At 34.7% G+C, this 115,343-nt stretch carries 89 protein-coding genes, 2 tRNA genes and 2 pseudogenes (2 of these 93 cut by a window edge); 65 read left to right on the forward strand and 28 right to left on the reverse strand.

The genetic code is table 11. The features are described from left to right. Nucleotides 1-41, reverse strand: the 5' end (the start) of a protein-coding gene (locus AC4PRO_RS01945; RefSeq protein WP_492116202.1) for an alpha-glucosidase C-terminal domain-containing protein. The gene continues 220 nt to the left of window position 1, outside the view; 41 of the gene's 261 nt are visible here — the first part of the coding sequence; the start codon lies at nt 39-41; the stop codon falls past the left edge of the window. Then, nucleotides 15-1,478: pseudogene (locus AC4PRO_RS01950) on the reverse strand (alpha-glucosidase); the annotation flags it as partial. The pseudogene AC4PRO_RS01950 and the gene AC4PRO_RS01945, both read right to left, overlap by 27 nt. Before the next feature lie 294 nt (nt 1,479-1,772). On the opposite strand from AC4PRO_RS01950, the gene AC4PRO_RS01955 reads away from it, so the two are divergent. From AC4PRO_RS01955 to AC4PRO_RS02090, 28 genes are all read left to right on the forward strand, one after another. Beyond that, nucleotides 1,773-3,782 carry a kojibiose hydrolase gene (locus tag AC4PRO_RS01955; protein ID WP_492116094.1) on the forward strand — a complete coding sequence of 670 codons (2,010 nt, stop codon included), beginning with the start codon at nt 1,773-1,775 and terminating at the stop codon, nt 3,780-3,782. Between the two features lie 444 nt (nt 3,783-4,226). Further along, nucleotides 4,227-7,226 carry a SusC/RagA family TonB-linked outer membrane protein gene (locus AC4PRO_RS01960; protein WP_492116095.1) on the forward strand — a complete coding sequence of 1,000 codons (3,000 nt, stop codon included), beginning with the start codon at nt 4,227-4,229 and terminating at the stop codon, nt 7,224-7,226. 10 nt (nt 7,227-7,236) lie between these two features. After that, nucleotides 7,237-8,778: a RagB/SusD family nutrient uptake outer membrane protein gene (locus AC4PRO_RS01965; protein ID WP_492116096.1), complete on the forward strand. Its 1,542-nt coding sequence runs from the start codon at nt 7,237-7,239 to the stop codon at nt 8,776-8,778. A gap of 156 nt (nt 8,779-8,934) precedes the next feature. Continuing rightward, on the forward strand, nt 8,935-12,252 hold the full coding sequence (locus AC4PRO_RS01970; RefSeq protein WP_492116097.1) for a VCBS repeat-containing protein: 3,318 nt from the start codon (nt 8,935-8,937) through the stop codon (nt 12,250-12,252). Beyond that, nucleotides 12,245-15,514: a VCBS repeat-containing protein gene (locus AC4PRO_RS01975; RefSeq protein WP_492116098.1), complete on the forward strand. Its 3,270-nt coding sequence runs from the start codon at nt 12,245-12,247 to the stop codon at nt 15,512-15,514. The genes AC4PRO_RS01970 and AC4PRO_RS01975 overlap by 8 nt, the downstream gene beginning before the upstream one ends. Nucleotides 15,515-15,549: 35 nt before the next feature. Next, nucleotides 15,550-16,875, forward strand: coding sequence for a vanadium-dependent haloperoxidase (locus AC4PRO_RS01980; protein ID WP_492116099.1), 1,326 nt, complete (start codon nt 15,550-15,552; stop codon nt 16,873-16,875). Beyond that, nucleotides 16,876-17,793, forward strand: coding sequence for a GyrI-like domain-containing protein (locus AC4PRO_RS01985; protein ID WP_492116100.1), 918 nt, complete (start codon nt 16,876-16,878; stop codon nt 17,791-17,793). 150 nt (nt 17,794-17,943) lie between these two features. Next, nucleotides 17,944-19,251 (forward strand): MFS transporter, encoded by a 1,308-nt coding sequence (locus AC4PRO_RS01990; protein WP_492116101.1) that lies wholly within the window; start codon nt 17,944-17,946, stop codon nt 19,249-19,251. Nucleotides 19,252-19,267: 16 nt separating this feature from the next. Continuing rightward, nucleotides 19,268-20,194 carry a carbohydrate kinase family protein gene (locus AC4PRO_RS01995; protein WP_492116102.1) on the forward strand — a complete coding sequence of 309 codons (927 nt, stop codon included), beginning with the start codon at nt 19,268-19,270 and terminating at the stop codon, nt 20,192-20,194. Between the two features lie 6 nt (nt 20,195-20,200). Then, nucleotides 20,201-21,937: an alpha-amylase family protein gene (locus AC4PRO_RS02000; protein WP_492116103.1), complete on the forward strand. Its 1,737-nt coding sequence runs from the start codon at nt 20,201-20,203 to the stop codon at nt 21,935-21,937. Between the two features lie 106 nt (nt 21,938-22,043). After that, nucleotides 22,044-23,258, forward strand: coding sequence for an MFS transporter (locus AC4PRO_RS02005; protein WP_492116104.1), 1,215 nt, complete (start codon nt 22,044-22,046; stop codon nt 23,256-23,258). Beyond that, the gene (locus tag AC4PRO_RS02010) at nt 23,255-25,123 is read left to right on the forward strand and encodes a trehalase family glycosidase (RefSeq protein WP_492116105.1); all 1,869 of its coding nucleotides are present in this window, start codon (nt 23,255-23,257) and stop codon (nt 25,121-25,123) included. Before AC4PRO_RS02005 ends, AC4PRO_RS02010 begins: the two co-directional genes overlap by 4 nt. Nucleotides 25,124-25,192: 69 nt before the next feature. Further along, nucleotides 25,193-25,627 (forward strand): CBS domain-containing protein, encoded by a 435-nt coding sequence (locus tag AC4PRO_RS02015; RefSeq protein ID WP_492116106.1) that lies wholly within the window; start codon nt 25,193-25,195, stop codon nt 25,625-25,627. A gap of 155 nt (nt 25,628-25,782) precedes the next feature. After that, nucleotides 25,783-28,071 carry an NADP-dependent malic enzyme gene (locus tag AC4PRO_RS02020; protein ID WP_492116107.1) on the forward strand — a complete coding sequence of 763 codons (2,289 nt, stop codon included), beginning with the start codon at nt 25,783-25,785 and terminating at the stop codon, nt 28,069-28,071. A 93-nt stretch (nt 28,072-28,164) separates the two neighbouring features. Beyond that, nucleotides 28,165-28,746 carry a Holliday junction branch migration protein RuvA gene (ruvA, locus tag AC4PRO_RS02025; protein WP_074721789.1) on the forward strand — a complete coding sequence of 194 codons (582 nt, stop codon included), beginning with the start codon at nt 28,165-28,167 and terminating at the stop codon, nt 28,744-28,746. A 25-nt stretch (nt 28,747-28,771) separates the two neighbouring features. Beyond that, nucleotides 28,772-35,929, forward strand: a complete 7,158-nt coding sequence (gene sov / locus AC4PRO_RS02030; RefSeq protein WP_492116108.1) for a T9SS outer membrane translocon Sov/SprA — start codon at nt 28,772-28,774, stop codon at nt 35,927-35,929. An 88-nt stretch (nt 35,930-36,017) separates the two neighbouring features. Next, nucleotides 36,018-36,398: a glycine cleavage system protein GcvH gene (gene gcvH / locus AC4PRO_RS02035; protein WP_492116109.1), complete on the forward strand. Its 381-nt coding sequence runs from the start codon at nt 36,018-36,020 to the stop codon at nt 36,396-36,398. 73 nt (nt 36,399-36,471) lie between these two features. Then, nucleotides 36,472-36,774, forward strand: coding sequence for a VanZ family protein (locus tag AC4PRO_RS02040; protein WP_492116203.1), 303 nt, complete (start codon nt 36,472-36,474; stop codon nt 36,772-36,774). Between the two features lie 243 nt (nt 36,775-37,017). Further along, nucleotides 37,018-37,761 carry a deoxyribose-phosphate aldolase gene (gene deoC, locus AC4PRO_RS02045; RefSeq protein WP_492116110.1) on the forward strand — a complete coding sequence of 248 codons (744 nt, stop codon included), beginning with the start codon at nt 37,018-37,020 and terminating at the stop codon, nt 37,759-37,761. Nucleotides 37,762-37,780: 19 nt separating this feature from the next. Beyond that, complete coding sequence (locus tag AC4PRO_RS02050) at nt 37,781-39,898, forward strand: capsule assembly Wzi family protein (protein WP_492116111.1); 2,118 nt, start codon at nt 37,781-37,783, stop codon at nt 39,896-39,898. Between the two features lie 174 nt (nt 39,899-40,072). Then, the gene (gene cyoE, locus AC4PRO_RS02055) at nt 40,073-40,975 is read left to right on the forward strand and encodes a heme o synthase (protein WP_175460261.1); all 903 of its coding nucleotides are present in this window, start codon (nt 40,073-40,075) and stop codon (nt 40,973-40,975) included. A gap of 2 nt (nt 40,976-40,977) precedes the next feature. Beyond that, the gene (locus AC4PRO_RS02060) at nt 40,978-41,565 is read left to right on the forward strand and encodes a cytochrome c oxidase subunit 3 (RefSeq protein WP_492116112.1); all 588 of its coding nucleotides are present in this window, start codon (nt 40,978-40,980) and stop codon (nt 41,563-41,565) included. A 42-nt stretch (nt 41,566-41,607) separates the two neighbouring features. Beyond that, entirely contained in the window at nt 41,608-42,636 is a 1,029-nt protein-coding gene (locus AC4PRO_RS02065) for a cytochrome c oxidase subunit 3 (protein WP_492116113.1), read from the forward strand. An 18-nt stretch (nt 42,637-42,654) separates the two neighbouring features. Next, nucleotides 42,655-43,011, forward strand: a complete 357-nt coding sequence (locus AC4PRO_RS02070; RefSeq protein ID WP_074721769.1) for a cytochrome C oxidase subunit IV family protein — start codon at nt 42,655-42,657, stop codon at nt 43,009-43,011. Nucleotides 43,012-43,100: 89 nt separating this feature from the next. Then, entirely contained in the window at nt 43,101-43,742 is a 642-nt protein-coding gene (locus AC4PRO_RS02075) for a hypothetical protein (protein WP_492116114.1), read from the forward strand. Nucleotides 43,743-43,753: 11 nt separating this feature from the next. Continuing rightward, a complete protein-coding gene (locus AC4PRO_RS02080; RefSeq protein ID WP_074721767.1) occupies nt 43,754-44,440 on the forward strand; it encodes an SCO family protein in 687 nt (228 codons plus the stop codon). Between the two features lie 5 nt (nt 44,441-44,445). Then, nucleotides 44,446-44,988 carry a DUF420 domain-containing protein gene (locus tag AC4PRO_RS02085; protein WP_492116115.1) on the forward strand — a complete coding sequence of 181 codons (543 nt, stop codon included), beginning with the start codon at nt 44,446-44,448 and terminating at the stop codon, nt 44,986-44,988. After that, a complete protein-coding gene (locus AC4PRO_RS02090; RefSeq protein WP_492116116.1) occupies nt 44,978-45,250 on the forward strand; it encodes a hypothetical protein in 273 nt (90 codons plus the stop codon). The genes AC4PRO_RS02085 and AC4PRO_RS02090 overlap by 11 nt, the downstream gene beginning before the upstream one ends. Nucleotides 45,251-45,262: 12 nt before the next feature. On the opposite strand, the gene AC4PRO_RS02095 is transcribed toward AC4PRO_RS02090, so the two are convergent. Next, nucleotides 45,263-46,672 carry a DUF4403 family protein gene (locus AC4PRO_RS02095; protein ID WP_492116117.1) on the reverse strand — a complete coding sequence of 470 codons (1,410 nt, stop codon included), beginning with the start codon at nt 46,670-46,672 and terminating at the stop codon, nt 45,263-45,265. Between the two features lie 197 nt (nt 46,673-46,869). Here AC4PRO_RS02095 and AC4PRO_RS02100 point away from each other — a divergent pair, with 197 nt between their 5' ends. Genes AC4PRO_RS02100 through tsaB form a run of 3 tightly spaced genes read left to right on the forward strand, consistent with a single transcriptional unit; the run spans nt 46,870 to nt 50,272 of the window. Beyond that, nucleotides 46,870-48,240, forward strand: coding sequence for a TolC family protein (locus AC4PRO_RS02100; RefSeq protein WP_492116118.1), 1,371 nt, complete (start codon nt 46,870-46,872; stop codon nt 48,238-48,240). A gap of 6 nt (nt 48,241-48,246) precedes the next feature. Beyond that, complete coding sequence (locus tag AC4PRO_RS02105; RefSeq protein WP_492116119.1) at nt 48,247-49,545, forward strand: efflux RND transporter periplasmic adaptor subunit; 1,299 nt, start codon at nt 48,247-48,249, stop codon at nt 49,543-49,545. 58 nt (nt 49,546-49,603) lie between these two features. Further along, entirely contained in the window at nt 49,604-50,272 is a 669-nt protein-coding gene (tsaB, locus tag AC4PRO_RS02110; RefSeq protein WP_492116120.1) for a tRNA (adenosine(37)-N6)-threonylcarbamoyltransferase complex dimerization subunit type 1 TsaB, read from the forward strand. Nucleotides 50,273-50,281: 9 nt separating this feature from the next. Here the strand turns inward: tsaB and AC4PRO_RS02115 are convergent, their stop codons facing one another. From AC4PRO_RS02115 to AC4PRO_RS02130, 4 genes are all read right to left on the reverse strand, one after another. Next, nucleotides 50,282-51,109 (reverse strand): mechanosensitive ion channel family protein, encoded by an 828-nt coding sequence (locus tag AC4PRO_RS02115; RefSeq protein ID WP_492116121.1) that lies wholly within the window; start codon nt 51,107-51,109, stop codon nt 50,282-50,284. A gap of 80 nt (nt 51,110-51,189) precedes the next feature. Continuing rightward, the gene (locus AC4PRO_RS02120; protein WP_492116122.1) at nt 51,190-51,624 is read right to left on the reverse strand and encodes a YtxH domain-containing protein; all 435 of its coding nucleotides are present in this window, start codon (nt 51,622-51,624) and stop codon (nt 51,190-51,192) included. 224 nt (nt 51,625-51,848) lie between these two features. Continuing rightward, nucleotides 51,849-52,049: a dodecin family protein gene (locus AC4PRO_RS02125; RefSeq protein WP_074721751.1), complete on the reverse strand. Its 201-nt coding sequence runs from the start codon at nt 52,047-52,049 to the stop codon at nt 51,849-51,851. A 126-nt stretch (nt 52,050-52,175) separates the two neighbouring features. Next, a complete protein-coding gene (locus AC4PRO_RS02130) occupies nt 52,176-53,075 on the reverse strand; it encodes a NifU family protein (RefSeq protein WP_074721750.1) in 900 nt (299 codons plus the stop codon). 158 nt (nt 53,076-53,233) lie between these two features. Here AC4PRO_RS02130 and AC4PRO_RS02135 point away from each other — a divergent pair, with 158 nt between their 5' ends. Both AC4PRO_RS02135 and AC4PRO_RS02140 read left to right on the forward strand, forming a co-directional pair. Next, nucleotides 53,234-54,232 (forward strand): PorP/SprF family type IX secretion system membrane protein, encoded by a 999-nt coding sequence (locus tag AC4PRO_RS02135; protein ID WP_492116123.1) that lies wholly within the window; start codon nt 53,234-53,236, stop codon nt 54,230-54,232. Nucleotides 54,233-54,251: 19 nt separating this feature from the next. Next, a complete protein-coding gene (locus AC4PRO_RS02140; RefSeq protein ID WP_074721746.1) occupies nt 54,252-54,767 on the forward strand; it encodes a gamma carbonic anhydrase family protein in 516 nt (171 codons plus the stop codon). 10 nt (nt 54,768-54,777) lie between these two features. Here AC4PRO_RS02140 and murI read toward each other — a convergent pair whose 3' ends face one another. From murI to AC4PRO_RS02180, 8 genes are all read right to left on the reverse strand, one after another. Beyond that, nucleotides 54,778-55,554 carry a glutamate racemase gene (murI, locus tag AC4PRO_RS02145; RefSeq protein WP_492116124.1) on the reverse strand — a complete coding sequence of 259 codons (777 nt, stop codon included), beginning with the start codon at nt 55,552-55,554 and terminating at the stop codon, nt 54,778-54,780. Between the two features lie 112 nt (nt 55,555-55,666). Beyond that, the gene (locus tag AC4PRO_RS02150) at nt 55,667-56,167 is read right to left on the reverse strand and encodes an OmpH/Skp family outer membrane protein (protein WP_074721742.1); all 501 of its coding nucleotides are present in this window, start codon (nt 56,165-56,167) and stop codon (nt 55,667-55,669) included. Nucleotides 56,168-56,192: 25 nt separating this feature from the next. Then, a complete protein-coding gene (locus tag AC4PRO_RS02155; RefSeq protein WP_492116125.1) occupies nt 56,193-57,200 on the reverse strand; it encodes an OmpH/Skp family outer membrane protein in 1,008 nt (335 codons plus the stop codon). A 37-nt stretch (nt 57,201-57,237) separates the two neighbouring features. Next, nucleotides 57,238-59,985, reverse strand: a complete 2,748-nt coding sequence (bamA, locus tag AC4PRO_RS02160) for an outer membrane protein assembly factor BamA (RefSeq protein ID WP_492116126.1) — start codon at nt 59,983-59,985, stop codon at nt 57,238-57,240. Beyond that, nucleotides 59,918-60,658 (reverse strand): undecaprenyl pyrophosphate synthase, encoded by a 741-nt coding sequence (gene uppS, locus AC4PRO_RS02165; protein ID WP_074722074.1) that lies wholly within the window; start codon nt 60,656-60,658, stop codon nt 59,918-59,920. The genes bamA and uppS overlap by 68 nt, the downstream gene beginning before the upstream one ends. A 4-nt stretch (nt 60,659-60,662) precedes the next feature. Next, nucleotides 60,663-61,346 carry a type IX secretion system protein PorG gene (gene porG, locus AC4PRO_RS02170; protein WP_074721736.1) on the reverse strand — a complete coding sequence of 228 codons (684 nt, stop codon included), beginning with the start codon at nt 61,344-61,346 and terminating at the stop codon, nt 60,663-60,665. A 171-nt stretch (nt 61,347-61,517) separates the two neighbouring features. Beyond that, entirely contained in the window at nt 61,518-62,402 is an 885-nt protein-coding gene (locus AC4PRO_RS02175) for an NAD kinase (protein WP_074721734.1), read from the reverse strand. Between the two features lie 72 nt (nt 62,403-62,474). Beyond that, on the reverse strand, nt 62,475-63,131 hold the full coding sequence (locus tag AC4PRO_RS02180) for a CBS domain-containing protein (protein ID WP_074721732.1): 657 nt from the start codon (nt 63,129-63,131) through the stop codon (nt 62,475-62,477). Between the two features lie 116 nt (nt 63,132-63,247). Between AC4PRO_RS02180 and AC4PRO_RS02185 the strand changes: the two genes are divergently transcribed. The 3 genes from AC4PRO_RS02185 to AC4PRO_RS02195 all read left to right on the forward strand — a co-directional run bounded on the left by AC4PRO_RS02185 (nt 63,248) and on the right by AC4PRO_RS02195 (nt 67,355). Beyond that, a complete protein-coding gene (locus AC4PRO_RS02185; RefSeq protein WP_074721730.1) occupies nt 63,248-63,961 on the forward strand; it encodes a pyridoxine 5'-phosphate synthase in 714 nt (237 codons plus the stop codon). 241 nt (nt 63,962-64,202) lie between these two features. Next, nucleotides 64,203-66,494 carry a TonB-dependent receptor gene (locus AC4PRO_RS02190; protein ID WP_492116127.1) on the forward strand — a complete coding sequence of 764 codons (2,292 nt, stop codon included), beginning with the start codon at nt 64,203-64,205 and terminating at the stop codon, nt 66,492-66,494. Between the two features lie 6 nt (nt 66,495-66,500). Beyond that, nucleotides 66,501-67,355: a DUF4249 domain-containing protein gene (locus AC4PRO_RS02195; RefSeq protein WP_492116128.1), complete on the forward strand. Its 855-nt coding sequence runs from the start codon at nt 66,501-66,503 to the stop codon at nt 67,353-67,355. 52 nt (nt 67,356-67,407) lie between these two features. Here AC4PRO_RS02195 and AC4PRO_RS02200 read toward each other — a convergent pair whose 3' ends face one another. Next, nucleotides 67,408-68,733, reverse strand: coding sequence for a hypothetical protein (locus AC4PRO_RS02200; protein ID WP_492116129.1), 1,326 nt, complete (start codon nt 68,731-68,733; stop codon nt 67,408-67,410). 201 nt (nt 68,734-68,934) lie between these two features. On the opposite strand from AC4PRO_RS02200, the gene AC4PRO_RS02205 reads away from it, so the two are divergent. The 16 genes and pseudogenes from AC4PRO_RS02205 (at nt 68,935) to AC4PRO_RS02280 (ending at nt 86,726) form a co-directional block, all read left to right on the forward strand. Beyond that, the gene (locus AC4PRO_RS02205) at nt 68,935-69,705 is read left to right on the forward strand and encodes an alpha/beta fold hydrolase (RefSeq protein WP_492116130.1); all 771 of its coding nucleotides are present in this window, start codon (nt 68,935-68,937) and stop codon (nt 69,703-69,705) included. A 44-nt stretch (nt 69,706-69,749) separates the two neighbouring features. Next, on the forward strand, nt 69,750-70,094 hold the full coding sequence (locus tag AC4PRO_RS02210) for a phage holin family protein (protein WP_074721720.1): 345 nt from the start codon (nt 69,750-69,752) through the stop codon (nt 70,092-70,094). Between the two features lie 96 nt (nt 70,095-70,190). Beyond that, the gene (locus AC4PRO_RS02215; RefSeq protein WP_091083361.1) at nt 70,191-70,556 is read left to right on the forward strand and encodes a hypothetical protein; all 366 of its coding nucleotides are present in this window, start codon (nt 70,191-70,193) and stop codon (nt 70,554-70,556) included. A gap of 152 nt (nt 70,557-70,708) precedes the next feature. Further along, complete coding sequence (locus AC4PRO_RS02220; RefSeq protein ID WP_074721716.1) at nt 70,709-71,071, forward strand: heavy-metal-associated domain-containing protein; 363 nt, start codon at nt 70,709-70,711, stop codon at nt 71,069-71,071. A gap of 72 nt (nt 71,072-71,143) precedes the next feature. Continuing rightward, a complete protein-coding gene (locus tag AC4PRO_RS02225; protein WP_492116131.1) occupies nt 71,144-71,848 on the forward strand; it encodes a DUF3347 domain-containing protein in 705 nt (234 codons plus the stop codon). Nucleotides 71,849-71,898: 50 nt separating this feature from the next. Further along, nucleotides 71,899-75,123 (forward strand): annotated as a pseudogene (locus AC4PRO_RS02230) (efflux RND transporter permease subunit). Next, entirely contained in the window at nt 75,110-76,363 is a 1,254-nt protein-coding gene (locus AC4PRO_RS02235) for a TolC family protein (protein ID WP_492116132.1), read from the forward strand. The pseudogene AC4PRO_RS02230 and the gene AC4PRO_RS02235 overlap by 14 nt, the downstream one beginning before the upstream one ends. 2 nt (nt 76,364-76,365) lie before the next feature. Next, nucleotides 76,366-77,613 carry a heavy metal-binding domain-containing protein gene (locus AC4PRO_RS02240; RefSeq protein WP_492116133.1) on the forward strand — a complete coding sequence of 416 codons (1,248 nt, stop codon included), beginning with the start codon at nt 76,366-76,368 and terminating at the stop codon, nt 77,611-77,613. A 2-nt stretch (nt 77,614-77,615) separates the two neighbouring features. Then, a complete protein-coding gene (locus tag AC4PRO_RS02245) occupies nt 77,616-78,830 on the forward strand; it encodes an efflux RND transporter periplasmic adaptor subunit (protein WP_492116134.1) in 1,215 nt (404 codons plus the stop codon). 164 nt (nt 78,831-78,994) lie between these two features. Further along, nucleotides 78,995-79,474, forward strand: coding sequence for a DUF305 domain-containing protein (locus AC4PRO_RS02250; RefSeq protein ID WP_492116135.1), 480 nt, complete (start codon nt 78,995-78,997; stop codon nt 79,472-79,474). A 46-nt stretch (nt 79,475-79,520) separates the two neighbouring features. After that, a complete protein-coding gene (locus AC4PRO_RS02255) occupies nt 79,521-80,039 on the forward strand; it encodes a helix-turn-helix domain-containing protein (RefSeq protein WP_492116204.1) in 519 nt (172 codons plus the stop codon). An 81-nt stretch (nt 80,040-80,120) separates the two neighbouring features. Then, nucleotides 80,121-83,159 (forward strand): heavy metal translocating P-type ATPase, encoded by a 3,039-nt coding sequence (locus AC4PRO_RS02260; protein WP_492116136.1) that lies wholly within the window; start codon nt 80,121-80,123, stop codon nt 83,157-83,159. A gap of 52 nt (nt 83,160-83,211) precedes the next feature. Further along, nucleotides 83,212-83,685 carry a membrane or secreted protein gene (locus AC4PRO_RS02265; RefSeq protein WP_492116137.1) on the forward strand — a complete coding sequence of 158 codons (474 nt, stop codon included), beginning with the start codon at nt 83,212-83,214 and terminating at the stop codon, nt 83,683-83,685. A 45-nt stretch (nt 83,686-83,730) separates the two neighbouring features. Then, complete coding sequence (locus AC4PRO_RS02270) at nt 83,731-83,868, forward strand: hypothetical protein (RefSeq protein WP_175460258.1); 138 nt, start codon at nt 83,731-83,733, stop codon at nt 83,866-83,868. A 23-nt stretch (nt 83,869-83,891) separates the two neighbouring features. After that, nucleotides 83,892-84,278 carry a DUF302 domain-containing protein gene (locus AC4PRO_RS02275; protein ID WP_492116138.1) on the forward strand — a complete coding sequence of 129 codons (387 nt, stop codon included), beginning with the start codon at nt 83,892-83,894 and terminating at the stop codon, nt 84,276-84,278. A gap of 72 nt (nt 84,279-84,350) precedes the next feature. Further along, entirely contained in the window at nt 84,351-86,726 is a 2,376-nt protein-coding gene (locus AC4PRO_RS02280) for a multicopper oxidase domain-containing protein (RefSeq protein WP_492116139.1), read from the forward strand. A gap of 237 nt (nt 86,727-86,963) precedes the next feature. On the opposite strand, the gene AC4PRO_RS02285 is transcribed toward AC4PRO_RS02280, so the two are convergent. From AC4PRO_RS02285 to AC4PRO_RS02295, 3 genes are all read right to left on the reverse strand, one after another. Continuing rightward, entirely contained in the window at nt 86,964-88,571 is a 1,608-nt protein-coding gene (locus AC4PRO_RS02285; RefSeq protein WP_492116140.1) for a flavin-containing monooxygenase, read from the reverse strand. A gap of 280 nt (nt 88,572-88,851) precedes the next feature. Then, a complete protein-coding gene (locus AC4PRO_RS02290; protein ID WP_492116141.1) occupies nt 88,852-89,217 on the reverse strand; it encodes a hypothetical protein in 366 nt (121 codons plus the stop codon). Nucleotides 89,218-89,526: 309 nt separating this feature from the next. Continuing rightward, on the reverse strand, nt 89,527-89,868 hold the full coding sequence (locus AC4PRO_RS02295; RefSeq protein WP_492116142.1) for a DUF3024 domain-containing protein: 342 nt from the start codon (nt 89,866-89,868) through the stop codon (nt 89,527-89,529). Nucleotides 89,869-90,287: 419 nt separating this feature from the next. Here AC4PRO_RS02295 and AC4PRO_RS02300 point away from each other — a divergent pair, with 419 nt between their 5' ends. From AC4PRO_RS02300 to serB, 4 genes are all read left to right on the forward strand, one after another. Next, nucleotides 90,288-91,613, forward strand: a complete 1,326-nt coding sequence (locus tag AC4PRO_RS02300; RefSeq protein WP_492116143.1) for a trigger factor — start codon at nt 90,288-90,290, stop codon at nt 91,611-91,613. Nucleotides 91,614-91,924: 311 nt separating this feature from the next. Beyond that, the gene (gene clpP, locus AC4PRO_RS02305) at nt 91,925-92,599 is read left to right on the forward strand and encodes an ATP-dependent Clp endopeptidase proteolytic subunit ClpP (RefSeq protein WP_492116144.1); all 675 of its coding nucleotides are present in this window, start codon (nt 91,925-91,927) and stop codon (nt 92,597-92,599) included. A 71-nt stretch (nt 92,600-92,670) separates the two neighbouring features. Continuing rightward, entirely contained in the window at nt 92,671-93,903 is a 1,233-nt protein-coding gene (gene clpX / locus AC4PRO_RS02310) for an ATP-dependent Clp protease ATP-binding subunit ClpX (RefSeq protein ID WP_492116145.1), read from the forward strand. Nucleotides 93,904-94,065: 162 nt separating this feature from the next. After that, nucleotides 94,066-95,301: a phosphoserine phosphatase SerB gene (serB, locus tag AC4PRO_RS02315; RefSeq protein WP_492116146.1), complete on the forward strand. Its 1,236-nt coding sequence runs from the start codon at nt 94,066-94,068 to the stop codon at nt 95,299-95,301. Between the two features lie 176 nt (nt 95,302-95,477). Here the strand turns inward: serB and uraA are convergent, their stop codons facing one another. The 3 genes from uraA to AC4PRO_RS02330 all read right to left on the reverse strand — a co-directional run bounded on the left by uraA (nt 95,478) and on the right by AC4PRO_RS02330 (nt 98,736). Beyond that, nucleotides 95,478-96,767, reverse strand: a complete 1,290-nt coding sequence (gene uraA / locus AC4PRO_RS02320) for a uracil permease (protein ID WP_492116205.1) — start codon at nt 96,765-96,767, stop codon at nt 95,478-95,480. 280 nt (nt 96,768-97,047) lie between these two features. Beyond that, the gene (locus AC4PRO_RS02325; RefSeq protein ID WP_492116147.1) at nt 97,048-97,203 is read right to left on the reverse strand and encodes a hypothetical protein; all 156 of its coding nucleotides are present in this window, start codon (nt 97,201-97,203) and stop codon (nt 97,048-97,050) included. Between the two features lie 6 nt (nt 97,204-97,209). Continuing rightward, nucleotides 97,210-98,736, reverse strand: coding sequence for a GH3 auxin-responsive promoter family protein (locus AC4PRO_RS02330; protein WP_492116148.1), 1,527 nt, complete (start codon nt 98,734-98,736; stop codon nt 97,210-97,212). Nucleotides 98,737-98,830: 94 nt separating this feature from the next. Here AC4PRO_RS02330 and AC4PRO_RS02335 point away from each other — a divergent pair, with 94 nt between their 5' ends. Next, entirely contained in the window at nt 98,831-99,625 is a 795-nt protein-coding gene (locus tag AC4PRO_RS02335) for a DUF2797 domain-containing protein (protein ID WP_492116149.1), read from the forward strand. A 255-nt stretch (nt 99,626-99,880) separates the two neighbouring features. Here the strand turns inward: AC4PRO_RS02335 and AC4PRO_RS02340 are convergent, their stop codons facing one another. Both AC4PRO_RS02340 and sppA read right to left on the reverse strand, forming a co-directional pair. Next, entirely contained in the window at nt 99,881-102,520 is a 2,640-nt protein-coding gene (locus AC4PRO_RS02340; RefSeq protein ID WP_492116150.1) for an AsmA family protein, read from the reverse strand. A gap of 231 nt (nt 102,521-102,751) precedes the next feature. Next, nucleotides 102,752-104,512: a signal peptide peptidase SppA gene (sppA, locus tag AC4PRO_RS02345; RefSeq protein WP_492116151.1), complete on the reverse strand. Its 1,761-nt coding sequence runs from the start codon at nt 104,510-104,512 to the stop codon at nt 102,752-102,754. Between the two features lie 138 nt (nt 104,513-104,650). Here sppA and folK point away from each other — a divergent pair, with 138 nt between their 5' ends. Next, nucleotides 104,651-105,787 (forward strand): 2-amino-4-hydroxy-6-hydroxymethyldihydropteridine diphosphokinase, encoded by a 1,137-nt coding sequence (gene folK / locus AC4PRO_RS02350; protein ID WP_492116152.1) that lies wholly within the window; start codon nt 104,651-104,653, stop codon nt 105,785-105,787. A 127-nt stretch (nt 105,788-105,914) separates the two neighbouring features. Here the strand turns inward: folK and AC4PRO_RS02355 are convergent, their stop codons facing one another. Further along, entirely contained in the window at nt 105,915-106,445 is a 531-nt protein-coding gene (locus AC4PRO_RS02355; RefSeq protein WP_492116153.1) for an RNA methyltransferase, read from the reverse strand. 76 nt (nt 106,446-106,521) lie between these two features. Further along, on the reverse strand, nt 106,522-106,965 hold the full coding sequence (locus tag AC4PRO_RS02360) for a DUF1573 domain-containing protein (protein WP_074721658.1): 444 nt from the start codon (nt 106,963-106,965) through the stop codon (nt 106,522-106,524). A 161-nt stretch (nt 106,966-107,126) separates the two neighbouring features. Here AC4PRO_RS02360 and mutS point away from each other — a divergent pair, with 161 nt between their 5' ends. From mutS to AC4PRO_RS02380, 4 genes are all read left to right on the forward strand, one after another. After that, nucleotides 107,127-109,763 (forward strand): DNA mismatch repair protein MutS, encoded by a 2,637-nt coding sequence (gene mutS / locus AC4PRO_RS02365; RefSeq protein WP_492116154.1) that lies wholly within the window; start codon nt 107,127-107,129, stop codon nt 109,761-109,763. 150 nt (nt 109,764-109,913) lie between these two features. Further along, nucleotides 109,914-109,986: transfer RNA gene (locus tag AC4PRO_RS02370), tRNA-Gly, on the forward strand. A 14-nt stretch (nt 109,987-110,000) separates the two neighbouring features. Continuing rightward, nucleotides 110,001-110,086, forward strand: a tRNA-Leu gene (locus AC4PRO_RS02375). 181 nt (nt 110,087-110,267) lie between these two features. Next, nucleotides 110,268-110,615: a DUF1508 domain-containing protein gene (locus AC4PRO_RS02380; RefSeq protein WP_074721654.1), complete on the forward strand. Its 348-nt coding sequence runs from the start codon at nt 110,268-110,270 to the stop codon at nt 110,613-110,615. Between the two features lie 137 nt (nt 110,616-110,752). On the opposite strand, the gene AC4PRO_RS02385 is transcribed toward AC4PRO_RS02380, so the two are convergent. Both AC4PRO_RS02385 and AC4PRO_RS02390 read right to left on the reverse strand, forming a co-directional pair. Beyond that, a complete protein-coding gene (locus AC4PRO_RS02385) occupies nt 110,753-110,944 on the reverse strand; it encodes a hypothetical protein (RefSeq protein WP_074721652.1) in 192 nt (63 codons plus the stop codon). 473 nt (nt 110,945-111,417) lie between these two features. Then, a complete protein-coding gene (locus AC4PRO_RS02390; protein ID WP_492116155.1) occupies nt 111,418-112,650 on the reverse strand; it encodes a 3-deoxy-D-manno-octulosonic acid transferase in 1,233 nt (410 codons plus the stop codon). A 221-nt stretch (nt 112,651-112,871) separates the two neighbouring features. Here AC4PRO_RS02390 and AC4PRO_RS02395 point away from each other — a divergent pair, with 221 nt between their 5' ends. The 3 genes from AC4PRO_RS02395 to AC4PRO_RS02405 form a co-directional block, all read left to right on the forward strand. Continuing rightward, nucleotides 112,872-114,002, forward strand: coding sequence for a DegT/DnrJ/EryC1/StrS family aminotransferase (locus AC4PRO_RS02395; RefSeq protein WP_492116156.1), 1,131 nt, complete (start codon nt 112,872-112,874; stop codon nt 114,000-114,002). A 140-nt stretch (nt 114,003-114,142) separates the two neighbouring features. After that, on the forward strand, nt 114,143-115,162 hold the full coding sequence (galE, locus tag AC4PRO_RS02400) for a UDP-glucose 4-epimerase GalE (RefSeq protein WP_492116157.1): 1,020 nt from the start codon (nt 114,143-114,145) through the stop codon (nt 115,160-115,162). Then, nucleotides 115,162-115,343: the 5' portion of a glycerophosphodiester phosphodiesterase gene (locus tag AC4PRO_RS02405; protein WP_492116158.1), read on the forward strand. The gene runs 1,018 nt beyond the window's last position; 182 of the gene's 1,200 nt are visible here — the first part of the coding sequence; its start codon is at nt 115,162-115,164; the stop codon falls past the right edge of the window. Before galE ends, AC4PRO_RS02405 begins: the two co-directional genes overlap by 1 nt.

Here is a 115,343-nt window from a genome sequence, read left to right on the forward strand (position 1 = left end):
TTCCCATCAACTAAGACGTGATTTTCTTTTCGTAATTTCACCATTTTCCGGAAATAATTCAAAACAGAATTAGGATCTTTTTCCTGAGCTTCGGCATTTAAAGTGCTGTAATTGTCATTTACTTTTAGCCAAGGTTCGGCAGTCGTAAAGCCTCCGTTCTTAGAGTCATTCCATTGAAAAGGAGTACGGCTATTATCTCTTGCTCCGCCTGTTTTTTGACTCTCGATAAATTGTTCCAAATCACCTCGTGCATTTTTTACTTTTTCGTACTCTGCTAATGTTTTGATATCTCTATAGTCTTCAATTTTATCAAATTTAGCATTTATCATCCCTGTTTCATCTCCATTATAATAGTAGGGCGTGCCTTTCATTGAAAGTAAAAAGGTAGTCGACATTTTAGACGAGAGTTCTTTATATTGAGGAGAATCATTTCCCCAACGAGAGGTCATTCTGGGTTGATCGTGATTCCCTAAATAGATGGTTCCCCAACCTTTTTTGTTATATACTGCATCCCAATCTGAATAGATTTTTTTGAAGTCTACTAAACTCCAGTTTGGATTCATTTTTTTGAAATACCCAGGGATATATCCCAAATTTGTTCCATCAAAATGATAGCCAATATTTAATTCATTTCTCGTTGAATCAACAAAGTTTAGTGTAGTTGATTCCAACATACCTGCGCCTTCAGCGAGTGACATAATATCGTATTTGCTTAAGACTTCCTTATTCATTTCCTTCAAGTAGTCATGTAAATGTGGTCCGCTAGCAAGATATACGTCCCATCTGCCTTCGTCATTTTTATCTAATTCTTCGTGAGTAATTACTGGGAAAGAATTGTCTTTTGCGATGAAAGGGATTACATCCATTCTAAATCCATCAATCCCTTTTTTAAACCACTAATTCATCATGCTGTAAATTTCTTGACGCAATTTTGGATTCTCCCAATTCAAATCTGGTTGTTTATAATTGAAATAATAAGAATCCGTCGTTTTGTCTTATTTCCATCCGCTACCATCGGCTTTGAAAGCTCCGGGGCGAAAAGCTGGCTTGCCTTTTTTTTCAGCAGGCCACCAATGGTAATAATCTCTGTATGGATTGTCTCTGTATTTTTTACTTTCTTGAAACCGCTTGTGTTCGTCGCTGCTGTGATTGACTACTAAATCCATAACTAATTTTAAGCCTCTTTCATGCATTGCTTTTAGCAAAGTATCAAAATCTTCCATAGTGCCAAATTCCTTCATAATGGATTGATAATCTGAAATATCATATCCGTTATCAGCATTTGGGAAACCATAAATAGGATTCAGCCAAACGACATCTATTCCTAAACTTTTAATATAATCTAATTTAGAAATAATTCCTTTCAAATCACCTACGCCATCACCTTCCGTATCTTTAAAGCTGCGAGGGTAAATTTGATAAACGACGGCTTCTTTCCACCATTTTTTTTCAATAGTAGCTTCTTTTTTCTGCGCCATTGTTGATTCTTATAGTAAGCATGTAAAGAGTGCTAGTAGCGTAAGTAAGATTTTTTTTGGTTTCATATAGTAATGATTTAATTATACTTATAAAGAGTCTCTTAAGGTGGTTTTAGTTTTGATGGTTGTAATTGACTGCTATTGAGTAGAGTAATTTTTATATTTATTTCTGTGTTTTGGCTTTCTTATTAATCGAAAACGTTATCGATGCTAAAACCAAGCATCTTAAGTGAATATTTAAATTTGTAAAAAATAAATGATTTAAGTTTGAAATAATTAATAAAAATAAAAAATATGAAGTCAAATTTAGCTCGTCTTATAATGCTGATTTTGTTAAATACATCCGTATTTAGTCAAACGAAGTCAGATGAATGGAATCTGCAAGCCTCTTCAAGAGAAAATTATTTTGGTGTCGCTATGGCAAATGGTCAAATAGGTATTGTTACTGATGATATACCATTAAAAACAAAAGAAATTATTTTAAATGGAGTCTATGAAGCAAGTCCAGAAAATGGGATTAGTAGAATTGTTAGAGGAATAGAATTCCTTAACCTTCATTTGAGCATAAATAATCAAGAAATAAACTCGGACAATATCGATCATTGGAGTCAGGTGGTTTCAATGAAAGAAGGGACTAGTACAACTTCTTTTAGCTTCAAAGATCTCGCGGTTATTGATTATACTATTTTAGCCAATAGAGCCATACCTTATTCGGCTATGGCCATTATTGAAATCACCCCTAAAAAAGATATTGAAATCAATGCTAATAACTATATGACGGTTCCTGATGAATTAAAGGAAGCTAAAAGCCAGTTTAGAGTTTTAAAGGATAATCAATACTTAATGCCTGTTTTTAGAACTACTGCAAAAACATTAAATGGAAAACACACTGTTTCGGCAGCGACAACCTTTCTTTTTGATGCTGATAAAGAAGTTTTGAATCAAACAGGAAATGAAGTGGGATTTTCTAAACGACTGCTCAAGGGTAAGAAATACCGATTTGCCATTGCTGGTGGAATCTGTACTTCCAAAGATTTTACAGATCCTTTAAATGAATCTGAAAGGCAGCCCATTTTTGCTTTGCAAGAAGGGATTGATAACTTATTGAACCGACATAAAAAAGCTTGGGCTGAGTTGTGGAGAACCGGGGATATTGAAATTGAAGGAGATTTAGATTCGCAACAGCGAGTTCGATTTGCCTTGTATAATCTGTATTCTTATATACGACCAGAAACAAGACAAAGTATTGCCCCAATGGGATTATCGTCTCAAGGGTATAATGGGCATATTTTTTGGGATTCTGAACTATGGATGTATCCAACGCTGTTGGCTTTACAGCCAGATATGGCTAAATCTTGCTTGGATTATAGATCCGATCGACTTGGAAAAGCTAAGCAAAAAGCTACTGTTTACGGCTATAAAGGAGCCATGTTTCCATGGGAATCTGATGATACTGGAGAAGAAGCAACCCCAACTTGGGCTTTAACAGGAATTTTTGAACAGCACATAACCGCTGATGTTTCTATAGCATTTTGGAATTACTATGCTTATACGCAAGATAAGTCATGGCTTAAAAAAGAATGGAGTGTGTTAAAAGAAACAGCTGATTTCTGGGTAAGTAGGGTGGTTGAAAATCAAGATGGCAGTTATTCTATGCTGAATGTTGTGGGAGCAGATGAGTACGCACAGCATGTAGATGATAATGCTTTTACAAATGCATCAGCAATTGAATCTTTGAAAAATACAATTAAAGCAGCTACGATATTAAATGAACCGATAAATCCAAAATGGGTCGCATTATCTGAAAAGTTAACGATACATTCTAAAAATGGAATCACCCAAAATTACAAAGGGTATAACGGAGAAATGATAAAACAAGCGGATGTTAATTTACTGGCCTACCCATTGCACGTGATTACTGATAAAAAGCAAATTGAAATGGATCTAGAGTATTATGCAGCAAAGATTGATCCCAAAGATGGGCCTGCAATGGCGTCGGGAGTTTTGTCTGTATTGTATGCGCGTCTGGGTGATAGAGACAAAGCCTATAATTATTTTGTCAAATCGTATTTACCAAACAGTAGACCACCTTTTGGTGTTTTTTCGGAGTCGGCAAATAGTAGTAATCCTTATTTCGCAACAGGAGCAGGTGCAATGCTTCAAGCAGTTATTTATGGATTTGGAGGGGTAGAGCAAACTGATGCAGGTTTGAAATACAATAAAGGACTTTTACCAAAGCAATGGAAATCACTAAAAATTATAGGGTTAGGTCCAGACGATAAGACAATTACGATCGAGAAATAGTTTTTACCTTTTTGTATTGGTTGCCTCAATTATATTCTTTCGAGTAAAATTGAGGCAATTTTATTTTTAGTAGTATTTAAAAAATTAGATTTGATTTTGAGTGTTTGGCTCATATTGTGAAATGTTCGGGAAAACCGCATTTGTATTGCGTATTTAGCAATAGTTTCTCATACAATATACTTTTTTTGATAAAAACGGATTGTTTATTCCGCTTTATTCACGTTAAAATAACATAATGATTTAAATTTGGTATAATTTTTACGTTTTACATAATTTTAAAGCTAAATTTTTAAAGTATTGATTTTAAAATCGAAAACGTTTTCGGCGCTTCGAAAACGTTGTAGTTGTTGATTTTCTTAAAGTTATCATAAATTTTAGCTAAGTTTGATATTCAATTTAAACAAAACCATTCAAACAAATTATTAACCAACTTATTTATTACGTATGAAAAATAGTCTAACCAAAGGCTTGATGGTGTTTCTAACGGTATTATGTACAAGTTTCACATATTCGCAAAGTGTGTCCGGTACAGTATCCGATTCTAGTGGGCCTCTTCCTGGGGCTTCAATATTAGTTAAAGGAACAACAAATGGAGCACAAACAGATTTCGATGGAAAATTCACCATCGGAAATGTCGGACCAAATGCTATTTTAGTTTTTAGTTATATTGGTCTTAAAACACAAGAAGTAAATGTAGCTGGGAAAACTTCGGTGAATGTTATACTAAAAGAAGACTCAGCAGAGTTGAAAGAAGTAGTCGTTATCGGTTACGGTACTGTTAGAAAGAAAGATGCGACTGGTGCAGTTGATCAAATAGGGGCCAAAGATTTTGATAATATTGCATCTCCATCACCAGCTCAGTTGTTAAGAGGTAAAGTGGCGGGAGTTCAAGTAACTCAGTCAAGTGGAGAGCCAGGAGCTGGAATTTCAGTGAGAGTTCGTGGAAATTCTTCGATTCGTTCTGGAAACGGACCGTTGTACGTTATTGATGGTGTGCCGTTAGATGGTGGAAATGTTTCTGCCGGAGGTGGACTTACGAATAATAACGGTGCTCAGGATTTAGGGTCGTCTTCTGCAAGAAATCCATTGAACTTTATTAATCAAAATGATATCGAAAGTATTAGTGTATTGAAAGATGCTTCTTCTACGGCTATTTATGGTTCTCGTGGAGCTAATGGTGTAATTGTTATTACGACTAAAAAAGGAAAATCTAGCGTGCCACAACTTACTTACAGTACTTCTGTTACTTTTAGTAAGAAGGCAGGTAATTTTGGTGTGATGAGTGCTGATGAATTTGTTGCTGCAGGTGGTGATGACAAAGGGTCAAGATCTTATAACTGGGAAGACGCTGTATTAAGAAATGGTTTTTCTATGAATCATGATTTATCTTTTAGTAAAACTACAGATAATTCGAATACAAGATTGTCTTTTGGAGCATCTAACACAGATGGAATTGTTAAAAATTCAGGTTTAGATAAATATTCGGCTTCGTTTTACAACTCTAATGATTTCTTCGATGGAGCTGTTAAAGTGGAATCAAGAGTTATTTACACTGCACTGAAGGATGAAACGACATTATTGTCTAATAATGCTGGCTATATCGGTAACGTAATTGGTACTGCATTGTATTGGAATCCTACATTGCCTATCTACAATACAGATGGTACATATAATGTTATTAGTACTTCTTATTTGAATCCAGTTCAATTGTTAGATTCTTACAAAGATTTTACCGATACAAATAAATTATTGGGTAGTATTAATACAACCTGGAAAATCAATAGTAAACTAACATACAAGTTCTTATTTGGTATTGAAAGTTCTACATCGTCTAGAAAAACACAGTTGCTGCCTTCTATTCAAATCTTGAATACTGCGCAAGCGGTAGTGCCAGATACGAATCCAGCTGTTACGAAATATGGTCAAGCGGCAATTGCCAATCAAAGTAAATTTAATAAAACTTTTGAGCACACGTTGAATTATAACAGTGACATCAGCGATAATTTTAATTTAGATGCCTTAGCGGGATATTCTTATTATGATTATAATGCTGATGGAAATAACTCTTCAGGTATTGGTTATGACTCTGGACAAACTAACTTGATTGATAATATTCAAGGTGGACTGCAAAATGAATATAGAGTATCTTCATACAGAAATAGAGTAGAATTGCAATCTTATTTCGGGAGAATAAATGCTACTTTGTATAAAAAATTAATTATTACTGGAACGGTAAGAGCTGATGGTTCAACTAAACTTGGGGTAAATAATAAATACGATTATTTTCCTTCTGTAGGTGTCGCTTACAAAGTTGTAGATAATCAAGAAGGATGGATTAATGATTTTAAAATTAGAGGGAATTATGGTAAGACAGGAAATCAAGAGTTTTCTCCTAATTCAGCTGTAGGGAAGCAAATTCGTACTAATAACGGGTCTCCAGCTACTATAAACAATGCTAATCCTAATTTAAAATGGGAAACTACTAAATCTTATGGAATTGGGGCTGATTTCGAATTCCTTAATAATAGATTGACAGGATCTGTTGATTATTTTCAAAGAGATACTAAGGATTTAATTTTCCCTGTGCCTGCAGCGACTCCTCAGCCAGGTCCTCCATCGCCAAGATTTGTAAACTTACCGGGAAATTTAATTAATAAAGGAGTTGAGGTAGCTTTAGGTTATAAAATAATTAATAATGAGAACCTTACTTGGGATATTTCTGGGAACGCTTCTTTCTTAAAAAATGAAATGACCAACTTTGCTGGATTTATCTCTACAGGGGGATTAAATGGTCAAGGGTTGTCAGGAGCGTATGCTCAGGTCGTTACAAATGGTAAGCCAATTTATTCCTACTATTTGTATGAATGGAGAGGATATGATGCAAGTGGTAATTCTATTTATGCGGATGCTGCTGGTAATGATACAGGTCTAGGTACCGCTGCTAAAAAAATACTCGATAAACAGCCTTTACCAAAAATTAATCTTGGATTCTCTACAGGTTTTAGTTATAAAGGATTTGATGCAAGTACATCTTTCTATGGTGCTTTAGGACATTACATTTATAACAACACATCTAATGCATATTTCTTTAAAGGAGCATTCCTTGGCGGTAGAAACGTGACTCAAGAAGTGGCAATATCTGAACAAGCAGCGGGTGATCCTAACTCTCCGTCGACAAAATATTTAGAGAAAGGAGATTTCTTAAGAATGGGCAATCTTACTTTTGGATACACACTTGACGGAAATATTTTGGAAAGAACCAAAATTAAATCGGCTCGATTTTTTGTAAATGCATCTAATTTATTTGTAATCACAAGTTATTCAGGAACAGATCCAGAAGTGGATACTGATAAGTCTTTGAATGGTGTGCCTTCCGCTGGAATAGAGTATTTATCTTATCCAAGAGACAAAAGTGTATCTGTCGGACTTAACGTAACATTTTAATTAAAACACGATGAAAAGAATAAACATTATAAAAGGCATCTTATTAACTAGTACGATTGTACTAGGGGTAAGTTGTACAAATCTTGACGAAGAAATATTAGACGGTGTTGTTATTAGCGATACTGGATCTTCAACAATTAGCGCCTCGTCATTATTAACGAGTGCCTACGAAGGATTGAGAGGTTTTGAAACACAGGGACAAATGTTTGCGTTGGATGAAATGTCAACAGATGCATTAGTAGGCCCGACACGTGGTGGTGACTGGGATGATAATGCAACTTGGAGACAAATCCATGTGCATACTTGGGCTCCAGATCACGTTGAGGTAAGAAATGCATGGAACGCTTTGCTGTCTCAGGTATACAACTGTAATTTAGTAATTGAAAACGGTTCTGGAACTGAAGTAACACAAGCGCGTTTCCTTAGGGCTTTCTATTACTATAACGTAATTGATTTGTTTGGACAAGTACCATATAGAGAAGCAGGTAGTAAATTGACAGATGACCCTAAAGTTTGGTCAAGATCAGAAGCTACAGATTTTGTAATTAGTGAAGTGGAAGCAGTAATTTCACAGTTGCCGGCAAGGGTCGTTGGTAACACTGGCGTTGCGAATGCTGATGCAGCACATTTTTTATTGGCTAAGTTGTATTTAAATAAAAGTGTCTTTAAAGCTGCAGCTCCTGCAGGACCGTATACTTTTGATCCTGCCGATATGACAAAAGTAGTTACTAATGTAGATGCAATTAATAGTTCATTAGCTGTTGATTATTGGGATAATTTCAAGCCAGGTAATGATACTTCTCCTGAAATATTATTCTCTTCCAAAAATGTTAGAGGTGGTGCTGGAGGTGGAATTCAATTCCATTGGAGAATGGGAATGCATTACAATCAAACACCAGATGGATGGAATGGTTTTGCTACTGTAGCAGAATACTACGATAAATTTAATCCTAATGATAGACGTATTAAAAACAATGATGCTGCGATAATTACTGCATTTGGTAATCCAACTGGATTTCAAATTGGTCAAATATATAAGCCTGGAGGGACTGAAATCGCTCGTGATAGAATTAAAAATGATGCTAACCCACTTGGTCAGCCATTAATTTTTACTAAAGCTTTGACTTTAATTACAAGTGGAGCTACATTGGAATCAGCAGGTGTCAGAGGTCAAAAATACATTCCGGATGCTCAGAATTTAGGAGCGCCTGATAATGATTATGTATTTATGAGGTATTCAGATGCTTTGATGATGAAAGCGGAAGCGATTGCTAGAGGAGGGTCAGGAACAAATGACGTTGCTAAATTAGCGCAAATTGTTTCAAGATCTGGACAAGTAGCAGTTTTTCCAACTACTCTTGATGGAATCTACCTAGAGAGATCTAAAGAATTATGGTGGGAAGGATGGAGAAGAAATGATATGGTGCGTTTTGGAAAATTCCTTGCAGCCAGAGAGTTGAAGCCTTACGTTTCTGATAATAAATATATATTATTCCCAATTCCAGCAGATGCTTTGTTTAATGCAAACTTAAAGCAAAACCCTGGTTACTAAGGATTATTTACAATTTTATGTTTTGAGTTAGTTATAGAGAGGGTACTTGTTACCCTCTTTATTATTTACTCTATTTTGATTATTTTATTTAATGATTATTTTATAAATTAGACAAATAAATCACTCTTTTTTTTGAAACCAAATCCCAGCAGTTGTATGTTTAATCGTTACCTTTTTTTTTCAATTTTCATTCTTTTTTTTTCTAATTGTTCTAAAGAAAATACTGTAAATAAAGATGCTTTATTTACTAAATTAGATGCCTCAGCAACCGGAATTAACTTTGTTAATGATGTGAAAAATGGAGCTGACATGAATATCTTTAAATATAGAAATTTTTATAATGGTGGTGGAGTAGCTATTGCAGATGTTAATAATGATGGGCTTTCAGATATTTATTTTACCTCTAACCTGGGGGCTAATAAATTGTATTTAAATAAAGGAAATTTTCAATTTGAGGATATTTCTAAAAAAGCTGGAGTAGAAGGTTCTAAGTCCTGGTCAACCGGAGTTGTTATGGTTGATATTAATGCAGATGGATTACTGGATATCTATGTTTGTAATGCTGGAAACATACAAGGCGACAATCAAAAGAATGAACTTTTTATCAATAACGGGAATCTTACTTTTACCGAAAAAGCAGCAGATTATAACCTAGCAGATACTGGAATAACCACGCATACTGCATTTTTTGATTATGATAAAGACGGAGATTTGGATGCTTATATTCTTAATAATAGTTTTATACCTGTAAGTAGTCTTAATTATTCCAATAAGAGAGAATTGAGAGACAAGTATTGGGACGTAGCTGATATTTTGAAAGGAGGCGGAGACCGTCTGCTTCGTAATGATAACGGAAAATTTGTTGATGTAAGTAAGGAAGCAGGAATTTATGGTAGTTTAATCGGTTTTGGATTAGGTGTTACCGTAGGAGATGTCAATGGGGATTTGTACCCTGATATCTATGTTTCTAATGACTTTTATGAAAGAGATTATCTGTACATAAATAATAAAAACGGAACTTTTACGGAGCAAATTCAAGGTTGGGCTTCTCATATCAGTCAGTCTTCTATGGGAGCAGATATGGCTGACGTTAACAATGACGGAAAAGCAGATGTATTTGTTACAGACATGTTGCCAGAAGGTGACGAACGATTAAAAAACACAACTAGTTTTGAAAATTATGATTTATTTCTACGAAAAATAAATCTCGATTTTTTCAATCAATACATGCAAAACACCTTACAGGTTAACAACGGAAATAATCAGTTTGTGGAAATTGCCAATTACGCCGGCGTTGCTAAAACAGATTGGAGTTGGGGTGCTTTACTATTTGATATGGATAATGATGGCTACAAAGATATTTATGTTTGTAATGGAATTTATCACGATTTGACGAATCAAGATTTTGTTGACTTTTTTGCGAATGAATTTATGCAAAAGATGGTCGTGACAGGAAAGAAGGAACAAATTGAGACGATAATAAATCGCATGCCAAGTTCTCCTCTTCCTAATTATGCCTTTAAAAATAATAAAAACCTGACTTTTACAAATGAAGCGCAAAATTGGGGTTTAGGTACTCCTAGTTTTTCAAATGGAGCTGCTTATGGAGATTTAGATAACGATGGGGATTTAGATTTAGTTGTTAATAATGTAAATATGGAGGCTTTTGTTTATCAAAATAATTCAGAAAAAAAGAAAGACAACCATTTTATTAAAGTCAAGTTAAAAGGGGGAAATAAAAATAGTTTTGGAGTAGGAAGTGTTGTAGAATTATTTTCAGGCAAAGAAATTTTGAGACAAGAACTTATTCCTTCTAGAGGTTTTCAGTCTTCTATTGATTATGTGATGACTTTTGGTATTGGAACAAAAAAAATAGATTCTTTACAGGTTATTTGGCCTAATGGGAAGTTTCAAACGCTTAAAAAAATCAATAATAACAGCACAATTAATTTGAAAATTACTGATGCAAAAGTGGATTATCTTTCTAAAAACAATAAGATCAAGCCACTTTTCGTTGAAACTAAATCTGGATTTTTAGCGCATAAAGAAAATGATTATATCGATTTTGACTATGAAGGTTTAATTTCAAAAGAACTGTCTCAAGAAGGTCCAGCCCTCGCAGTTGCCGATATTAATGGAGACGGTAATGAAGATGTTTTTATTGGTGGAGCCAAAGGAGTTTCTGGAAAAATTTACTTGAATAAAGGAAATAGTAATTATAGTTTGACTAGTCAAGTTAGCCTTGATTCAGACGCGAGCTACGAAGATACTGCAGCAAATTTCTTTGATGCAGATAATGATGGCGATATTGATTTATTAATAGGCTCAGGAGGAAATGAAAAAGCCGATCAAAACAATTATAAAAACCGTTTGTATTTAAACAATGGTAAAGGCGTGTTTGTGAAAAGTACAACGGCTGTTCCAACTACAAATAATAATGTTGCCGTGATTGTATCAAATGATTTTGATAATGATGGCGATATGGATGTTTTTATAGGAAGCCGAAGTGTTCCTGGTGTTTATGGAATTGATCCTAAACATTTATTATTAGAGAATGATGGGAAAGGTAATTTTACTAATGCTACTGATAAAAAAGCTTTTAAACTCAATACTGTAGGGATGATTACTGATGCAATATGGGAAGATATAGATAATGATTCTAAAAAAGATCTGATAATCGTAGGGGACTGGATGGCTCCAAAAATATTTAAAAATACAGGAAGGAGACTTGTTGAATATAAATCAAATCTAACAGAATTTTCAGGTTTTTGGAATGCAGTAAGCTGTGTAGATTTGAATAATGACGGTAAAAAAGATTTGGTTTTAGGGAATAAGGGAACGAATACCACTTACAAAGCTTCTGTAAAAAATCCGATGCGATTGTTTGTAAATGATTTTGACAATAATGGAACTATCGAACAGATTGCAACCCGCTCTATAGATGGGAAAGATATGCCTTTGAACCTAAAACAGGATGTTGCGAAACAAATACCATTGATTAAGAAGAAGAATTTAAGTTATGCAGATTACGCTAAGAAAAGTTTTCAGGAACTCTTTGTTGCTGATGTCACAAATAATTCAATTCAAAGAACGGCTACCATTCAGGAAAGCGTGGTTGCCATGAATAAAGGAAATGGAACATTTGAAATAGAAGCTTTGCCAAAAGAAGTTCAGTTTTCTTCTGTGAACACCATTTGCGTGGTAGATATTAATAAAGATGGAATTCTCGACCTTGTTTTAGGAGGGAATCAATACGAGTTTAAACCACAGTTTTCAAGACTTGATTCTAATTATGGAAGTGTTCTTTTAGGGAATAAGAACGGCAGCTATACATGGGTTCCTTATGCTCAATCTGGATTTTATATGAAAGGCGAAGTGAAGCATCTTAAAACAATAAAAAACAAGGCAAACGCCATTTCTATAATTGCCGTAATTAATGATAATGCACCTAAAATATTTAAAAGAAATGAATAATTATTTTCGAATAGCACTGCTTTCTGTGCTAATGGTAAGTTGCTCAAAAAAAGATCATTATTTATTTGAAAAACTAGCCTCAGATAAAAGTAATATTACTTTCAATAATCAATTATTAGAATCAAAAAATATTTCTATACTAGATTACCTCTATTATTATAATGGTGGTGGTGTAGCACTTGGAGATATTAATAATGATGGTTTGGTTGATATTTATTTTACTTCAAATCAAGGTAAAAATAAATTGTACCTGAATAAAGGCAATAATAAATTTGAAGATATAAGCACTAAGGCTAGAGTTGAGGGTCAAAGTGACTGGACTGCAGGAACGGTTATGGCAGATGTAAATGGGGATGGATATTTAGATATTTATGTTTGTGCTGTTGTAGGAATAAATGGTTTTGAAGGACATAATGAATTATTCATTAACAATAAGGACAATACTTTTACAGAAAGTGCCGCCGAATATGGTTTGGACCTAGATAATTACAGCTCTTCTGCGGCATTTTTTGATTATGATTTAGATGGTGATTTAGATATGTATTTATTGAATCATGCGGTACATTCGGAAGAATCGTTCGGGAATGCCGATGTAAGAAATAAAAGAAGCTATGAATGTGGTGATAAATTATTTAGAAATGACAATGGTAAATTTGTTGATGTAAGTGAGAAAGCAGGAATTTTTGGCGGAGCAAATGGCTATGGATTAGGGCTTGCGGTTGCTGATTTTAATCTTGATGGTTATCCTGATATTTATGTTGGGAATGATTTTCACGAAGATGATTATTACTACTTAAATAATGGCGATGGTACTTTCACAGAAAGTTTAAAACAACATTTTGGACATACCAGCCGATTTTCGATGGGAGTTGATGTTGCGGATATCAATCATGATGGATTCCCAGATATTCTAACGCTCGACATGCTTCCTGAGAATGAAAAAGTTTTAAAATCGTCATTAGGAGATGATAATGTACAGATGCTAAAAATGAGAACCGAAAAATTAGGGTACCATTATCAGTACACAAGAAATATGTTGCAATTGAATAATGCAGGGAATAATTTTACTGAAACCGCGCTTCTTAATGGACTTGCTGCTACTGACTGGAGTTGGAGTGCTTTGTTTGCCGATTATGATCAGGATGGGGAACAGGATCTTTTTGTAGGTAACGGAATCCCAAAACGTCCCAATGATTTAGATTACGTAAAGTATTATTCTAATGACCAGATTAAAACAAAAATAACGACTACTAAATTATTAGACAAAGAGGCTTTAAATAAAATGCCAAAAGGAAATTGTACGAACTATATGTTTCAAGGAGCTGCCGATTTACACTTTAAAAATAGATCTAAGGACTGGATAGAAAATGACTCAATAATTTCTAACGGAAGTGGTTATGCTGATATTGATAATGATGGAGATCTCGATATTATTACTAATAATTTGAATAGTGTTGCATCTGTTTACATCAATAGAACAGATTCTGCTTCTAATTACTTAAAGTTGAAACTGCAGTTTCAAGGAAAAAACACCTTCGGAATAGGAGCTAAAGTGATTTCTTATGCAAAAGGAAAAAGACAGTTTAAGGAATTACAAACGACAAGAGGATTTCAATCTTCTTCTGAGCCAATGCTACATTTTGGATATGGAAAGATAAAAATGATCGACTCCTTAGTGGTTATTTGGCCCGACAAAACATATCAAACTTTAAAGGATATAAAGGCCAATCAGACAATTGTAGTAAAAGCTGCGAAAAGAAGAAAAGTATTTAATTACCAAAAATTACATCCTTCTATTGTACCGGTATTTAAAAAGGTAAAAGATAATTTAGGAATCGACTTCACGCATCAGGAAAACGACTACGTTGATTTTATTTTTCAAAAATTAATTCCTTACCAACGTTCCGATCGTGGACCAGCTACTGCCATAGGAGATTTAAACAATGATGGTAAAGAAGATGTTTTCTTTGGTGGATCTAAAAATAAAAAGGCAACGGTATATGTTCAAAATGGGAATGGATTTTCGAAAAAAACGTTTACAGCTATAGCCAATGATTCCATATATGAAGATGCTTCCGCTGTAATTGGAGATTTTAATAATGACAAAGTCAATGATTTATTTGTAGCTTCCGGAGGTGGTGAAAACGCCTCCGATTTACAGGACCGCTTGTATCTATCAGAAAACAAACAATTAGTAAAAACAAACTTATTGGAGTTGACAAAAAATGCTTCTGTAGTTAAAATGTTTGATTATGACAATGACGGAGATTTAGATATTTTTGTTGGAAATAATTCGGTTAATAATCGTTTTGGAAGCATTCCAGATTCCTATTTATTAAATAATGCAGACGGTGTTTTCTCTATTGTTCAAAATAAAACCTTTTCAAAAATTGGAATGGTGACGGATGCTGTATTTTCAGATTTCAATAAAGACGGTAAAATCGATTTAATTGTAATAGGGGAATGGATGAAACCTACTTTTTTTGCCAATACAAACGGAAAATTCAAAGACGTAACAGCTACTGTGTTGCCAGAAAAAAGCAATGGTTTGTGGCAAGCAATTATACCTTTTGATATTGATAATGATGGGGACCTTGATTATATAGTAGGGAACTGGGGGATGAACTCCAAGTTCAAGGCGTCTCAGGAGTTTCCTATGAAAATGTTTTATGATGATTTTGATCACAACGGATCTTATGAAACGATTGTAGCTACTGAAAAAAATGGAAGCTATTACACTACCATGGGACTTGATGATTTAGCAGAGCAGTTTAGTGGGATGTTAAAAAAGAAATTCAAAAGCTATAAGGTATTTGCAGGAAAAACGGTTGAAGAAGTCTTTAGTCCAAAAATGCTTTCAGACGCAAAGCATTTTGAAGTACATAATTTAAAATCGGGATACCTTAAAAATCAGAACGGAAAATTCACTTTTGTTGCTTTTTCAAATGATTTACAAGTCGCTCCAATTAATTGTTTTGTGAAATCTAATTTTGATTCCAATAAAAAAGAAGCTGTTTTTGCTGCGGGTAATTATTTTGGAGTATCTCCTTATCACAGTCGATTTGATGGTTTTTCGGGAGCTTTAATCAAAGATGCAAAAACAATTGTATTAGGTAGTAAGTTAGGAATTGACTTGTCTCAAAAAGCAGTAAGACATTTAGATATGATTACTCTGAAAGGGAAAAAATATTTACTTGTGACTGTAAACAACAGCAAAGCGGAGGTATATGAGTTACCTATGATCAAGGAAAATAAGCAATAGGTTAAAAGGATATTCAAATTTAAATAGAAAGAGAAATGAAATTACAAAAATATTTTATAGTAGCAATTGTTGTACTATTTATATCATGTCAAAAGGACAAACCTATTGAAGTTACAACAGATGAGTATCATGCTGCGATAGAAAATGTGACAGAAATAATGATTCATGATATTTTTTCACCGCCAGTTGCTAGTAGGATTTTTGTTTATCCTAACATTGCTGCATATGAAGTTATTGCTCAAAATAGTAAGACTTATTTCACTCTAGGAACTCAGTTAAAAGGATTAGGAACTACTCCTAAATTAGATCCTAAAAGCGGAGTGAATGTTGAGGTTGCGGCTTTGGTTGCTCATATGGAAGTGAGCAAGCAGTTGGTTTTTTCAGAAGAATTAGTAGAGAAATTTAGAGATAGCTTATATAAAAAATGGAGCGAGACTAATGAAAAAGAATTTGAAGTTTCTAAAGAATATGGACTTAAAGTAGCAGATCATATCAAGAAATGGATGGATAAAGACAATTACAAGCAAACGCGAACGATGTCTAAGTTTTCTGTTTTGCCTAATGTTGCCGGTAGATGGCAACCAACTCCACCGGCTTATATGGATGCAATAGAACCACATTGGAGCGAAATTAGAACACTTGTATTAGATTCTGCCTCTCAATTTAAACCTATACCAGCACTCCCTTTTTCATTAAATAAAAATTCAGCTTTTTTTAAACAAGTACAAGAGGTTTATGATATTAGCTTAGATATGAAAAAGAAGGGTGATAGTTGTGATGAGGTTAAGATGGCTCAGTTCTGGGACTGTAATCCTTACGTTTCGGTGAGTCAAGGACATATGATGTTTGCCAAAAAGAAAATAACTCCAGGCGCGCATTGGATGGGAATTACCAAAATTGCTTGTAAAAAATCAAATGCTAATTTTGAGAAAACAATTTTTGCTTATACAGAAACATCTATCGGAATGTTTGAAGCTTTTATTAGCTGTTGGGATGAAAAGTTCAGGAGTAATGTCATAAGGCCAGAAACGGTGATTAATCAGGAAATCGATGAAAATTGGAAACCAGCTTTGCAAACACCTCCGTTTCCAGAATACACTAGTGGACATTCTGTGGTTTCTACTGTTTCGGCTGCAATTTTAACTTCGATATTTGGAGATAATTTTGCTTTTGTGGATAATTCAGAGTTGCCTTTTGGTCTGCCAAACAGATCTTTTAAATCTTTTAACGCTGCTTCAAAAGAGGCTGCCATGAGTCGTTTTTATGGAGGTATTCATTACAGAGCAGCAATTGAAAACGGAATTGTACAAGGGAATGAAATTGCTGGTTTTGTTGTGAATAAATTGAAAATGACGAAGTAAATGAAGACTAATAAAAAAGTAGTATTGTTTTTTAGCGTTTTAATTTCGCTTTTTTTAGTGTGGTATCTTTTTATTAAAAAAAGTGATTACTGTATTTCATTTAAGGTAAAAACAGCAACCGGGACCGTATTTCAAGGAGTTCAGGAATGGTCAGCTTTGCGACAATCTACGGAAAAAGAAGAATATCATACGCTAGAAAAGAAAAACTTTAGTTTCATCAAGCAATCGATGACAAAAGGGAAGATAAAAATGGAATATACTTGGGAAATTAATTCTATAAATGATTCTGTTACTCAAGTTAATGCTTGCATAAAGGATTTTAATAATAGTATTTACAACCGATTGACTGTTCCGTTTGTTGCAACTTATTTTAGAAAACAACAAATTGAAAAGATTACTAATTTTAGAAATGGGTTAAATAAACATTTGGAAAGCTTTAAAATTAAAATTGATGGAATTAAAACTTCCGAGGAAACGTTTGTTGCTTATATCAATTTAAAAAGTGTAATGCAGGAAAAAGCACAGACAATGATTGCAAATGATGCAATTATAACAGGCTATTTGAAACAAAATAATATCAAAATCATAGGGAAACCATATGTCGAAATTCAAAATTGGGATTTGGATAAAGAAATGCTTGATTTCAATTATTGCTTTCCCATTGCTAAGGACACTAAGTTCATTGAAAATGAATTTGTGAAGTTTAAAACCTTAAAAGCGATTAAGGGATTACAGGCAACTTATTACGGTAATTTCAGGACTTCAGACCGAGCTTGGTTTACCTTGTTAGACTATGCACAAAAGCAGGGAATCGACTTAGCCCACCAACCACTGGAACATTTCCTAGCAAACCCTTTTAACGGAGGGAATGAGCTGAGCTGGGAGACAAAAATAATTATTCCTATTTTAAAAATGTAAAAAAGAAAATTCGATATTATTTCATGAATTCGAAAACGTTTTCGGTACTACCGAAAACGTTTTTGTTTTAATTATTTAATTATTTGGCAATTTTAAAATTAAATTTAAATATTATAACCAGAAAAAAAACGGATTAACTAATTAAGTGCAATGAATATACCGAAAATAAAACTTAGTTTTTGGCAGATAATTAATATGAATGTTGGTTTTTTCGGGATCCAATATAGTTTTGGATTACAACAAAGTGCCGTTAATCCTATTTATGATTTTTTGCATGCAAGCCCAGATGAAATTCCTTTATTAAACCTTGCGGGACCTTTAACGGGCTTATTAGTTCAACCTATAATAGGAGCTATGAGTGATAAAACCTGGCATCCACGATGGGGAAGACGTAAGCCTTATTTTTTCATAGGAGCAATGGTTTGTAGTATTGCTTTATTTTTGTTTCCCTTTAGCAGTTCACTATGGATGGCAGCGGGATTATTATGGATATTAGATGTTGGGAACAATACTGCTATGGAGCCTTATCGCGCTTTTATTGCAGATACACTTGATGAAGAACAGCAACCGATAGGATTTCAAGCCCAAAGTTTTTTTACAGGTTTTGGTCAGTTTTTAGCGTATATATCCATTGGGATTTTCCCGTTAATAATTGTTGGTTACACCGGCGAATTACCCAATTGGATGTATGCTTCTTTCTTCATCGGGGCAATCTTGTCCATCACATCTATTTGGTGGAGTATGAGTAAAACCAATGAAATCCCGCCAACAGCTGAAGAAATTGAATATATAAAAGCCAATCCATTAAATATTATTTCGCCTTTTGTAGATATTTATAAGGCCGTTTTAGAAATGCCAAAGGTAATGTGGCAGCTGTTTTTAGTCTACTTATTCCAATGGTATGCTATGATGTGTTATTGGCAGAATAATTCTAAAAGTATTGCTTTGTCGGTTTGGGATACAACACCTTCGGACAAAATTGGATATGGTGAAGCAGTTCGCTGGAATGGATTAGTCGGGGCATTTGGGTTCGTAGTTACTTTTTCGATCGCATTCTATTTGGCAAAGTTAGCGCAAAAGCATGGCGCTAAAATGGTTCATTTTGGATGCCTAATATTAGGAGCGATTTCTCTTTTATTCTTCCCTGTAATACAAAATCAATATTTATTCTTTATTGTAATTATTGGGTATGGAATCGCATGGGCAAGTATGATGGGGATTCCATATTTAATGGTTGTTGCCAATATCCCAAAAGAACGCTATGGAGTGTATATGGGAATCATTAATATGATGATTGTTATACCAATGATTTTTCAAAATGTATCATTTGGATTTATTTTGAAGCATTTCTTAAATAATGATCCTCGATTGGCTATAACTTTTGCGGGAGTTTTATTGCTCATTGGTGCAATCTGTACCTTATTTATAAAAATAGAAAACAAAAAATTAAGTGAATAATTCAATAAATAATAAGATGGATAATATAGATATCCTTTGTGTTGGCGAAGTTCTTATAGATTTTATTGGGCATCAAGAAGGTGTTCTTATTAATGAAACTAGAGATTACCATAGGTATTTAGGAGGTTCTCCTACTAATGTTGCTATGAACTCAACAAGATTAGGTTTGAATGCTACAATGGTCGCTACAGTTGGTAAAGATGGTTTTGGATCCTATATTTTTGAAAAGTTATCGGAAGTTGGCGTCAATACAAGCCACATTAATACATTGGATAATAAATCAACAAGTGTTATTTTTGTTTCTAGGTCTGAAGGCACACCTGATTTTATCCCTTTTCGTGAAGCAGATTGTTGCATTTATGAAGAACAAATTTCAAGTGAAATATTATCTAAAACTAAAATATTTCATACTACCTGTTTTGCCTTAAGCAAAAACCCTGCACAGAAAACAATATTAAAAAAGGCACAGGAAGCTCATGATTTAGGATGTAAATTAAGTATCGATGTAAATTATGCTAAAAAACTCTGGAAAAGTCAAAAGAAAGCTCTTAAGGTGATCAAAACCTATTGTCAGTTCAACCCGTTAATAAAAATAAGTGAGGATGATATGCTTCGCCTTTTTGAGAAAGAACTACCTCATGAAGCTATATTTCAATTTTTTCATGATCAAGGTGCAGAAATTGTATGCTTAACATTGGGAGGCAAAGGAGTGAAATTATCTCAAAAAGGAAAAGAAGTCATAGAAATGCCAGCGATAAAAATTGACAAAGTAATGGACTCAACTGGAGCGGGTGATGCTTTTTGGTCTGGATTTTTATTTGCCTATATTAAGGAAAAAACTATCGATGAGTGTTTGGATATCGCTTTAAAATTAGCGGCTTTAAAACTGCAAAATGTTGGGCGTTTACCAGATAACATTAATATTCTATCTAAACTTTTATAAAACACGATGCAAGAAAATAATAAAACAATCGCTAATGGTGTGATGCTTAATGCGTATCCAGATAGCATTGGAGGAAAATTCAGTGATACAGTAGACATGCTTAAAATGACAGAATTTAAGGATGTTTTTTCTTTGCTATATGTATTGCCTACTTTTTTTAATAGTGACTTAGATAGGGGGTTTTCTATTATTGATTATAATCTTAATAAAGAGTTAGTAGACACAAACGACTTACTTGAATTAGAAGAACTCAATGTTAAACTTAAATTTGATATTGTCTTAAATCATCTTTCTGTCGCTTCACCACAATTTAAAGATGTACTTAAATACGGTAACGAATCTAAATATAAAGATTTCTTTATCAATTGGAATGAATTCTGGGAAGGAAACGGAGTAAAAAATGAGGATGATGTTATAATTCCAAAAGCAGAATATCTCCATAAATTATTCATGCGCAAGTCTGGTTTGCCAGTATTAAAAGTTCGTTTTCCGGATGGTACAGAACAACCGTATTGGAATACCTTTTACCAGCAAATAACATATAATCCTATAACAGTTTTAGATTTACAAAATATATGTGGTTTATCAGAAGAGCAAAGTCTATTTATAACTGCAAAAATTAATGAAGCTATTGCTAAAGATCAAGATTTTACAACTGTTGATTTTAAAGAGGTGAGTCTTTTTAAAGCAGATATTCTACAAGTAATAGAACAGAAGCGTTCTTATTTAGGACAAATGGATGTGAATGCAGCATCGCCTTTAGTTTGGGATTTCTACGAAGAGACACTAAAAAAACTACGTGGTTATGGTTGCAACATTCTTCGCTTAGATGCTTTCGCCTATTTGCATAAACAAGTAGGGGAATCAAATTTCTTCAATAAACCGGGTACTTGGGAATATTTAGAACGAATTAAACAAATAGCGCAAAAAAACGATTTGATACTCTTGCCTGAAATTCATGCGGAGTATGGCTTGCATTTGCACGATGAAGTAGCTAACGAAGGCTATACTATTTATGACTTTTTCTTGCCAGGTTTAACGATTCATACTATTGAGAATAAAACGAGTAAAGCTTTATTAAGTTGGGCAAAAGAAATTATCGCCAAAGGATACAAAACAGTAAACATGCTTGGTTGTCATGACGGAATACCAGTTTTAGATTTAAAAGGTAAAGACGTAAATGGGGTTTATAACCAGGGCTTGTTAGAAGATGACGAGATAGAAGGGATCATGAATACAATCATGGAGCGCGGTGGTCGCGTGAAAAATCTTTATGATCCTTCAGGAAAAAAGATTTCTTATTATCAAGTAAACGCTACATTTTTTAGTGCATTAGGTGAAGACGAGCAAAAGTTACTTTTAGCTAGAGCGATACAAATGTTTATGCCAGGAATACCTCAAGTGTGGTATTTAGATGTTTTTGCTGGGAAAAATAATTATGAAGCAGCCGATAATGGTGGTAGCGCAGGTCATAAGGAAATCAACCGTACAGCATTAACTATGCAAGACATAGAGCAAGGCTTAAAAACAGATGTTGTAAAGAAACAGCTAGAGATAATTCGTTTAAGAAATACCTCAGATGCATTTTTAGGAAAAGTAGAAATTAATGATGCCCTTGATGATGCCCTTGACATTAAATGGACAAACAATAAATCAGTAGCGCATTTAATAGCTGACCTTAAAACCTGTCATTTTACGATAGATCAAATAGATAAGGGAACTACCAAACAAATGAGTTTTTAATATCAGAATGTAATCTAAAAATTTGCAGTCGTAAAACATCAAGATGTATTTATACTCTGGGAGGGATTGATATCCATGAATACCTAATACTTAAAAAATTAAATAAATGAAAAAAAGTACCATTAAGCTCGCAATGTATCTCAATTACTTTGTTTTTGCCATTCTACTCAATAGTGTAGGGATTGTTATTCTAAAGGCGCAAAAAAATTATGGTGTTGATGAATTACAAGCTAGTATTTTGGAAGCTTTTAAAGATTTACCTATAGCTATTGTATCTTTTCTAATTGCCTCTTTCTTGCCTAGAATTGGGTATAAAAAGGCAATGTTAATTGGTTTAGCATTAGTCTCAGCTGCTTGTGTTACCATGTATTTCGGGAATTCATTTAGCGCTGCCAAAGTACTTTTTGCCACTGTCGGGGTGTCTTTTGCATTGATAAAAGTATCTGTTTATTCTCTGATAGGAACTGTGACGGAGAATCAAAAAGAGCACAATAGTTTAATGAGTAGTATTGAGGGTGTTTTTATGATAGGAATCGCCTTGGCTTATTTTTTATTCCCCGCTTTTAATTCTGAAACCGATCCTAATGCTTGGCTTAATGTATACTGGCTTTTAGCTGCTATTTCGCTATTGTCGTTTAGTTTTTTGTTTTTTACCAAATTCGAAAAGCAAACAGAAATACCTGGGGTAGACTTATTAGATGATTTTAAACAAATGTTCAAACTGTTTGTTAAACTATTGACAATCGTTTTTGTAATTAGTGCTTTTCTATTTGTAATGATTGAGCAAGGAATTATGACATGGTTGCCTACGTTTAATGATAAAGTGCTTCATCTGCCAGAGAATATCAGTATTATGATGGCAAGTATTCTAGCAATTTCATTGGCTGTAGGAAGGCTTCTTGCTGGTGTGATTACTAAGTCTATCAATTGGATTTGGGTATTGACTTTTTGTATAATCATGGCAATGCTATTGGTGGTTTTTGTGCTTCCAAGAACAGTTGGTTTAGAAGTAAAAGATATTAATTCATTGAGTGATATTCCTTTGATGGGATTTGCATTTCCATTAGTGGGATTGTTTATAGCGCCTATTTACCCACTTTTGAATTCAGTTGTTTTGAGTGCTTTGCCTAATAAATTACACAGTTCGATGACAGGGTTAATAGTTGTTTTTTCGGCTCTTGGTGGCACAGTAGGGTCAAGGGTTATTGGTTATTTGTTTAAAAATGAAGGGCCAGAAAATGCTTTTTATTATACCTTGATTCCAATGTCATTATTATTGGTCTCCTTTTTTATTCTAAAAAAACTTACTTCTAAATCATGAAAATCACGCTAAATAATATAGAAAAAGTATTTCAGGAACTATTATTTCAAGAAGATACTGATCAAGATAAAAAAATTACCAAAGAGGATAAAGGGCCTAAGCGTTTTGTGCTGATAGATGAAAAAACTAAAGTAGAAAAGGTAATTACTGGAACGTATCATTTGTCAAATTTGCTTCAAGAGCTGGCTTTGCTACGAGAACAGAAGGTTAATGAGTTGGATTTATCTCATGTTGAAGAAGCTCCTGTTGAGAGAATCTCTAGAAAAATCCGTGAGGATTATTGGGATGAATTGACACGTACCATCGACAAGAAAGGGCTTGCCCAAATTCTTGAAGATGAAAAAACAGCTAATGAAGTGCCTACGCTTTATGTTTCTGCAAAGGATGAGGTAGGGGTTTCTTATTTTAAAGACTTGGAAAAAGATTTTAAAAATTTTAAAGTTGCTGTTTTGCCGAAGGATTATAGTGTCGATTATGTGGATACCTTGAATACAAAACCAGGAATTTTAGCATTAGCGCTGGAGCAAAAAGTATATAGTCTACAAGGCGTTCCTTTTGTGGTGCCCGGCGGAAGATTTAATGAAATGTATGGTTGGGATAGTTATTTTATAGGTGTTGGCTTGTTGATTGATGGTCAAATGGAGAAGGCTATGGCTATTGCCGAAAACTTCAGATACCAAATAATTCATTATGGTAAAATATTAAATGCAAACCGAAGCTATTATTTGACGAGAACGCAGCCTCCTTTGTATTCCTCGTTGTTAGTTAGTGTAATGAAAGACAGGAAAGTAAGTCGGGAGTGGTTGAAAAAGCATCTTGAAACTGTCATTTTGGAATACAATACCGTTTGGATGGTGCAGGGAAATCGATTGACACCTACAGGGTTAAATAGGTACAAAGCAGATGGAGTAGGAATGCCTTTTGAGGTGGAGCCTGGTCATTTTGACGATATCTTAGCGCCTTATGCCACAAAGTATAATTTGCCTATTAGAGAATTTGAAAAACAATATTTAAGCAGATCTATTGTTGATGATGAACTTGATCTTTATTTTGTTCATGATCGTAGCATGAGAGAGAGTGGGCATGACACTACAAACCGTTTGATAAATACCTGTGCCAATCTGAATTCAGTTGATATCAATAGTTTTCTTTATAAATACGAAAAGGATATCAGTTATCTTATCAAAAACTACTTTGAGGATTCTTTTCAAGTCGAAGGAATAACGTACGCTTCTGAAGATTGGGAGGATAAGGCCACTTTTCGTAAAAGCAAAATAGATGAATTGTGTTGGAATGAAGCAGCAGGGATGTATTTTGACTATGATTTTGTAAATAAAAAACAATTCCCTTTTGAAGCGGCAACTACCTTTTTTCCATTGTGGGCTGGATTATGTGATGAAAATCAGGCCAAAAAATTAGTAGGAGTAGCCTTGCCGCAATTCATTCAATCAGGAGGAATTACAGGAAGTACAAAAGCGAGTGTTGCTGGGATTCCTGAAGATGTCCCGCAACGACAATGGGATTATCCTTTTGGGTGGGCTCCTCATCAAATGTTGTTATGGGAAGGCTTAATCAATTATGGATATCTGGATAAAACCCAGGAAATGATTTATCGTTGGCTTTGGTTGATTACAAAAAATGCAGTAGAATATAACGGAACCATTCCTGAAAAATTTAATCTGGAAACTAGTTCACATAAAGTTTTTGCAGAATATGGCAATGTAGGGACTGAATTCGATTATATTTCTAAAGAAGGATTTGGGTGGGTAAATGCATCGTATCAATACGGTTTGCAAATTTTGAATGATGATTTTAAAACTCAATTGAACTCCCTAACTTTACCTGAAGATTTATTTAAAGTATAGTTTTTTATAAAAAAGCTGTCATTTGTATGCTATTTTTTTTAACTTTATAGTCAACTAAAATTTTTCAATATGACTGTAAATCAAATATTAAGCATTAAAGGGAATGATGTTCACTCTATAGTTTCTTCCATTACGGTTTATGAAGCCTTAAAAGTAATGGGCGAGAAAAACGTTGGAGCTGTTTTAGTAATTGAAGATAATTTACTTAGAGGGGTTTTGTCAGAAAGGGATTATGCTAGAAAAATTGTCTTGAAAAACAAAGCTTCCAAAGACACTCTTGTACATGAAATCATGGAGCGAAATGTTATTACGGTGAAACCAACAGATAATCTCGATTATTGTATGGAATTGATGAGTACAAAACGGATCAGACATTTACCGGTTGTTGAAAATAATGCGGTCTTAGGCGTTATTTCGATAGGAGATGTAGTGAAGTCTATTACAGAGATACAAAAAGAAACAATTCAGCATTTGGATTCTTATATCAGTGGGACAAAAGCATAATTAAAAATACAATTACCAATTTAAATAGCTGCAAATTAGTGCGGCTATTTTTTTTGCTGCAAAATGACAGTCGTTTTTTTGTAAAAGAATAGGAGAATAGTCTGCTTTTTAAAGCAACTCTTATATCTTTGTAAGCTAGAATAAAACCTAAGTAAATGAATAGCAATAGCAATAGTAAGAGAAGAGAAGCATTATTATATCATGCAAAACCGACTCCCGGTAAGATACAAGTAGTCCCTACAAAGAAATATGCAACACAAAGAGATTTGTCTTTGGCCTATACTCCAGGTGTAGCAGAGCCTTGTTTGGAAATAGCGAAAGATGTAAATAATGTATATAAATATACAGCTAAAGGGAATTTAGTTGCGGTTATTACAAATGGAACAGCAGTTTTAGGTCTTGGGGATATTGGTCCCGAAGCTTCAAAACCAGTTATGGAAGGGAAAGCTTTGTTGTTTAAAATTTTTGCTGACATCGATGTTTTTGATATAGAAGTAGATGTTAAGGATATTGATAAATTCATTGAGACAGTAAAGGCGATAGCTCCTACTTTCGGAGGAATAAATCTAGAGGATATTAAAGCGCCTGAATCATTCGAAATTGAAAGGCGTTTAGTTGAAGAGCTTGACATACCTGTAATGCATGATGATCAGCATGGAACTGCAATTATATCATCTGCAGCTTTGTTAAATGCACTTGAATTAGCAGGTAAAAAAATTGAAAATGCAAAAGTTGTAATTTCAGGTGCAGGTTCTGCAGCATTAGCGTGTGCTAATTTATACGTGCTGTTGGGAGTTAATCCGGCTAATATTACTATGTTTGATAAAGACGGAGTTTTGTCTAAAGATAGAACGGATATTTCTTTATTACAACAACGGTATGCAACTGATAAAAAAGGATTTACACTAACAGAAGCTATAAAGGGAGCAGATGTTTTCTTAGGGCTTTCTGCAGGAAATGTTCTTTCGGCGGAGATGTTGTTGACAATGGCAGACAATCCTGTTGTTTTTGCAATGGCAAATCCTGTCCCTGAAATCGATTATCATTTAGCGATAGCCACACGTACCGATATTATTATGGCTACGGGAAGATCAGATTATCCAAACCAAGTAAATAACGTATTAGGGTTTCCTTATATATTCCGTGGTGCATTAGATGTTCGTGCTACAAAAATAAACGAAGCAATGAAAATGGCGGCGGTTAGAGCGCTGGCGGCCTTAGCAAAAGAATATGTTCCTGAACAAGTGAATATCGCTTATGGTGCGACCAAATTAATTTTTGGACGTGACTATATTATTCCTTCTCCTTTTGATCCAAGACTGATAAGAGTCGTTGCTCCAGCTGTGGCAAAAGCTGCAATGGACTCTGGAGTTGCCTTAAACCCGATTACAGATTGGAATAAATATGAAGAAGAGCTTTTAGACCGATTGGGGAATGATAATAAAATGGTTCGATTGATTACCAATAGAGCTAAAATGGATCCTAAAAAAATCATATTTGCAGAAGCAGATCATCTAGATGTGCTAAAAGCAGCCCAAATTGTTTTAGAAGAGGGAATAGGGCAGCCCATTCTATTGGGTAATATGGAAATAATACTAGAGCTGAAAAAAGAATTAGGTTTTGAAACCGAAGTTGAAATTATCGATACTAAAATTGATGAAGAGAACGAAAGAAGAAATAGATTCGCAAATACGTATTGGGAAGCCAGAAAAAGAAGAGGGATCTCTTTGCTGGATGCTCAAAAATTAATGCGTGAAAGAAACTATTTTGCCGCGATGATGGTGAATGAGGGAGAAGCCGATGGCTTAGTTACTGGATATACCAGAAGTTATTCATCAGTGGTTAAGCCTATGTTGCAACTAATTGAGAAAGCACCAGGTGCATCTATTGCTGCAACTACAAATATGATGATAACAAAACGTGGGCCGATGTTCTTGTCAGATACAGCCATCAATATTGATCCATCTGCTGATGATCTGGCTAAAATTGCTATTATGACTGCTAAAACTGCTAAAATGTTTGGTGTAGAGCCCGTTATTGCGATGGTTTCATTTTCAAACTTTGGGTCGTCAACAGATACTAGTGCAGCAAAAGTAAGGGAGGCTGTAGCTTATTTACATAAGAATCATCCAGATATGGTTATTGACGGAGAAGTTCAAGCTGATTTTGCTTTGAACCCTGAAATGTTAAAAGAAAAGTTTCCGTTTTCTAAACTAGCTGGTAAAAAAGTGAATACCTTGATTTTTCCAAACCTTGATTCTGCCAATATCACTTATAAATTATTAAAAGAATTAAATCAGGTAGATTCTATTGGTCCAATTATGTTAGGTATGGGAAAACCAGTGCATATATTTCAATTAGGAGCAAGTGTTGAAGAAATGGTTAATATGGCTACTATTGCTGTTATTGATGCACAAGAAAAACAGAAGAAAAAAAATAAATAGGTCAAATAGATATTGAAAAGCACTCCGTCTTCATTACGGAGTGCTTTTTTTAATTCGAAACAACTATATTTATATTAAATACAAAACATTTTAATGATAACACATTTACAAGGTAAATTAGTAGAAAAAACACCAACAGAAGTAGTTATTGATTGTGGCGGTGTTGGTTATCACGTAAACATCTCGTTACATACCTATTCTTTGCTCCCAAATGCTGATTTTATAAAATTGTTTACCCACCTTCAAATTAAAGAAGACGCACACACTTTGTTTGGATTTGTTGAAAAATCAGAGCGAGAGATTTTTAAGATGTTACTTTCGGTTTCAGGAATTGGAGCCAGTATAGCCAGAACAATGTTGTCTTCATTAGATCCAAAACAAATTACAAATGCAATTGCATCTGGCGATGTTGTTACCATACAATCTATTAAAGGAATTGGTAGTAAAACAGCTCAAAGGGTAATCCTTGATTTGAAAGATAAAGTACTAAAATTGTATGATTTAGATGAAGTTTCAATGTCACAAAGCAATACAAATCGAGATGAGGCGTTATCAGCTTTGGAGGTTTTAGGTTTTGTTAGGAAAACCTCAGAAAAAATTATCGAGAAAATAGTAAAAGAAGATCCCGATGCTTCCGTGGAATCTATTATTAAGAAAGCTTTAAAAAGCTTATAAAATCAAAGTTATAAACCCGAATTGTATGCATAAAATTTGTACTTTTTTGATTGTTTTGTTTTGTGGTTCCGTGTCGTTAGCACAAGTAAAAGAGCAAGCTCAAGACACTACAAAAACAGGTTTTTCTTTAGGAAAAGTCCAAATAAAAGATCCTCAAAGTATCCTGTCAGCTTATGCATATGATCCAGTTACAGATAGGTATATTTACACCAACTCTGTTGATGGGTTTTCCATTAATTATCCGATCATTTTAACGCCAAAACAGTATGAAAATTTAGTATTGAAAGAATCTATGAGAGATTATTTCAAGAAAAAAACTGATGCTATCGACGGCAAAAAAGAAGGTAGTGAAGAAGCTAAAAAAGATTTGTTGCCAAAATACTATATTAATTCTAGTCTTTTTGAATCTATTTTTGGTAGTAACACGATTGATGTTAAACCGACAGGATCCGTAGAAATGGACTTAGGTATGCGCTACACAAAACAGGATAATCCTTCCTTTTCTCCAAGAAACAGATCTAATTTATCTTTTGATTTCAATCAAAGGATTAGTATGAGTTTAATGGGTAAAGTAGGAACAAGACTTAATGTAAATGCGAATTACGACACACAGTCTACTTTTGCATTTCAAAATTTAATTAAATTAGAATACGCCCCTTCTGAGGATGATATAATTCAGAAAATTGAAGTTGGAAATGTAAGTATGCCTTTAAATAGCTCATTGATTAGAGGAGCCCAAAGTTTGTTTGGGGTGAAAACTCAACTCCAATTTGGAAAAACAACGGTTACCGGTGTTTTTTCAGAGCAAAAATCACAGACGAAAAGTGTGGTAGCTCAAGGTGGAGGGACAATCCAAGATTTTGATATGTTTGCTTTGGACTATGATAATGATAGACACTTTTTCTTATCCCAGTATTTCAGAAATAAATACGATTCTTCATTAAAAAATTACCCGTTTATTGACAGTAGAGTTCAAATATCAAGGTTGGAAATTTGGGTGACCAACAAACAAACCCGAGTGAATACTACTTCTAATAATTTAAGAAATATTATTGCGCTTCAAGATTTAGGAGAAGGGCAATTATCTGGAATTGCTGATAACGAGGTGGTGGTTTTAGATCCTTCAACGGGTATATTTAATAATCCTTTTGACACTCCTTCGGACAACGCAAATAATGATTACGATCCTGCGCAAATTTTAACAGGAACTGGTTTGCTGAACAATAATATTCGAGAAATTGTAACTTCAAGCTCGGGGTTTAATGTTACTGTAAGTGAAGGGCAGGATTATTCAAAGTTAGAAAATGCCCGAAAACTGAATCCTAATGAATATACATTTAATGCACAGTTAGGTTATATTTCTTTGCAACAAAGATTAGCTAATGACGAGGTTTTAGCGGTAGCATATCAATATACTATTGGTGATAAAGTGTATCAGGTTGGAGAGTTTGGGAATGATGGTGTGGATGCAACGGTTGTGACGGGTACCACTCCTTCCAATCAGGCTATTGTTACTCAAAGTTTAATTTTGAAAATGCTGAAGAGCAATTTAACCAATGTTAAAAACCCAGTTTGGAATTTGATGATGAAGAATATTTATCAGATTCCTGGAGCCTATCAGGTAAAACAAGAGGATTTCAGGTTCAATATTCTTTATACAGATCCGTCTCCATTAAATTATATCACTGAAGCAAAAGATGCAGCCGGAAATCCGGTTCCCTTTCCTTCTAGTCCAACACCTGACAATCGAGTTGCAGAAACACCATTATTGAAAGTATTCAATTTAGATAAATTGAATTACAATAATGATCCTCAAACTGGTGGGGACGGTTTTTTTGACTTTATGCAAGGCATTACAATCGATTCTCAAAATGGGCGATTAATATTTACAACCAAAGAACCATTTGGAGAATTATTGTTTTCTAAATTATCCAATACGGGTTCAGGAGAGAATTATGATGATGCCAGCACTTATAATCCAAACCAAAAGAAATATGTTTTTAGAAACATGTATCGCAATACACAATCAGGCGCCTTGCAGGATAGTGATAAAAATAAATTTCTCTTAAGAGGAAAGTATAAATCCTCGGGAGGTGACGGAATACCAATTGGAGCGTTTAATGTACCAAGAGGTTCTGTTGTTGTTACCGCAGGCGGTAGAATTTTAGTGGAGGGGGTTGATTATAGCGTAAATTATCAATTAGGGCGAGTGCAAATTTTAGATGCTTCACTACAAGCTTCAAATACGCCAATTAATGTCTCTTTAGAAAACAATTCTATTTTCGGTCAGCAAACCAGACGGTTTATGGGTGTAAATGTGGAGCATAAAATTTCAGATAACTTTTTGGTTGGTGGAACTTTTTTAAAAATGTCTGAAAGACCATTTACTCAGAAATCAAGTTTTGGTCAGGAATCTGTGAACAATACTATTTTTGGTTTCAATACTAATTTTTCTACAGAGGTTCCTTTTTTAACTAGGTTAGTGAATAAGTTGCCAAATCTAGATACTGATGTACCGTCAAGCCTATCTATAAGAGGAGAAGTTGCGTTTTTAAAACCAGATTCACCAAAAGCGGATCAGTTTGAAGGAGAATCAACTATTTATGTGGATGATTTTGAAGGGTCTCAAACAACGATCGATATGCGTTCAGCGTACGCTTGGAGCTTGTCGTCCACTCCGGACAGAAATACTAGAAGCACCTATGATTTTAATGCGAATGCCAATGATTTAAGCTATGGTTTTAAAAGATCAAAACTGGCCTGGTATTCAATTGATCCTATATTTTATACTCAAAAACCTGCTGGAGTTTCAAATGATGACTTATCATTTAATTCCACTAGGAGAATCTACAGTCAAGAGCTGTACCCTTTAACAGATATTGCACAAGGACAATCACAAATCGTGAACACCTTAGATTTAAGTTATTATCCGTCTGAAAGAGGAGCATATAATAATAATGTAAATTTTGCGGCAGATCCTGCAGGCAATTTTGGAGGAATCATGCGATCTTTAAATTCTACTAATTTTGAGCAAGGAAATGTGGAATACATTCAGTTTTGGGTAATGGATCCTTATGTTGGAAAAGGGGCGATTCCTCAAACTAATTCAGGGAAACTATATTTCAATTTAGGCGAAATTTCAGAAGATGTTTTAAAGGATGGAAGAAAACAGTATGAAAACGGACTTGGGCCAGATCAAATATTGGTCAATCCGAGACCGATCTGGGGAGATGTTCCTGCTTCACAATCTTTAATCTACGCATTCGATACCAATGTAAATAATCGATCCAATCAGGATGTAGGATTAGATGGTTTGGCTAATGCCAATGAAGGGGCTGTGTATAACAACTTTGCTTCTGAACCAGATCCAGCTGCGGATGATTACACCTACTATTTGAATAGTTCTGGAAGTGTACTCGATCGCTATAAAAATTATAATGGAGTTGACGGGAATTCTGTGGTAGATATTAATAATCCAAATAGAGGATCGTCAACCGTTCCTGATGTTGAGGACATCAACAGGGATAATACAATGAATACGATCAATGCTTATTATGAATATAGCATCGATGTGAAATCTAATCCTGTTATCGGTCAGAATTATATAACGGATATTAGAGATACTCAGGTAACATTAGCGAATGGCGAAGTAACTGATTCGAGATGGATTCAGTTTAAAATTCCTGTTACGCAACCGGAGAATACGATAGGAAATATTTCAGATTTCAGATCGATTCGTTTTATGCGAATGTTTATGACTGGCTTTGATCAAGCAGTAACAGTCCGTTTTGGAGCTTTAGATTTAGTAAGAGGAGAATGGAGAAGGTATACCAATACGCTTGACTTCAACGATACAAATGTAGCAGATGATGGAACAGAATTTGACGTATCAGCAGTAAATGTTCAGGAAAATAATCAGAGATGTCCTATAAATTATATAACACCTCCAGGGGTGCAACGAGAACAATTGTTTAATAACAATACTATTATTAATCAAAACGAACAATCATTGTCGTTAAGAGTTGCAGGTGACGGATTAGAAATTAATGATTCAAGAGCAGTTTTTAAAAATGTAAGTATTGACATGCGTCAATTTAAAAAATTGAAAATGTTTTTGCATGCGGAGTCATTACCAAATGAAACTACGCTTAGAGATGATCAAATGGTAGGGTTTATTCGTTTTGGAAATGATTTTACTCAGAATTTTTATCAAATCGAGATTCCTTTGAAAGTGACAGTACCTTCGGCATCGGCGACGTTAAATTGTTCTCCGTTGAGTGCTGAGGCAGTATGGCCGGAAGAAAATGAAATCGATTTATCATTGGCACTATTGACCCAATTAAAAATATTGGCGATGAGTGTTGATTTAAGCACCTTGCCTTTAGACGGTATTTATTACTCAGATGATGACGCTAGCAGGCCTGAAGGAGATGGTACTAGTAAATTAAGATTAGGGATCAAAGGAAATCCTAATTTTGGATTAGTTAGAACTTTGATGGTGGGTGTAAAAAGCAATGAAACACATCAGGATATTAAAGGAGAAGTTTGGTTCAATGAACTTCGCTTAGCAGACATGGATAACCAAGGAGGGATGGCAGCAGTGCTAAACGTCGATTCTAATCTAGCTGATTTTGCCACAATTTCAGCTACAGGAAAGAAAAGTACGATTGGTTTTGGTGCATTGGAACAAGGGCCAAACGAAAGAAGTCGGGAAGATATTCAACAATATAACATTGTGACGAATGTTAATTTGGGGAAATTACTACCTCCAAAATGGGGCGTTAATTTACCATTTAATTACGCTATCGGCGAAGAAACGATTACTCCGGAATACGATCCTTTTAATCAAGATATAAAACTAAAACAGTTGTTGGATAATACTACAGACTCTGCTGAAAGAAATAATATTTCAAGTAGAGCCATCGATTATACAAAACGAATGAGTATTAATTTTATTGGAGTAAGAAAACAAAGAAGTCCTGAACAAAAACAACATGTTTACGATCCAGAAAATTTCACCTTCTCTCAATCGTATAACAAAGTAGAGCGACATGATTTTGAAATTGAAGATTATGTAGATCAGCAAGTGAACTCATCAGTTGATTATGCTTACAGTTTTCAACCCAAACCAATTGAGCCGTTTAAAAAGACTGAATTTTTGAAAAAGAGCAACTATTGGAAAATGCTAAGTGATTTTAATTTTAATTATTTGCCTTCTAACATATCCTTTAATACTAACATTAATCGACAATACAACCGTCAGCAATTTAGACAGGTAGATGTACAGGGAATTGGTATTGATCCTTTGTATCGAAGAAATTTTGCATTCAACTATCAATATGGATTTAATTATAATCTGACAAAATCTTTGAAATTAAACTATACAGCTTCGTCGAATAATATTGTGAAAAATTATTTGAATGCAGACAACGAACCTATTGATAGTTTTACAATCTGGGATAGTTATTGGGATATTGGAAATCCAAATCAACACATGCAGCAATTGGTCTTAAATTATGAGATTCCAATTAATAAAATTCCGTTATTTAGTTTTGTGAAAGCTAATTATTCTTATACTGGTGACTATAGCTGGCAAAAATCATCAAATGCATTCTCTCAGTTAGAGGATGTTGGTATTCCAGATTTAGGGAATACAGTTCAGAATGCACGTTCTAATAACTTGAATACAAGTTTTAATATGGACATGCTTTATAAGTATTTGGGATTGACGAGAAATTCGGCTAAGACAGCAAATAAGCAGAAAGCGGCTGCTCCTAAACCAGGACAGAAAGTGGTGAATACTAATGTGAAATCTCAAGCTCAAAACAATCAATTTGTTGATGGTTTAATGGGAGTATTGACTAGTGTAAAAAATATTCAGATTAATTATACTGAGAATAGCGGTACCGTTTTACCGGGTTACACACCAAGCGTTGGGTTTTTAGGATCTTCGAGACCATCACTAGGTTTTACGTTCGGAAGTCAAGATGATGTGCGATATGAAGCTGCAAAAAATGGTTGGCTGACCAGTTATCAGGAGTTTAATCAAAATTTTACTCAGGTAACGAATAAGATGTTTAAGGCAACTGCAAATGTAGATTTGTTTCCGGATTTAAAAATTGATTTAGCAGCTGACAGGTCTTATTCGCAGAATTATTCGGAACAATATAATGTGTTGGACGGTCAGTATTACTCGCTTTCGCCTTATACATACGGACTTTTTTCTGTTTCAACGGTCTTGATAAAAACATCGTTTTCTACAAGCGACGAAAAATCTTCTGCAGCATTTGATGATTTTAGAACTAACAGGCTTGTAATTGCAAACCGACTAGCTTCTGAACGTGGAATAGATATAAATAATCCTAGTAATCGTGATGCAGATGGGTATCCATTAGGATATGGTAAAAATAATCAAGCGGTATTATTGCCTGCTTTTATGGCGGCCTATTCAGGAAGTGATGCATCAGGGGTCTCTTTGGGGATTTTTAGAAGCGTACCTATTCCTAACTGGGCAGTAAAATATAATGGATTGATGCGTTATGATTTATTCAAAAGGAATTTTAAACGTTTCTCTCTGCAACATAATTACAGGGCATCTTATACTATTAATCAGTATCGTTCAAATTTCGAATATGATAAAACACCTGACGGAGTTGATGCGAGCGGAAACTTTTTTAATAAAACAATCATGTCTAATGTCAATTTAGTGGAGCAATTTAGTCCGCTAATTCGAATGGATTTCGAACTAAAGAGTTCGTTGAAAATACTAACTGAGATCAAGAAAGACCGAGCGTTATCAATGAGTTTTGATAATAATTTATTGACAGAAGTAAAAGGGGTAGAGTACGTGGTTGGTTTAGGATATCGATTTAAGGATGTTATCTTTTCTTCTAGATTAGCAGATAATCCTTCGGGCATCATCAAAGGAGATATTAATATGAAGGCAGATTTCTCTTATCGTAATAATCAAACCATAGTTAGGTATTTAGATTATGATAACAATCAGTTAGCTGGAGGACAAAATATTTGGTCTTTAAAATTGACAGCTGATTATGCTTTCAGTAAAAACCTGACCGCTATTTTCTATTATGACCACTCTTTTTCAAAAGCGGTAATTTCGACCTCGTTCCCTCTTACGAATATTCGATCCGGATTTACGCTTCGATATAATTTTGGGAATTAATTTATTAAAATCTAAACTATATTTAAATAGAAGATTGTTACATTTGCACAACAATAATTCAATTATCAATTATCAATACGTATTTATTATGAATATACCAGCAGATTTAAAGTACACTAAAGATCACGAATGGGTTAGTTTAGAAGGTGATGTTGCAACTGTAGGAATCACACATTTCGCTCAAAAAGAATTAGGGGATATCGTTTATGTTGAAGTGGAAACTTTGGACCAGACTTTAGAAAAAGATGAGGTTTTTGGTACTGTAGAGGCTGTTAAAACAGTATCGGATTTGTTCTTGCCTTTATCCGGAGAAATTATTGAATTCAATGACGCTTTAGAAAGTACTCCGGAAGCAGTAAACGCAGATCCTTATGGTGCTGGTTGGATGATAAAAATTAAAGTTTCAAATGTTGCAGATTATGATTCTTTACTTTCAAGTGAGGCATACAAAGAACTTATAGGTGCTTAAACAAATAGTATTCTGGATTGCTTTATTATGGTCAGGGTTGGTTCTTTTTTTGTGTTTAGTTCAGTCGAATAAGATGCCTGTCGTAAATATTGAAAACTTAGATAAAATAGTTCACGCTTTCTTTCATTTCGTATTTACATCACTTTGGATTTTGTTTTTTAAAACACAAATAAAAGATCCGGATAGTTATAAGCCATATATTATTTCATTTTTGTTTTCTGTCCTTTTCGGAATTACAATTGAAATCATGCAAGGTCAATATACTACAACCAGAAAAGAGGACGCACTAGATGTAGTAGCAAATATGGTTGGAGCAGTTTTAGCTGTATTTTTAATTTTTTTATATTTTAGAAATAGGCGTTTAAATAAAATCTGATACAAATAGTAATCCCACTTCGGTGGGATTTGTTTGTTTTAAAGAGGTATTTCTTTTTGCTTTACAATTTAATTTCCCTCAGATTTGATTAGTTTTATTGGATAGTCATTTTGCTGGTCTAAAATTTGGGTAGATAGCTATGGTGGTCGCTTTAAAAGTATTTGCAACTATAAAACTTATGCCAATTTAATATGTATTTTTGTAATTTATGAAGATATCAATTATAGTTAAATCAGTAGAAAAATGAACATCAAAAAATATTTAGATTCGACTTATTTAAAAACGGCGGAGCAGGCAGGGCTTAATCAAGAAGATAATGTAAAAATAGTCGAAGGGTTTATTCAGGAAGCTATTAATGAGCATTTTAAATTGATCATGATTCGTCCTAATATGGTTTTATCAGCTAAACAAATGGTTTCTGAGGCTGGTTCGAATTTACAAATTGGAACGGTTATCGATTTTCCTGAAGGGAAGTCAGCTATTGCCGTTAAATTAGTTGAAGCAGAAAAGGCAATTCAGGACGGAGCAGATGATTTAGATTTTGTCTGTAATTATGAGGCGTTTAAGAATGGTAATATTGATTTGATTAAAGAAGAGATTTTGAAAGGAACTCAACTTGGTATCGAAAACAATAAAGTGGTAAAATGGATTATTGAGGTTGCTGCATTGAATGATGAGCAGATTGTACAATTGACGGATTTGATAAAAAAGGTTGTAGTTTCTAATTTTAAGGAAACTAGTTTTTCCTCGGTATTTGTGAAGTCTTCAACTGGATTTTTTAAAACGGATAATAATTTGCCTAATGGGGCGACAATACCGTCGATTATTTTGATGTTAGAAAATGCGATACCACTATCTGTGAAAGCCGCTGGGGGAGTTAGAACCTACGAAGAGGCGGTTGAAATGATTAAGTTAGGAGTGAAGCGAATAGGAACGTCAGGAGCAAAAGCAATTGCTAACGGAGAAAACACCAACATTGGATACTAATTATACAATCAAAATAAATATGGAAAAGGGTTTGTTAACTTTAATTGCATCATTTCTTTCTTTTTTTACCTATGCACAAGATCTAGATTTATTAGAGTCGAATCGTTCTCCTGAGCGTTTTCCTGTTTTTCCAATTTGTAAGAATCTGGAGAATAAAGAACTGGAAAGCTGTTTTTATGATGAGGTTCAAGAGTTTGTCTTTCAAAATTTTGTTATTCCTGAAGAGCTTGTGGCAAACAATTTTCAGGGAAATGTAAAAGTGCTTTTTGAGGTAGATGCAACAGGTATTTTCAAAGTAATCTATGTAAATGCAATTGATGAAGAATTAATTAAGGAAGCGAAGAGAGTTTTTGCCAAGTTTCCTAAAATTAGTCCGTCAACTTATAATGGCAAGTCAGTTTATTCAAAATACAATATCACGATTTCAATTCCATTAAAAAGTGCTGAATCAAGAGCTTCAGAGGCATTGGCTCGTGCCGAAATATTACAAAGTAATACAAAGCAACTAACGGAATTAGATAGTATTGTTTATAAGAAATACAATAATCCGGAGTATGATAGTCATTTAAATATTCCATTCTCACATAGTTACTACGCACAATTTGATGGGGCATTAAATCGAGTAGGAAGTAATAACCACACTGCTTCAAAGCCGTACACTTATGCTGAGGTTTCAAAGTACTATGATATTAAAGAGGTAAATGAAAAACTCAAGAAAAATGTTGTTGGTTGGTGGGCGAAAAAGTTGTGGAATGAAAATGCAGTTGAAATCCAGGGAGACGGCTATTGGTTGTCCTTAAACCCGATATTGGATTTGCAAGTAGGTAAAGCTTCTGGTAGCGATGTTTCTTATACGTATGTCAATACACGCGCGATTAATTTTAGAGGAGGGCTTGGGGATAAACTAAATTTTTCGACCACTGTATTTGAAAGTCAGGGACGTTTTGCAGATTATTTTAATCGGTATGCTGAATCGATAAAGCCTGCCGGTGGTAACCCTGCAATTATTCCTGGAATGGGAATTGCAAAGGATTTTAAAACTGATTCCTATGATTTTCCTTTGGCGGAAGCTAATTTAACATTTTCGGCAAGCAGGCATGTCGATTTGCAATTGGGTTATGGAAGGAATTTTATCGGAGACGGGTACCGCTCGTTGATGGAGAGTGACGGAGCAAGTCCGTATCCTTATTTTAAAATAAACACTAATTTTTGGAAAATTAAATACACTAATACGTATATGTGGCTGAAAGACGTGCGTCCCGAAGTTACTCTGGAGAGAACCTACGCGACTAAGTTTATGGCAAACCATTATTTGAGTTGGAATATTTGCAATAGATTGAATCTTGGTTTCTTCGAATCAGTTATTTGGACCAATACAAATGACAGGGGCTTCGATGCTAGTTTTGTTAATCCGATTATATTTTACAGATCAGTTGAGTTTGCCTCTTCTGCCAGAACTGGAAATGCGTTATTAGGGCTTACATATAAGTATAAGTGGAGCGATAAAATTAATGTTTATGGTCAGTTTTTGTTAGACGAATTTTCTTTGGGAGATATAAAAAAGCGAGATAACAGTTGGAAAAATAAATACGGGTATCAGTTGGGAGTCAAATACTATAATGCATTCCATGTTGATAATTTATTACTGCAGTTTGAATACAATCATGTGCGGCCCTATGTGTATTCTCATAGTGTGCCAATTACAAATTATGGACATAATAATCAAAATATCGGCCATCAGTGGGGTGGAAATTTCAAAGAATTTATTCTAATTGCCCGCTATCACAAAGGTAGGTATTTTGCTGATGCAAAAATCACTGCGGGTACCCGTGGCTTGGATTTTGACAATGCTGACGACAGTTTTAATTATGGTGGAAATATTTATAAAGATTATGATGAAAAACGACCATTTGATAGCAGTGTGAAAGTGGGGCAGGGGAATAAAACGTCTCTTTTTATAGCGGATATTCAAGGAGGATATTTAGTAAATCCGACAACTAATTTAAAGATTTTTGGTAGTTATATTTATAGAAGCTTTGATCCTACAAAGAATACCGCAGCTACATTCAGTGAGAGTACTAATTGGTTCACCTTAGGACTACGCGCAGACGTTTTTAATTGGTATTTTGATTATTAGAAAAGGTTTGAATTAACGGTGTTTAAATTCAAAAAAGGAGCTTTTGTTTAGTAATTATCCGGAAGTATTTTTTTATATCAATATTACTTTAAAAAAAATCTAAATTCTTCATTCTAATTTCTATCTGTAAGTTGTACCTTTGCAGCAGTTTTAAAAAACCAAATGAAAACCGCATTGAATAGTACGTCAAATACATTTTCCCTTAAAAGAGTTTTTCTTGATTTTAAAGAAATCACGAAAGCGGGATTGGCTATAAGTGTCTTATTTTCCTCTATCGCAGGATATTTTTTGGGTTTTAATAGTGAACATCCTTTTCAGTGGTCTGTATTGATAATGCTTGCCATAGGAGGATATTGTATGGTGGGGGCTTCAAATGCATTTAATCAAGTGATTGAAAAAGATTTGGATGCTTTGATGGACAGAACTAAAAATCGCCCTGTTCCTGCAGGAAGAATGTCTACTTTTTCTGCTTTAGTCGTTGCGAGTTTGCTTACCATAATAGGAATTACATTACTCTATATGATCAATCCTAAAACAGCAATGTTTGGTGCGATTTCTATATTTTTATATACAAGTGTCTATACGCCGTTAAAGACAATGACGTCGTTATCTGTTTTCGTGGGCGCTTTCCCTGGTGCTATACCGTTCATGTTGGGATGGGTTGCGGCAACAGGTGATTTTGGAATAGAGGCGGGAACGTTATTCTTAATTCAGTTTTTTTGGCAATTTCCTCATTTTTGGGCAATTGGTTGGTTTTTGTATGAAGATTATGAAAAAGCTGGTTTTTTTATGTTACCAACAGGAAAGAAAGACAAGGGTACTGCTTTGCAAGTTATTTTATATACGATATGGCTTGTTATAGCTTCATTGTTGCCTTCGTTAGGATATACTGGGAAGTTGTTTATATCTCCTGTGGCAGCAGTAGCAGTTTTTTTATTGGGAGTTTGGATGTTGTTTTATGCAGTGAAACTCTATAAGTTAAGAACAGCAAAAGCAGCTAAAACGTTGATGCTGGTTAGTGTTGCGTATATTACTTTGTTACAATTCGTATATATAATTGATAAATTTTTGAGATAGTTATGGAAGTTACAATGACAACAGAAGAGTATAAATCTAGAACGGCAAGATCATACAAATTGATATTGCTGTTTGCTATGGTCAGTATGACCATGATGTTCGCTGGTCTTACTAGTGCGTTTGTGGTAAGTAAATCAAGAGTAGATTGGTTGAAAGATTTTGAATTGCCAACAGCCTTTTATTTTAGTACTATTGTGATAATTGGGTGTAGTGTTACGTTTCACTTGGCTAAAAAATCGATTCAAAAAGACAATAAAAGTGCGACTACTACATTTCTTTTTGCTACTTTAGCATTGGGAATTTTGTTTATAATTTTGCAATTTGTAGGTTTTGATCAGATAGTACAACAAGGGTACTATTTTACAGGAAGTGAGAGCTCAATTACAACTACATTTCTTTATGTTGTGACCGTGGTGCACTTAATTCACCTTGCAGGGGGGGTAATTTCATTGCTAATTATAATTTATAATCATTTTAAACAAAAATACAATTCGAGTCAAACTCTTGGAATAGAACTAGGTGCAATGTATTGGCACTTTCTTGATTTCTTGTGGATTTATTTATTTGTATTTTTATATTTCTTTAAATAAGAAAAAAACGTAAATTTGGGAACTTTTTAACGAATAACTTTTATGGAATCGACAGTTACTGCTGGGAATAGCGAAGAAAAAACTTGGGGAGGCGGCAATGAGCCAATGGGAGCAAGTTATGGTAAATTAATGATGTGGTTTTTTATCGTGTCAGATGCCTTAACGTTCTCTGGATTTTTAGCCGCTTATGGTTTTTCTAGATTTAAATTTATTGAGACATGGCCGTTGGCCGATGAAGTGTTTACTCACTTTCCATTTATGCACGGTGTTTCTGCACCGATGTATTATGTGGCATTGATGACTTTTATTTTGATTTTTTCATCTGTAACAATGGTTTTGGCTGTTGATGCAGGTCATCAAATGAAAAAAAACAAGGTTGTTCTTTATATGTTTTTAACAATCGTAGGTGGAGGGATCTTTGTAGGGTCGCAAGCTTGGGAGTGGAAAAACTTTATCAAAGGGGAATATGGTGCAATCGAAACAAAAGGAGGTAGTTTACTTCAGTTTGTTGATAAAGATGGGCATCGTGTTGCGCTAGCTGATTTTGCTGCAACTTTGCCAGTAGAAAGAGAACAATTGACAAGAAATAAAGGAAAGTGGTTCATGAGTGAGCCTGCTTTGCCTACTTACTCTATTGCAGAAGTTCAAGCAGGGTTTAAAGCGCATCCTGGACTTCTTATTAGAACGGAAGTTATTTATGAAGCAACTCCAGAAACTAAGGTTGATGCAAAAATAAATCACGACTTAAGTAAATTTAAACAAAAGACGGTTTTAACAAGAGAAGAGTCTGAGTTAAGGTTGACTCAAGCGTCTTATGTTGTTGAAGGGGCTAACTTGGTTAGGAATGAATACGGTAGTAAGTTATTTGCTGATTTCTTTTTCTTTATAACAGGATTTCACGGATTTCACGTTTTTTCTGGTGTAATTATAAATATCATTATATTTTTTAATGTACTTCTTGGAACTTACGAGAAAAGAGGGAGTTATGAAATGGTCGAAAAAGTTGGTTTGTACTGGCACTTCGTCGATTTAGTTTGGGTATTTGTATTTACGGTTTTCTATCTAGTTTAATTTTCAAAAATTATTATTATGTCACACGAACACGAATATGTTTCAAATACCAGTAGAATCTGGAAAGTTTTCGGAATATTATCTATGGTTACTATCGTAGAAGTTATCTTAGGTATTCTTAAGCCAGATGCATTACACTTGAGTTATCTTTTAGGGTTAAGTTTGCTTAACTGGATTTTTTATGGCCTTACATTATACAAAGCATATTATATCGTTTACGCTTTTATGCATATGGAGGGTGAAAAAGGCGCTCTAAGATATTCAGTTGTGCTACCAGTAATATTTTTAGTTTTATATTTACTCTTCATTCTATTGACGGAAGGTAATTATATTTATGGGGTTTTTAAAGATTCGACCATTAAATGGAATTTTTAACAATATATTAATTCAAAAAAAAGGGTATCCGTCGCGGCGGATGCCCTTTTTTATTTTATTTTTGTACCTTAAATGACACCTTCATTATAATGAAAAAAAATATCGTTCTTTTTGTTCTTTTTATATTGCCTATAGTGGCTTATCTTTTTTTTGCTTCTGGTGTAAATGGTTTTACTAAATTACCCGTTATTACCCCTAAGGTGAATGATTTCGGAAATTGGCAATCTTTAGATGGAAAAAAAGTTTCTTTAGATAATAAAATAACAATTTTAGGTTTTGGCGGATCTAATCTTTTGGAAAACCGAGGTAATCTTTTCAATCTTAATGAAAAGATATACCAGCGCTATCATACTTTTAAAGATCTTCAGTTTGTTATGCTTTGTCCTTTGGGTACAGAAGATGACGTTAAAAGCATTTTGGATGCTTTAGACGAATTTACAGATGTGTCTCAATGGCATTTTTTGTTTACCACTCCTCAAGAGATTAACTCTTATTATAGTCAATTAAAATTAGTTGGAGAGTTAGACTCGCATTCTGGAACTCCAGATGTTTATATCTTGGACAAAGCGAGAAACCTTAGGGGAAGAAAGAAGGTGAAAGAATATAAAGAAGGCTACAATACTTTTCATCCTTCGGAACTTAGTAATGAGATGTTAGATGATTTTAAAGTGATCCTTTACGAATATCGAGCAGCACTTAAGAAAAATCACAATGCTACAAAGCAACTTTAAATTTAGGTTATATGTTTAAAAATAAATCATACATCGGGATTTCGTTTATTATTCTTGTTTTTGGAATATATGCAGTTCCTAAAATAATATCGCGAATACAAAATAATGAAGTTGTAAAAGGAGACCGTTTAGACAAGGTTGAAATGACAAACGCAACAGATGAGAAGTTAATCAAAATAGGTCCGGCACCAAAATTTGAATTAATGAATCAAGAAAACATGAAGATTACAAATGATAGCTATAAGGGCAAGGTTTATGTTTTAGAGTTTTTCTTCACGAGTTGTCCTTCTATTTGTCCAAAAATGAATCAAAGCATGTTATTGATTGAGAAGAAATTTTTTGGTAATCCAAATTTTGGTATAGTATCGATCAGTATTGATCCTAAGCATGACACACCCGAAGTTTTGAAAGAACACGCCAAATTTTTGGGTGTTAGATCATCAAATTGGAACTTCTTGACCGGTGATAGGGATTATATTTATGATTTGGCTAATAAAGGTTTTAATCTTTATGCAGGAGAAAATAGTAAGGTAAATGGAGGCTTCGAGCATTCAGGTCTGTTTGCTTTGATTGATAAAAACGGAAATATCCGATGCAGAAAAGACGACTTTGGGAATCCTATCTTGTATTATGATGGTTTAGACAAAAAAGGAGTTAGAGATATTCAACAAGATATTAGTGTTTTATTAGAAGAATAAATAAGATGAAAGAACAAAATTTAGAGCAGAAATATAATAAGTGGATAATAGCAGTATCTATCATAATACCGGTTGCAGTTGCGTTTCTTTTTGGAGTGAAACTAAAAGATTTTGGTTACAATGTGGAGCCTCTTTCTTTTTTACCTCGTATTTATGCCACTACAAATGGCATAACGGCTATTTTATTAATAGCCGCTGTTATTGCAATTAAGAACGGTAATAGAAGGCTACACAAATCATTGATGACAAGCGCTATTGCTTTGTCTGTGGCTTTTCTTGTAATGTATGTTGCTTATCATATGACTTCTGATTCTACCAAATTTGGTGGAGAAGGCGTTATAAAGTATGTATATTATTTTATACTAGTGACACACATCATATTGTCAATTATAATTATTCCTTTAGTTTTGATTACGTATGTTCGAGCTTGGGCTCAAGTGTTCGACAAGCATAAAAAAATAGCTCGCATTACTTTTCCTATCTGGTTGTATGTGGCTGTTACTGGTGTTGTCGTTTATTTAATGATTTCGCCTTACTATGTCAGATAGAATAACAGGAAATAAAAAACTGGAAAAAAGAGTTATGAAAAAGAGAGTTACAATACTAATTTTTATCGTTTCTTTATTTTTTTCTCTTAATGTTGAGGCACAATGTGCCATGTGTAGAGCTGCATTAGGAGGTAAAGAGAATAATGTGCAGGCGCAGGCAGTGAATGACGGTATCGTTTACCTGATGGTGATTCCTTATGTTCTGGTTGTGGGTATTGGTTATGCCGTGTATCGCATGAGAAAAAACAAAAAGACGGACTAAGTCAGATTGTTTCTATTTTAGTCCATCAATTGAAATATTTATTTCCCCATTTACTTTGATCAAAGCGATTATAGCATTGTTTGTTAATTGCACTTTTTGGAATCGTATGTCTTCGACCTTTCCGTTTACAAACACACCAGGCATTGGAGAGTAATTTTTCAGATAGCTTGTTATTGTGTTTTTACCAGCGTCTAGATTACTTTGGATTGAATAGCGACAGTTCTCTTTTATTTTGCGAAGAACTAATCCTTGGGCAAGCCAGTTCGCCGTTCGCATTAATTTATTCTTAGTATCTAAAACGTAATCCAAGTCGTTAAAAGATATTTCTTTAGACTTGTCGTCGTACTGAGGAAAACCGGCTAAGTAAATTTTTCCGTTTACAGACCCTGATAAATCTAGAGCAATAACCATTTTGCCGTTTTTGTGCCAAATTGTAACATCCTGTACTTTTACTTTTTTGCCTCCTGATTCAAATTCTTGCCCGGCAAAATTTTTCTTCATTATTTTAGAAGCATCGTTGTAGGTAGATACGGTAACAATATTAGCTGTAATCTGATTTGGAATTTTAGTAACAGGTTTTAAAGTTATTTTGTTCAAATCAAATTTTGATGCGGGTTGTTGACCTATTATAGTTTCTATATTGCATTTCATACCCATTTGTAGTGAAAATTGATCATTCTGTAGTTTCGAGGCGGTAGTATAGATTTCCAAAGGAACTATTCGTAGCCAACTTTCATAGTCGTCATTCATTTGAAATGGCATACAAATTTTTTCTAAGGCGGTTAGTACATTTGGTTTGAAATCCATTGATTTTCCCACTGCTTCATCAATTTTGCGCTCTATTTTAGACTTGAATAGTTTTATTGCTGGGTTGATTAGATAGGTAACAGGAATGTTTTTTCCAAAAACAGTTGTGGTAGGACTTTCATTCCAGTCTAAAGAACTCAGTTCTGTTTTGGTGTTTAATTTCCAATTAGTCAAGCTAACCTCACTTGTTAATATCACCACTCCGTTAAGGTTGAACTCTTGGGTTTTGTAGAATTCGGTACCTAGTGTCTTTGTGCCTATTCTGTATTTAACTAAAACTTTTAGGGGTAACGTAGTTTTTATTCTGTCTCCTGACTTTTCATTGGTATTTTCGATGGTTATGGGGGCTAACTTCCATACTTTTATTTCTATATTGTCATCTTCAATGTTGCTATCTTCGTAGATTAATCCGTTTAAAAGTGCGTTACTTTGGTGTTCAATGTCTTTAAGTTTAACGGTAATTGGCAAAGTAATAAAAGAGGGAGTATTTTCATACACCAAAGGACTTGCATCGTCTGGTTCCGGTTTTAAGGAGCTTATTTTTTGCGAGGGAGAGCAGCTAAAGAAAAGCATGAATGTGAATGCGGAAAATAGGAATGAAGTACGTTTTAGCATTTGTAGTGATTTGAGGTTGCGAAATTAGTGAAACAAATATATTTTTTTGTTTTTTTGTAACAAAAGCATATTTTTAATGTCTAATTAATTTTATATGATAGGCTACGTTCATCAAGATTTTGTATTTTTATTCGAAATTCAAGGAATGAAAATGTTACTTTCGCGTAGCCGTTACATTACAATTTATTTAAAGAGATATGTCAAATAAAATTTATTTTAGTTTAATTCTATTACTACTGTACAGTCTAACCTCAAATGCTCAAACCAAAAAGTGGACATTAAAGGAGTGCGTTAATTATGCGTTGGAGCATAATATTTCAATCAAACAGACGGAGTTAGATATTAAAACGTCTACCATTGATAAAAGAGGAGCAATAGGGAGTTTTCTTCCATCGCTAAACGCTAATGCATCTCATTCGTGGAATATTGGTTTAAACCAAGATATAACGACGGGACTTTTGCAAAATCAAACGACGCAGTTTACTTCAGCTGGAGCTAATGTGGGGATCGATATTTACAAAGGTTTACAGAACCAAAACTCACTTAGAAGAGCCAATCTTTCTATTGTCGGAGCTAAATATCAATTAGTAAAAATGAAAGAGGATATTGCGCTTAATGTAGCAAATGCCTTTTTACAAGTGCTTTTTAATAAGGAAAATTTAAAAGTGCAAGTAGATCAAAGGAGTATTAATGAAAAGCAGTTAGTGCGTTCGCAGGAATTAGTAAATGCTGGGACAATACCTAAAGGAGACCTGCTAGATGTTAAAGCTACATTAGCATCTGATAATCAAAAAGTGATTACTGCCGAAAATTCTTTGTTGATTTCTAAACTTAGTTTAGCGCAATTACTACAATTGGACAGTTTTCAAGATTTTGATGTTGTAGATGATACTGAGGCAAAAGATGTAAATAGTATATTGTTGCAGACACCAACAGCTATATATGATAAGGCGAAGGAACAAAGAACAGAATTGAAAATAGCCCAAACTAATCTGGAAATAGCGGAAAAAAGTGTGGCTATCGCAAAAGGAGGTTTGCTACCGACTTTAATAGGATTCTATAACTTCAATACTCGGATTTCGTATGCTGATGTTGCATTGCGTGACAATACTGGAAAAGTTATAGGAACACAAGCTCCGCCTCCATTTTTTACTCAATTCGGAGATAACAAAGGGCAATCGTTTGGAGCGCAATTATCGATTCCTGTGTTTAATGGATTTTCAGCCAGAAATAATGTAGAGCGTTCTAAAGTAAACTTGGAGAAATCCAAAATTGCCGTTGAGCAGCAAAGTTTAGATTTGCAAAGAAATGTCTATACAGCGTTTACTGATGCAAAAGGGGCTTTAAATGCCCATGAATCGTCCATAGTGGCATTAGAGTCGAGACAGGAAGCCTATTATTATGCAAAAGAAAAATTTGATGTTGGCTTAATGAATTCTTTCGATTTAAATCAATCTCAAACCTTATTGTCTAATGCACAGTCCGATGTGCTTAGGACTAAATACGATTATATTTTCAAAATTAAAATATTAGAATTCTATTTTGGAATTCCTATCATTAAAAACTAATAGATTATGTCAAAGAAAACGATTTATGTCTTAATAGGTGGTGCCATTGGTGTTATCGCTTTATTAATAATACTTTCAAAAACTGGAGTTATTGGAAGCAAAGATAAAGGCAAGGAAGTCGAAACAGCTATAGTCAATGCTACAACTATCGTTGAAACTGTTTCTGCTACCGGTAAAATTCAACCCGAAATTGAGGTTAAGATTTCCTCTATGGTTTCTGGGGAAATCATTTCCTTACCTGTTATAGAAGGGCAAGTAGTTAAAAAAGGGGATTTATTAGTTAAGATAAATCCAGATTTATATACATCAAGTTTAAATAGAACGATAGCAGGTTTATCGGGATCGAAAGCCGGATTGACTCAGGCTGAAGCCCAGTTTAAAGAAGCGAAATCAGGCTACGAAAGAAACAAAGTGTTGTTTCAAAAAGGGATTATTTCTAAATCAGATTGGGATAAAGCAATCGCTTCCTTTGAAGTTGCTAGAGCTACAAAAGAATCCGCATACTTTAATGTAAAAAGTGCTTCAGCTTCGGTAAGCGAGGCTCAGGATAACTTAGGGCGAACTGTAATTTATGCTCCTGCTGACGGTACTATTTCGATGCTTAATGTGGAGTTGGGTGAAAGAGTATTAGGGACGCAACAAATGACAGGTACTGAAATTTTAAGAGTAGCGAACTTGAATAACATGGAAGTTGAAGTAGATGTAAACGAAAATGATATTGTAAAAATTAAAGTAGGTGATGCCGCTAAGGTAGAAGTTGATGCTTATTTAAAAAAACAATTTAAAGGCACCGTTACGGGTATTTCTAATTCGGCTAGTTCAGCTTTAACAGCAGATCAAGTAACTAATTTTAAAGTAAAAGTAAGAATACTTAAAGAATCATATTTAGATTTATTAGAAGGAAAGCCAGCAGCTTATTCTCCTTTTAGACCAGGAATGACAGCAACTGTTGATATTATAACTAAAACAAAGAAGGATGTATTGGCAGTGCCAATAAGTGCTGTAGTTGTTAAATCGGATACAGCGGCGGTTAGCGATAGTAAAGTATTGGATCCTGCTGATGATAAAAAAGAAGTGCCAAAAAGCGATAAAAAATTCGAATGCGTTTTTGTAAAAGTAGGGGATAAAGCTAAAATACGCGTTATCAAAACTGGAATTCAAGACGATACAAATATTGAGGTGAAAATGGGTCTTAAAAAAGGAGATGTCGTAATTGTAGGGCCGTATACTACTGTTTCTAAAGATTTGAATTCGGGTGATATGGTGTTTATTAAATCAGAAAACGTCAAAGAAAAAAGCAAATAGTTTATTTTTAGATTTGTACTTTTGCCGATAAATAATTTGGATCCTAAATATAAAAGTATTGGCCTATATTCTTAACATCGAAACTTCAACGAAAAATTGTTCAGTAACAATTGCTAAAAATGGAGAAACCGTTATATGTAATGAAATTGCAGAAGAAGGGTATTCACATGCTGAACGCTTGCATGTTTTTATTGAAGAAAGTCTAAAAGAAGCGGGTATTGTATATAAAGACTTATCTGCGATTGCGGTGAGTAAGGGACCGGGATCTTATACCGGTCTTCGCATTGGTGTTTCTGCTGCTAAAGGCTTATGTTATGCATTAAGTATTCCTTTAATAGCAGTTGATACTTTGCAAATATTGGCAGCGCAGGCGTCTGTTTTTGATGGGCTGATTATACCAATGATTGATGCCAGAAGAATGGAAGTGTATAGCGCGATATTTACGCCAGAATTAGAAAGTAAAAGGGAAACTCAGGCGCAAATTATAGCAGATAACTCATTTGAAGAGTTAGAGGGATTAGTTTACTTTGTTGGGGATTGTGCTGAGAAAGCGCAAACTGTGTTGATGAAGGAAAATTTTATATTCTTGGAAGAAATTAAATACCCTTCGGCAAATCAAATGAGTGCTCTTAGTTTTGAAAAGTATAAAATAAATGACACAGTTGATGTCGCTTATTTTGAACCTTTTTATCTAAAAGATTTTATGTTAACTACTTCAAAAAAATAAGTAAAATAGTTAGTTTGCAACTTTAGACATTTCTTTTACATACGGTTGGATTATTATTCCTGCAGCATCAAAAGCGGTTTTGCAATTTTCTAAAGTTTCAGTAAAAACAGCTCCGAAGTCTGCACTGTTTGCCCAAGGGCGCACTGCAAGTTCAATTGCGCTATCGGTTAGGTTTTTTACAAAAACTTCTGGTTCTGGTGTTTGCAGGACTTTTGGATTTTCGTTTAAAATTGAAAGAATCAAATCTTTCGCTTTCTTGATATCAGAATCATAAGAAATTGCGAAGGTTAAATCAGCTCTTCTAAATTTTTCCAGAGAGTAATTGGTAATTGTCCCATTAGATAATATACCGTTTGGAACAAATACTGTTTGATTGTTTGGAGTAGTTAGTTTGGTTACAAAAATTTGAATTTCACTAACTGTAGCAAACACACCTTGTGCTTCTATTGTGTGTCCTACTTTAAAGGGTTTAAAAAGAATAATTAACATTCCTCCTGCAAAATTAGAAAGCGAGCCTTGAAGCGATAGTCCTACGGCGAGTCCCATTGCTCCTAAAATGGCTACAAAAGAGGAGGTCTCTATTCCTAATTTTGATATGAATGTCACAAATAGTAGTACTCGTAAAACCCAAAGTAGAATATCTCCTAGGAAATTAGTCAAAGTGGGGTCTAATTCCCTCTTGACCATAACTTTTCTAATTAACCTATTTATGATTCGTACTGCATAAAGCCCTACAAATAATATAAGAAATGCAGAGATCATTTTTGGGGAGTAGTCAATAAAAACTTTTACGAAGGTACTGGCGTAATCAGTAACGTATTTTTGGTCTAGATACATTTTTAAGGTAATAAAAAACCCTCTCAAAAGAGAAGGTTTATGTTTATGTTGCAAAAATACGAATTATTATTATTTAAATACTAATCGGCGTCTTCTTCAACTCTATTTCCGAATTCCTTTGAAGTATTATCGTTAGTTAAAGTGCCTTCGTTTTCCGTCATTTCAGCGTGTGATTCTTTAGTTTCTTTGATCGCGGCTTCTGTTTCTTTTAATGCTTCTGTGGCACTTCCTTTTACTGTATTAGCAATGTTTCCTAGCATATCGCCTGCTTCGTGAGCATATTCACCAATGACTTCTTTTGTTTGGTGTGCATAATCATTAGCTTTTTCAATAAGTGGAGTAGCAGTCTCTTTAGTTTTTTCTATGGATTCTTCTACGAATGATTCTGCTTTCTCTATATATGGTGTGGCATTTTCTTTTACTTGTTTTAAAGCTAATTCCGCTTTGTCGGCCAATTCATTTGTGGCTTCTTTGGCAGAGCCAAATAATCTTTTTAAAAATGATGTTACTCCCATAGTTCCTAGTGTTACATTAGAGTACAATAGTAATCATTTTTTTAACGCGGAAAGATATTAATTCAATAATAGTTTGCTGATAGTCAGAGATTAAGTGATGTGTTTTTTTATATTTGATGAATAAAAGGAAGGTTTTATGTGCCTTAAGGAAATTCTTTTATAAAGGCACCGTAAATAAAAAAAGCGTCCTTGACGAGACGCTTAATTGACTCTTTCAATTTGAATTATTCAAGTTCAAATGTCACTTTGAGTGTAGCTCTGTATTCGGAAATTTTACCTTCAACTACAGCTGCACTTTGATCTTTAATATAGACTGATCTTATGTTTTTTACCGATTTCGAAGCTTTAGCAATCGCTTTGTGTGCGGCATCTTCCCAACTGACCGTTGAACTGGCAAGTAATTCAATAACTTTTAATACTGACATAATTTCTATTTTTAAGGTGAACTTAAATTTAGTAATTATTTTCTAAAAAACGAATCAAAAAGCGTATTAATTTTATTAAATAACACAATGTCAATTAGTTGTATTGTTTTTTATGAGCTAAATTATTTATGCATTTACTGCTTCTACTTGAATTTTCTCATCGTTAAGCATGCTTTTTAACATGTTTTCAATACCAGATTTTAATGTAAATGTTGAAGATGGACAACCACTACATGCACCTTGAAGTATTACTTTTACAATTTTATCTTTTTCATTGTAAGAATCAAAAATAATATTTCCTCCATCAGCTGCAACAGCAGGCTTCACATATTCTTCAAGTATATTGATGATTTGTTGGGAAGTGACATCTAGTTTGTCAAACTCAGCAGTTTTAGATTTTTCTTGTTTATCAGTAGAAACACGCATAGATTCATCAAGGACTATGCCTCCGTTTTCAATAAATTGTTTAATGAAACTTCTAAGTTCTAATGTTATTTCTTCCCAGTTGTTGATTTCATATTTTGTAACAGAAATATAGTTTTCATCGATGAAAATTTCTTTCACATAAGAAAATTTAAACAATTCTTTTGCTAGAGGAGAGGCAGCGGTGTCATCGATATTTTTAAACTCTATTGCGTTTTTTGTCAACATTCGACTTACAACAAATTTTAGTGCAGCTGGGTTTGGAGTTGTTTCTCCATAAACTGTTATGGGCTGTTTTTTTGTTTTGTTTTCTTCGATTGTTATAATTGTTCCTCCATTATTAGCAAAAGTATTGATTTGCTCTGCTACAGCATCTTTAACATCTTCCCATTCTACGATGTTATATTTTTCGATGGCTATGAAATTACCAGATATATATATTGTTTTTACAAAAGGTAAGTAAAATAGTTGCTGTGCAAGTGGTGATGATTTCGCCTCATCTATGTTTTTGAATTCAAAACTTTCGTTTTGAGTAATGAAATCTTCAAATTCAAATTTAAGTATACTTGGGTTTTGTGTTTCTTTTATGGTAACGTTTGTCATGATATTTATAAATTTTTACAAATTTACTAAAGTTATTTTCTACGATTAGCTATATTTGATTTATTAATGAATAAATTAACTTTAGTTTAATTATTTAGAGTAGTTTAATTTCACTTTTTAAGTTTTTTAGCATCCATTTTTCAATTAATATTGTCTCAATGTATTTCAAAATTAAATTTTTAACTTTTCTTTTCTTGGTTTCGTCTTATACCTATTCTCAAGAAGGAATAGCAGTCTATTCCGATTACTTGTCAGACAATTACTATTTGATCCATCCGTCTATGGCGGGGGCAGCTAATTGCGCTAAAATAAGATTAACAGCACGAAAACAATGGTTTGGTCAAGAGGATGCACCAGAACTTCAAACTATAAGTTTTAATGGAAGAGTTAGCGAAAAAGCAGGTGCAGGTATTATCCTTTTCAATGATAAGAATGGGTATCATTCTCAAAAAGGGGTTAAGCTTACGTATGCTTATCACCTTATGTTTTCTAGGGACGAAATCGATTTGAATCAATTGTCTTTTGGTATTAGTGCAGGTTTGATTCAGAGTCAATTAGATGAAACTAGTTTTATGCAATCGGGAGCATGGGATCCACTTATTGACGGTACTATAGTGCAGAAAGATTCTTATTTCAATGTCGATTTTGGAGCGTCGTATAATTATTTGGATTTTTATGCTCATGGAACTGTTAAAAATGTTATTGAAACAAGAAGAGATATTTATAGTGAGTACGAAAGTGATAATTTACGAAAATATTTATTGAGTGTAGGTTATATTTTTGGAGATAGGGACAGGGTATTATTTGAACCTTCTGTTTTATTTCAGCTTGTTGAAAAAACACAAGAAAAATCACTTGATGTAAATTTGAAAGCCTATAAAAACATGGATTTTGGAACACTTTGGGGCGGTTTATCCTATAGACGTAGTTTTGACGGTGCACAATATTCTAATAATAGTGGTGTTTCTAGTCAAAAATTACAATACTTCACTCCAATCATTGGAGTTAATTACAATAATTTTATGTTTGCATATACGTATTCGCATGTGTCTGGTGCTGTGAAATTTGATAATGGTGGTTATCACCAAATTACCTTAGGTATCAACTTGTTTTGTAAGCCTGTAAAATATGATTGCAACTGCCCTGCCATTAATTAAAATTTAATTTAGTCATATAATGTTAATAAAATCTGTCAACGGAAAGTCGCCTCGTATACCTGAGGATTGTTATGTGGCTGAAAATGCTACTATTGTGGGTGATGTAAGTTTTGGGGAATCTTGTAGTGTTTGGTTTAATGCCGTCATTAGAGGAGATGTAAACTTTATTAAAATAGGTAATAAAGTGAATATCCAGGACGGAGCAGTTATTCATTGTACCTATAAAAAACATCCTACAATTATAGGTAATAATGTATCAATTGGACACAATGCAATCGTTCATGGTTGTGTCGTTAAAGACAACGTGTTAATAGGGATGGGAGCAATAGTAATGGACAATTGTGTTATTGAGAGCAATTCCATTGTAGCTGCTGGTGCCGTGATAACCCAAAATACAACGGTTGAATCTGGGTCAATCTGGGCTGGGGTTCCTGCCAGAAAAGTGAAAGACATCGATCAATCGGATTTTGCAGGTGAGATTGAACGGATTTCTAATAATTATGTAATGTATTCCAGTTGGTTTAAAGAAGAGTAAGATCCTTGACTTAAAAGTCTTTTTCTATCACGTCATATTTATTTTGTAAAATTCCCCGTAATACTGTTGGATTTGCATTAGTATAAAAAATAGCTTTTCCGTTTTTTTCTGTTGTGAAGCCCACTTTTTCTTTTAAAAGATTTCGCGTTTGCTTAGCCACAGCTTCGCCTGAATCTATGATTTGAATATGCTCGGGTAGTATTTCTTTTATTTGTGGAATCAGATAAGGATAATGACTACAACCCAATACTAAGTAATCAATATTTGCGTTAATCATAGGAGCTAAATAGGAGTGAAGCAATTGCGTCATTTCTGGGGAAATCATTTTCCCACTTTCGATAAGTGGGACTAACCCATGACCTATCTGATCAATAATTTTAGTGCTTTGAAACTGTTTTGCGGTTTTATTAAAAAGTTCGCTGATAAGGGTTCCTTGTGTAGCTAAAATGCCTATCGTTTGTGTTTTTGAATTTGTGGCAGCAGGTTTTATAGCAGGTTCTATACCAATAAAAGGAATATCATATTTTGCTCTTAGTTCTCTTATTGCATTTGTGGTTGCGGTATTACAGGCTACTACAATCAGTTTACAATTCATTTTGAGTAGTAAGTCAGTGTTTTTCATGCTTAGTGCAATAATCTCTTCTTTTGATTTCTGGCCATAAGGAGCGTTCTTGCTGTCGGCAAGATATATTGTTTTTTCATTTGGAAGCAAATGGTGTATCTCTCTCCATATTGAAGTACCGCCAATGCCTGAGTCAAAAATGCCTATTGGTTGGTTGTTGTCCATTAAAACAAAGTTAAGTGGTATGGATTAAAATTCCTAGATAATTTATTGAGCAAAAAAAATACCGCTCAATCCTTTAGAGGTGAGCGGTATTTTATATTAAGATTTTTATTTTCTAGAAGCCTAAATCTTTTTTCACGTCGGCAGTCAAATTTGTACCGTCAGCAAGTAAAAGTGTAGAACCGTCTAACACATATTGGAACCCTTTAGCTTTTCCCACTTTTTGGATTGATGCTCTTACTTTTTCCATTAATGGTTTTACAATATCAGATTCTTTTTGTTGTAATTCTTTTTGAGCATTATCTCTAAAATCTACAATTCTTTTTTGCATATCCTGAACTTCTTTAGAACGATCTCCGTTTATTGCATCAGTAACAGTAGCAGACTCAGCTTCGTATTTTTTTAATTTTGCTTGATACTCTTCAACCATTTTTTTGTAATCGGCATCATAAGTTCCGCTTAGTTTCTCTAATTGCTTTTGAGCATCTAACATAGCTGGCATTTTAGCCATGATTTCACTTACGTCTACGTGAGCTGTTTTTGCTTGTGCGCTAATTGTTTGATTTGCTCCTAACATGAATATTGCAGCAATTAATAAAGTTTTAATCTGTTTCATCGTTTTTAAAATATTAAGTATTAATTTATTGTTTTAGTTTTAATTGTTCTTCTCTGGCCTTCTTAATTGAGTCTCTTTCTTGGAGTATTTTTATTCTTTTTTCTTCTAAAGCTTTCTTTCGATCTTCAATTGTTTTTTTGCGATCTTCTAGTGTTTTGGCTTTAGCGTCAAGTTGTTTTTGTTTTGCATCATCGGTTACTGATTTTGCTGCTTCTTTATTAGTGTTGATATTAGTTTCTTTTGTGTCTTCTGTTTTAGATAAATCAGAAACCGTGCCGTTTTTTTTAGCTTCTCTATCTGAAAGTATTTTTTGTCTTCTTTCCTCAAAGTCTGCTTTCTTTTTTTCCTGTTCTAACTTACGATTTGCTAAAATTGAATCTCTTGCGGCTTTTTTCTCGTCCAATATTTTTTGTCTTTCCGATAAAAAAGGATTGTCTTCAATAGCATCTTCTTTACTTTCTTTGGCCTGCTGAGCTTCCAATTGCTTTTTTGTTAACTGTTCTCTTTTTTCAGATCTGTTCAGTACACGTAATACTTGATCGCTTATGTCAAACCTTTTTGCGGCAAATAGCATAGTCAAATCAGAAGATTTGTCGAAAACAAAGTCGTATTTTTTTGCTTCTGCTATGTCTTGGACCGCGGTGAATACTTGGTCCTGAATTGGTTTAACCAAAACAGATTTTTGGATTATCAAATCGCCATTAGCACCAAATCTTTTTTGCTGAAAATCCAGCATCTCATTTTCAAGGAACTTAATTTCTAATTCTCTCTCTTCGATTAATCCTTTTGTTAGTAAAGGTTTCTCAGCGGTGAGAGCATCTTTTGTTTTGTTGATTTCGATTTTTTTGGCCTCAATTTCTTGTTTCCATTTTTGTGCTTTTTGCTCTAATTGGATAGTTGCTTCGGCATAATTGGGTACATTCTGTAGAATATACTCCATGTCTATGTAACCTACTTTAGTACCTCTCGTTTGAGCATTAATTGTATTTAATACAATCAAGGCTAAAAATAGTATTAAAAAATGTTTTCTCATAACTTTATAGTATTAGAAAATCGTGATTCAATTTTGTTTAAAATTGTTGTCCAATAATAAAATGGGTTTCCCATCCATGTGCTGTAGTCTCCCCTGGAGCAGCATCGAACCCATGTCCGAAATCGATACCTAGTAGTCCAAATGCTGGCATAAATACACGTAATCCAACTCCGGCAGATCGTTGTAAGTCAAATGGATTGTAGCTTTTAAAGTCCTTGTATGCCGAACCTGCTTCTAGAAATCCTAAAACATATATAGATGCAGATGATTTTAAGGTGATAGGATAACGCAACTCCATTGAAAACTTATTGTAAACAGTAGCTCCAATTTGTTGTCCAAATCTAGGGTCGTTTCTATCTTCGATTATTGGCGTCAAGGTATTGTCCTTATACCCTCTTAATCCTATTGTTTCTCTACCATCCATCGAGTAATTAGCCATTCCACTACCGCCTAAATAGAATCTTTCAAATGGTACTGCTCCTCGATCTTGATTGTATGTTCCTAGGAATCCAAATTCACCTAAAGTTCTTAATACTAATTTACCATAAATTTTTGTGTACCAATCTGCTTTAAATTTTATTTTGTAATATTCTAACCAATTAAATTTCTTTTGGTCCACTTTTGCAGGATCCGCAGCAGCATCTTGATAGTTAAAAACTTTGTTTCCAGCAGCATCGATATAATCGCCTATTGCAACTGTATTACCGTTTTCATCTACTGTGTTTGATCTATCTTCTGTGTTTTTTAATTTATATTCTTCCTTATCTCCTAATGTAGCATAATCGATTCCGTTCAACAGCGAGTATGGTGGTGTTAGTTTTGCTGAGATACTAAACTCTGAGCCATAAGTGGGAAATATAGGATTTACGCCTTTATTGCTTCTAGATAGACCTACTGTATAAGCGAAGTTTCTTGAAGCACCATTCCCAAAAGTAAATAGTCCCGTGTTATAGTTGTTCAAATCATAATGTTGGTAACTTACTGATTGTGATAAAACAAAGAAATCATCTGGCACAGTTAATCTTTTTGCTAATCCAACCGACAGTGTTAGGATATTAAAACTTTTTGTTTTGTCTACTCTTTGTGTAGCGAAATTATTTAAAAATTGTTTACTGTATGAGATTGAAGAGCTAAATGAAACTGGTTTTTTTTGTCCAAACCATGGTTCAGAAAACGAAACGCTATAGGTTTGAAAATAGGTACTTGCCTGTAGTCTTAAAGATACCTTTTGCCCATCACCCATAGGTAAAGGTTTATATGCCTTTTTATTTAGCAGGTTTCTTGCTGAAAAGTTGTTGAACGACAGTCCTAATGTCCCAATAAATCCACCGCCACCATAACCTCCTTGAAGTTCTATTTGGCTGGATCCTTTTTCAACAAGTTGGTATTCGATATCAACTGTACCGGCAGCTGCGTCAACATTTTTAAATGCAGGATTAATCGCTTCAGGGTCAAAGAAGCCTAGTTGTCCAATTTCACGAATTGTTCTAACTAGCAATTCCTTACTGTATATTTCTCCTGGCTTAGTTCGCAATTCTCTATAAATTACACGGTCGTTTGTTTTGTCATTTCCAGTGACCGTAATTTTATTGAAGTAGGCTAATGGACCTTCGTTAATTCTTATTTCGAAATCAATCGTATCGTTAACTGTTTTTACTTCAACTGCATTTATGTTTGAAAATAGATAGCCATTATTCTTATATAAATTGTCAATGTCTTCCCCGTCAGGTTTTGATGCGTCAGCAATTCTTTTTTGTAGTAGAACTCCATTATAAGTCTCTCCTTTTTTAACACCTATTATTCTGCTTAGTAATTGATCTGAATAAACTGTGTTTCCTAAAAACTTGATGTTTCCAAAATAATATTTATTTCCTTCTTCTACATTAATTTTTATAGAAAGTGCGTTTTTGTCTTTAAGATAAGTAATAGAATCGGAAATTATTCTAGCATCTCTATATCCTTTTTCTTTATAAGAAGCAATTACTTTTTCTAAATCGGTTTTGTATTTTGCTTTTATAAATTTAGATGCTTTTAATACACGAAAGAAGCTTTTTTGTTTGGTGTCTTTCATCGCTTTGCGTAATGTTTTGTCTGATAACTTTTCGTTACCAATAAAATCAATTTCTGCGATTTTTATTTTATCACCTTTATCAACGTTTACAACCATATTTACCTGGTTAACTGTTGATGTATCTGGTACAACATTTATGTTTACCTTAGTGTTGTAATATCCATCTTTCTTGTATTTATTCTCTATGTAGTTTTTTGTCGTAGTGATTAAGTTTTCGTTGACTACTTTACTTTTTGTAAGGCCGTTATCTTTTATTAGAGCTTCCGTTTTGTTTTTCTTAATCCCAACAAATTTCACGTTATTTAACTTAGGCAATTCTTTGATTTCTAAATCAAGATAAATGCTGTCATTTTCGATTCTGTTGATGTAAAATGAAATTTCGTCAAAAAGCCCCAGTTTTCCTAGTTTTTTAATAGCGCTGCTAATCTCTTCTCCGGGGACAGTAATTTCCTGTCCTTTTTCAAGACCAGCAAAAGTGACAACTGTTTGATCGTTGAAACTGATTTTGTAAGTAAGGATAACATCGGCTAATATGTATTTTTTACCTTGATCGAAAGGAACTCTTTCTTGAGCTTTAATTTGTGAAAAACTTCCCAATATTAATAGGGTAAGGACTGCTTTTATACTTTTATTCAACACTAAAAAATTATTTAATTTGTTCACTTGTTTTTCCAAATCTACGTTCTCTTTTTTGATAACTAATGATAGCCTCATATAAATTTTGTTCTTTAAAGTCTGGCCACAATACATCAGTAAAATATAATTCTGCATAGGCGATTTGCCATAGCAGAAAATTACTTATTCTATGTTCTCCACTTGTTCTTATTAATAAATCTACATCGGGTAAATTTTGCGTGTAAAGATGCTCATTTATAATTGAATCGTCAATAGAGTCTACTGAAATTATATTATTTTTAACTTTATTACTGATGTTTTTTACGGCATTTACGATTTCTTCTCTCGAACCATAACTCAATGCTAATGTTAAGGTCATGTGAGTATTATCCTTAGTTTTATCTATTACATCAAGAAGCTCCTTTTGAGCTGATTGTGGTAATTTTTCTATGTTACCTATAGTGTTCAATTTGATGTTGTTCTCCTGTAGTGTTGGGAGTTCTTTTTTTAATGATTTTATTAGAATCTTCATTAAAGTATCAACTTCCAGTTTCGGTCGGTTCCAGTTTTCTGTGGAAAAGGCGTAAAGAGTTAGATTCTCTATGCCTAGTTTGGCGCAAGTTTTTATAATTGTTTTTACGGATTTTGTTCCGCTCTCATGTCCGAAGGCTCTTAGTAGGCCCTGTTGTTTTGCCCATCGTCCATTTCCATCCATAATAATGGCTAAATGTTGGGGTAAATTATTCTTATCTATATTTTCTAATAAATCCATTTTCTTAGTAAGCACAATAGCATGGTTTTTCTCCAAAGGTATAGGTTAACGTTAACCCTGAAAAAACATACCAGTCATTATTATTTATATTTCCAAATTGTAATGGTTTCAAACTTTCATTCTTCGGATTGCTTCCGTCTAGATTGTCAGTAAGAGTATAACGAGCGCCCATTTCTAATCCTAGTATTAAACTAGGCGTGATATTTGATTTTAGTCCTAAAATCATGGGTATCGCAAATGAATTTGCACTTTTATCTTTTTTCGTTTCTCCAGAGACTATATATAACTCATCATATCTAAAATAACTGATTCCAGAATAGATATAAGGAGTGATTTTGCGCTCTAATTGATGAAGATTAAAATCAAAAAAATTGAATTCAAGGCCTAAAGATACTTCTTTTATACTATTTTCAAAATTATAGCCTCTTTGACTTCTACTGCGTTCTTTTGAATCAAGATCATTTGAAGTGATTTTTGATTGGGTATAAGAAAAACGGTAAGCATGTCTTGGGCTTTTGTTCCATTTATAAAGTATTCCAAAAGCGGGTTCGTTTGGGGAAATATAGGTAGTAGGGCCAATGTCGCCTACGTAGTTACTTCCACCTAGAAAAACTCCAACTTCATGTATTTGTGAATACATCGTCATACTTAGGAATAAGCATATAAATAAGTTAAAAATTTTGTTCATTTTGATTAAAATTGCGTGCAAATATAATAATTATCGTTTCGAATCAATACCGATTACCTTAAATGTGCCCATTATTTAAATAATTAGCACTATAATCGATATTGGATAAGGATTTGTTAAAGGCGAAACGAAAAAAGGGACGATAATAGTATAATTTAGAAATAAATAAAATTAATTCCTTTTGTCTTCACCCCACAATAATTTGGTGCGTAGTGTTTTTAGAAACGTTTCTTCAGGGATTTCGACCATGTTGATTTGAAAGGGAGTTTTACTAATGGTCAGTATGGATTCATTTTTTACAGAAGTAATTCTAGAATCTAATGAAACCAGATAATGCTCTTCTCTTCCTGAAACTTTTAATCTGATTTCTGTTTCATCGGGGATAACTAGCGGTCTTGCATTCAGGTTATGAGGAGCAATCGGCGTTATTACCAGACTTTTTACGTCTGGAGTTAATATGGGGCCTCCACAACTTAAGGAATATCCGGTTGATCCTGTAGGTGTGGATACGATTAAGCCATCGGCCCAGTAGGAGTTTAAAAATTCACCATTCAGGTAGGTATCAATTGTTATCATTGAAGTGGTGTCCTTTCGGCTCACTGAAATTTCATTCATAGCAAAATTTATGTCTTGTAGTGCCTCGTTTGTAGGAGTGCAGGACAAACTCAACAGTGTTCTTTTACTCAAGGTATATTTTTTGTCAATTACAATTTGTAGAAACTCAGCGATGTTTTCTTTTTGAACAGTAGCCAGAAAACCAAGTCTTCCAGCATTGATTCCTAAAATAGGAACTCCGGAATCTCTTATCAACGTTGCTGCTCTTAATATAGTTCCGTCGCCACCTATGCTGATTAACATGTCAAAACTTTGGTCTAATTCGGTATGTGAAGAGAAAGTATTGTATTCTTTTTTTACAATTTCCTTTTCATAAAGCAGTTCTAAAAAAGAAGCTTCAATGACTAATTCTACATTATTTTTATTAAAAAAAATGAAGATGTCTTTTATAATGGGTTCTGTACTATTTTGATAATATTGACCGTATATGGCTACTTTCATTATTTTGCTGAATCGTTTGTTTGTAAAATCTTTGAGTTGATGGGGAGCTTAGATTTGTAACTTATTAAACCATTACATGTTAAGGTATTTGTCTAAGTATTCTGAGCGTTCTTTTAAATTATTAATGTAATTGTCTTCTTGGTGTTCTGATATTATTTCATAATTGTACCTTCTAAAAGACTGGATTATTTCATTAATGGCACCCAGGCTTATTTTCATTGTCACTTCAACACTATCGACATCAGATTCTGAAATAAATAGGCCTAAAAGTTTTCCGTCATTGCTCTCTACGATTTGCGTAATCTGACTCATAGAATAATCTAGCACTCCTTTTTTTACCTTTATAATTCTTCCTTGTTCTTTCAAAAAAGGAGTTTGGTGAAAAAAGCTCATAATGTCGTCTATTTCATAATAGCCAATATAGCTATTGTTTTCATCCAAAACAGGAATGAGATTCGTGTGGTTTTTTGCAAAGACTTCTAATACTTCGAGCCAAATTGAATCTGTTCTGGTGAAAAAACTGGCAAGCGTATATCTGTAATCAATTACTTTTTTGTCATTATCAAAAGTTTCAATGTCTTCAGATGATATACTACCAATGTAAACGCCTTCTTCAACAACAGGAAAATGTGAAAAAGTCAAATCATCAAAAAAGTCTTTAACAGACGAGATAGTGTCTTGGCTGTCAATCGCTTTAAAGTCAGTGGTTATGTAGTTTGTAATTTCCATCTTAATTAAATCCTCAATTTTTATGCAAAATAATCAAAAAAAGGCAAAATCTCCTACCTTTTACTTTGTATTTTTGTATCCATTATACAGTTATTTCATAATCAAAAAGTATTCCAATGACAAAGTTAAGTGTAAATATCAACAAAATAGCTACTTTACGTAATGCGCGTGGAGGAAATGTACCTGACTTATTAAAAGTGGCTACTGACATTCAAAAATTTGGTGCCCAGGGAATCACCATACATCCACGTCCAGATGAGCGTCACATTCGCTATCAGGATGCTCGTGATTTAAAAGCAGTCGTTTATACCGAGTTCAATATAGAAGGAAATCCACAACATAATTTTATTGATTTGGTTTTAGAGTGCAAACCTGAGCAAGTAACTTTGGTCCCTGATGCGATTGGGGCTATAACCTCTTCGGCAGGTTGGGATACAGTAAAAAACCAAGCGTATTTAACGGAGATGATTCAAGAATTTCAGCGCAATGGCATTCGTACCTCTATTTTTGTAGATCCACGATTAGATATGATTGAGGGTGCTAAACAAACAGGAACAGACCGCATCGAATTATATACCGAAGCCTTTGCACATCAATATGGTCTGGGGAACAAAAGCGGAATTGACCCCTACGTAAAAGCGGCTGTTTTGGCAAATGAATTGGGATTAGGAATCAATGCAGGACATGATTTGAGCTTGGAGAACATTCAGTTTTTTAAACAAAACATTCCCGGATTACTGGAGGTCTCTATAGGTCATGCCTTAATTGCAGAGGCATTGTATCTAGGTTTAGAGAATGTGGTGAATATGTATTTGCAAAAATTAAAATAAGATAATTAGGGCGTGACCCGCGAAAAAGCGGGTCGGGCTATGCGCTGCAATCTTATCTAGTATTTCGCTATCGCTCCATACTAGATAAGGATTTCCGCTGCTATCCCTCACGCACAAAAAATCAAAATAGTAAAGGTAGTTTTAATGCGATTTATATTATTATTTAGTTTTATCTAGTACGCTTAAAAAAAATAATTTATACTGAAAATGCTTACTTTAGCGCTTTCTTAAAAATGAGCTATTGAAAGCATTTATACTCTCTTCTTTTTTATTATTATTTGGTTTTACAATTACAGCTCAGTCTACAATTACCGTAGATGGTTTTGTAACAAACAAAGAACAGCAAGCTATTGTTGGGGCTAATTTAATATTTGTTTCTAATGCAAATAGGTATGTCACTACAACAGATGTCACAGGTGCATATGTCATTAAATTACCCATTGATTTTTATGCTATCGAAATTCGTTATGTTGGTTCTATTTCGCAAAATTTAAATAATAATTTTCATGTCAATACATCGCTTAACTTTACTTTAGAAAAAGAACGCAGTGCGTTAAAAGAAGTGGTTGTATTGTCAAACTCAAAAAAAATGCTTTCTGTCTCGTCAGGAAATAGTTTTTCATTTATTCCTGAAAAGCTAACCTCAGTACCTTCTATAATGGGAGTTCCAGATGTTATTAAATTATTACAACTTACCCCTGGAGTGCAAAATTCGGGTGATGCAAATGGTTATTTATATGTCAGAGGTAGTGAGCCAGGTCACAATTTAATGCTATATGCAGCTACTCCTATCTACGGAATGGCGCATTTATTGGGCGTTTTTCCGTTTTATAATGCTGACCATATTCAAGAAGTTCAATTTGATAAGTCTAATTCAAACGCAAGAAACGGAGGAAGATTGAGTGCTACAGTTGCCGTATTGCCGAATAAAAAAATACCGAATAAATTTTCGGTAAAAGGTAATTTAGGTTTGTTGGCTTCTCAAGCTACCTTTGCAATACCTATAAATGCAACAATGGGATTGTATATTTCGGGAAGAAAAACATATATAGATGAAATTATTGCGCCTTTATTTGATTCTTCTAATAAGAATGAAAATAGTGATGTTAAGGATTTAAAATATAGTTTTGGAGATAGTAATTTGACGTTTATTGCTTCCCTTACAAAGAAGCACTTGTTTACCGTGGATGCTTTTATAAGTGGAGATGTTCTTAGAATTACGGATTCTAATCTAGCACTTAACGCAAATTTAAAATGGAGTAATACGGCTATTTCGCCTACTTGGCAGTACCAATTATCCGAAGGAACTGTAATGACTAATTCAGTTTACGTTACTAAATATGAAAACAGCCTGCACATGGAGCAGGCAACGGTAGAAATGGACATAACGTCGTATGTTAAAGATTTTGGATTTTCTAATGCCGTTAAGTATTCTATAAACGGTATTCCATTTGAAACCGGTTTGCAATATAGTATTTATGAGTTGCAACCTCAAAAAATAGAAGTAAGTAATCTAAGTGCTAATTCGAATAACCAGCAATCAACAATCAATAGAGCAAATAATCTAGCTTTATATACAGCTTCAAAGCCAAGATTGTCTAATACGCTTTCTGCAGAACTCGGGTTACGCATCAATTATTATTCGTCAGATAAAGGGAGAACGTCTTATTTACGTGCTGAACCAAGAGTACTTTTAAATTATACTCCTCATGAAAAAAAATCTTTTTTTGCTTCTTATACTCGTCAGAATCAATATTTGAATCTGATTACAACATCCAGCGTTGGGATTCCAACTGATTTTTGGGTAGCCAGTTCGGATGGTATTCCGGCACAATTTTCTAATGAATTTTCTATTGGATATAATCAAAAATTAAAAAAGCCGTTTGATTTTTCGTTAAACACCTTTTATCGCACAATGAATAATTTGATTGAATATCCATATGGGGTAACTCAATTTAATGAAATCACGAGTTTTAAAAATGATATTTTAGTGGGAAAAGGGGAGTCTTATGGTTTAGAATGGATGCTAAAAAAAGATGTCGGAAAATTTAAAGGTTGGCTGAGTTATACTTTAAGTTGGGCAAACCGTCAATTTGATGAAATAAATGATGGAGAGCGCTATTTTGCTAAATATGACCGCAGACATAATTTAGCGTTAGTAGGAACTTATGATTTAAATCAAAAATGGAATTTTGGATTAACACAAATCTTTAGCTCTGGGAATCGTTTTACAACCCCTACATCATGGTATTTTTTTAATAATAATCCAGTAAAGGAATATGGTAAATATAACAATGCACAAATGCCAAGTTATGTTCGCACTGACTTATCTGTCAATTATTATTTTATCAAAACAAGAGATAAGGAAAGTGCTCTTAATTTTTCTATTTTCAATACTTTCAATATAGAAAATCCAATATATACCGTTTTGAATGTTGCCATTGATAAAGACAAACAAAAAATAGAGGTAACTCCCGAGAGAAAAACATTATATTCCATTCTGCCTTCTATTAGTTGGAGATTTAAATTTTAGATAATTATGAAACAGTTCATTTTATTGTTTTTTTGTGTGCTTTTTTTAAGTTGCAATCAAGATGATTTTGATAAAAGTGCCCAAGCAGAGTCTAAGATTGTGGTAGAAGGATGGATTGAAGCCGGTGATTATGCACAAGTGATATTATCTACAAGTATCCCTATTGCGACTCCAGTTGACTCAACTACTATTCTAAACCATGTAATTAGGTCAGCTAAAATCACCGTTTCTGACGGAGAACAAGAAGAGGTTCTAAGGTTAAAAAGGAATAGTGATCGAATTCCCCCATTTGTTTACTATGGAAGTGAATTAATTGGCCAATCCGGAAAGGAGTATTCTTTAAAAATCGAATATTTAGATCGAAAAATTGAAGCGAAGACAACAATTCCTAAAACTGTTATTTTGAAGACCGCAACTTATATTAAAGAGAATCCGCAAGATACGACGGGTTATGTGTTTATAACATTTGACGACCCTGTTTTAGAGAAGAATTACTATCAAGTGACAACAAGAATCGAAAAAGAAGAGCCTATTTTTGTGCCTGCTTTTTATGGAAACCTTAATGACAATAGTTTTACTTCGAGCTCAGTTTCTATACAAATTAATAGGGGGATTTTAATTTTTCCTAAAACAAAATTCAAGCCTTATTTCACTGATGGAGATTTGATTTATGTCAAATTGAGAACTTTAAACAAAGATACTTTTGATTTTTGGAATAGTTGGCAAAACGAAATAGTAAACGGTAGAAATCCTATTTACCCTTCAAATACGAGTTTAAAATCAAATTTAACAGGTGCCTTAGGACTTTGGGCAGGCTATGGTCAAAGTACAATTGTAGTAAGAACTCCCGCAAAAAAATAAAGCCGAACTGAATAAGTTTTCAGTTCGGCTTTAAGTTAGTTATTGAAGCTATCTATCTTTCAAAAGACTTTAAAAAATCTTCGAATTTTTTTTCTAAAGCATCAAATCCAGTAGAGAAATAAGCGCTCATTTCAACTTCAGTATTGTCGTTGAATTTTAGGTAAAGTACCTCGTCGTAATATTGAACAAGGGTTCCAGTTGTGTTACCATTCCAATTCCAATATCCACCATTGATGCTATTGTCTTTAACCCAAACAGAATAATTAGTATAGCTAGATCCTTTTTCAGATTTCTGAATCACATCAGCAATTTTTGTTCCGTCTTTTTTAGATACTAAAATCAATTTGGTATTTTTGTTTTGAGAATTTGCTATTGCTTCAGAATAGGCTTTGTTGTACTCGTTGATTTTAGTATAGTAGGTGCTAGTATTATAATTAGGCTCTGTTAAAACTTTTTCTAAAGCAGCTTCGTCATTTGCTAATCCAGTAATGTCAATGTCAGCAACAATAACAAAATTGTCCATAATCTCAACAAGTCCATTCGCTTTTCCTCTGTAAGAAACTAATACATTGTCTCCTAATAATGCATCAATTTGTGCAGTACTACCAGCAGTGAATTTTACCAGATTCTTGTCTTTGTATGTGAACAGTGATTCAGCTGAGTTCGGATCTCCCTTTTTACCGCTGATTTCATAAGTATAACCGTCATTTAAAACCATTTTAAAACTAGAATCATCTGGAGTTTCTTTGCCATTTGAATATTTAGCTTTAGTTACAAAAGTCGCAGCTTGTACTTTGTCAATAGTCAAAGTAGCGTCAACAGATGTTGGCAAGTAAAACTCATCATTTACTGTAGTTCCTGTTTGCCAGTTGTAAGAATCTTCAAGTTTCACTTTTATATCAGATGAAACAGCTGTGGATGATAAAGTAGCATTGTTTACTGTTTGCGTTGCTTTTGCAGGGAAAACAAACTTTAACTCAGTAGTTGAAGCTGTTTTAACCCAAGTCTTGTCTGTGTTGTTCCATGTATAAATACCATAAACACCAGAGACGTTAAGGATGTCTGCTATTTCATTATCATTTTTACCATTAAAAATATCAACTGAATTAATATCTAATAAATTCCCTAAATTTTGAATTGCTTCAACAGCTCCAGAAGTTTTAGATTTATCCATTTCAACTAACATTGCATTTGCTTCCGCTTCAAGTTTTACCTTTTGTTCTGCTGGAGTTAATTTAGAATAAGGCTGTTTTATCAAATTTGCAATTTGCTCACTTAGGGTTTCTGAAGTTACCGCTGTGTCTTCAGAGTTGTCACTACTACATGAAGTGGTAAGTTGAGCGACAATAAGACCCAATAAAAGGAATTTTTTAATCATTTTTTTTTATTTAAAGATTGTTGCTATTAATGTTATTTAACAAGTTTTGTTTAATCAAAATAACCCTGCAAAATTAGGTGATTAATAATGGTTTACAATACCCACTTTTAGTGATATTTATATGAATTACTTGAAGTACTATTATCGTCTAATGCAATTTCATTTCTTATCTTTGTCTCTCAACTTTATTAAAATTCCAATATGTTATATTCAAAAATAGAAGGTTCAGGAAAACCACTTTTAATTCTGCACGGATTTCTGGGGATGTCAGACAATTGGAAAACACTTGGCGTGCAATTTGCAACCGAGGGATTCGAAGTTCATATGTTAGACCTTCGCAATCACGGACGAAGTTTACATTCTGAGGAGTTTAGTTATGAATTGATGGCTCAAGATATTCTAGACTATTGCAAAGGCCATAATATAACAAATGTCGATATGATAGGACATTCCATGGGCGGGAAAACGGCGATGCTTTTTGCAACCTTGCATCCAGAAATGGTAGATAAACTGACTGTAGTTGATATCGGCCCGAAATTCTATCCCCAGCACCACCAATCTATTTTAGCGGGATTGAATGCAGTCGACTTCGCTAAAAAACCAAGCCGATCTGAAGTGGAGGAAATTCTCTTACCATACATACCGGATTTTGGTACCAGACAATTTTTAATGAAAAGCTTGTATTGGCAAGAGCCAGGACAATTGGCTTTTCGTTTTAACTTGGCTGTTTTTAATAAAAAAATGGAAGAGATAGGAGTGGTGTTGCCAGCAACTTCAGTGTTTGAAAAGGCAATGCTTTTTATACGTGGCGGAAATTCCAATTATATTTTAGATAGTGATGTTGAAAATATAAGAACGCATTTTCCAAATGCAAGGATAGAAACAATCCCAAATGCAGGGCATTGGCTTCATGCAGAAAATCCAGTCTTGTTTCATGAGTTGGCAATTTCTTTTTTCAAGGGAATTAAATAATTTAAAAAAAGTAGTACTTTTAATAAAAATTTAAAATAAAAATTATGAAACTAATCATCAGAATTCTTATTACATCAGCTTTGGTTCTCATTATATCTCATTTAATGACAGGGGTACACGTAGATAATTTTACAACATCTCTAATAGTTGCGGTTGTTTTAGGACTATTAAATGTATTTATCAAACCTCTTTTAGTAATTCTAACGCTACCTATCACATTTATAACCTTGGGCTTATTCTTATTAGTCATCAATGCACTTATCATTATTTTGTGTGATAATATAGTTGGAGGATTTAGTGTAGATACTTTTTTTACTGCATTGTTGTTTAGTGTTATTCTATCTGTTTCTCAGTCGCTTATGTACGCTATTTTTGGTGATACTAAATAAAGCGATTTATATAATAATGATTAGTAAAACTATATTAACATTAAATTTTGATTGCAATTAATATAGTTTTACTAATTTTGTCCTAATTACAGGAAAATGAAAAAATTTCACATTTTACTAATCGTTTTGTTTGGCTTCGTTATGATGCCAAATACAACTTTTGCGTGTGGAAATTCAGATAGTGGTTCTTGTACCATGGAAATGTCTTCTAAGAACAAAACCAAAGATTGTTGCAGTAAGGATTCTCAATCTAAAAACAACAAGCATAACGGTTGTAATGGAAAATGTGGAAAGGCTTTATGTAGCACTCCTTCCGTAAATACAGCAATACCCTCGGCTTTTCAATTTGAAATGCAGAGTGCTAATTTTAATTTTTCAGCTGAAAAGCAAAAATTTTATCAAACGATATCCTTCACTTCTGCAGGATATTCTTCACTTTGGCTTATTCCTAAAATAGGCTAAATTCTTTATTGACAGCCAATAGTGTGTCAAATTCGAAGCAAATATTGCTTTAAATCATTTATTTATCGGCTATTACCAAATCTGTGAATCATAGCTTTAATGCTATTGTTTACCCATTGGTCTAGCGTATTCACTTCTAATTTATTTATTATATGAACTCAATTAAAACAGGATTGATGGCAATAGCTCTATTGTTATCAGTCACAGCAGTTACTGCGCAAATTAAAAACACTAAAACTGAAACCGTAAAAATATATGGAAACTGCGGTATGTGCGAATCAAAAATAGAAAAAGCAGGAACGCAAAAGAACATCACCTCGGTAGATTGGGATAAGGACTCTAAAATGGCTACACTTACTTATGATTCCTTAAAAACGACTAGGGAAGAAATTTTAAAACGTATTGCTGCGGTAGGTTATGACAGCGAGAAATTCCATGCTACAGAAGCTGCCTACAATGCACTTCCTGGCTGTTGCCAGTATGACAGGGCAGAAGCTACCAAAGAGGAAAAATAAAAAACTGTTGATAAAAAATAAGACAGTAGTAGCACAACAAAATTAAAAGTAAAATAATAAAAATAAATCAAAATGAAAAATATATCTAAATTAAGTGTCCTTGTTTTAATGGTTGCATTCGCGTCTTGTAAGGATGCTAAAATAGAAAATGGAGCCGAAACAACTACTATGGAAAGTAATGAAAGTCACGCTGAAGGGCAATTGTATTCCTGTCCAATGCATCCTGAAGTTACTGGAAAACAAGGTGAGGAATGTTCTAAATGCGGTATGGAATTAACGGAACCAGTAACTAATAATGAAGTGGTTGAAGAAGTAAAAGAAATGGATGTTACAAAAAGTAAAGCGGCATTTTCAATCGATATGATTTTAAATGATTACTTAAAATTGAAAAATGCTTTGGCCAGTGATGACGCGGCATTAGCTACTGCATCAAGTAAAGCTTTAGAAACAACTTTACAAAAAACGACATCTGACAAAATTGAAGCTGATTTAATTACTCAATACAATACTATTGTTAATGCTGCAAAACAACATACGGCAGCAATTACAGAGAATGCAGGTAAAATTGCTGCACAAAGAAATGCGTTTGCCTTATTAAGTACAGACATGCATAACTTTATTAAAATGTTTAATACAGATAAAAAACTGTATCAAGACTATTGCCCAATGTACAATCAAGGTAAAAATGGTTACTGGATAAGTGAAATTAAAGACATAAAAAATCCATATTACGGAGCTGAAATGTTGACTTGTGGAGGAATAACAAAAGAATTTTAACAAGCACTTTCAAGCTTTAAATGAAAAATATTTTCATTAATTAAGTTATTATGGTCGAAAAATTAATATCATTTTCCCTAAAAAATCGAGTAGTCGTACTGCTTGTTTCCACCTGCTTATTTGGTTGGGGGATTTATAGTGTGCAGCAAAATCCCATCGATGCCATTCCTGATTTATCAGAAAATCAGGTTATTGTTTTCACGGAGTGGATGGGCAGAAGTCCGCAGGTAATTGAAGATCAGGTAACCTATCCTTTGGTTTCTAATTTACAGGGAATCCCCAAAATCAAGAATATTCGAGCTTCTTCCATGTTTGGAATGAGTTTTATCTACATCATTTTTGAAGATAACGTAGATCCTTATTGGGCAAGAACCCGAGTGCTGGAACGATTAAATTATGCACAACGATTGTTGCCGCAAAATGTAGTTCCCACTTTAGGGCCTGATGGCACTGGTGTAGGGCATATATTTTGGTATCATTTGGAAACCAATGGAATGGATTTAGGTGAGCAAAGAGCGCTGCAGGATTGGTATGTGAAATTTGCTTTACAAACAGTTCCGGGTGTAGCTGAGGTCGCTTCCTTTGGAGGTTTTGAAAAACAATATCAATTGGTTTTAGATCCTTTGAAAATGCAGTATTATAATGTTAGCATGATGGAAGTGATGAAAGCCGTAAAGACAAGCAATAATGATGTTGGAGGGCGGAAATTTGAAATGAGCAACATGGCTTATATCGTTAGAGGACTTGGCTACATAAAAAACAGCAAAGATGTGGAAGAAATTGCCATCAAAAATTACAATTCTGTTCCTGTAAGAGTAAAAGATATCGGTTCCGTTCAAATGGGTGGAGATTTACGTCTTGGGATTTTTGATGCAAATGGCGAAGGTGAAGTAGTGGGAGGAATTGTGGTAATGCGTTACGGCGAAAATGCTGATAAGGTTATCAAAGCGGTCAAACTGAAAATGAAAGAAGTCGAAAAAGGGCTTCCTGAAGGAGTTTCCTTCAAAACTTCTTATGACCGAAGCGAACTAATTGAAAAAGCGATTGAGTCCGTAAAAGGAACTTTAATCGAAGAAATGATTGCGGTGTCAATAGTGATTCTTCTTTTTCTTTTCCATTGGAGAAGTGCATTGATTATTCTGATACAGTTACCAATATCTGTTGCTATAGGATTTATTTTGCTCCAAGCTTTTGGGATTTCATCCAATATTATGTCGCTCACGGGGATAGCCTTGGCTATTGGTGTTGTGGTTGATGATGGAATTGTCATGGTCGAAAATGCCTATAGAACCATCTCTGAGAAACAAGAAGAAATGGATAATAATCAATAATCAACGATGAAAAAGTTATTTAAAAAAATATTTAAAAAAGAACACGATCCATTGTTGGCTGATGAACGAATGAAGTTAATTGAATCTTCCTCTAAGCTCGTTGGCCCGGGAGTTTTTTATTCGACACTGATTGTGATTGCTTCTTTTTTGCCCGTTTTTCTGCTAACGGGAATGGAAGGAAAACTATTCAGTCCATTGGCTTGGACGAAATCATTTATACTGATCGTAGATGCGTTTTTAGCCATTACACTGACTCCAGTGTTAATTAGTTACTTGCTAAAGGGAAAATTACGTCCGGAGAATAAAAATCCAATCAATAGAAAACTGGAAAGTTGGTATACTCCAATTCTAGTTTTTTGTTTAAAATGGAGAAAAAGTGTTTTGGTGGTAAACTGCATTGCTTTAGTAATAGGAGGGTTGATGTTTACGCAGCTCGGCTCCGAGTTTATGCCACCTTTAGATGAAGGTTCGATTCTGTTTATGCCTGTAACCTTACCCGATGTTTCTAATTCTGAAGTGAAAAGAATATTACAGGTTCAGGACAAAATAATAAAATCAATTCCCGAGGTCACTCATGTTTTGGGAAAAGCGGGAAGAGCCAATACGGCAACGGACAATAGTCCTATAAGTATGATTGAAACGATTATTTTGCTTAAACCTCATAACGAATGGAGAGCGGGTAAAACGAAAAGTGATATCATCGATGAAATAAATAATAAACTGCAAATACCTGGGGTAACCAATGGTTTTACACAGCCTATTATTAATCGAATAAATATGCTTTCGACGGGAATCAGAACAGACGTTGGGGTGAAAATTTATGGAGCTAGTTTGGATACCATAGAAGCTTTGGCACAAAAAATTAAAAAGACATTAGAAGGAACCGAAGGAGTGAAAGATTTGTATGCCGAACCAATAACCGGTGGGAAGTATATCGACATTGAAGCAAAGCGAGAAGCAATTGGTAGATACGGTCTGACGATTGATGATGTGAATAATGTTGTTGAAGCGGCAATTGGAGGAATGACATTGACGACCACTATCGAAGGGAGACAACGCTTTTCTGTGAATGCGAGATATGCGCAGGAATACAGAAATAGTATTGAGTCGTTGAAAAAATTGCAAGTGCAAACAATGGAATACGGACCAATACCATTAGATGCTGTCGCTGATATAAAAATAAGTGATGGGCCTCCAATGATAAACAGCGAAAACGCCATGCTTCGTGGGAGTGTTTTGTTTAATGTTCGGGAGCGTGATTTAGGGAGTACGGTAGAGGAAGCGCAAGATAAACTCAATACCATGATGACTAAACTACCAAAAGGCTATTATGTCGAATGGAGTGGACAATGGGAAAATCAGATTAGAGCCAACAAAACATTATCACTGATATTGCCTATCGTTGTTCTTATCATATTCCTGATTTTGTATTTTACCTATAACTCGATGAAGGAAGCTTTGATAACGATGATAACGGTTCCTTTTGCTTTAATAGGAGGGATTTTTATGGTTTATTTTTATGGAATTAATTTATCCGTTGCCGTGGCAGTAGGTTTCATCGCACTGTTTGGGATGGCGATAGAAACGGCGATGATAATGACTATTTACCTGAATGAGGCAATGAATAAAATGGTTGCAAAATATGGTAATAGCAGTGAGGCAATCACTACGGATATTTTAAGAGAATACATTATTGATGGTTCGGCAAAAAGGCTGAGACCAAAATTAATGACTGTATCGGTTTCTCTATTTGGATTAGTACCCATTCTTTGGGCGACAGGAACGGGCGCTGATGTGATGATTCCCATTACAGTTCCGCTTATTGGAGGAACAGTCACCTCTGTTATATATGTATTATTAGTAACCCCTATTGTTTTTGAAATGACAAAACAACGTGAATTAAAAACAAAAGGCAAAATAGATCTTATCGATGCGACACATTAAATATTATATCATAATCAGTTGTTTGCTGTTAAACGCCACTGTTGCAGTAGCGCAAACACTTTCGTTGGATGCTGTTTTGACCACCGTTAAAACGAATAATCCGCAATTAAAAATGTACGATGCCGATATACAGAGCATGGATGCAGCGGCAAAAGGGGCAAATAGTTGGATGGCACCTCAAGTGAACACGGGCTTGTTTATGACTCCTTATAACACTAAAATGTGGAAGGGAGACGAAATGAATCCTGGTATGGGTGCATATATGATAGGTGTTACACAAATGATTCCTAACGCTTCAAGGCTAAAAGCCGATTCTAATTACATGAATGCCATGTCTTCGGTAGAGGCAGAAAATAAAAATTATACCGTGAATCAGTTGAATGCGTTAGCAAAAATGAATTATTATCAATGGATTGTATTGGATAAAAAAATAAAAATAGCCAATGATAATTTATTGCTTTTAGAGTATATGATCAAAAGCATGGAGATACGCTATCAATATAATATGGACAAATTGCCTACTTATTATAAGGCAAAGTCACAATATAGCGCTTTAGAAAGCATGGTCGTAATGCTGAAAAATGAGATTTTGCAAAAGAAGATTACGCTGAATACTTTGATGGCAAGAGACAAAAATACTGTTTTTGAAATCGATCCCACTTTTGCTTTAAATGATTATAATTTTCAGAAATCGGATACGATATCGCTTTCTGAAAACCGAAGCGATGTAAGAGCGATTGAGAAAACGATTGTCTTAAATCAGTTGAAAATAGACATTGAGAAAGCAAAATTGTTACCCGATTTTGGTGTGAAGTATGATCACATGTTTGCTTTTGGAAATGGTCCGCAACAATTTTCCTTGATGGGAATGATTACAATTCCAATGCCTTGGTCATCAAAAATGAATAAGGCAAACATTAACAGTTTTAAATTAAAAAATGAAAGTTTGGATTGGCAAAAGCAAATGATTCTCAACGAAGCAACAGGAATGATTTCAGGGATGCAAGCGGAGCTGACCAACTTAAAGAGACAATATGAAATTGCCGATAAAAGTATCATTCCGGCCTTGCGAAGAAATTATGACACTTCAATAATAGCTTGGCAAAACAATACAGGAGACCTGTTTGTGGTGTTGGATGCCTGGGAAGCATTGAATATGGCGCAAATAGAAAAGCTAGACAAGTTGCAGGCCATATTGAGTACTCAGGTAGAAATTGAAAAACAACTGGAAACGAAATAAGTATGAACAAATACATAAAATATAGTTTGCTGGCTATTGCCGTTTTAGTGGTTGGATTTGGAGTCTATTATGGCGTAAACAAATTTAATAATCAAGCAGATCACGAGCATCAGGCGGAGGTATATACCTGTTCGATGCATCCTGAAATTATTAGGGACGAACCAGGGAATTGCCCAATTTGCGGAATGACTTTGATAAAAAAAGTAACTGAAGCGCAACCGACGGAAAGCCACTCGATTGACCATCTATTACGACCAACGGATAGCTTCGTGGTGGGAGACTTTCAAACCACAACAGCAAAAGACACGGCTATTAGCAGTGAAATAAAGCTGCCTGGAATTGTAGCTTATGATCCTAATTCATCGGTAAATATTGCAGCAAGGATAAGTGGCCGAATCGAAAAAATGTATGTGAATTATAAATACCAAAAAGTAAATAAGGGACAAAGACTTTTTGATTTGTATAGTCCGGAATTATTGACAGCACAGCAAAATTTCATTTATTTAATTACCAATGATGCTGAAAACGCATCCATAATAAAGGCTTCGAAACAGAAATTACTGCTTTATGGAATGACTTTAAATCAGATTAATTCATTGGCTGCAGCCAAAAGAACAAATCCTGTAATCACTATTTATAGTCCCACCAATGGAATAGTTCAAGGAACCGAAAGTATGACGACTGTTGCCGGAGGATCGATGCAAAACAGTACCGCCACAACAACTTCTTTAACATTGAAAGAAGGGGATTACATTAAACAGAATGAAGTTGTCTTTAAATTAGTAAATACCGATAAAGTATGGGGTGTTTTCAATGTGATGCAAGGACAAAGCAGTTTGATAAAAATCAATCAACCCATTCGGTTTTCATCAGAATTAGAGGAGAATGAATTTATAAATGCCAAAGTGAATTTTATAGAAACACAATTCAACGAAACTGATAAGACGAACAGGATTCGAGTGTATTTAAATAATAATAATCTGAAATTCCCAATTGGCTTGCGACTTCAAGGTATTATCGAAACAAATCCTATACAAGGAATTTGGGTTCGTAAGCAAGTATTAATTAGCATCGGTAGTAAAAAAGTTGTTTTTATTAAAATGGAGAATGGTTTTAAAGCAAAAGAAATAAAAACAGGAATAGAAATCAATGATTTTATTCAGGTCATCGAAGGGCTGTCTGTAAAAGATGCAATTGCTGACAATGCACAATATTTAATGGACAGCGAAAGCTTTATAAAAATAGAATAATCATGCAAAAGAAAAAAAAAATGAGCTTGTTATTAGTGGCATTTGTTGTCTTAATGGGCTGTAAAGATAAGAACAAGGAAGATCATAGCCAGCATCAGGACGTGGAAAGTACGTATTACACCTGTTCTATGGATCCCCAAATAAAAGAGGATAAGCCTGGGAAGTGTCCTATTTGCCATATGGAATTAACCCCAATGAAAAAGGATAATTCTGCCTCGAATGAAATAGCGCTTAGTGACCAGCAAATAAAATTGGGAAACATCACGACCCAAAATATAGAGGAAACAAATAGTAGCCTGAAAGAAAACTATACGGGCGTTTTGACAATTAATCAGGAACAAATCAAAACCATTTCATCAAGAGCGATGGGTCGAATTGAGAAATTATATTTTAAAACTACGGGTGATTATGTTAAAAAAAATCAAGCCATTTACCAGTTGTACAGCGAAGACATAGCCATTGCTAAACAGGATTATTTTGCAGCATCTAAACAATTGACTATGCCTGGTGATTTTGGCAAAAATGCCAAAAATATGCTGCAAGCTGCAAAGCAAAAGTTGTTGTTCTATGGTTTGTCGAATGCACAAATTGAGAGTATTAAAGGCAATGCCCAAATATCGCCATACACTACTTTTTATAGTACATACAGCGGATATATTTCGGAGATAGCGGCTACAGAAGGTAGTTATATCATGGAAGGCGGCGCAATAATTAAGTTGGCTGCTTTAAGTACGCTTTGGCTTGAAACGCAAGTAAACGTGAGTTATGCTAAATCATTAAAAATTGGGCAAATTGCTACGGTTTCTTTTACAGATTATCCTGCTAAAGAGATACAAGCTAAAATTTCATTTATTAATCCGGAGATTAATCCAGATTCCAGATTGCTATTAATTCGAATGGAAATTCCTAACCCGAATTTATTTTTAAAACCGGGAATGCAAGCGGTGGCTAAATTAATTCAATCTAATAAGAAAGGATTATTTATTCCAACAGATGCTGTTATTAGGGATGAAAATGCCACGTATATATGGGTTGAAAAAAGTCACGGTATTTTTGAAAACGTGATGGTTGAAACCGGCGTGGAAGCCAATGGAATGATCGAAATCAAATCGGATTTAGATAGTAGGAAGAAAGTCGTTGTTAGCGGTGCTTATGCCATTAACAGTGAGTATATATTCCGTAAAGGAAGTGATCCCATGGCGGGAATGAAGATGTAATGTGTAATAGACTCTTTATTAATAGGTTAAAATGTTAAAATAAGCTAACTTAGTTCTGTTATAATGGGATTTGAAAGCATTTTTGATAATAAAATAATTATAAAAAGGACGTTACCCGAAAGTTAAATTGATTAACGATCAAAAACTCTAATTAAAATAGAATCATGGAAGAAAATAACACACACTTAAAAAGTAATCCTTATGTAAAATTTGCCTTAATAATGGCGGTTTCATTTGTCGTTATGTATTTAGTCATGTTTTTAAATGTTGCTGAATTCAGTCACATCTATAATAGTATAACTCGCTTTTATATGACTACTTTAATGATTGCTGCAATGGCAATTACAATGTTACTATTAATGTGGAAAATGTATCCAAATAATAAAGTTAATGTAATGATAATAGTCTTTGCCGCAAGTACATTTCTTGGAACACTTTTTCTATTAAGGACACAAACTTTTATTGGAGATGTACAATACATGAAAGCTATGATTCCTCATCACTCATCAGCCATTATGACTAGTAGCAATGTCGATTTTAAAGATCCAGAAGCTAAAAAGTTAGCGGAAGATATAATTGCTGCTCAAGAAAGAGAAATTAAGCAAATGAATGAAATGATTATTCGTCTCGAAAGCAAAAAATAATAAAGTGAAAATTTATATAAAAAACATGGTTTGTGGCCGTTGCGAAATGGCGGTGTCGGCAGAGTTGGAAAAAATGGGGCTTTCTATTATTGCAATGCAATTAGGGGAAGTAGAAATTGCAACTGATTTGGACGAAAGTCAAATACAATTGCTGTCAAAAAACCTGAACCTTCTTGGTTTTGAATTATTAGATGATAAGGAAAATAAAACTGTCGAAAGGATTAAAAATTTAATAATCGATTTGGTACATTATAAAAAGGAACAATTGAAAAGTAATTTGTCAAATTATTTAGCCGCCGATTTAAGGCAGGATTACAGTATTTTGAGTAAGCTTTTTTCAGAAAAAGAAGGAGCAACAATTGAGCATTATTTTATTGCACAAAAAATTGAACGGGCAAAAGAACTATTAATCTATAACGAAATGACGCTAAGTGAAATCGCATTTGAGCTCAATTATAGTAATGTAGCGCATTTAAGCAATCAGTTTAAGAAAACAACTGGATTTACGCCCACTTATTTTAAACACTTAAAAGAGCAGAAGAGAAAACAAATCGATAGTTTGTAAATTACACAAACCTTTTCCATAATTGTGTAATAAGGCTTCTAAAATATAATCGGAAATTCGTAGTATCAAATCTTGAATATTATGAAACACATATATACAATAAGTGGTATGAGTTGCGATGGTTGCCGCAGCAAAGTGGAGAAAACATTGAATGCTATTGAAGGGGTTGAGTCTGTTGTTTCGTTGGAGCCGGCAGTGGCCACAATCACAATGGAAAAACACATTCCTACTTCACAGTTGCAGGAAGCTTTAGCTGCTGCAGGGAATTATTCTATTGAGATGAGCAAGCCGGTAGCTGCAACAGAAAAAACTACAGAGGAACCAGCTGCGAAATCTTGCTGCGGTACTCCAAAAGATCAACAAAACAAAGACAGTCACCAACGTGATAAGGAGGGGAATAGCATAACTGAGAATACTACAGGAAAATATTATTGCCCTATGCATTGCGAAGGAGATAAAGTATATGACCAACCGGGGGATTGTCCCGTTTGCGGAATGCATTTAGTAAAAGAACCTGAATTGAGTTCAACTAATGCTGCAGCTGATAAAAAATTGGAAGAGCCAGTAGCGAAATCTTGTTGTACTACGGAAAAGCACAATTCTAAAACGAGGGATGAACACGAAAAAATGAAATCTGATATTCCTTCTAGCACGGCAGAAAAATATTATTGCCCTATGCATTGCGAAGGAGATAAAGTATATGATAAAGCGGGAGATTGTCCTGTTTGTGGAATGCATTTAGTAAAAACACCTGAATTGAGTTCAACTAATGCTGCAGCTGATGAAAAAGTGGAAGAGCCAGTAGCGAAATCGTGCTGTGGTACTCAATCACATGAACACGAGAAAGGTGGTCATCAACATCATAAAGAGGAAACAAGCATTCCGTCTAATGCGGCAGGAAAATATTATTGTCCCATGCATTGCGAAGGCGATAAAGTATATGACCAAGCGGGAGATTGTCCCGTTTGTGGAATGGATTTGGTAAAAGCACCCGATTTACTTCCGACGAAAACAATGTTTACTTGTCCCATGCATCCTGAAATAATCCAGGAAGGTCCGGGTTCTTGTCCGATATGCGGAATGGATTTGGTACCTATGGAGCCTAGCGAAAGTGAAGATAACAAGACGTATCTTGACTTAGTGCGTAAAATGAAAATAGCCGTTGTTTTTACGCTGCCTATTTTTATAATTGCAATGTCAGATATGATACCCAATAATCCGCTACAAAAAATAATGGACACCTCGAGTTGGAACTGGGTGCAGTTTGCCTTGTCGCTTCCGGTCGTTTTTTATGCTGCCTGGATGTTTTTTGTACGTGCGTGGAAGTCGGTTATTACTTGGAACTTAAATATGTTTACCCTGATTGGAATTGGTTCTGGGGTTGCTTTTCTATTTAGCCTGTTTGGCTTGTTCTTTCCAGAACTTTTTCCAAATGAATTCAAAACAGAAACCGGAACGGTACATCTCTATTTTGAGGCAACAACGGTGATATTAACCTTGGTTTTGCTAGGTCAGTTGTTAGAGGCCAAAGCGCACAGCAGAACCAGTGGTGCTATAAAAGAATTATTGAAATTAGCGCCCACGGTGGCTACTTTGGTCATTGATGGAAGCGATAAAGTGATTTCTGTTCATGATATCAAAAAGGATGATTTGCTTCGGGTGAAACCAGGTGAAAAAATTCCTGTTGACGGAAAAATTACCGAAGGGGAAACTACTATCGATGAATCTATGATTTCGGGTGAACCCATTCCTGTAGATAAAAAAGCAGACGATTCTGTTATTGCAGGAACAATTAACGGCAACAAATCTTTTGTTATGGTTGCTGAAAAAATTGGTTCAGAAACCTTGCTTTCGCAAATTGTGCAAATGGTAAATTCAGCCAGCCGTTCGAGAGCGCCGATACAAAAACTGGCCGACAGAATTGCGAAGTATTTTGTACCAATAGTAGTGGCCGTTTCAGTAATCACCTTTTTTGTTTGGGCAAAATTTGGCCCCGAGCCAGCAATCGTTTACGGATTCATAAATGCTATTGCTGTTTTGATTATCGCTTGTCCTTGTGCATTGGGATTAGCAACCCCCATGTCAGTCATGGTAGGAGTTGGGAAAGGGGCACAATCTGGGGTTTTGATAAAAAATGCTGAAGCCTTAGAAAACATGAACAAGGTGAATGTTCTAATTACCGATAAAACGGGAACGATTACCGAAGGAAAACCATCTGTAGAAAAAGTGTTTTCAACTGAAAATAAAGAGGAAGATTTGTTGCAAATGATTGCCTCGTTGAATCAGTATAGCGAGCATCCTTTGGCGCAAGCCGTAGTCAATTTTGCGAAAGCGAAAAAGGTTACTTTACTGGAAGCGAAAGATTTTGAATCCATTACCGGAAAAGGAGTGGTTGGAACCGTAAATGGTAAAAAAGTCGCACTTGGAAATGCAAAATTGATGGAGCAAAATAATTCGAAAACTTCAGATGATTTAACCGCTAAAATAATAGCCGAGCAGAAACTAGGAAAAACAGTGTCTTATATTTCTGTAGACAATCAGGTTTTGGGTTATGTAACGATTACGGATGCTATTAAAAGTACAAGTGTGGCTGCAATTAAGGAATTAATGAGTCAAGGAGTCGAAGTGATTATGCTTACTGGTGACAATGAGAACACCGCAAAAGCAGTCGCTGACGAATTGCATTTGAGTTCATTTATAGCAGGTTGTCTGCCGGAGGATAAATTAAAGGAGATCAAAAGGTTGCAAGACCAAGGCAAAATTGTAGCTATGGCAGGAGACGGAATTAATGATGCTCCGGCATTGGCTCAAGCCGATATCGGGATTGCAATGGGAACTGGAACTGATGTAGCAATAGAAAGCGCCAAAATAACTTTGGTCAAAGGAGATTTGCAAGGGATTGTTAAGGCTAAAGAATTGAGTCATGCCGTGATGAAAAATATAAATCAAAATTTATTTTTTGCGTTCTTTTATAATGTACTTGGAATCCCAATCGCAGCAGGGGTTTTATATCCTTTTTTCGGTCTTTTGCTTTCGCCAATGATTGCTGCTCTGGCAATGAGTTTTAGTTCGGTTTCAGTGATTGCAAATGCACTGCGACTGCGAAATTTGAAGTTGTAATGCACTAAAGTTCACTTTTAATCTAAAAATTTTAATCTCTAAATAAAATACCATGAAAACACTACAGAAATTTGCATTTACATTCGGTTTAATTGGACTATTGTATTCTTGTCAGTCAACGAATCAGGTACTGTCAAAATCAGAGAAGAGAACCGAAATCATGAACACTATCGCCAATGACGAAATGATGTCAAAACAGATGATGGGCGCGTTGATGAACAGCAAAAGCGGTAAAATGATGATGATGAAAGAACATCATGTCACAATGATGGAGAAGATGAAAGAAAATCCGGAAATGATGAAAAGCATGATGCCTGAAATGATGAAAATGATGAAGGATAATCCAGATATGATGAAAGGAATGATGAAGGGCATGATGGAAAAAGCTAAAAATGATGATGCTATGATGTCCGATATGTGTAAATCAATGATGGATAGCCCAGAAATGATGAAAATGATGGAGAAAATGAAGGCAGAAAAAATGGACATGAGTAAGATGAAGGAAATGGATAAAAAATCCAAATAACATTTTAAACACAGTAGTGGTATTTAACGCTAAAACTATACAATTATGGATAATACAGGACATGGAGGAATGCATATGGATGGCTACTCATTTATGGGAATGCATTGGTTTTGGTGGGGCTCAATATTGATTTTTGCATTGATATTATTAGCCGTAGCTCACCGATACAGAAAAAATAAATAAATTTAATGTTAAAAATAAAAAGCATGGAATATTATTTCAGTAAAACAATTAACGACAGTTTCGAAAATGCAATTCAAAAAGTTACGGAAGCGCTTAAGGCGGAAGGATTTGGAATATTAACAGAAATTGACTTAAAAGCAACACTAAAGAAGAAACTGGATGTGGACTTTTACAATTACACCATTTTGGGTGCCTGCAATCCGCCATTTGCATATAAAGCGTTATTGGCCGAAGATAAAATAGGAACGATGTTGCCATGTAATGTGATTGTTCAGGAAAAAGTAAAAGGTCAGATAGAAGTTTCGGCGGTTGATCCGGCAGCTTCTATGCAAGCGGTAGACAACGTGGCGCTTGGGGAAATTGCAACAGAAATCAGAGATAGTCTGCGAAAAATAATTAATAATTTGTAGGTTATTTTTGTAACGGTAAAGCGTATTAAGCAAGTAAAATAGCATTGAAGATTAGTAATTAAAAATAATAAAATGAATACTTTTAAATATACAGCATTGTTAATTTTGATTGTATCCCAATCTATTTTTGGTCAGGCAGTAGAAGGTAACGTTGATAATCTTCCTGTGAAAGAATATACACTGACCATAAGGGAAGAAGTAGTTAATAAAGCAGGAGTAGCGGTAAAAGGAATGACGGTAAATGGAAGCATACCGGGTCCGGTATTGGAATTTACGGAAGGAGAGTATGCTGTTATTTATGTGAAGAATGAGATGACTGTGGAAACATCTGTTCATTGGCATGGTATAATACTGCCTAATTTTTATGACGGAGTTCCCTATTTGACTACTCCGCCTATCAAGCCGGGACAAATGCTGAAGTATGAATTTGCTATAAAACAAGCGGGAACGTATTGGTATCATTCGCATACCATGCTGCAAGAGCAGAGTGGTGTGTATGGTTCTATCGTTATTCATCCAAAAAATGAAACATTAGTGTACGATAAAGAATTGGTACTCATGTTATCGGATTGGACTAATGAGAAACCACTAAACGTACTCCGGACTTTAAAACGGGGTTCCGAGTGGTATCAAATAAAAAAAGGGACTGCCACTCCGCTTAATAGAGTTATTGCAAGAGGTGCCTTTGGAGCACAGTTAAACTTTTGGAGACAGCGTATGATGGGGGCAGATATTGCCGACATCTACTATCCTGCATTTTTGATTAATGGAAAACAGTCCGTTGACTATCCCGATTTTAAACCGGGAGAAAAGATAAGAGTGCGCATTATTGATGGTGGTGCTTCTACTTCTTTTTGGATGACTTTTGGCGGTGAAGATCCAATGCTTGTTTCAGCAGATGGTCATGATGTCGTTCCGGTCATAAAAAACAAAACATTTATTGGTATTGCAGAAGCCTATGATTTCATTGTTACCATTCCACAAAACGGTAAAATTGAATATAGAATTACGGCGCAAGATGGTTCAGGGAGCGCTTCGGCATTTCTGGGAAGTGGTAAAATCTTAGCGGCTCCAGTTGTTCCAAGACCAGACAAAATTGGCATGATGCAAAAGATGGCGAAGATGGACATGAAAATGGGAGCTCATGCGATAAAGTACCGTCCGAAAAAAGACGAACACTTCAAAATTAAGGAAGAGTATGGCATGCAAATGGATATGTCCAAGGATTCTAAAATGAAAGGAATGGACATGGACGACATGAAGCACAAGCAAATAGATATGCCCAAAGATTCTACAATGAAGGGAATGGAAATGGATCATTCGAAAATGGATCATTCGAAAATGAAAATGGACGGTATGCAAGAAAACCATGCGGTGGTAGCTGATTCTAAGAAGGAAAATGGCATGGAAAGCGAAATGAAAATGGAAGGAATGGATCTGTTTTCAGAATACAATTATGATTACCTAAGATCACCAGTAAAAACGAACTATTCTGCTGATGCGCCTGTGAAAGAAATCCTGTTGAACCTAACAGGAAATATGCAGCGCTATATCTGGAGTATGAATGGTGTGCCGCTGGCTGAAACTGATAAAATAAAAATTGAAGGAGGGCAGGTTACAAGAATAACATTGAATAACCTAACCATGATGCATCACCCGATGCATTTACACGGTCATTTCTTTAGAGTTATCAATAAAAATGGAGAATATTCGCCTTTAAAACATACCGTAAATGTGCCACCAATGGGGAATGTCACAATAGAATTTTACGGAAATGAATATGGAGACTGGTTTTTCCATTGTCATATATTGTACCATATGATGGGCGGTATGGCACGAGTTTTTAGCTATGATACACCAAGAGATACGCGTATGAAAGGGTTTCCTGTAGCTAAGTTAGTAGCTGAAACCAACAGATATTATTCATGGGGAATGGTAGATGCAGCATCTCATTTTACGGCTTTGCAATTAACGGCTTCCAACCTGAGAAACCAATTTAACGTGTCTATGGAATATGGATGGAACAAAAATCTAGAGGGAGAAATTACCTATGAAAGATATTTACATGATTACTTGAGGGTTTTTGGTGGTATAAACATAGAAAATGAAAAGGAAGATAGTTTTGATACGTTCAAGACCACGGCAGTCGTTGGGATTCGATATTTGACTCCGTATTTATTTAATCTTGATGCGAGAATTGATAATGAATTGAGACCCCGAATTGCGTTAGGAAGAAGTGTTATGGTATTTCCTAAATTTTCAGTGTTTGGATATTATGAATATAAATTGGATTTAGGCTTGGTCAATGATCTTCCGGTAGCGAAAGACTATACCTCAGATACTGTTTGGAGCGCTGGTATCGAGTATATGTTCTCAAAAAACTTTTCAGTAATGGGAAGCTATGATAACCGTTTTGGTGGAGGCGGCGGGTTATCTGTCAGGTTTTAAAAGCGATTGTCCTAAGTAAGGAAATTGATTTATTTAAAAGCAAGAATGATGTCTTTTAGTAAACTTCAAGCAAATGGAATAAGTGCTCATTACTTATTGTAAAAACAAGAAAAAGCTATGATGTGGTGTCATAGCTTTTTTGTTTTGTGTCTTGCTGTTGTGGGCACAGTATGCAATTCTGCACTACCTTTCGGTATGAAATCAAGCGGTATTGTGGTACTGTTTATTTATCATATTTTAAAAAAAGCGTAGACGTTTGTCTTTAACAGAGTCCACACGAAGCATTTTATAATCCAGAATATAATTTTGATAAATGCGCCAAGGGGCTTTATTCCCTTGACTAGGAAGTGTATTTGCTGCCCTGTTTATGTATCCAGAGTTCAGGTTAAGTAGCGGAACGGGTTTTAAATCGGTCTCAATTACTTTTGCTTGTACTGCTTTGTAATTATGTTTTTCTAAATATTTCAGTACCCGAGAAATATACTCGCTGGTCAAGTCACTTTTTAAAGTCCATGACGCATTGGTATAACCAACGAAAATAAAGAAGTTCGGCAGGTCACTTAACATTAAGCCTTTATATACAAACGATTTGGAAACATCAAATGGTTTTGAATCTAGTTGAATTTTCACCCCTCCAAACGCCACTAATTCAAGTCCAGTTGCCGTGATGATAATATCAGCATTTAGTGTCTTCCCCGATTTTAATAAAATCCCATTGCTTAAAAAACGATCGATATGATCTGTAACTACTAATGCTTTGCCTTTCCTGATGGCTCTAAAAAAATCTCCGTTTGGGGCGATGCAGAAACGTTGTTCCCAAGGGTTGTAATTAGGTATAAAATGAGGGTCAACGGGAAAGTCTCCCAGACCTTTTTTAGCTCCGTTTATGATGAAGTTTTTCATTCTTTCTGGATAGTACTTACAGAGATTGAAAAAGACAATAGTGTATAAAATATTCTTATAACGAATTAATCGATAAGCTACTTTTTTAGGGAATAGGCGTTTCAGTCGTGCAGCAACCTTATCTTTATTGGGCAAAGCAGCAATATAGGTTGGCGATCGTTGCAGCATAGTAACCTGCGAAGCTTCAACGGCAAGTTCTGGTACGATAGTGACAGCAGTAGCTCCGCTGCCAATTACGACGATTTTTTTATTGGCTACATCTAAATTTTCAGGCCAGTGTTGAGGATGGATTATTTCTCCTTCAAATTTGGATTGATCCTTAAATTCGGGAGTATAGCCTTTTGTATAATTGTAATAGCCGCTGCAACTAAAGATAAACTGGCAGGTATAAACCGTTTCTTCGGCTGTTGCAGTATTCACGGTAGTTACCGTCCATGATTTCTCTTTTGTGTTGAAGTTATAAGAAAGCGCACGCTGTTGGTAGATGATGTGATCACGTACCTTATATTCGTCAGCGGCTTCATTTATATATTTCAAAATAGAAGGCCCATCAGCGAAAGACTTTTGCTCATCCCATGTTTTAAACGAATAGCCAAAGGTGTACATGTCAGAATCAGAACGAATTCCTGGGTATTTAAACAAATTCCAAGTGCCCCCAACTTCCGTTCTTGCTTCTAGAATAATATAGGTTTTATTGGGATTTTTACGGGACAAATGACAGGCGGCGCCTATACCGGATAAGCCTGCTCCTATGATAATGATATCGGTATGATTCGTATTCATGTTGTTGTTTGTAAATTTAAATGCTGTTGCAAAATACAAAATAGAATCAACAAAAAACATCATTAAATTTTCAAGCTTAATGGGTTTGTAATAGATGAGGTGATTTGTTGAAAGCGCAAAGTCGGCTGGCTTTGATCGGGCTGGTATTTCATAATCCATTTACAAATCATCAAATCAATCTTTTTTATCTTGTTGTTCTGTGTGGTGTTGTTTTCTGAGAGTAGATTCATCTTCGATGTTCATGCCGTTTGACATTCCTATCATAAAGGCAGTAATAAATAGCATTAGTTTTCTTTTTATCCAAAGATTTGGTCGTTTAGAGGACTCTAAACGTGTTGTATTGTTGTGTTTATACATGGTGTAAATGACAAATGATTAGACATTTTTTTATCATCGGTATGCAATAAATTGCATAAATGCTTAGAAAAGCAGTGCTGTTCTAGGCTATGTATAAACTGAAATAAGGATTACTTGAAGTGATTGTTTGGCGTAAAAAAACCTGTTGTGCCTTGATTGCGCTGATATTTTGATACAATGCAATTCGGAATTTTAGAAGCACTTGTGTTTTAAGGCTGTATATATCTTGCAATTGCAGCTGTGCAAAAGGAATTGGCAATGAAGTTTTCTCAGACGAAGTTATCTGATTGAAAACGTATACTCTGGAGTTTTTAAAATCTTTTCTCTCCTGAGCAGAGGAAACCTGATCGTAAGCTGCTGTATTAGATTGAGAATCTAAAGTACAATCATTCACCATCAGGCCAAAAGCCAGAAAGAGCGAAATGAGATATTTTAAATACGTTTTCAATCTATTTAGTTTGAATGATTAATTTTAGTTTTACTTTTTGTAAAGCCCTAATTCTTGTTAGGAATTTGCGGCTAAAGTAGGATTCTTTTTGGTTTGCTACTATTTTTAAAAGTACGCAGTTTGGAGGAATTACAAATTAGCAATATCGCTTACCTAATATTCATTGTGAGGAACGGGCGATATCTCAGCTGCTGGATAATTAGGAGGCTGACTTTTTGACTGTTGATGTTTTGTGTACATAATTTCGTTAAGAAAAACGAGACTGCGCTATCTTCGTGTGTAAAAACGAGCTAGCGATTTTTGTAAGACTTATCCCCAAAAGCAACCATACTCATCTTTCTCGATTAGCCGAATAAAATCTAATAAATGTTTTGTGATTGGTTGCGGTTTATAGGCATGCCATTTTAAATCGGATTTCTGCCAAAACACTTTCCATTGGTCATCTTTTTGGACATAGGTGGCTTTGGCAATGTCTCTTTCAATTTTCTTTTTAGGATCCATCCAATCGGGTCTAATTTCGAAGATGAACACACTTTGTTTTTCAATTCGGTATCCAATATCGATTTGAGATCTCATTTCTTCGTTAGGACGAATGTAGGATAAGTAATTTTCAATTTCTTCTATCTCGATACTAGCTATTTCGTATTTCATATTTATTGTTTTATAAATTTCACTTACCCTTTTGTTAGTTGTACAGTTGGTTTTGTGGTTGCTGATTTTTACTCCAAATGTATAAAATATTGTATTTCAAAAAAAAGCTCTTTCGTTTAATATTTTCAATTTTGTGTCGCGTGAAGGATGGCAGTGGAAATCCTTTTATAGCATGGAGCGATAGCAGAATGATAAAAAAGATTGCAACGAACAGCCTGACCTCGTTGCAGCATAAACTTGTCGTTGCCGCTAGTCGTACTGCAACGAGGACACGCCCAAAACAAGCAAAACACCCTTGGTTTTAAACGGTAAAACACCATGAAAATCGGCACTGAAGGTTCGGCGGTAAAAAGCTTGTTTGGCTTCAAAAAATTTTATAATTTTGCACTCTGAATTTATAATGTAAAGTAAAGAACAAGATGGATATCAAAAGAGTAGCAACAGACGCTGTAAACGAGACGATTGTAATCACAGTTGTACACATGGATTACAAAGGTCAAGTAGCAAAAAGAATAAACGAAAAAATGCCTTTGGCTACCGTTAAAGGATTTAGAAAAGGGGCTGTGCCTAAAGATCTTGTTGAAAAACAATACGGTCGCGCCATAAAAGTAGAAGAAGTTACTAAAGTGGTTGATTTAGCTTTAGAGCGTTTTTTACAAGCTGAAAGATTAAACCTTCTAGGGACTCCGCTTCCTAAAGTAAACGAAGATTTTTCTTGGGATGGGGAAGAATTGGTTTTTGAGTACGAAATTGGATTAGTTCCTGATTTTACTTTAGACTTAGAGGCTAAAAACGACATCGTGAAATATGTAGTTTCTGCGGATGCTAAATTAATCGACGGTCAAGTGGAGCGCATCCAAAAACAATTTGGTACTGCAGTTCCTCAAGAAGTGGTTGTAGCAGGTTCTGATTTAACTGGAACTTTCTCAAACGAAGAAAAAGGAATCAATAGTGGAACGACTGTTTCTTTGGATATTTTCAAAGACAAAGCGACTGCTGATAAATTCATCGGTAAAAAAGTAGGTGACGTTGTTACTGTAAATACTAACGGTTTATTTGAAGATGCTCATCAATTGATGGACGTGATGAAAGTAGGTCATGATGACGTTCACACACTTGCTGTAGATGTAGATTTTACAATCGAAGCGATCAATACAACAGAATTGGCTGAATTAAACCAAGAGTTGTTTGATAAACTTTTCGGAGAAGGAGCAGTAGCTTCTCTTGACGAATTGAAAGCAAAGATCAAAGAAGATGCTGAAACTCAATTTGCAACTCAAGCAGACCAAAAATTATTAGGAGATGTTACTGACTTTTTAATCGAAAGCACAAAATTCGATTTGCCAGCTGAATTTCTTAAAAAATGGTTGCAAACTGTAGGAGAGAAAAAATTGTCTCCTGAAGAAGCCGAGGTTGAATATGCACGTTCTGAAAAAGGATTGCGTTTTCAATTGATCGAAGGTAGAGCAATGGCTCAATCTGACATCAAAATCACTTTTGAAGACTTGAAAACTTTCACTACAAAAAATATCCGTCAACAAATGGCACAATACGGACAAACAAACCCTACGGACGAAGAAGTTCAAGGAATTGTTGCAAGAGTATTGTCTAACCAAGACGAAGTAAAAAGACTTTCTGATCAAGTTGTAGCAGAGAAATTGTTAGAATTGTTTAAAGAAAAAGCAAATCCAACAACTAAAGAAGTTACTTACGACGAATTTATTGCTGCGTCTTACGGAGAATAATTTCTAAAAAATTAAGTATATTTGAGCGTCAAAGGAAAATTCTTTTTGGCGCTCTTTTATTTCAATTAATTTGGGGAGCTAATCCAGTTATGCGTTACAAGTTTGTTCTTCCGCTTTAGTTTTTTAAAATTCTTGCAAGAGCTTCCTTTGGTCGCTTTACAAGAATAAAAAAACTAAAAACCGGAATTCAAAAAGCTTTTCACTGCTATCTGGGCTAAAAATAAGACAGTTTGACATCATTTATAAAGAGGTATGACCTTTGCATTAAAGAAGGCTACTAGATATAACGTAAAACTTAGAACAAATAAAATATGAACTACGGTAAAGAATTTAAAAAGTTTGCTACAAAGGACCACGGGGTAAATGCCATGTATTACGATAAAATCGTTGCAGCAATGAATCCTACTAATATGACTCCATATATCATCGAAGAACGTCAATTGAATATTTCGCAATTAGATGTTTTCTCGAGATTGATGATGGACAGAATTATTTTCCTAGGAACAGGAATCGATGACCAAATTGCAAATATCGTTCAAGCACAATTATTATTCTTAGAAAGCGCTGATGCTTCTAAGGACATTCAAATTTATTTGAATTCTCCTGGAGGAAGTGTTTACGCAGGATTAGGAATTTATGACACGATGCAATACATCAAGCCAGACGTTGCTACAATTTGTACAGGAATGGCAGCTTCTATGGGAGCGGTTCTATTATGCGCAGGTGCCGAGGGGAAACGTTCTGCATTGCCACATTCAAGAGTAATGATTCACCAACCATCTGGAGGAGCACAAGGTGTTGCGACTGATATGGAGATCAACTTAAGAGAAATGTTGAAACTGAAAGATGAGTTGTATAAAATTATCTCTCACCACTCAGGACAAACATTTGACAAAGTGCATAACGATAGCGAACGTGACTATTGGATGATTGCTGATGAAGCAAAAGAATACGGAATGATTGATGAAGTTTTAAGAAGAGGATAAAAATCAGTAGGCAGTTTGCAGTCGCAGTATTGAGTACTGTGACTGTTGGCCGAGACTGAAAACTATAAAAGATGGCGAAAGAAAAATTAGAATGCTCATTTTGCGGAAGGAAAAAACCAGACACCAATTTATTGATTGCTGGAATTGATGCGCACATATGCGATAAATGTATTGAGCAGGCACATGGAATTGTTTTAGAAGAATTGAAATCTAGTGGAAGTTCAAAATTAGCTGGGGATCTTATTTTAAAGAAACCAAAGGAAATTAGAGCGTTCTTAGATCAATATGTAATCGGGCAAGATCAAACTAAAAAAGTAATGTCGGTTGCGGTTTACAATCACTACAAACGTTTAATGCAACAGCAGCAAGACGATGAGGTAGAGATTGAAAAAAGTAATATCATCATGGTAGGACAAACTGGAACTGGTAAAACATTGGTTGCAAAAACAATTGCAAAAATGCTTGACGTTCCTTTGGCCATTGTTGATGCGACTGTATTGACAGAAGCAGGTTATGTAGGAGAAGACGTTGAGAGTATCTTGACACGTTTGCTACAAGCTGCTGATTATGATGTTGCCAAAGCAGAGCGCGGAATCGTTTTTATTGATGAAATAGACAAAATCGCCCGTAAGAGTGACAACCCGTCTATTACACGTGACGTTTCTGGTGAAGGAGTGCAACAAGCATTGTTGAAACTATTAGAAGGAACAGTTGTAAACGTGCCGCCTAAAGGAGGACGTAAGCACCCAGACCAAAAATTTGTTGAGGTAAATACTCAGAATATCTTGTTTATCGCCGGTGGTGCTTTTGACGGAATCGAAAGAATTATTTCTAAAAGATTGAATCGTCAAGCTGTTGGATATTCTACATCAAAAAATGTGGACAATATTGACAAAGAGAATTTACTACAATACATCATACCTAAAGACATCAAAGATTTCGGATTGATTCCGGAGATTATTGGCCGTTTGCCGGTATTGACACATATGGATCCTTTAGACAGAGAAACCCTTCGTGCGATTTTGACTCAACCTAAAAATGCGTTAATCAAACAATACGAGAAATTGTTTTTGATGGATGAAGTAACTTTTACCATCACAGACGAAGCTTTGGATTTTATTGTTGATAAAGCATTAGAATACAAATTAGGAGCTCGTGGATTGCGTTCGTTATGCGAGGCGGTTTTAACAGATGCCATGTATGAATTACCAAGTTCAGATACTAAAGTATTAGAAATTGATAAGAATTATGCAACAGAAACTTTAAATAAGAATTTATTGAAGCGTTTAGAAATTGCGTCATAGAAATTGCATTTTTCTCAAAAACAATAACCCGTTCATTCAATTGAGCGGGTTTTTTTGTGGGTAAATTGTACTATTTGTTATTGTTTGAAAAAAGGAAGGCGATTCTTTTTTATAAACAAATAGATTGCCGATTTTTGTTGCTTCTAATTCAATAAGAATCAAATGGCAACAGAAGACAAAGAGATTATTTTATTAAAAGTTTCTGGACAGGATAAACCAGGTGTTACAGCTGGCTTAACGGCGGTATTGGCGACGTACAATGCGATTGTTTTAGACATTGGCCAGGCTGATATTCACGAAACACTTTCTTTAGGGATTTTGTTCGAAATTGAAGCAGGTTCTACTTCTGCCCCAGTCTTAAAAGACTTATTGTTTAAAGGATATGAATTAGGGATTAAAGTAAAGTTCGTTCCCATTACTATTGCCGATTACGAAAGCTGGGTAAAAACACAATCCAAACAACGCTATATCATTAACATTCTAGGAGAAACATTGGCAGCTAAACAAATCGCTGCGGTGACCAAAATAATGTCTGACCAACATTTGAATATTGATTCGATAAAAAGATTAACCAGTAGAGCTTCTATTGTTGTTAAAGAAGAATATCCTCGATCTTGTGTTCAATTATCTGTGTCGGGTATTATGGAGAATAAGGCTTTAATGACGGCTAGTTTTATGGAAATCTCCAGAACCATGGATGTCGATATTTCTTTTCAAGAGGACAATATGTTCAGGAGAAACAGACGTTTGGTTTGTTTTGATATGGACTCGACTCTAATCCAAACCGAAGTTATTGATGAATTGGCTGATCTAGCTGGAGTAGGAGAGCAGGTAAGAGCGATTACGGAAGCGGCTATGAATGGCGAAATTGATTTTAAAGAAAGCTTTAAACAACGTATGGCTTTGTTAGAAGGCTTAAGCGAAGAAGTACTGCAAGGTGTCGCTGAAAATTTGCCCATTACAAAAGGAGCGCATCGTTTAATGAAAGCTCTAAAATATTACGGATATAAAACGGCTATTTTATCAGGAGGGTTTACCTTCTTTGGTAAATACCTGCAAAAAGAATTAGGCATTGATTATGTTCATGCCAATGAATTAGAAATTATAGATGGTAAATTAACAGGTAAATATCTGGGCGAAATAGTTGATGGTCCAAAGAAAGCTGAATACTTAAGAGCCATTGCCGATAAAGAAGGAATTCACATTAATCAAACCATCGCAGTGGGAGATGGTGCCAATGATTTGCCGATGCTTAATTTAGCTGGTTTAGGAATTGCTTTTCATGCAAAATTAACCGTAAAGGAGAGTGCAGAAAGTTCGATTTCTAGTTTGGGGCTTGACGGTGTTTTATACTTATTAGGTTATCACGATAGGCATATTGATATGATGGAGACGTAACTATAAGATCAATCATATTCAAATACTTTTATAAAAACAGAAAACCACTCAGCTCGAGTGGTTTTCTTGTTTTAGTTTTCTTGTATTTGTTGAAGTACGCTGATTCTATGGGAAGGTAACAAGCTAGCGAAGTAAGTGGATTTTGTCTTTCTAGAACATAAAAAACAAGTAATTCGTTAGGCCTCTTCGTTCATTACGGCAATCTTATCTAATAGCCAGAAAATTAACGACAGCAAAACACCAACAATAGCTGCAAAAGCCATCCCTTTTAATTGAACAGTTCCTAGAGTTATTCTGGCGCCGCTGACACCGATAATAAATGTAATAGCACCTAACACCATATTTCTACTTTTGCTGAAGTCTACTTTTTGTTCTACAAACATTCTGAAACCTTGTACTGCAATTACGCCATACAGCAACATCGTGATTCCGCCCATTACTGGAGTTGGAATGCTAGATATAGCGGCAGAAATTTTTCCGACAACCGAAAAAGCGATTGCCAAAAGTGCGGCTCCACGAATTACCCAAACGGAATATACGCCAGTGATAGCCATGACACCTATGTTTTCACCATAAGTAGTATTGGGAGGTGAGCCAACCATACCAGATAAAACATTACTGATTCCATCGCCGAGTAGTGATCGGTGAAGACCTGGGTTTTCCATTAAATCAGTATTGGTGATTTTACCCGTGACGATCAAATGGCTTATGTGTTCGGCTAACACCACAATGCAAGCAGGAGCAATAATAATGATGGCATTTATATCATAAACCGGAGCTTGAAATTTAGGTAGCGCAAACCAGGCTGCTTCACTGATTTTGGCAGTATCTACTAATCCCATGAAGAGCGCCAAAAAATAGCCTGCGACCACGGCAAAGAGAATTGGAATCACTTGCATAAATCCTCTGAACAATACAGTTCCTATAATCCCGATACCCAAAGTAAACATTGAAATCAGTATCACAGCACTATCGGAGACAAAAGGGGCAACAACGCTGCCTATGTCTGTTGGCCATGGTGCAAGTCCCGCTTGTTGCGCTGCAACGGGAGCTAATTCTAAACCGATGATCGCAACGACTGCACCCATTACTGCTGGAGGCATTACTATGTCGATCCATTTTATACCCCATTTTTTTACAACAAAAGAGATAGCGACAAAAAACAACCCGAAAAATATAAATCCAGATTGTGCGTGTCCAAATCCACCGTAGCTACTGATGATTAGAGAAGCGGGTGCAATAAAGGCAAAACTCGATCCCAAGTAAGCTGGAATACCACCTTTGGTTACCCAAGTATAGATTAAAGTCCCAATTCCGTTCATCAATAAGGAAATAGCGGGGTCAACACCTAATAAAATCGGAACCAATATTGTTGCGCCAAACATGGCGGTAAGATGCTGAAAACTGAGAGGTATGCTTTCCAGTATGGAAGGTTTTTCGTGAATACCAATAATTTTTTTGGCCATTGCTATAGTATTTAAAAGATAAGATTTGAGAGTTCTTCTAATTAGAGAAATCTTTTCAACGGGATATTGAAGTTGCAAACTTAGTCTATTTTTTACTTTTTTACGATTGACTGTAAATGAAGGGTAGTAGACGGATTCAGTTTGTCAATTTGGCGAATTTGTCCGTCGTTATTTTTGAATATTTCCTTCGTAATTGGAAGGATATAAAATAAAGAAGTCCCGTGTCGTTATAAAATGACACGGGACTTCTTTATTTTATTGCTGTTTTTAGCTTGTATTATTATCCTAAATTTTTAATCTGCGTATTCTTTTCAGGCGGCGCCAATTCTAATTGTTGTGGACTGTTGCAAATTCCGCGTGCGCCACAACCCATGCGGTGCGGTCCACAGGAACTGAGGAGAAGTAGTGCTGTTAAGATGTAAGATAATTTTCTCATCTTTCTTTAGTATAATATTTTAACCTGCATATTTTTTAATTGTTCCAAATAATCTCTTTGGTTTGATAATCTTGGGATTTTATGTTGGCCTCCCAATTTATCTTTTTCCTTCAGCCAGTCGTAAAACAAATTCTTGCGGGCTACATTAATAATTAACGGGTTTAAGGTCATGTTATTGCAACGTTTTGCCTCATAATCCGAATTTAAGTTTTGTAAGGTTTCGTCTAATATGTTTCGGAAGGTATCGATGCATTTTGGGGTCTCTTTGAATTCAATCATCCATTCATGCGCTCCTTTTTCTTTGTCAATCATAAAAACTGGGGCAACGGTGTAATCTACCACTTCGTTCTGGGTCATTTTACAGGCTTTGGCAATAGCCAAATCCGTGTTTTCGACCATTAATTCTTCTCCAAATACGTTGATGTGGTGTTTTGTTCTTCCTGTTACGCGAATTCGGTACGGACTTAAAGAAGTGAAACGAACCGTGTCACCAATGAGATAACGCCATAGGCCAGAATTAGTCGTGATGACGATCGCATAATTTTTGAATATTTCTACATCGGCTAAACGAACCACCTTTTGATTTGGAGTTCCAAAAGTATCCATTGGGATAAATTCATAGAAGATTCCGTAATCGAGCATTAACAATAAATCACTAGAATTGTTGAGATCCTGAATAGCAAAGAAACCTTCGGAAGCATTGTAGATTTCGTAATATTTAAAATCCTTTTTAGGGAGTATTTTTCGGTATTGTTCGCGGTATGGCTCAAAATTCACACCGCCATGGAAATAAACTTCTAGGTTAGGCCAAATTTCAAGTAAATTTCCTTTTCCTGTTTCCTCGAGCATTTTATTCATTAAAACTAACATCCAGGAAGGAACGCCTGCAAAACTAGTTACATTTTCTTTTCTGGTTTCATTAATAATAGCAGCAATTTTTGCTTCCCATTCACTCATAAGTGAAATCTTATTACTCGGTGTGCTGCTGAATTCAGCCCAAATAGGCATGTTTTCAATTAGAATGGCAGACAAGTCGCCAAAAAAGGAGTTGTTGTCCTCGTATATTTGAGAACTACCTCCTAAACGAAGACTTTTCCCTGTAAATAGCTCCGAGTTTTCATTGTTGTTCAAATACATACACAACAAATCCTTACTTCCTTTATAATGACAATCTTCCAGAGCCTCCGGACTTACGGGTATAAATTTGCTTTTGGCATTAGTTGTTCCGCTTGATTTTGCAAACCATTTTATAGGGGTTTCCCAAAATAGATTTTGTTCACCGCTACGGGTGCGTTCAATCAACGGTTGAAATTCTTCATAGGTGCTGATTGGAACTCTATCTGCAAAAGTGGCATAAGAGTTAGTGGAATCAAAGTCATATTTCTTACCCAACTCAGTATATTTTGCAGATTGAATTAAATTCATTAGCAACTCCTCCTGCACCTCATTTGGATATTTCAGGAAAAGTTCGATCTGATGGATTCGTTGTTTTAGAACCCAGGACGCAAATGAATTTATTAATTGAATAGGCATTATTTGATGGGAGTTATGAATTATGAGTTATGAATTATAACTTTACCAAAAATAACAAAATTTGTCCAACATCAAACTTTAAAAATCAAACTTAATGCAATACGAAGGAGTACTTACTAAAATGCAAACTGAATTTGGCGATCCAATTCAATATTATTTAGTTTTTGAAGATAGTTTTTTAAATGTTAATCAATTATTGGATAAAAACCTTGAAATTAATTTTGTTGGATACCAATGTCTGAATTGTAAAAAGAAGAAAAAGATATTCCGTCAGGGATTTTGTTACGATTGCTTTTATTCGAGTGCAGCAGTGGGGGATTGGATTATGAAACCAGAGTTAAGTACTGCTCATCTGGGAATTCAGGACAGAGATTTGGCTTATGAAGAAAAAGTTCAATTGCAGCCTCATATTGTTTATTTAGCGTTGTCAAGCGAGGTAAAAGTAGGAGTGACCAGAAAAACCCAAATGCCCACGCGATGGATTGATCAAGGGGCAAATGAAGCTATTTCGATAGTAGAGGTTCCTAATCGTTATTTGGCTGGAATCACTGAGGTAGCCCTTAAAAATCACTATGCTGATAAAACTAATTGGAGAAAAATGTTAACCAATACTGTAGAACATGTTGATTTAGTTGCCGAAAGATTAAAGCTAGAAAACCTTATTCCAGAGGAAGTTAAAGAGTATTTCTTTTTGAATAAAAATGATTTATACGAAATGCATTATCCAGTTTTACAATACCCTATAAAAGTAAAAAGCTTAAGCCTGGATAAGACTCCCAGTTTTCAAGGAAAACTCACAGGAATAAAAGGGCAGTATCTTTTATTTGAAGATGGCACGGTGTTTAACGTTCGCAGTTCTGAGGGTTATGTAGTCAAGATTTCAGTTTAATATTTCTAGGATTTGGCGTGACCATTTTGAAAAAACAAGAAAAATATTTTTCTTCAAAATATAGCACAATAATTAGCTGTATGAATCGTATATTTTTGATAATAGACCTCAGTTAAAACCGAGTGAAAAAATATAATTATTGAAAATAACACACGCTCAAAAGAATTGTAAACACTTTTTTTATAAGTAAAAAGGAGTACTCACAAACTTGTATGGAGTACTCCTTTTTTATTTCACTGAAATAAACCTTAAAATTTATGGTGTTGTTTCAGGTTCTGCTGGTTTTGGCTCAGCAGTTTTCTTTTTCTTAAACAAACCATTGATTAAATCGGTCGCTTTAGCTTTTACCTCTTCTTTAGCTTTTGTTTGAACGGCTGCTTTCACTTCTTCCTTTGTTGCTGGAATCACTGTTTTAGTAGTGTCACCCGTTTTTTTGTTTTTATTGATTAAATCAGTCAATGAAGATGTTCCTTGTTTTACCAATCGTTCTTTTTGTTGCTGAACCAATTGATTAGTCAGATTAGTTACTGCAGTTGCGATATCAGTGGATATTTTTGGACTCGTAAAATTGCCTGTCAATGAAGCATTAACGGGGATACTTTCTAGTTTAGCGGCGTCTGCCGGACTCAGTCTTGCGATTAACGCATTGGCTTCTGATCCTAAATATTTGGCAGGTACATCAAATTTGATATTGTACTTCATGCTTTGGTCAAAACCATGTGTTCCACCAATAGTCGCTTTGATATCTTTGTAATTGATGTTAAAAGGTTTTACGCTTACCATTCCGTCTTTAAAAGTAATAGCTGCCTTTAAATCGTTTAAATTAATTTTACTGACGTCAATGAATTTCAAATTCGAGCCTAATGCAGTTAACAAAGTGGAGTTATTAGAATTTAGGGTGGTCGAAAGTAATTGACCTAATAAATCTCCAGTTAATGTTTTTAAATCAGGTCTCATGGCAGTAGCGTCAAGATTTCCGTTCAGTTTGATTGTTGAATTCAATTTACCATTAATAATTCCTGCAATAGGAGCCAGTTTTTTCAATAGATCCAATTGGGTAAATGACTGTGCGATGTCCACTTGCTTCAGCGATAGATCCATGTTAAAAGTCGGGACTTTTCCTTTTGTGGAAACGGCTCCATTCAAACCAATGTTTCCATCAAAAACAGTAGTTTTTATGTTTTCCATTGTCAGCTTTTCGTCCTTAACAATCAATTTTCCGGATACGTCTTTCAATGTTAAATTATCATACAGTATCGTATTTGCTTTGGCGGTAAGAGAACAGTTTAAAAAGGCAGGGATTTTCATCGCTTCTGTTTTCTCATTCGTTTTACCAGCTTCTGCTGTGGTCATGAAATCGCTAACGTCTAGCTGATTTGAACTCAGATTGAAATTTCCTTTCAACTCTTGGTTCTTAAAAATAAAGCCATAAAAATTTTCTAAAATTCCAGTAACACTTAAGTCACTTTTTCCTGTTGTTGCATCAAATTGTTTTAAATTTACCTGACTTGGATTAAACTGAATCAAGGCGTTGCTGATGTTCATCGTTTTACCATTTTCGTCAGCATATTTAAAACCAGATAAACTCATGGTACCTGAATTCTTGATATTCTCATATTGGCTTTTTTCCACAGACAACATGTCAAATTTAGTGGTTACATCTGCTTTTAAAACTCCGGTTAACGGCTTTTCTAATTTTATAGGATAGGCTTTAGATACATTAGCTAAATTGATTGTTCCCTTTAAGGCAGCGTCAACAAGTGCATTTTCAGTAATATTTCTAATGTTTGCTTTGGCATTAAAAACATCTTGATCTATTCTAAAAGAAAGTTTGTCAAGATTGATATAAGTGTCGTTTAAAATTCCGGTTTCATTTATAATTTTACTATCGATTATTATATTTTGAATTGACTTTGGTAAATTAGGATATTGAACGGAAGCATTGTTTGAAGCGATGTCGATATTGAATTTTGGTACCGTTGTATCTGAATACAATCCTTTTGCGAAACCAACAACGGTAAAATCACCTGTTGTCTTTACGTTATCTAAATTTGCGGCGTATACTGCCGGGATAATTCCAAGGAAATTTTTAAAGGACGATGTAGGTGTTTTAAATTTTAAATCATATTCCTGACCAGCCTCAACAAGTTGAATAAACCCATCAAATTCTAGCGGTAATTGATTGATTAATGCTTTGTTTTCTTTGAAAGTATATTTGCTTTTGTCTAAATCAATACCTAAAACGGCGTCTAATGTTACAGGAACATTTTTCATGTAGTTGACTTTATCCATGTCAAGGGTGATTTTTGCAGTTGATTTTGTGACCAAATCTAATTTTGATGCTGCAAAGTCACCAGTTCCTTCATGGTTTAGACTGTCAATCACCATTTTTATTTTAGAGCTTTCATCAAAGTACTTGAACTTGAAGTTCTCAATTTCATACTTTTGAATATTTAATTTTAAGGGTTTGCCTGCACTAGCCTCTTCGTTTTTTATAGCAATGTCGTAATTTCCTATTCCGTCTTTATTGAATAGAATATTTATCATACCGTTTTTTGTGGCTATTCCTTGAATGTCCATGGCTTCGTCTTTCCCTTTAAAAAGTTCTTTAATAGACATTTTCAAATCTATTTCTTCGATTGATACTAAAGTATCACCTTTAAAAGGCGCTTTATTTATAATGTTCAACTGGTATAAAGTAACATTAGCATTGGGGAAGTTTTTAAAGAGACTCAAATCAGCATCTATAAAACTGACGTTGGCATCTACTTTTTTATTTATCGCCTCTGTAATTTTTGCTTTTATTTGATCTTTGAAAAAATAAGGAACTGCAAATAAGGTTACTGCTAGTAGAATAAGTATACTTCCAACTATTTTTAAAATTTTACTTAACATATGTTTTAGATGTTTTGTTTACTGGTTATATAGCAAATATGTTGCCGTAATTTATTACAAAAATACCATTTTAATGAATTAGTCAGACTCTAAAGTTTTCATAAATGATTAGATTGCTTATTTTTTTATCGAATATAGAGATAAATTCCGTTGTACTTCCGATTTTAAAAAGCATAAAAAAATCCGTTTGAAAAAGAGATCAAACGGATTTAATTTTTAAAGTGTCCTTATCTATTGTATATTTATTTCAAACGGCATCGCCATTTGGACTCCTTTTTGAGATTTTATTTTTTTTATTTCTTGCAATAATTTGTAGTTTTCTTCTCCTATTTCCTCTTTTATAAAAGCTTCTTTAGACTGTGCAAAAGGGAAGTTGGCCAAAAGATCATTTAAATCTTTTTTATATTCAGGATAGTTTTGTGTTTTGTAGGTTTTTACTTTTGCTAAAGCGGCTGCTTCCTTTATTGCATCGTCCAGACCTCCAATTTTATCAATAAGACCAATCTTTATGGCTTCTGAACCTGCCCAAACTCTTCCTTGAGCAATGGAGTCTACTTGTGCGAAAGTCATTTTTCGTCCTTCGGCGACATGGGTTACGAACGTTTTGTAAATATGTTCTACGCCTTCCAGAGTCACTGCCTTAAATTTTTCGTCTAGTGGTACAAATGGGCTATATCGAGCAGAATTCTCATGTGTATTTACTTGCTCTGTGTGGATACCAAGTTTAGTTGTTAGTTGACTAAAATTAGGTAGTATTCCAAAAACGCCTATCGAGCCAGTTATGGTGTTGTTTTGGGCAAAAATAGTATTAGCATTACAAGCAATGTAATACCCTCCAGAAGCGGCATAATTACCCATAGAAACAACGATAGGTTTTACTTTTTTAGTTAATTCTATTTCTCTCCAAATTAAATCGGATGTAAGTGCGCTTCCACCCGGACTATCAATACGAAGTACAATCGCTTTTACATCTTTGTTTTTTCTTGCTTCTTGTAAAGAACGTCTCATTGATCCTTCCCCAATAGTGTTAACATCTCCTTCGCCACTTTGAATTTCTCCTTGTGCATAGATAACGGCAATTTGATTTTTAGAATCTGTACTTACGCTGGTAGTTGTCATCTTTTTAGTGTAATCAAAGATGCTGACTTTGTTGTAGTCTTCGTCTTTTTCTACTTTTAACGCTTTTCTGATGGCATCATGATAGACATCTTCATAGGCTATAATGTCAACTAGTTTTTGCTCTTTTGCCATTTCTGGAGTTCGGGCAAGCAGACCGTTTGCAATTTCATTTAGTTTAGCAATGGAGATATTTCTACTTTTCGAAATATCTGCTGTCACTGAATTCCAAACTGAATTTAATAGTGCAGTGACCTGCTCTCTATTGGCGTCACTCATTTCATTTTCAAGAAAAGGTTCTACCGCACTTTTGTATTTTCCGTGGCGTATTACTTCCATTTTTACTCCAGTTTTTTCCTGAAAGTCCTTAAAAAACATGAGTTCAGCAGATAATCCTTTGAAATCCATATCTCCTACAGGATTTATATAGATAGGATTGGCAACTGAATTCAGGTAGTATTCTTTCTGGGTGTAGGAATTGGCGTAGGCCATTACAAACTTCCCTGACTTCTTAAAACTTTCTAATTCATCTCTCAAGGCTTTACTTTGCGCCATCCCTAGCGTAGATTCGTTATTCAAGATGGATATCCCTTTGATATTATTGTCCGTTTTAGCTTCTTCTATCGCTTTGATAACATCAGTGAGTCCGACGCTTTTTTTATCTGTAAAAATAGTGATCCATGGGTCTTCGTATTTTCCAGCATAGTCGTATTTTATGTCTTCGAGATTTAATTCGATTACAGAATTATTTTTGACTGTTATTGCTTCGCTATCGCCTCCAAAGATTGCCCCGATAATTAGTACTCCAAAAAAGAACAGCATGAAAAAAATAAATAGACCAATGATGGTCGCCAATACATTTCCTAAAAACTTCATAATTATATTTTTATTTATTAGTAGTGAAAAGTGTGGAATCGTTACAGATTTACATTTGAAAAAACTGAATTTAGTTGCTGACACTTTGTACAAATATATCGCTAATTCTAAAATTCTTTTAGTTAATTTGTGCTTAATATGAAATCACAACATCAGGTTATTTTATCGATAGGCAGTAATCAAGGGAATCGGCTTGAAAACGTGAAGCATTGTATAGAATTAATCCATCAAAAAATTGGTACGGTAATTAAAGTTTCTCGGATATTTGAAACTCCCTCTTGGGGTTTTGATAGTGACGCCTTCTATAATTGTGCGTTAGTTTTACACACCTGTAGTGGGCCACACAAGATTCTTACTCAAGCCTTGAAGGTTGAAAAGGAATTAGGGCGTATTCGCAGTGACAAAAAAGGATACCAATCTCGAATTATAGATATTGACCTGATTGCTTTTGATGTAGAAATAATTGATTCCGAAAAGCTGCAAGTTCCGCATCCATTGATGCAAGACAGAAAATTCGTGCTGTTGCCGATCCAAGATTTAAATTTGGATTGGAAGCATCCTGTTTTAAAAAAAAATATTTCTGAGTTATTAGAGGTTTCTTCAGATCATAGTGAGTGCGAAGCGATAGCAACGTTAGAAAGTCCATTGCAAAGTATTGCATTGGAACAATTCAATTATGTTGCTTTAGAAGGAAATATTGGAGCAGGGAAAACAACTTTAGCAATCAAAATTGCGGAAGATTTTAATGCTAAAACCGTATTAGAGCGCTTTGCGGACAATCCGTTTTTACCAAAATTCTATAAAGATCAAAATCGATATGCTTTTCCGCTTGAAATGTCTTTTCTGGCTGATAGGTATCAGCAATTATCAGATGATTTGGCACAATTTGATTTATTTAAAGATTTTTTGGTGGCAGATTATCATATTTTTAAATCCTTAATTTTTGCTAAAATAACTTTAGCAGAAGATGAATACAGGTTATACCGCAATCTGTTTGATATTGTGTATAGAGAAATGCCTAAGCCGGACTTGTATATTTATTTGTACCAAAATTCAGAACGTCTTTTACAGAATATAAAGAAAAGGGGCAGAAACTATGAACAAAAAATTCCAGCGGATTATTTGGACAAAATCAACAGCGGCTACTTGGATTATATTAAATCACAAACAGATTTGAACGTTTTAATTATTGATGTTTCTGATAAAGATTTCGTAAAAAATCAAGAAGATTATCTGTTTGTTTTAGAGGAGATTAGAAAGAAAATTAACAATTAGAAAATGGTTCAATTAGTCAATTAAAAAAGAGATTCAGCTAATTATATCAATTAAGAATCTTCCTGCTGTAATACTGATATAGTATTAAAATTGAGCAATCTGTATTGTATCTGTAATTGCTATTATCCTATTTTCTAATTTTGACAAACAAATCCCAAATTACAATTCCTGCACTCACAGAGATGTTTAAAGAATGCTTAGTTCCTAACTGCGGGATTTCGATGCAACCGTCACATAATGCAACTGCTTCCTGAGAAACGCCATGAACTTCGTTCCCAAAAACCAAAGCATATTTTTTATTTTTATCGACTTTGAAATCCTGGAGAAAGATGGCACTTTCTACTTGCTCGATGGCGAGTGTAGTAACAGCTTCTTTTTTTAATTTTTTAATTACTTCAAGAACATTTTCATTATGCTCCCACGTTACCGTTTCGGTCGCTCCAAGTGCTGTTTTATGGATTTCTTTATTTGGAGGTGTTGCAGTAATGCCGCACAAATATATTTTTTCAATTAAAAAGGCGTCGGCAGTTCTAAATACGGAACCAATGTTGTGTAAACTACGAACATCATCTAAGACGATAATAATCGAGGTCTTTTCTGAGTTTTTGAAATCTTCAACAGATTTTCTTTCTAATTCGCTGTTTTCTAACTTTCTCATTTCTTCGGGGTTTATTCAAATAAAAAAAAGCTTCCGAAATTAGGGAAGCTTTTTTTTATAATACTGTAATTAAAATTTAGCTTTTTGGAGCATCATCACCTAAAACAGTACCTTTTATAGTAAGGATCTTAGTTGGTTGTCCTTCCGCATTTGAAGTTACTGTCACTGTTTTAGTGAACGCTCCAATTCTGTCAGTTGCATATTTGACACCAATAATTCCTTTTGCTCCCGGAGCAATTGGCTCTTTTGGAGAAGTAGGAACAGTACAACCGCATGAACCTTGAGTATTTGTAATAATTAATGGTTTGGTACCATTGTTAGTAAAAACAAATTCTCGTTTTCCGTCTGCATTGTGTGCAATTGTCCCGTAATCAATTGTTTCGGAAGCAAAAACTATTCCAGCTCCGTTTACTTTAGCAACTTTAGCAGCCGTTGCTTTCATTTTTTTTGTTGTTTCTTGTGCATTAGAAGTAGCTGCTCCAAGAACAGTTAGCATCGCAAGTAAAAATATTTTCTTCATCTTATTCGTTTTTTATGATTAGTAGAACAAACTTAAAGAAAAAATCGTGCCAATTACTTAAATTTTCCTTAAAAAAGGTTTTAATTTTTGAAGTGATGTTTATTCGCTATAAAATATTTAAATTCGCTGTCACATTTTACATTAATTAAACACAATATAAGTTGGCATCTAAAGATAAAGAGGTTAAGGAAACACCATTAATGAAGCAGTATAATGAAATCAAAAGGAAGTATCCTGATGCTTGTTTGTTGTTCAGAGTGGGTGATTTTTACGAGACATTTGGAGATGATGCCGTGAGGGCTTCAAAAATATTGGGGATAACGCTTACAAAACGCGGTGCAGGTTCGGCTACTGAGACCGCCTTAGCTGGTTTTCCACATCATTCGATAAATACTTATCTGCCAAAATTAGTAAAAGCAGGACTTCGTGTTGCAATTTGTGACCAGCTCGAAGATCCTAAAATGACTAAAACAATTGTAAAAAGAGGAGTGACTGAGCTTGTGACGCCGGGAGTTTCTATGAATGATGAGGTTTTACAATCAAAGACAAATAATTTTTTAGCTTCCGTTTTTTTTGCTAATAAATCAATCGGGATTTCTTTTTTAGACGTTTCAACTGGTGAGTTTCTTACTGCTCAGGGAAATGCGGAATACATAGACAAGTTATTGCAAAACTTTAGCCCTAGCGAGGTTTTGATTCAGAAGAACAATAAAAATGATTTCAAAGAAAACTTCGGACACGACTATCATTGCTTCTATTTAGAAGACTGGATTTATAAAGAAGATTACGCACTCGAAATCCTAACTAAGCATTTTCAAACAGTCTCTTTAAAGGGATTTGGTATTGCTGATTTGAAAGAAGGAATTATAGCATCAGGAGCTATTTTATATTATCTGTCCGAAACACAACACAATAGAGTCCAACATATCACAGCGATTCAACGAATAGCTGAAGACGCTTATGTATGGATGGATCGATTTACGATTCGGAATCTTGAATTGTACCACAGTTATAATCCAAATGCAGTTACGCTGCTGGATGTGATCGATAAAACGCTTTCGCCAATGGGTGGTCGTTTACTGAAACGCTGGCTTGCATTGCCTTTAAAAGACAGCAACAAAATACGAAGCCGCCATCAGGTTGTTTCTTATTTACAAGAAAATCAAGAAGTGTTGCAAAAAATGCAATATCAAATTAAGCAAATTTCTGACTTAGAGCGGCTTATTTCCAAAATAGCAGCCGGAAAAGTGTCGCCACGCGAAGTGGTTTATTTGAAAGAGTCATTAGACGCTATTATTCCCATAAAAACATTGGCGTTAGAAAGTCCGCAAGAGGCAGTGAAGATTATTGGTGATAGTTTGCATAGCTGCGATCTATTAAGGGAAAAAATCAAAACTACCTTAAATCAAGATGCGCCAGTTGCTATTGTTAAAGGGAATGCCATTGCAAAGGGTGTTAATGCTGAATTAGATGATTTGCGTGCTATTTCAACGTCTGGGAAAGAATTCTTGGACGGGATCGAAAAGCGAGAGTCTCAATTGACAGGGATTTCTTCTTTAAAAATTTCCTTTAATAATGTTTTTGGGTACTATATTGAAGTTAGAAACTTGCATAAAGATAAAGTTCCTGCGGACTGGATCCGAAAACAAACCTTAGTGAATGCGGAGCGCTATATTACCGAGGAGTTAAAGGAATATGAGACTAAGATTCTAGGTGCTGAGGAGAAAATACAAAAAATAGAAGCAGAGTTGTTTGAGCAATTAGTTGCTTGGATTGCAACTTATATTAAACCGGTTCAGCTAAATGCTAATTTAGTGGCGCAGTTGGATTGTTTGTGTTCTTTTACCCAGCTGGCAATCGAGAATAGATACGTCTGCCCTGAACTAGATGAAACGTTCGAACTGGAAATACAGAACGGAAGGCATCCGGTTATTGAAAAACAACTAGCAGTAGGAATGCCTTATATTGCCAATGATGTTTTTTTAGACAGAGAAACACAGCAACTGATTATGATTACTGGACCCAATATGTCTGGGAAGTCAGCTATTTTACGACAAACGGCTTTAATTGTACTCTTGGCTCAAATGGGGAGCTTTGTTCCTGCGGAGAGTGTTAGAATGGGAGTAGTTGATAAAATTTTTACTAGAGTAGGAGCCAGTGATAATATTTCGATGGGAGAGTCTACCTTTATGGTCGAAATGAATGAAACAGCTTCTATCTTGAATAATATTTCAGATAGGAGTTTGGTATTGTTAGACGAAATAGGAAGAGGGACTAGTACCTACGATGGAATATCCATTGCTTGGGCAATTGCGGAGTTCTTGCATGAGCATCCATCAAAACCTAAAACCCTATTTGCAACGCATTACCATGAATTAAATGAGATGAGTGAATCATTACCTAGGATCCAGAATTATAATGTAGCGGTAAAGGAGTTAAAGGACAATGTTCTTTTTATTAGAAAACTGGTAAAAGGAGGAAGTGCTCACAGCTTCGGAATTCATGTAGCAAAAATGGCCGGGATGCCACAAATCGTGATTTTGAAAGCGCAAAAGCTCTTGAAAAAATTAGAGAAGAATCATTCTAGCGATATGTTAAACGGAATCAAATCTGAAAAAGACGGCTCGAGCCTGAAAGGCGAACAGGCGGAGCGAATGCAGATGAGTTTCTTTAATTTAGACGATCCGTTACTGGAAGAAATCAAAGAAGAAATACTAAATTTAGATATAAATACAATAACTCCCGTAGAAGCACTGATGAAGCTTAATGAAATAAAGAGAATGTTGACTCGAAAGTAATTTTTTTCTGTTTTTAAAGTTTAGGTTATCAAAAGGTTAGCTTTTTTATTGAATTTTTTTGTAAAAAAGGCTTGTGTAATTCAATAAATGTCTTAAATTTGCACTCGCAATACAGAACAAGTATCGCGGTTCTTTTTAAGGATTGAAAATGCGAAAATAGCTCAGTTGGTAGAGCGCGACCTTGCCAAGGTCGAGGTCGCGGGTTCGAGCCCCGTTTTTCGCTCGACACCATATAATGCTCGGATGGTGAAATTGGTAGACACGCTGGACTTAAAATCCAGTGAACAGCAATGTTCGTGCGGGTTCAAGTCCCGCTCTGAGTACTAAGAAAGCTTCAAACTATGTTTGGAGCTTTTTTTTTGTCTAAAACTGAACTTTCTTTAGGGTGGCGTTAATTTAAGATTGTATTTTAGAGAAATTGATTTTTCTGTGATTAGTTTTTTTGCAAAGGGAAGTCTAGCTAGTCTTTAACTCTGATGGTGTTTGTTATTTTAATAATTATTTATGGCGACTTTTGTAATTAGTAAAAGATTTAGTGGTGATTATAAGTTTGAATTTACTTCCAGAAAGGGAAAGACAATTTTCACGAGTAATGCATATGAGCTACGTATGGATTGTGAAGCAGCGGTAGAGCATATACGATCGGTTTTAGAGACGTGTTCTTACGTAAAGTTTAAAACTACTAAGGGGAAGTTTTTCTTTAGGGTAGTGGTCGAAAATGAGGTGGTAGCGACAAGTAGAAAATATAGTACGGAGTTGATGGTTCAAAAAGGGATTCTTGAAATCACTAAATATGGCTCAAAAGCAGAGATATTAGATTTTTCGAATAATAATTTTCTTTTTGAAGATTGACTATGATGTTTTAATAGCGTGATAAAAAAAGGTCTTTGAATTAATTAATTCAAAGACCTTTTTTTAGAAATTATCAAAAATGAAAAAAGCCATCTCGCTTACGCGGATGGCTTTGATTTTTTTGATGTAATTTAAAATTACTCAGCAGGAGTTTCTGTAACAACAGCAGCAGAATCAACAGCTAATGCAGTAGTATCAACAGCTACAGAATCAACAGCTACAGCAGTAGTGTCAACAGCAACAGTTTCTTCAGCAGCAGCGTCAGATTTTTTACAAGATACAACAGTTAAAACAGCAACAACAGCTAAACTTAAAAATACTTTTTTCATCTTAATTTAATATAAAGGTTAATTATTAATTCGTCGCAAAGATATAAAATATTTGATACGTAAAATATATTTTCGTTTTTTTTTTACTTTTTTTTCACTTTTTTTTTGGAGGGGTCATTTTCACAGTCGTAGTACTGAGTGATAAGGACCATATGTTAAGTTATTTTCAATTATGATATTATTTTTTTAGCGATTTGTTTTTTCATTTAATAAAAGGCTTTTTCTTAGGATTGAAAAGTATTTGTTTTTTTAATTATTTGATTGTTAGTAAATTATATTACTAGTGAACAAAGTGGTATTAGTCCGGTGTGTCTTTTTTAATAGATTGTTTTCATTTTAGAAATGGTAATTTTTCAATGTTGAATGGTTAAAATTATTGCTCTCACAAAAAGAGTAACTACTCGTCTCGAATTGTAAGAAAATTAAGCTCCTAATAATCGTTTATTTAATTAAGAATAGGGGGCATTTGAAAGCTATTGAGCAATATTTTTCATGATGATATTTGTTGCCCCTTTATTCATCTGAACAAAAGTGCTGCAGATATGACCTTTTTCGCTGCGGAAGTTGGCATCTACAATTAAATCTTTAAAAGCGGCAATTAATTCTGTTTTTTCGGAAACAGAGATGCATCCTCCCATATTGACCAAAGCAGTTGCTTCTGCAAAATGAGAATAATTTGGACCAATTACGATTGGAACTCCAAAAGTAGCCGGTTCCAGTAAGTTGTGGACGCCAGGATTCCCGAATCCGCCGCCTACATACGCGATATCGGCATAACTATATATTTTGGTAAGGATGCCAACGGTGTCAATGATAAAGACATCATAATCAACCAGATTTTTATGCTGTTTTTCTGAGAACAAGACTGTTTTTTTTGTGATGCTGCTTTTTAACTGTTCAATTTGGTCGACCTTGATGTTATGAGGAGCGATAATAAATTTCGCATTTAATGTATAGGTATTAATAAAGTCCAACAATAGGGCTTCGTCTTTCGGCCAAGAACTCCCTACAACAATGGTTAGGGTGTTGTTTTTGAATTGGGAAATATAATCTAAATCATTGTCTTTCTCTAAAATAGCAGCAACGCGGTCAAAGCGGGTGTCACCAGAAACGGCCACATTCGTTTTTCCTAACTGCTGTAGTAATTTTTTGGAGCCTTCATTTTGAACAAAAAAGTAGCTGAAAGTATCTAATGCTTTTCTGTAAAAGCCTCCGTACCATTTAAAGAACATTTGCTTTTCTCTAAAAATCCCTGATATTAAATAAGTTGGCGTATTTTTTTTGTGCAGTTCATTTAAATAGTTCAACCAGAATTCATACTTGATAAAAAAGACCATGTCTGGGTGAACGAGATCAAGGAATCGTTGTGCATTTTTTTTGGTGTCTAACGGTAAATACACTGTCGCGTCTGCAATGGTGTTGTTTTTGCGGACTTCATATCCAGACGGTGAGAAAAAAGTGATTACTATTTTGTGCAGCGGATATTCTTCTTTGATTTTCTCTATTACAGGTAGACCTTGCTCGTATTCCCCTAATGAGGCAGCATGAAACCAAATCGTTTTATCTGAAGACTTTATTTTTTGTTCTAAAGTGGTGAAAACAATTTTTCGCCCATCGACAAAAAGCTTGATTTTTGAATTGAACAGCGCAATGAAGTTGAGTAATGAACCAGTAATTTGAATTACTATGTTATAAAGAAAATGCATACCGGAATTTTTATTTCGCTAAAATACAGTTTCTTTTGTTTATCATTTAAATCTTAGTGCTTAAATTCATATTTTTGCAAGTAAGAGTTTTAATAAAGTCTAAAAGAATTACTTCGATTTTTAAAAGCGCTACAACTGAATCGTAAAACAGCAATCTGCCCCTTTTGCGTGTTTTGTATCTTTTTTGAACAAGTAGGTTAATTGGTTTAAATTAAATATAAATGAAAAAAATCCAAATGGTTGACCTAAAAAGTCAATACGAAAAAATAAAAGAAACGGTTAATGTTTCAATTCAAGAAGTTCTAGATACCAATACGTATATCAACGGGCCACAGGTTCACCAATTCCAAAAATCTTTAGAAGAGTATCTTGATGTTAAGCATGTGATTCCTTGTGCAAACGGAACGGATGCCTTGCAAATTGCGATGATGGGATTGGATTTAAAACCAGGCGACGAAGTAATTACGGCCGATTTTACTTTTGCCGCGACGGTAGAAGTGATTGCTTTATTGCAACTGACGCCTGTTTTAGTCGATGTGGATCTGTACAATTTGAATATTTCTATCGATGCAATTAAAAAAGCAATTACACCAAAAACAAAAGCAATAGTACCTGTTCACTTATTTGGTCGTGCGGCTAATATGGAGGCGATTATGGCAATTGCCAAAGAGTATAATTTATATGTAATCGAAGATAATGCGCAGGCCATTGGAGCCAATTGTAAATTTTCTGATGGAACCAAAAAGAAAGCCGGGACTATTGGTCATTTGGGGTCAACTTCCTTTTTTCCTTCTAAAAATTTAGGATGTTATGGAGATGGTGGAGCCATTTTTACTAATGATGATGCATTAGCTCACAAACTTCGCGGAATTGTAAATCACGGAATGTATGAGCGCTACCATCATGATGTGGTAGGAGTAAACTCTCGTTTGGATAGTATTCAAGCAGCAGTTTTGAACGCTAAATTACCTTTGTTGGATCAATATGGTAAAGCCAGACAGGATGCAGCACGCAAATATTCCGGTGCATTTGAAGGACATAAAAATATCGTAGCGCCAACTATTTGTGACATCTGCGACTGCCATGTCTTTCATCAATATACCTTGCGTATTTTAGATGCAGACAGAGATGGTTTGATGAAACACCTGTTGAGTAAAGATATTCCATGTGCGATTTATTACCCAATTCCGTTGCACTCACAAAAAGCATATTTGGATACCAGATACAAAGAAGAGGATTTTCCAGTAACAAATCAGTTGGTAAAAGAAGTGATTTCGCTTCCTATGCATACAGAATTGGATGATGAACAAATAAAATTTATAACGGATAGCGTTTTAGAGTTTTTTAAATAATTTTTTCAGGAGCTATTTCCTGCTTTCCACTATATCTTTTTATCCTGAACTTGTTTCAGAATCTGGAAACAAGTTCAGGATAAAAAGGATGCCGTTTCAATCAGGGCTATAAAAACGAGTCCGATTAATAAAAAATGAAAATGAAAATACTAGTAACAGGAGGTTTAGGTTTTATAGGATCTCACACGGTTGTCGAATTGCAAAACGAAGGCTTTGAAGTGATAATTGTAGACGATCTTTCTAATACGTCATTAGAAGTATTAGACGGTATCGCTGCTATTACGGGAAGAATTCCTGCATTTGAGAAACTGGATTTACGGGATAAGTATAAAGTACAGGATTTTTTCAAAAGACACCACGATATTTCAGGCGTAATCCATTTTGCAGCTTCTAAAGCGGTAGGTGAAAGTGTCGAGAATCCGTTGTTGTATTATGAAAACAATATCAATGCCTTGGTCTATGTGCTGAAAGAGTTGCAGAAAATGACAGAAGCGAACTTTATTTTTAGTTCTTCCTGCACTGTTTATGGTCAAGCCGAAACAATGCCGATTACTGAAGATGCATCGATTCAAATTGCGATGTCCCCTTATGGAAATACCAAGCAAATAGGAGAGGAAATCATTACTGACGTTGCTAAAGTATCTAATATAAACGCTATTTTATTGCGTTATTTCAACCCGATAGGAGCGCATCCTTCAGCCGAAATTGGTGAATTGCCTATTGGCGTACCTCAAAACTTGGTTCCGTTTATTACGCAAACTGGTTTTGGATTGCGAAAAGAACTTTCAGTTTACGGAGATGATTATCGTACGCCTGACGGAACAGCAGTACGGGATTATATTCACGTAGTTGATTTGGCGAAAGCCCATGTCATCGCTTTGCAAAGATTGTTAAATAAAAAGAATGTTGCTAAAGTGGAAACGTTCAACTTAGGTACAGGAACAGGAAGTTCAGTATTGGAAGTGATTAAAGCTTTTGAAAAAGTAAGCGAACAAAAATTACCTTATAAAATTGTAGCGCGCAGAGAAGGAGATGTTACTTCGGCTTATGCTAATACACATAAAGCCAATACGGTTTTAGGTTGGAAAGCGCAATCTACACTTGAAGAAGCTATAGCGAGTGCCTGGAAATGGGAGCAAAAAGTTAGAAAAGCAAAATAATGATAAAGAAAAGTGTGCTGTTTTTGAGTCTGATTTTAATAGTGTCGTGCAAAAGTTATGATGTGAATAGAAAAATAGCTACAACTCAAAAACAGCGTACTTTAAGTGGTGAGCAACCCCTAATTATTGGACACCGCGGTACGCCAGGCTATTTGCCTGAGCATACGATTGAAAGTTACGC

It is taken from the genome of Flavobacterium sp. DW-iso2 (assembly GCF_058725285.1).

What these genes read in the sequence shown, in the direction of transcription:
- AC4PRO_RS01955 (WP_492116094.1), top strand. Translation starts at nt 1,773, where the DNA reads ATGAAGTCAAATTTAGCTCGTCTTATAATGCTGATTTTGTTAAATACA.
- AC4PRO_RS01960 (WP_492116095.1), top strand. Translation starts at nt 4,227, where the DNA reads ATGAAAAATAGTCTAACCAAAGGCTTGATGGTGTTTCTAACGGTATTA.
- AC4PRO_RS01965 (WP_492116096.1), top strand. Translation starts at nt 7,237, where the DNA reads ATGAAAAGAATAAACATTATAAAAGGCATCTTATTAACTAGTACGATT.
- AC4PRO_RS01970 (WP_492116097.1), top strand. Translation starts at nt 8,935, where the DNA reads ATGTTTAATCGTTACCTTTTTTTTTCAATTTTCATTCTTTTTTTTTCT.
- AC4PRO_RS01975 (WP_492116098.1), top strand. Translation starts at nt 12,245, where the DNA reads ATGAATAATTATTTTCGAATAGCACTGCTTTCTGTGCTAATGGTAAGT.
- AC4PRO_RS01980 (WP_492116099.1), top strand. Translation starts at nt 15,550, where the DNA reads ATGAAATTACAAAAATATTTTATAGTAGCAATTGTTGTACTATTTATA.
- AC4PRO_RS01985 (WP_492116100.1), top strand. Translation starts at nt 16,876, where the DNA reads ATGAAGACTAATAAAAAAGTAGTATTGTTTTTTAGCGTTTTAATTTCG.
- AC4PRO_RS01990 (WP_492116101.1), top strand. Translation starts at nt 17,944, where the DNA reads ATGAATATACCGAAAATAAAACTTAGTTTTTGGCAGATAATTAATATG.
- AC4PRO_RS01995 (WP_492116102.1), top strand. Translation starts at nt 19,268, where the DNA reads ATGGATAATATAGATATCCTTTGTGTTGGCGAAGTTCTTATAGATTTT.
- AC4PRO_RS02000 (WP_492116103.1), top strand. Translation starts at nt 20,201, where the DNA reads ATGCAAGAAAATAATAAAACAATCGCTAATGGTGTGATGCTTAATGCG.
- AC4PRO_RS02005 (WP_492116104.1), top strand. Translation starts at nt 22,044, where the DNA reads ATGAAAAAAAGTACCATTAAGCTCGCAATGTATCTCAATTACTTTGTT.
- AC4PRO_RS02010 (WP_492116105.1), top strand. Translation starts at nt 23,255, where the DNA reads ATGAAAATCACGCTAAATAATATAGAAAAAGTATTTCAGGAACTATTA.
- AC4PRO_RS02015 (WP_492116106.1), top strand. Translation starts at nt 25,193, where the DNA reads ATGACTGTAAATCAAATATTAAGCATTAAAGGGAATGATGTTCACTCT.
- AC4PRO_RS02020 (WP_492116107.1), top strand. Translation starts at nt 25,783, where the DNA reads ATGAATAGCAATAGCAATAGTAAGAGAAGAGAAGCATTATTATATCAT.
- ruvA (WP_074721789.1), top strand. Translation starts at nt 28,165, where the DNA reads ATGATAACACATTTACAAGGTAAATTAGTAGAAAAAACACCAACAGAA.
- sov (WP_492116108.1), top strand. Translation starts at nt 28,772, where the DNA reads ATGCATAAAATTTGTACTTTTTTGATTGTTTTGTTTTGTGGTTCCGTG.
- gcvH (WP_492116109.1), top strand. Translation starts at nt 36,018, where the DNA reads ATGAATATACCAGCAGATTTAAAGTACACTAAAGATCACGAATGGGTT.
- AC4PRO_RS02040 (WP_492116203.1), top strand. Translation starts at nt 36,472, where the DNA reads ATGCCTGTCGTAAATATTGAAAACTTAGATAAAATAGTTCACGCTTTC.
- deoC (WP_492116110.1), top strand. Translation starts at nt 37,018, where the DNA reads ATGAACATCAAAAAATATTTAGATTCGACTTATTTAAAAACGGCGGAG.
- AC4PRO_RS02050 (WP_492116111.1), top strand. Translation starts at nt 37,781, where the DNA reads ATGGAAAAGGGTTTGTTAACTTTAATTGCATCATTTCTTTCTTTTTTT.
- AC4PRO_RS02060 (WP_492116112.1), top strand. Translation starts at nt 40,978, where the DNA reads ATGGAAGTTACAATGACAACAGAAGAGTATAAATCTAGAACGGCAAGA.
- AC4PRO_RS02065 (WP_492116113.1), top strand. Translation starts at nt 41,608, where the DNA reads ATGGAATCGACAGTTACTGCTGGGAATAGCGAAGAAAAAACTTGGGGA.
- AC4PRO_RS02070 (WP_074721769.1), top strand. Translation starts at nt 42,655, where the DNA reads ATGTCACACGAACACGAATATGTTTCAAATACCAGTAGAATCTGGAAA.
- AC4PRO_RS02075 (WP_492116114.1), top strand. Translation starts at nt 43,101, where the DNA reads ATGAAAAAAAATATCGTTCTTTTTGTTCTTTTTATATTGCCTATAGTG.
- AC4PRO_RS02080 (WP_074721767.1), top strand. Translation starts at nt 43,754, where the DNA reads ATGTTTAAAAATAAATCATACATCGGGATTTCGTTTATTATTCTTGTT.
- AC4PRO_RS02085 (WP_492116115.1), top strand. Translation starts at nt 44,446, where the DNA reads ATGAAAGAACAAAATTTAGAGCAGAAATATAATAAGTGGATAATAGCA.
- AC4PRO_RS02090 (WP_492116116.1), top strand. Translation starts at nt 44,978, where the DNA reads ATGTCAGATAGAATAACAGGAAATAAAAAACTGGAAAAAAGAGTTATG.
- AC4PRO_RS02095 (WP_492116117.1), bottom strand. Translation starts at nt 46,672, where the DNA reads ATGCTAAAACGTACTTCATTCCTATTTTCCGCATTCACATTCATGCTT.
- AC4PRO_RS02100 (WP_492116118.1), top strand. Translation starts at nt 46,870, where the DNA reads ATGTCAAATAAAATTTATTTTAGTTTAATTCTATTACTACTGTACAGT.
- AC4PRO_RS02105 (WP_492116119.1), top strand. Translation starts at nt 48,247, where the DNA reads ATGTCAAAGAAAACGATTTATGTCTTAATAGGTGGTGCCATTGGTGTT.
- AC4PRO_RS02115 (WP_492116121.1), bottom strand. Translation starts at nt 51,109, where the DNA reads ATGTATCTAGACCAAAAATACGTTACTGATTACGCCAGTACCTTCGTA.
- AC4PRO_RS02120 (WP_492116122.1), bottom strand. Translation starts at nt 51,624, where the DNA reads ATGGGAGTAACATCATTTTTAAAAAGATTATTTGGCTCTGCCAAAGAA.
- AC4PRO_RS02125 (WP_074721751.1), bottom strand. Translation starts at nt 52,049, where the DNA reads ATGTCAGTATTAAAAGTTATTGAATTACTTGCCAGTTCAACGGTCAGT.
- AC4PRO_RS02130 (WP_074721750.1), bottom strand. Translation starts at nt 53,075, where the DNA reads ATGACAAACGTTACCATAAAAGAAACACAAAACCCAAGTATACTTAAA.
- AC4PRO_RS02135 (WP_492116123.1), top strand. Translation starts at nt 53,234, where the DNA reads ATGTATTTCAAAATTAAATTTTTAACTTTTCTTTTCTTGGTTTCGTCT.
- AC4PRO_RS02140 (WP_074721746.1), top strand. Translation starts at nt 54,252, where the DNA reads ATGTTAATAAAATCTGTCAACGGAAAGTCGCCTCGTATACCTGAGGAT.
- murI (WP_492116124.1), bottom strand. Translation starts at nt 55,554, where the DNA reads ATGGACAACAACCAACCAATAGGCATTTTTGACTCAGGCATTGGCGGT.
- AC4PRO_RS02150 (WP_074721742.1), bottom strand. Translation starts at nt 56,167, where the DNA reads ATGAAACAGATTAAAACTTTATTAATTGCTGCAATATTCATGTTAGGA.
- AC4PRO_RS02155 (WP_492116125.1), bottom strand. Translation starts at nt 57,200, where the DNA reads ATGAGAAAACATTTTTTAATACTATTTTTAGCCTTGATTGTATTAAAT.
- bamA (WP_492116126.1), bottom strand. Translation starts at nt 59,985, where the DNA reads ATGAGGCTATCATTAGTTATCAAAAAAGAGAACGTAGATTTGGAAAAA.
- uppS (WP_074722074.1), bottom strand. Translation starts at nt 60,658, where the DNA reads ATGGATTTATTAGAAAATATAGATAAGAATAATTTACCCCAACATTTA.
- porG (WP_074721736.1), bottom strand. Translation starts at nt 61,346, where the DNA reads ATGAACAAAATTTTTAACTTATTTATATGCTTATTCCTAAGTATGACG.
- AC4PRO_RS02175 (WP_074721734.1), bottom strand. Translation starts at nt 62,402, where the DNA reads ATGAAAGTAGCCATATACGGTCAATATTATCAAAATAGTACAGAACCC.
- AC4PRO_RS02180 (WP_074721732.1), bottom strand. Translation starts at nt 63,131, where the DNA reads ATGGAAATTACAAACTACATAACCACTGACTTTAAAGCGATTGACAGC.
- AC4PRO_RS02185 (WP_074721730.1), top strand. Translation starts at nt 63,248, where the DNA reads ATGACAAAGTTAAGTGTAAATATCAACAAAATAGCTACTTTACGTAAT.
- AC4PRO_RS02195 (WP_492116128.1), top strand. Translation starts at nt 66,501, where the DNA reads ATGAAACAGTTCATTTTATTGTTTTTTTGTGTGCTTTTTTTAAGTTGC.
- AC4PRO_RS02200 (WP_492116129.1), bottom strand. Translation starts at nt 68,733, where the DNA reads ATGATTAAAAAATTCCTTTTATTGGGTCTTATTGTCGCTCAACTTACC.
- AC4PRO_RS02205 (WP_492116130.1), top strand. Translation starts at nt 68,935, where the DNA reads ATGTTATATTCAAAAATAGAAGGTTCAGGAAAACCACTTTTAATTCTG.
- AC4PRO_RS02210 (WP_074721720.1), top strand. Translation starts at nt 69,750, where the DNA reads ATGAAACTAATCATCAGAATTCTTATTACATCAGCTTTGGTTCTCATT.
- AC4PRO_RS02215 (WP_091083361.1), top strand. Translation starts at nt 70,191, where the DNA reads ATGAAAAAATTTCACATTTTACTAATCGTTTTGTTTGGCTTCGTTATG.
- AC4PRO_RS02220 (WP_074721716.1), top strand. Translation starts at nt 70,709, where the DNA reads ATGAACTCAATTAAAACAGGATTGATGGCAATAGCTCTATTGTTATCA.
- AC4PRO_RS02225 (WP_492116131.1), top strand. Translation starts at nt 71,144, where the DNA reads ATGAAAAATATATCTAAATTAAGTGTCCTTGTTTTAATGGTTGCATTC.
- AC4PRO_RS02235 (WP_492116132.1), top strand. Translation starts at nt 75,110, where the DNA reads ATGCGACACATTAAATATTATATCATAATCAGTTGTTTGCTGTTAAAC.
- AC4PRO_RS02240 (WP_492116133.1), top strand. Translation starts at nt 76,366, where the DNA reads ATGAACAAATACATAAAATATAGTTTGCTGGCTATTGCCGTTTTAGTG.
- AC4PRO_RS02245 (WP_492116134.1), top strand. Translation starts at nt 77,616, where the DNA reads ATGCAAAAGAAAAAAAAAATGAGCTTGTTATTAGTGGCATTTGTTGTC.
- AC4PRO_RS02250 (WP_492116135.1), top strand. Translation starts at nt 78,995, where the DNA reads ATGGAAGAAAATAACACACACTTAAAAAGTAATCCTTATGTAAAATTT.
- AC4PRO_RS02255 (WP_492116204.1), top strand. Translation starts at nt 79,521, where the DNA reads ATGGCGGTGTCGGCAGAGTTGGAAAAAATGGGGCTTTCTATTATTGCA.
- AC4PRO_RS02260 (WP_492116136.1), top strand. Translation starts at nt 80,121, where the DNA reads ATGAAACACATATATACAATAAGTGGTATGAGTTGCGATGGTTGCCGC.
- AC4PRO_RS02265 (WP_492116137.1), top strand. Translation starts at nt 83,212, where the DNA reads ATGAAAACACTACAGAAATTTGCATTTACATTCGGTTTAATTGGACTA.
- AC4PRO_RS02270 (WP_175460258.1), top strand. Translation starts at nt 83,731, where the DNA reads ATGGATAATACAGGACATGGAGGAATGCATATGGATGGCTACTCATTT.
- AC4PRO_RS02275 (WP_492116138.1), top strand. Translation starts at nt 83,892, where the DNA reads ATGGAATATTATTTCAGTAAAACAATTAACGACAGTTTCGAAAATGCA.
- AC4PRO_RS02280 (WP_492116139.1), top strand. Translation starts at nt 84,351, where the DNA reads ATGAATACTTTTAAATATACAGCATTGTTAATTTTGATTGTATCCCAA.
- AC4PRO_RS02285 (WP_492116140.1), bottom strand. Translation starts at nt 88,571, where the DNA reads ATGGATTATGAAATACCAGCCCGATCAAAGCCAGCCGACTTTGCGCTT.
- AC4PRO_RS02295 (WP_492116142.1), bottom strand. Translation starts at nt 89,868, where the DNA reads ATGAAATACGAAATAGCTAGTATCGAGATAGAAGAAATTGAAAATTAC.
- AC4PRO_RS02300 (WP_492116143.1), top strand. Translation starts at nt 90,288, where the DNA reads ATGGATATCAAAAGAGTAGCAACAGACGCTGTAAACGAGACGATTGTA.
- clpP (WP_492116144.1), top strand. Translation starts at nt 91,925, where the DNA reads ATGAACTACGGTAAAGAATTTAAAAAGTTTGCTACAAAGGACCACGGG.
- clpX (WP_492116145.1), top strand. Translation starts at nt 92,671, where the DNA reads ATGGCGAAAGAAAAATTAGAATGCTCATTTTGCGGAAGGAAAAAACCA.
- serB (WP_492116146.1), top strand. Translation starts at nt 94,066, where the DNA reads ATGGCAACAGAAGACAAAGAGATTATTTTATTAAAAGTTTCTGGACAG.
- uraA (WP_492116205.1), bottom strand. Translation starts at nt 96,767, where the DNA reads ATGGCCAAAAAAATTATTGGTATTCACGAAAAACCTTCCATACTGGAA.
- AC4PRO_RS02325 (WP_492116147.1), bottom strand. Translation starts at nt 97,203, where the DNA reads ATGAGAAAATTATCTTACATCTTAACAGCACTACTTCTCCTCAGTTCC.
- AC4PRO_RS02330 (WP_492116148.1), bottom strand. Translation starts at nt 98,736, where the DNA reads ATGCCTATTCAATTAATAAATTCATTTGCGTCCTGGGTTCTAAAACAA.
- AC4PRO_RS02335 (WP_492116149.1), top strand. Translation starts at nt 98,831, where the DNA reads ATGCAATACGAAGGAGTACTTACTAAAATGCAAACTGAATTTGGCGAT.
- AC4PRO_RS02340 (WP_492116150.1), bottom strand. Translation starts at nt 102,520, where the DNA reads ATGTTAAGTAAAATTTTAAAAATAGTTGGAAGTATACTTATTCTACTA.
- sppA (WP_492116151.1), bottom strand. Translation starts at nt 104,512, where the DNA reads ATGAAGTTTTTAGGAAATGTATTGGCGACCATCATTGGTCTATTTATT.
- folK (WP_492116152.1), top strand. Translation starts at nt 104,651, where the DNA reads ATGAAATCACAACATCAGGTTATTTTATCGATAGGCAGTAATCAAGGG.
- AC4PRO_RS02355 (WP_492116153.1), bottom strand. Translation starts at nt 106,445, where the DNA reads ATGAGAAAGTTAGAAAACAGCGAATTAGAAAGAAAATCTGTTGAAGAT.
- AC4PRO_RS02360 (WP_074721658.1), bottom strand. Translation starts at nt 106,965, where the DNA reads ATGAAGAAAATATTTTTACTTGCGATGCTAACTGTTCTTGGAGCAGCT.
- AC4PRO_RS02380 (WP_074721654.1), top strand. Translation starts at nt 110,268, where the DNA reads ATGGCGACTTTTGTAATTAGTAAAAGATTTAGTGGTGATTATAAGTTT.
- AC4PRO_RS02385 (WP_074721652.1), bottom strand. Translation starts at nt 110,944, where the DNA reads ATGAAAAAAGTATTTTTAAGTTTAGCTGTTGTTGCTGTTTTAACTGTT.
- AC4PRO_RS02390 (WP_492116155.1), bottom strand. Translation starts at nt 112,650, where the DNA reads ATGCATTTTCTTTATAACATAGTAATTCAAATTACTGGTTCATTACTC.
- AC4PRO_RS02395 (WP_492116156.1), top strand. Translation starts at nt 112,872, where the DNA reads ATGAAAAAAATCCAAATGGTTGACCTAAAAAGTCAATACGAAAAAATA.
- galE (WP_492116157.1), top strand. Translation starts at nt 114,143, where the DNA reads ATGAAAATACTAGTAACAGGAGGTTTAGGTTTTATAGGATCTCACACG.